This window comes from Halomonas sp. AOP25-F1-15 (genome assembly GCF_052378675.1).
Taxonomy (GTDB): Bacteria; Pseudomonadota; Gammaproteobacteria; order Pseudomonadales; family Halomonadaceae; genus Vreelandella; species Vreelandella casei.
In genome coordinates this window covers 56,269-169,801 of record NZ_JBQSXV010000006.1, presented here as the reverse complement: position 1 = coordinate 169,801, position 113,533 = coordinate 56,269, and the positions used below count along the sequence as shown (strand labels likewise).

The 113,533-nt window shown below is 54.2% G+C and carries 111 protein-coding genes and 2 pseudogenes (2 of these 113 running past the window's edge); 46 read left to right on the top strand and 67 right to left on the bottom strand.

Features of this window, described 5'->3' with window-relative positions; translation table 11 throughout:
- The 4 genes from ACT3TF_RS13030 to ACT3TF_RS13015 all read left to right on the top strand — a co-directional run.
- A protein-coding gene (locus ACT3TF_RS13030; RefSeq protein ID WP_193063148.1) for a sarcosine oxidase subunit alpha family protein crosses the window boundary here: on the top strand, positions 1-2,095 show its 3' portion. 947 nt of this gene lie to the left of the window's left edge; 2,095 of the gene's 3,042 nt are visible here — the last part of the coding sequence; its start codon lies off the left edge, out of view; it ends in the stop codon at positions 2,093-2,095.
- Complete coding sequence (locus ACT3TF_RS13025) at positions 2,088-2,699, top strand: sarcosine oxidase subunit gamma (protein WP_444672329.1); 612 nt, start codon at positions 2,088-2,090, stop codon at positions 2,697-2,699. Before ACT3TF_RS13030 ends, ACT3TF_RS13025 begins: the two co-directional genes overlap by 8 nt.
- 66 nt (positions 2,700-2,765) lie before the next feature.
- Positions 2,766-3,632, top strand: coding sequence for a formyltetrahydrofolate deformylase (gene purU, locus ACT3TF_RS13020; protein ID WP_193063144.1), 867 nt, complete (start codon positions 2,766-2,768; stop codon positions 3,630-3,632).
- Positions 3,633-3,795: 163 nt separating this feature from the next.
- On the top strand, positions 3,796-5,178 hold the full coding sequence (locus ACT3TF_RS13015; RefSeq protein ID WP_193063142.1) for an L-serine ammonia-lyase: 1,383 nt from the start codon (positions 3,796-3,798) through the stop codon (positions 5,176-5,178).
- 89 nt (positions 5,179-5,267) lie between these two features.
- Here ACT3TF_RS13015 and ACT3TF_RS13010 read toward each other — a convergent pair whose 3' ends face one another.
- From ACT3TF_RS13010 to ACT3TF_RS12985, 6 genes are all read right to left on the bottom strand, one after another.
- Complete coding sequence (locus tag ACT3TF_RS13010) at positions 5,268-6,056, bottom strand: alpha/beta fold hydrolase (RefSeq protein WP_441684468.1); 789 nt, start codon at positions 6,054-6,056, stop codon at positions 5,268-5,270.
- Positions 6,057-6,066: 10 nt separating this feature from the next.
- Positions 6,067-7,269, bottom strand: a complete 1,203-nt coding sequence (gene pcaF, locus ACT3TF_RS13005) for a 3-oxoadipyl-CoA thiolase (protein WP_441684484.1) — start codon at positions 7,267-7,269, stop codon at positions 6,067-6,069.
- Positions 7,270-7,294: 25 nt separating this feature from the next.
- The gene (locus tag ACT3TF_RS13000) at positions 7,295-8,068 is read right to left on the bottom strand and encodes a CoA-transferase subunit beta (RefSeq protein WP_441684469.1); all 774 of its coding nucleotides are present in this window, start codon (positions 8,066-8,068) and stop codon (positions 7,295-7,297) included.
- Positions 8,068-8,886: a CoA transferase subunit A gene (locus ACT3TF_RS12995; protein WP_441684470.1), complete on the bottom strand. Its 819-nt coding sequence runs from the start codon at positions 8,884-8,886 to the stop codon at positions 8,068-8,070. The genes ACT3TF_RS13000 and ACT3TF_RS12995 overlap by 1 nt, the downstream gene beginning before the upstream one ends.
- Before the next feature lie 301 nt (positions 8,887-9,187).
- Positions 9,188-10,216: a cyclase family protein gene (locus ACT3TF_RS12990; protein WP_444672328.1), complete on the bottom strand. Its 1,029-nt coding sequence runs from the start codon at positions 10,214-10,216 to the stop codon at positions 9,188-9,190.
- A complete protein-coding gene (locus ACT3TF_RS12985) occupies positions 10,213-11,118 on the bottom strand; it encodes a 3-hydroxyacyl-CoA dehydrogenase NAD-binding domain-containing protein (protein WP_444672327.1) in 906 nt (301 codons plus the stop codon). The genes ACT3TF_RS12990 and ACT3TF_RS12985 overlap by 4 nt, the downstream gene beginning before the upstream one ends.
- A 170-nt stretch (positions 11,119-11,288) precedes the next feature.
- On the opposite strand from ACT3TF_RS12985, the gene ACT3TF_RS12980 reads away from it, so the two are divergent.
- From ACT3TF_RS12980 to ACT3TF_RS12965, 4 genes are all read left to right on the top strand, one after another.
- Positions 11,289-12,623, top strand: a complete 1,335-nt coding sequence (locus tag ACT3TF_RS12980) for a short-chain fatty acid transporter (RefSeq protein ID WP_193063026.1) — start codon at positions 11,289-11,291, stop codon at positions 12,621-12,623.
- A 37-nt stretch (positions 12,624-12,660) separates the two neighbouring features.
- A complete protein-coding gene (locus tag ACT3TF_RS12975) occupies positions 12,661-12,957 on the top strand; it encodes a YciI family protein (protein ID WP_096276938.1) in 297 nt (98 codons plus the stop codon).
- A gap of 23 nt (positions 12,958-12,980) precedes the next feature.
- A complete protein-coding gene (gene catC / locus ACT3TF_RS12970; protein WP_096276936.1) occupies positions 12,981-13,271 on the top strand; it encodes a muconolactone Delta-isomerase in 291 nt (96 codons plus the stop codon).
- A gap of 65 nt (positions 13,272-13,336) precedes the next feature.
- Complete coding sequence (locus ACT3TF_RS12965; RefSeq protein WP_444672326.1) at positions 13,337-14,080, top strand: SDR family NAD(P)-dependent oxidoreductase; 744 nt, start codon at positions 13,337-13,339, stop codon at positions 14,078-14,080.
- Between the two features lie 4 nt (positions 14,081-14,084).
- Here the strand turns inward: ACT3TF_RS12965 and ACT3TF_RS12960 are convergent, their stop codons facing one another.
- From ACT3TF_RS12960 to ACT3TF_RS12945, 4 genes are all read right to left on the bottom strand, one after another.
- On the bottom strand, positions 14,085-15,311 hold the full coding sequence (locus ACT3TF_RS12960; RefSeq protein ID WP_444672325.1) for a CaiB/BaiF CoA transferase family protein: 1,227 nt from the start codon (positions 15,309-15,311) through the stop codon (positions 14,085-14,087).
- A 39-nt stretch (positions 15,312-15,350) separates the two neighbouring features.
- A complete protein-coding gene (locus tag ACT3TF_RS12955; protein ID WP_441684474.1) occupies positions 15,351-16,856 on the bottom strand; it encodes a tripartite tricarboxylate transporter permease in 1,506 nt (501 codons plus the stop codon).
- Positions 16,857-16,911: 55 nt separating this feature from the next.
- Positions 16,912-17,418: a tripartite tricarboxylate transporter TctB family protein gene (locus ACT3TF_RS12950; RefSeq protein WP_444672324.1), complete on the bottom strand. Its 507-nt coding sequence runs from the start codon at positions 17,416-17,418 to the stop codon at positions 16,912-16,914.
- An 80-nt stretch (positions 17,419-17,498) separates the two neighbouring features.
- The gene (locus tag ACT3TF_RS12945) at positions 17,499-18,485 is read right to left on the bottom strand and encodes a Bug family tripartite tricarboxylate transporter substrate binding protein (RefSeq protein WP_444672323.1); all 987 of its coding nucleotides are present in this window, start codon (positions 18,483-18,485) and stop codon (positions 17,499-17,501) included.
- 228 nt (positions 18,486-18,713) lie between these two features.
- On the opposite strand from ACT3TF_RS12945, the gene ACT3TF_RS12940 reads away from it, so the two are divergent.
- Entirely contained in the window at positions 18,714-19,493 is a 780-nt protein-coding gene (locus tag ACT3TF_RS12940; protein ID WP_096276925.1) for an IclR family transcriptional regulator domain-containing protein, read from the top strand.
- Here the strand turns inward: ACT3TF_RS12940 and aroQ are convergent.
- Positions 19,486-19,923, bottom strand: coding sequence for a type II 3-dehydroquinate dehydratase (aroQ, locus tag ACT3TF_RS12935; protein WP_096276923.1), 438 nt, complete (start codon positions 19,921-19,923; stop codon positions 19,486-19,488). The two genes, ACT3TF_RS12940 and aroQ, sit on opposite strands and share 8 nt — an antisense overlap.
- Positions 19,924-20,071: 148 nt before the next feature.
- Here aroQ and ACT3TF_RS12930 point away from each other — a divergent pair, with 148 nt between their 5' ends.
- Positions 20,072-20,926: a DUF72 domain-containing protein gene (locus ACT3TF_RS12930; RefSeq protein WP_444672322.1), complete on the top strand. Its 855-nt coding sequence runs from the start codon at positions 20,072-20,074 to the stop codon at positions 20,924-20,926.
- Positions 20,927-21,095: 169 nt separating this feature from the next.
- Positions 21,096-22,439, top strand: coding sequence for a sodium-dependent transporter (locus tag ACT3TF_RS12925; RefSeq protein WP_096276919.1), 1,344 nt, complete (start codon positions 21,096-21,098; stop codon positions 22,437-22,439).
- A gap of 30 nt (positions 22,440-22,469) precedes the next feature.
- Here the strand turns inward: ACT3TF_RS12925 and ACT3TF_RS12920 are convergent, their stop codons facing one another.
- The gene (locus ACT3TF_RS12920; protein ID WP_096276917.1) at positions 22,470-22,685 is read right to left on the bottom strand and encodes a PA3496 family putative envelope integrity protein; all 216 of its coding nucleotides are present in this window, start codon (positions 22,683-22,685) and stop codon (positions 22,470-22,472) included.
- A gap of 360 nt (positions 22,686-23,045) precedes the next feature.
- On the opposite strand from ACT3TF_RS12920, the gene hexR reads away from it, so the two are divergent.
- The 3 genes from hexR to ACT3TF_RS12905 all read left to right on the top strand — a co-directional run bounded on the left by hexR (position 23,046) and on the right by ACT3TF_RS12905 (position 27,421).
- Positions 23,046-23,900 carry a transcriptional regulator HexR gene (hexR, locus tag ACT3TF_RS12915; RefSeq protein ID WP_096276914.1) on the top strand — a complete coding sequence of 285 codons (855 nt, stop codon included), beginning with the start codon at positions 23,046-23,048 and terminating at the stop codon, positions 23,898-23,900.
- Between the two features lie 96 nt (positions 23,901-23,996).
- Positions 23,997-26,195, top strand: a complete 2,199-nt coding sequence (gene uvrD / locus ACT3TF_RS12910; protein ID WP_444672321.1) for a DNA helicase II — start codon at positions 23,997-23,999, stop codon at positions 26,193-26,195.
- A gap of 131 nt (positions 26,196-26,326) precedes the next feature.
- On the top strand, positions 26,327-27,421 hold the full coding sequence (locus ACT3TF_RS12905) for a TRAP transporter substrate-binding protein (RefSeq protein ID WP_096276910.1): 1,095 nt from the start codon (positions 26,327-26,329) through the stop codon (positions 27,419-27,421).
- 146 nt (positions 27,422-27,567) lie between these two features.
- On the opposite strand, the gene ACT3TF_RS12900 is transcribed toward ACT3TF_RS12905, so the two are convergent.
- A complete protein-coding gene (locus tag ACT3TF_RS12900) occupies positions 27,568-27,984 on the bottom strand; it encodes an acyl-CoA thioesterase (RefSeq protein ID WP_096276908.1) in 417 nt (138 codons plus the stop codon).
- A gap of 259 nt (positions 27,985-28,243) precedes the next feature.
- Here ACT3TF_RS12900 and ACT3TF_RS12895 point away from each other — a divergent pair, with 259 nt between their 5' ends.
- The 6 genes from ACT3TF_RS12895 to cysZ all read left to right on the top strand — a co-directional run bounded on the left by ACT3TF_RS12895 (position 28,244) and on the right by cysZ (position 34,152).
- On the top strand, positions 28,244-29,137 hold the full coding sequence (locus tag ACT3TF_RS12895; RefSeq protein ID WP_444672342.1) for a PstS family phosphate ABC transporter substrate-binding protein: 894 nt from the start codon (positions 28,244-28,246) through the stop codon (positions 29,135-29,137).
- A 101-nt stretch (positions 29,138-29,238) separates the two neighbouring features.
- Positions 29,239-30,357, top strand: coding sequence for an ABC transporter permease subunit (locus tag ACT3TF_RS12890; protein ID WP_444672320.1), 1,119 nt, complete (start codon positions 29,239-29,241; stop codon positions 30,355-30,357).
- Complete coding sequence (gene pstA, locus ACT3TF_RS12885; protein ID WP_096276904.1) at positions 30,354-31,778, top strand: phosphate ABC transporter permease PstA; 1,425 nt, start codon at positions 30,354-30,356, stop codon at positions 31,776-31,778. Before ACT3TF_RS12890 ends, pstA begins: the two co-directional genes overlap by 4 nt.
- On the top strand, positions 31,772-32,587 hold the full coding sequence (gene pstB / locus ACT3TF_RS12880; RefSeq protein WP_444672319.1) for a phosphate ABC transporter ATP-binding protein PstB: 816 nt from the start codon (positions 31,772-31,774) through the stop codon (positions 32,585-32,587). Before pstA ends, pstB begins: the two co-directional genes overlap by 7 nt.
- A gap of 31 nt (positions 32,588-32,618) precedes the next feature.
- Complete coding sequence (gene phoU / locus ACT3TF_RS12875; RefSeq protein WP_096276899.1) at positions 32,619-33,344, top strand: phosphate signaling complex protein PhoU; 726 nt, start codon at positions 32,619-32,621, stop codon at positions 33,342-33,344.
- A 76-nt stretch (positions 33,345-33,420) separates the two neighbouring features.
- Positions 33,421-34,152, top strand: a complete 732-nt coding sequence (gene cysZ / locus ACT3TF_RS12870) for a sulfate transporter CysZ (protein ID WP_301734531.1) — start codon at positions 33,421-33,423, stop codon at positions 34,150-34,152.
- 60 nt (positions 34,153-34,212) lie between these two features.
- On the opposite strand, the gene ACT3TF_RS12865 is transcribed toward cysZ, so the two are convergent.
- The 7 genes from ACT3TF_RS12865 to ACT3TF_RS12835 form a co-directional block, all read right to left on the bottom strand.
- Complete coding sequence (locus ACT3TF_RS12865; protein WP_096276895.1) at positions 34,213-34,533, bottom strand: hypothetical protein; 321 nt, start codon at positions 34,531-34,533, stop codon at positions 34,213-34,215.
- Between the two features lie 249 nt (positions 34,534-34,782).
- Positions 34,783-35,085: a hypothetical protein gene (locus ACT3TF_RS12860; protein ID WP_096276893.1), complete on the bottom strand. Its 303-nt coding sequence runs from the start codon at positions 35,083-35,085 to the stop codon at positions 34,783-34,785.
- A 605-nt stretch (positions 35,086-35,690) separates the two neighbouring features.
- Positions 35,691-36,002, bottom strand: a complete 312-nt coding sequence (locus tag ACT3TF_RS12855; protein WP_407647785.1) for a hypothetical protein — start codon at positions 36,000-36,002, stop codon at positions 35,691-35,693.
- A 306-nt stretch (positions 36,003-36,308) separates the two neighbouring features.
- Positions 36,309-37,595 carry a phosphate regulon sensor histidine kinase PhoR gene (phoR, locus tag ACT3TF_RS12850; protein ID WP_444624842.1) on the bottom strand — a complete coding sequence of 429 codons (1,287 nt, stop codon included), beginning with the start codon at positions 37,593-37,595 and terminating at the stop codon, positions 36,309-36,311.
- A gap of 2 nt (positions 37,596-37,597) precedes the next feature.
- Entirely contained in the window at positions 37,598-38,287 is a 690-nt protein-coding gene (phoB, locus tag ACT3TF_RS12845; RefSeq protein WP_444624841.1) for a phosphate regulon transcriptional regulator PhoB, read from the bottom strand.
- A gap of 111 nt (positions 38,288-38,398) precedes the next feature.
- A complete protein-coding gene (gene ubiA, locus ACT3TF_RS12840; RefSeq protein ID WP_096276887.1) occupies positions 38,399-39,289 on the bottom strand; it encodes a 4-hydroxybenzoate octaprenyltransferase in 891 nt (296 codons plus the stop codon).
- 35 nt (positions 39,290-39,324) lie between these two features.
- On the bottom strand, positions 39,325-39,864 hold the full coding sequence (locus ACT3TF_RS12835; protein ID WP_444672341.1) for a chorismate--pyruvate lyase family protein: 540 nt from the start codon (positions 39,862-39,864) through the stop codon (positions 39,325-39,327).
- A 146-nt stretch (positions 39,865-40,010) separates the two neighbouring features.
- Between ACT3TF_RS12835 and ACT3TF_RS12830 the strand changes: the two genes are divergently transcribed.
- From ACT3TF_RS12830 to ACT3TF_RS12815, 4 genes are all read left to right on the top strand, one after another.
- On the top strand, positions 40,011-41,225 hold the full coding sequence (locus ACT3TF_RS12830; RefSeq protein ID WP_444672318.1) for an NAD(P)/FAD-dependent oxidoreductase: 1,215 nt from the start codon (positions 40,011-40,013) through the stop codon (positions 41,223-41,225).
- Between the two features lie 110 nt (positions 41,226-41,335).
- Positions 41,336-41,608, top strand: coding sequence for an HU family DNA-binding protein (locus ACT3TF_RS12825; RefSeq protein WP_096276881.1), 273 nt, complete (start codon positions 41,336-41,338; stop codon positions 41,606-41,608).
- Positions 41,608-41,964, top strand: a complete 357-nt coding sequence (locus tag ACT3TF_RS12820; protein WP_096276879.1) for a hypothetical protein — start codon at positions 41,608-41,610, stop codon at positions 41,962-41,964. Before ACT3TF_RS12825 ends, ACT3TF_RS12820 begins: the two co-directional genes overlap by 1 nt.
- A gap of 98 nt (positions 41,965-42,062) precedes the next feature.
- Positions 42,063-43,007, top strand: a complete 945-nt coding sequence (locus tag ACT3TF_RS12815; protein ID WP_096276876.1) for a LysR family transcriptional regulator — start codon at positions 42,063-42,065, stop codon at positions 43,005-43,007.
- Here the strand turns inward: ACT3TF_RS12815 and ACT3TF_RS12810 are convergent.
- From ACT3TF_RS12810 to ACT3TF_RS12790, 5 genes are all read right to left on the bottom strand, one after another.
- On the bottom strand, positions 42,986-44,542 hold the full coding sequence (locus ACT3TF_RS12810; RefSeq protein ID WP_444672317.1) for an aldehyde dehydrogenase family protein: 1,557 nt from the start codon (positions 44,540-44,542) through the stop codon (positions 42,986-42,988). The genes ACT3TF_RS12815 and ACT3TF_RS12810 overlap by 22 nt on opposite strands.
- The gene (locus tag ACT3TF_RS12805; RefSeq protein ID WP_444672316.1) at positions 44,542-45,426 is read right to left on the bottom strand and encodes an NAD(P)-dependent oxidoreductase; all 885 of its coding nucleotides are present in this window, start codon (positions 45,424-45,426) and stop codon (positions 44,542-44,544) included. Before ACT3TF_RS12805 ends, ACT3TF_RS12810 begins: the two co-directional genes overlap by 1 nt.
- Before the next feature lie 149 nt (positions 45,427-45,575).
- Positions 45,576-46,733: a M20 aminoacylase family protein gene (locus ACT3TF_RS12800; RefSeq protein ID WP_444672315.1), complete on the bottom strand. Its 1,158-nt coding sequence runs from the start codon at positions 46,731-46,733 to the stop codon at positions 45,576-45,578.
- 10 nt (positions 46,734-46,743) lie between these two features.
- On the bottom strand, positions 46,744-47,238 hold the full coding sequence (locus ACT3TF_RS12795) for a hypothetical protein (RefSeq protein ID WP_441684969.1): 495 nt from the start codon (positions 47,236-47,238) through the stop codon (positions 46,744-46,746).
- Entirely contained in the window at positions 47,228-48,043 is an 816-nt protein-coding gene (locus ACT3TF_RS12790; protein WP_441684967.1) for a DUF3100 domain-containing protein, read from the bottom strand. The genes ACT3TF_RS12795 and ACT3TF_RS12790 overlap by 11 nt, the downstream gene beginning before the upstream one ends.
- Before the next feature lie 236 nt (positions 48,044-48,279).
- Between ACT3TF_RS12790 and yccS the strand changes: the two genes are divergently transcribed.
- A complete protein-coding gene (gene yccS / locus ACT3TF_RS12785) occupies positions 48,280-50,484 on the top strand; it encodes a YccS family putative transporter (protein WP_096276865.1) in 2,205 nt (734 codons plus the stop codon).
- Here the strand turns inward: yccS and recG are convergent.
- Complete coding sequence (gene recG, locus ACT3TF_RS12780; protein ID WP_096276863.1) at positions 50,481-52,559, bottom strand: ATP-dependent DNA helicase RecG; 2,079 nt, start codon at positions 52,557-52,559, stop codon at positions 50,481-50,483. The two genes, yccS and recG, sit on opposite strands and share 4 nt — an antisense overlap.
- A complete protein-coding gene (locus ACT3TF_RS12775) occupies positions 52,556-53,485 on the bottom strand; it encodes a hydrogen peroxide-inducible genes activator (protein ID WP_096276861.1) in 930 nt (309 codons plus the stop codon). The genes recG and ACT3TF_RS12775 overlap by 4 nt, the downstream gene beginning before the upstream one ends.
- 196 nt (positions 53,486-53,681) lie before the next feature.
- Between ACT3TF_RS12775 and ACT3TF_RS12770 the strand changes: the two genes are divergently transcribed.
- A complete protein-coding gene (locus tag ACT3TF_RS12770) occupies positions 53,682-54,563 on the top strand; it encodes an SDR family oxidoreductase (protein WP_096276859.1) in 882 nt (293 codons plus the stop codon).
- Between the two features lie 26 nt (positions 54,564-54,589).
- Here the strand turns inward: ACT3TF_RS12770 and ACT3TF_RS12765 are convergent, their stop codons facing one another.
- The 4 genes from ACT3TF_RS12765 to gmk form a co-directional block, all read right to left on the bottom strand.
- Complete coding sequence (locus ACT3TF_RS12765) at positions 54,590-54,979, bottom strand: RidA family protein (RefSeq protein WP_096276857.1); 390 nt, start codon at positions 54,977-54,979, stop codon at positions 54,590-54,592.
- Positions 54,980-55,102: 123 nt separating this feature from the next.
- Positions 55,103-57,247, bottom strand: coding sequence for a RelA/SpoT family protein (locus ACT3TF_RS12760; RefSeq protein WP_096276855.1), 2,145 nt, complete (start codon positions 57,245-57,247; stop codon positions 55,103-55,105).
- A gap of 44 nt (positions 57,248-57,291) precedes the next feature.
- On the bottom strand, positions 57,292-57,549 hold the full coding sequence (rpoZ, locus tag ACT3TF_RS12755) for a DNA-directed RNA polymerase subunit omega (protein ID WP_007112267.1): 258 nt from the start codon (positions 57,547-57,549) through the stop codon (positions 57,292-57,294).
- Positions 57,550-57,687: 138 nt separating this feature from the next.
- Positions 57,688-58,320, bottom strand: a complete 633-nt coding sequence (gene gmk / locus ACT3TF_RS12750; protein WP_096276853.1) for a guanylate kinase — start codon at positions 58,318-58,320, stop codon at positions 57,688-57,690.
- Between the two features lie 162 nt (positions 58,321-58,482).
- On the opposite strand from gmk, the gene ACT3TF_RS12745 reads away from it, so the two are divergent.
- Positions 58,483-59,178: an extensin-like domain-containing protein gene (locus ACT3TF_RS12745; protein WP_192536018.1), complete on the top strand. Its 696-nt coding sequence runs from the start codon at positions 58,483-58,485 to the stop codon at positions 59,176-59,178.
- A gap of 17 nt (positions 59,179-59,195) precedes the next feature.
- On the opposite strand, the gene ACT3TF_RS12740 is transcribed toward ACT3TF_RS12745, so the two are convergent.
- Entirely contained in the window at positions 59,196-59,447 is a 252-nt protein-coding gene (locus ACT3TF_RS12740; RefSeq protein ID WP_444672314.1) for a hypothetical protein, read from the bottom strand.
- A gap of 91 nt (positions 59,448-59,538) precedes the next feature.
- On the bottom strand, positions 59,539-60,750 hold the full coding sequence (locus tag ACT3TF_RS12735) for an MFS transporter (RefSeq protein ID WP_444672313.1): 1,212 nt from the start codon (positions 60,748-60,750) through the stop codon (positions 59,539-59,541).
- A gap of 221 nt (positions 60,751-60,971) precedes the next feature.
- Between ACT3TF_RS12735 and ACT3TF_RS12730 the strand changes: the two genes are divergently transcribed.
- A complete protein-coding gene (locus ACT3TF_RS12730) occupies positions 60,972-61,583 on the top strand; it encodes a DNA-3-methyladenine glycosylase family protein (protein WP_441684956.1) in 612 nt (203 codons plus the stop codon).
- A 3-nt stretch (positions 61,584-61,586) separates the two neighbouring features.
- Here the strand turns inward: ACT3TF_RS12730 and ACT3TF_RS12725 are convergent, their stop codons facing one another.
- On the bottom strand, positions 61,587-62,465 hold the full coding sequence (locus tag ACT3TF_RS12725) for a pirin family protein (protein WP_444672312.1): 879 nt from the start codon (positions 62,463-62,465) through the stop codon (positions 61,587-61,589).
- A 232-nt stretch (positions 62,466-62,697) separates the two neighbouring features.
- On the opposite strand from ACT3TF_RS12725, the gene ACT3TF_RS12720 reads away from it, so the two are divergent.
- From ACT3TF_RS12720 to ACT3TF_RS12710, 3 genes and pseudogenes are all read left to right on the top strand, one after another.
- Positions 62,698-62,835 (top strand): ImmA/IrrE family metallo-endopeptidase, encoded by a 138-nt coding sequence (locus ACT3TF_RS12720; RefSeq protein WP_441684952.1) that lies wholly within the window; start codon positions 62,698-62,700, stop codon positions 62,833-62,835.
- A 102-nt stretch (positions 62,836-62,937) separates the two neighbouring features.
- Positions 62,938-63,162 (top strand): hypothetical protein, encoded by a 225-nt coding sequence (locus ACT3TF_RS12715; protein ID WP_444672311.1) that lies wholly within the window; start codon positions 62,938-62,940, stop codon positions 63,160-63,162.
- Positions 63,159-63,650: pseudogene (locus ACT3TF_RS12710) on the top strand (DUF4411 family protein). The gene ACT3TF_RS12715 and the pseudogene ACT3TF_RS12710 overlap by 4 nt, the downstream one beginning before the upstream one ends.
- A gap of 53 nt (positions 63,651-63,703) precedes the next feature.
- On the opposite strand, the gene ACT3TF_RS12705 reads toward ACT3TF_RS12710, so the two are convergent.
- The 6 genes and pseudogenes from ACT3TF_RS12705 to ACT3TF_RS12680 form a co-directional block, all read right to left on the bottom strand.
- Complete coding sequence (locus ACT3TF_RS12705) at positions 63,704-65,125, bottom strand: c-type cytochrome (protein WP_444672310.1); 1,422 nt, start codon at positions 65,123-65,125, stop codon at positions 63,704-63,706.
- A gap of 1 nt (position 65,126) precedes the next feature.
- Positions 65,127-66,716, bottom strand: a complete 1,590-nt coding sequence (locus tag ACT3TF_RS12700) for a GMC family oxidoreductase (protein WP_193063018.1) — start codon at positions 66,714-66,716, stop codon at positions 65,127-65,129.
- Positions 66,717-66,804: 88 nt separating this feature from the next.
- Positions 66,805-67,371: a sugar dehydrogenase complex small subunit gene (locus ACT3TF_RS12695; RefSeq protein WP_444672309.1), complete on the bottom strand. Its 567-nt coding sequence runs from the start codon at positions 67,369-67,371 to the stop codon at positions 66,805-66,807.
- A gap of 112 nt (positions 67,372-67,483) precedes the next feature.
- Positions 67,484-67,651, bottom strand: a pseudogene (locus ACT3TF_RS12690) (endoribonuclease YicC domain-containing protein); the annotation flags it as partial.
- Between the two features lie 78 nt (positions 67,652-67,729).
- Positions 67,730-69,100 carry a heavy metal sensor histidine kinase gene (locus ACT3TF_RS12685; protein ID WP_444672307.1) on the bottom strand — a complete coding sequence of 457 codons (1,371 nt, stop codon included), beginning with the start codon at positions 69,098-69,100 and terminating at the stop codon, positions 67,730-67,732.
- On the bottom strand, positions 69,100-69,771 hold the full coding sequence (locus ACT3TF_RS12680) for a heavy metal response regulator transcription factor (protein WP_096276819.1): 672 nt from the start codon (positions 69,769-69,771) through the stop codon (positions 69,100-69,102). The genes ACT3TF_RS12685 and ACT3TF_RS12680 overlap by 1 nt, the downstream gene beginning before the upstream one ends.
- Positions 69,772-69,906: 135 nt before the next feature.
- Between ACT3TF_RS12680 and ACT3TF_RS12675 the strand changes: the two genes are divergently transcribed.
- Both ACT3TF_RS12675 and uraH read left to right on the top strand, forming a co-directional pair.
- Positions 69,907-70,401 carry a GlcG/HbpS family heme-binding protein gene (locus ACT3TF_RS12675; protein ID WP_444672306.1) on the top strand — a complete coding sequence of 165 codons (495 nt, stop codon included), beginning with the start codon at positions 69,907-69,909 and terminating at the stop codon, positions 70,399-70,401.
- Between the two features lie 53 nt (positions 70,402-70,454).
- Complete coding sequence (uraH, locus tag ACT3TF_RS12670) at positions 70,455-70,865, top strand: hydroxyisourate hydrolase (protein WP_444672305.1); 411 nt, start codon at positions 70,455-70,457, stop codon at positions 70,863-70,865.
- Between the two features lie 319 nt (positions 70,866-71,184).
- Here the strand turns inward: uraH and ACT3TF_RS12665 are convergent, their stop codons facing one another.
- Together ACT3TF_RS12665 and ACT3TF_RS12660 are read right to left on the bottom strand one after the other, a co-directional pair.
- Positions 71,185-72,048, bottom strand: a complete 864-nt coding sequence (locus ACT3TF_RS12665) for a YicC/YloC family endoribonuclease (protein ID WP_441684940.1) — start codon at positions 72,046-72,048, stop codon at positions 71,185-71,187.
- A gap of 117 nt (positions 72,049-72,165) precedes the next feature.
- Entirely contained in the window at positions 72,166-73,179 is a 1,014-nt protein-coding gene (locus ACT3TF_RS12660) for a substrate-binding domain-containing protein (protein WP_441684938.1), read from the bottom strand.
- Positions 73,180-73,471: 292 nt separating this feature from the next.
- Here ACT3TF_RS12660 and ACT3TF_RS12655 point away from each other — a divergent pair, with 292 nt between their 5' ends.
- The 6 genes from ACT3TF_RS12655 (at position 73,472) to rph (ending at position 80,433) form a co-directional block, all read left to right on the top strand.
- Entirely contained in the window at positions 73,472-74,455 is a 984-nt protein-coding gene (locus ACT3TF_RS12655; RefSeq protein ID WP_444672304.1) for a substrate-binding domain-containing protein, read from the top strand.
- 93 nt (positions 74,456-74,548) lie between these two features.
- Positions 74,549-76,036: a sugar ABC transporter ATP-binding protein gene (locus tag ACT3TF_RS12650; RefSeq protein ID WP_444672303.1), complete on the top strand. Its 1,488-nt coding sequence runs from the start codon at positions 74,549-74,551 to the stop codon at positions 76,034-76,036.
- On the top strand, positions 76,029-77,027 hold the full coding sequence (locus tag ACT3TF_RS12645; protein WP_444672302.1) for an ABC transporter permease: 999 nt from the start codon (positions 76,029-76,031) through the stop codon (positions 77,025-77,027). The genes ACT3TF_RS12650 and ACT3TF_RS12645 overlap by 8 nt, the downstream gene beginning before the upstream one ends.
- A complete protein-coding gene (locus ACT3TF_RS12640; RefSeq protein WP_444672301.1) occupies positions 77,024-78,013 on the top strand; it encodes an ABC transporter permease in 990 nt (329 codons plus the stop codon). Before ACT3TF_RS12645 ends, ACT3TF_RS12640 begins: the two co-directional genes overlap by 4 nt.
- Before the next feature lie 12 nt (positions 78,014-78,025).
- Entirely contained in the window at positions 78,026-79,582 is a 1,557-nt protein-coding gene (locus tag ACT3TF_RS12635) for an FGGY-family carbohydrate kinase (protein WP_444672300.1), read from the top strand.
- A gap of 101 nt (positions 79,583-79,683) precedes the next feature.
- Positions 79,684-80,433 (top strand): ribonuclease PH, encoded by a 750-nt coding sequence (gene rph, locus ACT3TF_RS12630; protein ID WP_441684931.1) that lies wholly within the window; start codon positions 79,684-79,686, stop codon positions 80,431-80,433.
- 105 nt (positions 80,434-80,538) lie between these two features.
- Here rph and ACT3TF_RS12625 read toward each other — a convergent pair whose 3' ends face one another.
- A complete protein-coding gene (locus tag ACT3TF_RS12625; RefSeq protein ID WP_096276796.1) occupies positions 80,539-81,306 on the bottom strand; it encodes an exodeoxyribonuclease III in 768 nt (255 codons plus the stop codon).
- Between the two features lie 141 nt (positions 81,307-81,447).
- On the opposite strand from ACT3TF_RS12625, the gene pyrE reads away from it, so the two are divergent.
- Positions 81,448-82,113: an orotate phosphoribosyltransferase gene (gene pyrE, locus ACT3TF_RS12620; RefSeq protein WP_444672299.1), complete on the top strand. Its 666-nt coding sequence runs from the start codon at positions 81,448-81,450 to the stop codon at positions 82,111-82,113.
- Here the strand turns inward: pyrE and ACT3TF_RS12615 are convergent, their stop codons facing one another.
- Complete coding sequence (locus ACT3TF_RS12615) at positions 82,114-82,584, bottom strand: tRNA (cytidine(34)-2'-O)-methyltransferase (protein WP_441684927.1); 471 nt, start codon at positions 82,582-82,584, stop codon at positions 82,114-82,116.
- Positions 82,585-82,715: 131 nt separating this feature from the next.
- Between ACT3TF_RS12615 and rep the strand changes: the two genes are divergently transcribed.
- On the top strand, positions 82,716-84,785 hold the full coding sequence (gene rep / locus ACT3TF_RS12610; RefSeq protein WP_444672298.1) for a DNA helicase Rep: 2,070 nt from the start codon (positions 82,716-82,718) through the stop codon (positions 84,783-84,785).
- 73 nt (positions 84,786-84,858) lie between these two features.
- Here rep and ACT3TF_RS12605 read toward each other — a convergent pair whose 3' ends face one another.
- The gene (locus tag ACT3TF_RS12605; protein ID WP_096276787.1) at positions 84,859-85,326 is read right to left on the bottom strand and encodes a c-type cytochrome; all 468 of its coding nucleotides are present in this window, start codon (positions 85,324-85,326) and stop codon (positions 84,859-84,861) included.
- 256 nt (positions 85,327-85,582) lie between these two features.
- Between ACT3TF_RS12605 and ACT3TF_RS12600 the strand changes: the two genes are divergently transcribed.
- The 3 genes from ACT3TF_RS12600 to ACT3TF_RS12590 all read left to right on the top strand — a co-directional run bounded on the left by ACT3TF_RS12600 (position 85,583) and on the right by ACT3TF_RS12590 (position 88,378).
- Positions 85,583-86,263, top strand: a complete 681-nt coding sequence (locus ACT3TF_RS12600) for a response regulator transcription factor (RefSeq protein ID WP_444624815.1) — start codon at positions 85,583-85,585, stop codon at positions 86,261-86,263.
- Positions 86,260-87,672 (top strand): ATP-binding protein, encoded by a 1,413-nt coding sequence (locus tag ACT3TF_RS12595; protein ID WP_444672297.1) that lies wholly within the window; start codon positions 86,260-86,262, stop codon positions 87,670-87,672. The genes ACT3TF_RS12600 and ACT3TF_RS12595 overlap by 4 nt, the downstream gene beginning before the upstream one ends.
- Positions 87,673-87,778: 106 nt before the next feature.
- A complete protein-coding gene (locus ACT3TF_RS12590; protein WP_444672296.1) occupies positions 87,779-88,378 on the top strand; it encodes a CBS domain-containing protein in 600 nt (199 codons plus the stop codon).
- Between the two features lie 193 nt (positions 88,379-88,571).
- On the opposite strand, the gene nhaD is transcribed toward ACT3TF_RS12590, so the two are convergent.
- From nhaD to ACT3TF_RS12565, 5 genes are all read right to left on the bottom strand, one after another.
- Positions 88,572-90,038, bottom strand: coding sequence for a sodium:proton antiporter NhaD (gene nhaD, locus ACT3TF_RS12585; protein ID WP_441684916.1), 1,467 nt, complete (start codon positions 90,036-90,038; stop codon positions 88,572-88,574).
- A 158-nt stretch (positions 90,039-90,196) separates the two neighbouring features.
- Complete coding sequence (gene glmS / locus ACT3TF_RS12580) at positions 90,197-92,038, bottom strand: glutamine--fructose-6-phosphate transaminase (isomerizing) (protein ID WP_444672295.1); 1,842 nt, start codon at positions 92,036-92,038, stop codon at positions 90,197-90,199.
- Between the two features lie 116 nt (positions 92,039-92,154).
- The gene (glmU, locus tag ACT3TF_RS12575) at positions 92,155-93,531 is read right to left on the bottom strand and encodes a bifunctional UDP-N-acetylglucosamine diphosphorylase/glucosamine-1-phosphate N-acetyltransferase GlmU (protein ID WP_444672294.1); all 1,377 of its coding nucleotides are present in this window, start codon (positions 93,529-93,531) and stop codon (positions 92,155-92,157) included.
- 1 nt (position 93,532) lies between these two features.
- Positions 93,533-94,654, bottom strand: a complete 1,122-nt coding sequence (locus ACT3TF_RS12570; protein ID WP_441684364.1) for an FAD:protein FMN transferase — start codon at positions 94,652-94,654, stop codon at positions 93,533-93,535.
- A gap of 77 nt (positions 94,655-94,731) precedes the next feature.
- On the bottom strand, positions 94,732-95,532 hold the full coding sequence (locus ACT3TF_RS12565; RefSeq protein ID WP_441684362.1) for an undecaprenyl-diphosphate phosphatase: 801 nt from the start codon (positions 95,530-95,532) through the stop codon (positions 94,732-94,734).
- A 216-nt stretch (positions 95,533-95,748) separates the two neighbouring features.
- Between ACT3TF_RS12565 and ACT3TF_RS12560 the strand changes: the two genes are divergently transcribed.
- Entirely contained in the window at positions 95,749-96,942 is a 1,194-nt protein-coding gene (locus tag ACT3TF_RS12560) for a cation diffusion facilitator family transporter (RefSeq protein ID WP_441684361.1), read from the top strand.
- Positions 96,943-97,014: 72 nt separating this feature from the next.
- Positions 97,015-97,614, top strand: coding sequence for a phosphatase PAP2 family protein (locus tag ACT3TF_RS12555; protein WP_444672293.1), 600 nt, complete (start codon positions 97,015-97,017; stop codon positions 97,612-97,614).
- Here the strand turns inward: ACT3TF_RS12555 and mgtE are convergent.
- From mgtE to ACT3TF_RS12470, 17 genes are all read right to left on the bottom strand, one after another.
- On the bottom strand, positions 97,611-98,993 hold the full coding sequence (mgtE, locus tag ACT3TF_RS12550) for a magnesium transporter (protein WP_096276763.1): 1,383 nt from the start codon (positions 98,991-98,993) through the stop codon (positions 97,611-97,613). The two genes, ACT3TF_RS12555 and mgtE, sit on opposite strands and share 4 nt — an antisense overlap.
- A 161-nt stretch (positions 98,994-99,154) precedes the next feature.
- Entirely contained in the window at positions 99,155-99,583 is a 429-nt protein-coding gene (locus tag ACT3TF_RS12545; RefSeq protein ID WP_096276761.1) for a F0F1 ATP synthase subunit epsilon, read from the bottom strand.
- 24 nt (positions 99,584-99,607) lie between these two features.
- Positions 99,608-100,987, bottom strand: a complete 1,380-nt coding sequence (gene atpD / locus ACT3TF_RS12540) for a F0F1 ATP synthase subunit beta (RefSeq protein ID WP_096276759.1) — start codon at positions 100,985-100,987, stop codon at positions 99,608-99,610.
- 76 nt (positions 100,988-101,063) lie between these two features.
- Positions 101,064-101,951, bottom strand: a complete 888-nt coding sequence (gene atpG / locus ACT3TF_RS12535) for a F0F1 ATP synthase subunit gamma (RefSeq protein ID WP_096276757.1) — start codon at positions 101,949-101,951, stop codon at positions 101,064-101,066.
- Positions 101,952-102,018: 67 nt separating this feature from the next.
- Positions 102,019-103,563 carry a F0F1 ATP synthase subunit alpha gene (atpA, locus tag ACT3TF_RS12530; RefSeq protein WP_441684359.1) on the bottom strand — a complete coding sequence of 515 codons (1,545 nt, stop codon included), beginning with the start codon at positions 103,561-103,563 and terminating at the stop codon, positions 102,019-102,021.
- A 16-nt stretch (positions 103,564-103,579) separates the two neighbouring features.
- Positions 103,580-104,116, bottom strand: coding sequence for a F0F1 ATP synthase subunit delta (locus ACT3TF_RS12525; protein ID WP_096276753.1), 537 nt, complete (start codon positions 104,114-104,116; stop codon positions 103,580-103,582).
- Between the two features lie 11 nt (positions 104,117-104,127).
- A complete protein-coding gene (locus ACT3TF_RS12520; RefSeq protein ID WP_096276751.1) occupies positions 104,128-104,598 on the bottom strand; it encodes a F0F1 ATP synthase subunit B in 471 nt (156 codons plus the stop codon).
- Positions 104,599-104,674: 76 nt separating this feature from the next.
- Positions 104,675-104,902, bottom strand: a complete 228-nt coding sequence (gene atpE / locus ACT3TF_RS12515) for a F0F1 ATP synthase subunit C (RefSeq protein WP_096276749.1) — start codon at positions 104,900-104,902, stop codon at positions 104,675-104,677.
- Positions 104,903-104,978: 76 nt separating this feature from the next.
- The gene (gene atpB / locus ACT3TF_RS12510; RefSeq protein WP_096282231.1) at positions 104,979-105,806 is read right to left on the bottom strand and encodes a F0F1 ATP synthase subunit A; all 828 of its coding nucleotides are present in this window, start codon (positions 105,804-105,806) and stop codon (positions 104,979-104,981) included.
- 32 nt (positions 105,807-105,838) lie between these two features.
- Entirely contained in the window at positions 105,839-106,267 is a 429-nt protein-coding gene (locus ACT3TF_RS12505) for an ATP synthase subunit I (RefSeq protein ID WP_444672292.1), read from the bottom strand.
- 202 nt (positions 106,268-106,469) lie between these two features.
- Positions 106,470-107,399, bottom strand: a complete 930-nt coding sequence (locus tag ACT3TF_RS12500) for a ParB/RepB/Spo0J family partition protein (protein ID WP_096276747.1) — start codon at positions 107,397-107,399, stop codon at positions 106,470-106,472.
- Positions 107,400-107,447: 48 nt separating this feature from the next.
- Positions 107,448-108,215: a ParA family protein gene (locus ACT3TF_RS12495; protein ID WP_096276745.1), complete on the bottom strand. Its 768-nt coding sequence runs from the start codon at positions 108,213-108,215 to the stop codon at positions 107,448-107,450.
- Positions 108,216-108,881 (bottom strand): 16S rRNA (guanine(527)-N(7))-methyltransferase RsmG, encoded by a 666-nt coding sequence (rsmG, locus tag ACT3TF_RS12490; RefSeq protein ID WP_096276742.1) that lies wholly within the window; start codon positions 108,879-108,881, stop codon positions 108,216-108,218.
- Positions 108,878-110,782, bottom strand: a complete 1,905-nt coding sequence (mnmG, locus tag ACT3TF_RS12485; RefSeq protein WP_096276740.1) for a tRNA uridine-5-carboxymethylaminomethyl(34) synthesis enzyme MnmG — start codon at positions 110,780-110,782, stop codon at positions 108,878-108,880. Before mnmG ends, rsmG begins: the two co-directional genes overlap by 4 nt.
- A 592-nt stretch (positions 110,783-111,374) precedes the next feature.
- Positions 111,375-112,145 carry an amino acid ABC transporter ATP-binding protein gene (locus tag ACT3TF_RS12480; protein WP_176483348.1) on the bottom strand — a complete coding sequence of 257 codons (771 nt, stop codon included), beginning with the start codon at positions 112,143-112,145 and terminating at the stop codon, positions 111,375-111,377.
- A gap of 11 nt (positions 112,146-112,156) precedes the next feature.
- Positions 112,157-112,828: an amino acid ABC transporter permease gene (locus tag ACT3TF_RS12475; RefSeq protein ID WP_096276738.1), complete on the bottom strand. Its 672-nt coding sequence runs from the start codon at positions 112,826-112,828 to the stop codon at positions 112,157-112,159.
- A 115-nt stretch (positions 112,829-112,943) separates the two neighbouring features.
- On the bottom strand, positions 112,944-113,533 hold the 3' portion of the coding sequence (locus ACT3TF_RS12470; RefSeq protein ID WP_096276735.1) for a transporter substrate-binding domain-containing protein. The gene runs 187 nt beyond the window's last position; only the last 590 of its 777 coding nucleotides appear in the window; its start codon lies off the right edge, out of view; its stop codon occupies positions 112,944-112,946.

Here is a 113,533-nt window from a genome sequence, read left to right as displayed (position 1 = left end):
GGTCTCCAACTACATCCGCCGCTATGCGGTGGTGCCCGGCAACAGCCTGGTGCTCACCACCAGCAACGACCACGCCTATCGTGCCGCGCTTGACTGGAAAGAGGCTGGGCGCAAGGTCGTCGCGATTGTCGATGCGCGGGCCACCCCCGACGGCGACCTGGTTCGTCAGGCCCGCGACAGCGGTATTCGCGTTATCACCGGCAGTGCCGTGATTGAGTCGCGTGGCAACCAGCGCGTCACCGGGGCACGGGTTTCTGCCATTGATCTCAAGCGCCATGCGGTGACCGGGAAGGTCGAAGAACTTGTGTGCGATACCATCGCAAGCTCTGGCGGCTATAGCCCGGTGGTTCACCTGTCTTCACACACCGGTACGCGGCCCGTCTGGAATGATGAGCTGCTGGGCTTTATACCCGGCAAGGTCAGGGGCATGCAATCGGTAGGCGGCGTGGCCGGTTACTATGCGTTGAGCGAGACACTGGCTGATGGCGCTCGCGCTGGCCGCCTGGCCGCGCTGGAAAGTGGCTTTAACAACGCTCAGGATATCGTGCTGCCGGCTACTCAGGCGCGACGCGACGCTCCGGCCTGCGCACTTTATCAGGTGCCCCATGAAAAGAGCGCCCTACGTGCCCCCAAGCAGTTTGTTGACCTGCAAAACGATGTCACCGCCGCGGGCATTGAAGTGGCCACCCGCGAAGGCTTTGAATCCATCGAACACGTCAAGCGCTACACCGCACTGGGCTTTGGTACCGACCAGGGCAAGCTGGGTAACATCAACGGTATGGCGATTGCTGCACGCTGCCTGGGTCGATCGATTCCTGAAGTAGGCACCACCGTTTTCCGGCCCAACTACACGCCGGTTACCTTTGGCGCTATCGTTGGTCGCCACTGCGGCGAACTGTTTGATCCCAAACGCTACACCGCGCTGCACGAGTGGCACGTGGAAAACGGTGCCGAATTCGAGGACGTGGGGCAGTGGAAACGTCCTTGGTACTTTCCTCGCTCGGTCAACGGTAAAAAAGAAACCATGCACGAAGCGGTGGCTCGCGAGTGCCTGGCGGTGCGCGAAGGCGTGGGTATTCTCGATGCTTCCACACTTGGCAAGATCGATATTCAGGGGCCGGATGCCCGCGAGTTCCTGGGCCGCATCTATACCAACAAGTGGGCCCAGCTCGCCCCCGGGCGCGTGCGCTACGGCCTGATGTGTAAAGACGACGGTATGCTGATGGACGACGGCACCACCAGCTGTCTGGGCGATAACCACTTCCTGATGACCACCACCACCGGTGGCGCGGCAGGCGTGCTGGAATGGCTGGAGCTGTGGCACCAGACCGAATGGCCCGAGCTTCAGGTCTACTTCAATTCGGTAACCGACCACTGGGCGACCATGACCGTAACCGGCCCGGATGCGCGTAAGCTGCTTTCCGAGCTAACGGACATGGATCTTGATAAAGAGAACTTCAAGTTCATGGATTGGCGCGATGCGACGGTCGCCGAAGTGCCCGCGCGTATCTTCCGTATCTCGTTTACCGGGGAGCTGGCGTTTGAAATCAACGTGCAGGCCAACTACGCCATGCACGTCTGGAAAAAACTCTTTGAGCACGGCAAGAAGTATGACCTGACGCCCTACGGCACCGAGACCATGCACGTACTGCGCGCCGAGAAAGGCCTGATCATCGTGGGGCAGGATACCGACGGCTCGGTGACCCCGGAAGATCTCGGCATGCAGTGGGCCATCGGTTACGACAAGCCCTTCCCATGGATCGGCAAGCGGGCCCTGTCACGCCCGGATACTCGCCGCCAGGATCGCAAACAGTTTGTCGGCCTGAAGCCCAAGGATCCCACGGTGGTGCTGGAAGAAGGCGCGCAGATCGTGTTTGACGGAAAACAGTCGATTCCTATGGATATGAAAGGCCACGTAACCTCCAGTTACTACAGTGCGTCGCTCAAACATGGCTTTGCCCTGGCCGTGGTGATGGGTGGTCACGAGCGAATGGGCCAAGCCGTGTATATCCCCATGGCGGACGGCACGGTGCATGAAGCCGAAATCGTAAGCCCTGTGTTTATCGACCCAAAAGGAGAACGCCAGCATGTCTAACGTGCGAGAGTTCAACACCGTGCCTGACGGTCACCCGTCAGTTGAGTCTCCCCTGGCGTGGAGCTATCAGCAGCAACACACAGGCATTGTGCTGCGTGAAAAAGCCTTGCTAGGCCACTTGGTGCTGCGTGGTGGCGCTATCGTGCTGGATGAGGCGGTTCGCGCAACGCTCGGCATCAGCCTACCGGCCAAGCCCAACGCGCTTGCGTTTGATGACAGCGGCGAGCGCTCGATTCAGTGGCTGTCGCCCGATGAGTGGCTGGTGATCGTGCCAGGCGGCGAGGAGTTTGCGTTGGAAAATGCGCTGCGCCATGCGCTTGGCGATGCCCACTACGGCATCGTAAACGCGAGTGGCGGCCAGACGGTACTGACACTTAGCGGCGAGAACGCCCGCGACGTGCTGATGAAATCGACGCCCTACGATGTGCATCCCAATGCTTTCCTGGTGGGAAAGGGCGTTACCACGGTCTTTGCCAAGGCCACCGTTGTCCTGCGCCGCCCTTCCGAGACGCACTGGGAGCTGGTGGTGCGCCGCAGCTTTGCCGACTACTGCTACCGCTGGCTGCTTGACGCCTCGGCGGAATATGGCATCGACACACAATAATAAGCCACAGGCCAGCATCGCTGGCCTGCCCTGACTTACTGATTAAGCTGATGAAAGAGAAGCGCCATGAGCCGAATGACGGATACCTGGATACTTGCCGCCCAATGCCCCAGTATTTTGGGCACGGTCGATGTCGTGACCCGCTTTTTAAAGGAGCAGTACTGCTATATCACCGAACTTAACTCCTTCGATGATCGGCTAGGCGAGCGTTTCTTTATTCGGGCGGAGTTTCGCCCCGAGCTTGATGCCTTCAACGAGCAGACGTTTCAGGAAAATTTTGAACACCGCGCGGCGGAGTTCGGCATGACGTTTGAATTGACCCCGCCGGCCAAGCGAACGGGCGCCGTTATTCTTGTGTCCAAAGCGGATCACTGTTTAAACGATCTGCTCTACCGCTACCGTACTGGGCAGCTGTCGCTAGATATCAAGGCGATCATCTCCAATCATCCGGATCTTGAGCCGCTCGCGAGCTGGCACGACCTGCCTTATTATCATTTGCCCATCACGCCCGACACCAAGGCTGAGCAAGAGACCCAGGTACTCGATATTATTGAAGGCACCGGGGCGGAGCTGGTGATTTTGGCGCGCTACATGCAGGTGCTATCGCCGCGCATGTGCGAGCTTCTGAGCGGGCGAGCCATCAATATTCACCACTCGCTGCTGCCGGGCTTCAAAGGCGCGAAACCTTACCACCAGGCCTATGACAAGGGCGTTAAGCTGGTCGGCGCCACGGCGCACTACATCAATAACGATCTTGATGAGGGGCCGATTATCGCCCAAGGGGTAGAGCCGGTTGATCATGCGCACTACCCTGAGGACCTGGTTGCCAAAGGGCGCGATATAGAGTGCCTGACGCTGGCCAGGGCTATTGGTTACCATCTTGAGCGACGGGTTTTCCTGCATAACGGGCGCACGGTCGTGTTCGGCAACTGACCGCGTATCATGCATAACGCGACGTTTTTCACTAAAGCCAGCAACACAATAGTTAAGTCTGTTCATCGGTTTTGACGATCGGTAAATAATGCGGCATTAATGCATGTTTATCCTGTCTTAAACCTGATGAGTCGGCTTTTTTATTCCCAATTAGAGGTCTTCCATGCCTATCAGTGTTTTCGATCTTTTCAAGATTGGCGTCGGCCCATCCAGCTCGCATACAGTCGGCCCCATGATGGCAGCCTTCAAGTTTGCGACGGTTCTGCGCGATAGCCAGATACTGGACCAGGTGGGCCGCCTGGAAGTGCACCTGTATGGCTCGCTTTCCGCCACAGGCATTGGCCATGGAACCGACCACGCCATTGTCATGGGCTTGTTGGGAGAGCGGCCTGACACCATCGACCCCTCGATTATCTTGCCGACCGTTGAGGCGTTAAAAGACACTCGCGGCCTGTCGCTGGGCCGCCAGAAAGATGTTGTTTTTGTTTGGGATCGGGACATTATCTTTCATGAAGAGAGCCTGCCCCACCACCCTAATGCTATGAAGCTTTGTGCCTTTGCTGAGGACGACAGCCTGCTGACCGCCAATACCTATTACTCGGTAGGCGGCGGCTTTGTGGTCGATCAGAATCAGGTAGATGCCAAGCTTGAAGACATGGATACGGCCGAGATCCCCTTCGATTTCAACTCCGCGGAAGAGCTTCTGGCCATGTGCAAACGCGAAAACATGAGCATTAGCCGCCTGATGCTGGAAAACGAGAAAACCTGGCGCGGCGAGCAGGAGGTCAGAGACGAGCTTTGGCGCATTTGGCAGGTCATGTGCGAGTGCATTGATAACGGGCTAATCCATGAAGGAATCTTACCCGGCGGGCTTAACGTCAAGCGCCGGGCAAGGCAGCTTCACCAACGCCTGCAGGCGGCCGAGCAGAACGACTGCCTGATTGCCTCTACCTTTTCCGCTATGGAATGGGTCAATATCTTCGCACTCGCCGTGAACGAGGAGAATGCCGCCGGTGGGCGTATGGTCACCGCCCCAACCAACGGCGCAGCGGGGATCATTCCCGCCGTGCTGCACTACTACATGAAGTTTCAGGCGGGTGCCAGCGAGCGCAACGTGGTGGACTTCCTGCTTACGGCCGGCGCAATCGGCATTCTATGCAAGAAGAACGCCTCCATATCCGGCGCCGAAGTAGGCTGCCAGGGCGAAGTGGGCTCGGCATGCGCCATGGCCGCCGCGGGCTTGGCTGAAGTCATGGGCGCCACGCCTGAGCAGGTCGAAAACGCCGCCGAAATCGGCTTGGAGCACAATCTGGGGCTGACCTGTGACCCGGTGGGCGGCCTGGTTCAGGTGCCCTGCATCGAGCGCAATGCGATTGCCACCGTCAAGGCGATCAACGCCGCCCAGATGGCCCTGCGCGGCGATGGCACCCACTTTATCTCCCTAGATAAAGTCATCCGCACGATGCGCGACACCGGAAAAGACATGCTGGATAAGTACAAGGAAACGTCCAAGGGCGGATTGGCCGTGAATGCCATTGAGTGTTAGAGCGTGCGCTTTAGCTATACATTTCTGAGCTAAAATACTATCTAGCGCTTTGTTCATTAAAAGCCCAAGTAATGCTTGGGCACATCGCCTTAATCAGCCGCCAGTACATTGAGAAGCTTTTGCGCGAACAGTACCGGGGCTTCTACTGAAGGTACGTGGCCCACGCCGTCCAAAACCATCAGTGAAGCACCGTCAAGCTCCATTGAAAGCGCTTGCAGCGTTGCAGGCGGCGTGGCTAGATCTTCACTGCCACCCAACAACTGTACGTTGGCGTGCTTGCCGGTCAGCTTTCCAATAAAGCTATCGCGCCCCAGCATTTCGCACAGCTGGGCGTAAGACTCATCATCGCCACGGCCCATTTGAGTGCACCAGCCGGCTTTCAACGCGGGGTTTGCCGCAAACGCCGCCGGTGCAAACCAGCGCGGCACAATCTCTTGGGCCATCGCCGCCAAGCCTTCCTGACGCACGCGGCCTGCACGGGTGCTCCACAGCTCCGCAGTGCCGATCACCGCGCCGGTGTTGGTTAGCGTGACGGAGAGCAGGCGATGTGCATGTTCGGCTATCAGCTGCTGACCAACCACGCCGCCTATCGAGGTGCCGGCGAAGTGAAAGCGCGCAGCGCCTGCAAGCTCTACCAGCGCAAGCGCCTCTGCGGCGAGATCAGCGGGGCTGATGCGCTTACCGCCCACTGCCTGGCTAGCACCATGACCGGGTAGATCCCAGGTGAGCACTCGATAGCTAGGCAGCAGCGCAGGAATGACGTCATCCCATACCGCTTGGCTCATGCCCAGCGGATGCGCCAGCAACACAAGTGGATTGGCTTCTGCCCCGAGCAGCCGGTAAGCCACGCTGCGACCGCTGATGATATGGAATGCCATAGTGCCCCCGTTAAACCCGTTCGATTAGCGTTGCGATACCCTGACCAACACCCACGCACATGGTGCACAGCGCGTAGCGTTTGCCGCTGTTTTGCAGCTCAAACGCAGCCGTCATGAGCAGACGTGCTCCTGACATGCCCAGTGGATGGCCAAGAGCAATCGCGCCGCCGTTAGGATTCACGCGAGGGTCATCGTCTTGCAAACCCAGGTCGCGCATGCAGGCCAGCGCCTGAGCGGCGAACGCTTCATTGAATTCAAATACATCGATCTCGTCGATAGAAACACCGGTACGCTTCAGCAGTTTCTGTACAGCCGGTACCGGTCCGTAGCCCATAATACGCGGCTCAACGCCTGCGGTGGCCATTCCAATAATTTTCGCTATTGGCTTAAGACCGTGCTGTTTAACCGCCGCTTCGCTGGCCACCAGCATCGCCGCCGCACCGTCGTTGACACCGGAGGCATTACCCGCCGTAACGCTGCCGCCCTCACGAAAGGGGGTTGCTAAGCCCGCCAGCTTATCGAGTGTGGTTTCCCGCAGATGCTCATCCTGATCAAATATCAGGGGCGCCTGTTTGCGCCGCGGGATCTCAATCGCCGTAATCTCTTGGGCAAAGCGCCCGGCTTTTTGGGCAGTCGCGGCTTTCTGCTGCGAGCGCAGCGCGAACGCATCCTGATCTTCCCGGGAGATATTGAACTGCTCGGCGACGTTTTCTGCGGTCTCCGGCATGGAGTCAACGCCGTAAGCTTTCTTCATTAGCGGGTTGATAAAGCGCCAGCCAATAGTGGTGTCTTCAATTTTTTGGCCACGAGAGAAGGCGCTATCGGCTTTGCCCATAACATAGGGTGCGCGGGACATAGACTCAACGCCACCAGCAAGCGCCAGCGCCATCTCGCCCGCTTTAATGGCGCGAAAGGCCGTGCCAACCGCGTCCATACCCGAACCACACAGGCGATTCATGGTGGTGCCAGGTACCGAGGTGGGGATACCCGCCAATAGCGACGACATACGCGCCACATTGCGGTTATCGTCACCGGCCTGGTTGGCGCAGCCCATAAAGACTTCTTCAATCGCCGCGGGATCAAGAGCCGGTGCTTCTGCCAGGACGGCTTTAAAAATGGTGGCGGCGAAATCATCGGGGCGTACGCCAGCTAAGGTGCCGCCAAAACGACCGATGGCGGTGCGTCGGGGATGGCAAAGGTAGACGTTTTTAATATCGACATCACTCATAAAAAACTCCTTATTCGCCGGCGTGAGCGCGTTCAGTACGTGCTTTCAACTCGCGTAAGATCGTCAGCTCTTTTTCGCTGGGCTCAGGCGTGCTTTCAAGCTGTTCAGCAAAGCGTACTTCCCACCCCGTAGCATCCATTACGTCGCTGCGGCTAATGCCGGGATGTAGCGATACCACCACCAGCTCTTTCGTCTCCGGATCGGGTTTCATCACGCACAGGTCAGTAATCACGCGGGTAGGCCCTTTGCCAATATTGGGTACGTTATCGCGCCCTTTCCCGTCACGACCAAAGCCTAACGTAGTCACAAAATCAACGTCCTTAACAAATGCCCGCCTGCTGTGCTTAAGCGTAATAAATACTTCGCCTGCGTTAGTGGCAATTTCTGGCGCGCCGCCGCCGCCCGGTAGGCGGACTTTGGGCGCTTTGTAATCGCCAATCAGCGTGGTATTCAGATTGGCAAAACGGTCGATTTGCGCAGTGCCTAAAAATCCCACATTGACCTTTCCGCCCTGCAGCCAGTAGCGGAACATTTCCGGTACCGCCACGGTGGTCAGCGCGGACTCACACAGTTCGCCATCGCCGATCGAAAGCGGCAGAATCTCAGGCTTGGTTTGTAGCGTGCCAGACTCATAGATCAGCACCACGTCAGGCGCGTGGGTCAGCCGCGCCAAGTTGGCGGCCTCAGAAGGCAAGCCGATGCCCACAAAGCAGGTCATGCCATTTTCAAGCGCCCGCGCCGCGGTCACTGACATCATTTCTGAAGAGCTATATTCCAGATTCATCAGGCGCGGCCTCCCACGTTAAACACGTTGTCATCAAGCCACTCAGTAAAGGTATCGCGGTCGCGGGCGATGGCATCCCACTCTTTATAAAAGCGATTGCTGCGGCCGTAATAGCCATGGGTATACGAGGGCAGCGCACCTTTCTCAGCCACCGCAATGGCGCTGATGGCCCAGCCGGGAATCACGCAGGCATTAGGGTGCGTATTAAGGTCATCAACGATTTCTTCTACGGTGACGATACTGTGCTTAGCCGCCAGCACTGCTTCTTTTTGTACACCGACAATCCCCTCCACCAGCACGTTGCCTTGGCGGTCGGCGCGCTGGGCGTGAATAATCGACACATCCGGACGCACTGACGGCACAGCGGCCAAGCGCTCACCGGTAAACGGGCATTCAATGAACTTGATTTGGTCGTTCACACTAGGCAACTCACTGCCCACATAGCCGCGCAGCACCGCGAGCGGTAAACCTGCCGCCCCGGCTTCAAAAGCACAGGCCATGGCCGCATGGCTATGCTCAAGAATATCGATCTTATGGGGCCAGCCTTTCTCAACCGCATCGCGCAGACGGTGTAGCGAGCCCACGCCGGGATTACCTCCCCAAGAGAAAATCACTTTTTTCGCGCAGCCCGCGCCAATCAACTGATCGTAGATAATATCGGGCGTCATGCGAATTAGCGTTAGATCACGCTTTTTCTGGCGGATGACTTCATGGCCCGCAGCAAAAGGAATGAGGTGGGTAAAGCCTTCCATGGCTACAGTGGCGCCGTCTTGGACGTAGCGCGCTACCGCGTCATGCAAGCTGAGAAACTCGGCCATATAGGATGCCTCTTAGCAGGTCGTTGGCGAATCGCAGGAGCCTGTTCGTCTTGCGAACATAGATTCTTAATGCGAACAATTTACTGCCGAACGCTAATCGGGTCAAACCCTACTGCGGGAGCTTAAGGTTTAATCGATAAATTTATGCTCCTAATAATTATCTTAAAATTCATATTTTTCAGACTATTATATAATTTCATCAGCTTTTTTAGCGTTCGCTTCATGAGCTCGCCTGCTACCAAGGTATAGTCTCACTAAGGCGCTCCACTCACCTTTTTTAACCGCGCAGATGACTGAATCGCTATACGCTGGCCACCGGCGTGACCGGTGAACCTATCGCGCCGGGTAAGCGCAGCGGTGGCGCTGTCAGTAAGAACCGATTACGTTCACGGCTATGCAGCCATTGCGCTAAGTCCTTCAGATACCACAGCTCCGCCAGCGGCAAGCCGAGCTTGAATAAGCAGTGGTGGTGCAAGGGAAGCTTGGAGCAGCAGCCAGGCTCCAATTCGCGATCCATGTTCTCTACCGCGTAATTATCGGCGCAGATGGCCGAAATCCCACTGTCGGTGATCCACTTCAGCAGGGCCTGATCGCTGCCGTCGAGCACGGCGCCAGTATTTTTCAGCACGTCCGGCTGCGGCTTGCCTTGCATATCCAGCAATGCCTCTGCGAAGCCCGTGCGCAATACCAGCATATCGCCACGCTCAATCACCACGTTCAGTTGCTCCAGCGCCGCCATCAGCGCCGCATGGCCTACCAGCGTTCTTCCCATGCCAAACACACGAACCAAATCAACCAATACGGCCCGGCCCTGCATACCATGCACGGCCATATTTTCAACGCCCAAACGCTGGGCATAAGAGTCATGCTGTTGATGGGGCTGCTGACTCAAATTGAGCACATCCTGGTCAGCCAAATAGCCGTTGTAATAGCGACGCTCTGGCTGCCCGTCATTATCGCCATCGAACAGAGCGCCCACATGGGCAAGCGAGTCCCACTGTGTGGAGTACTGCAGCGAGAGCTGAACCTGATCGTCACTAATAACGTCCTGTAACTCTGGGCTATGAGTGGCGAGAGGAAAATTGATGTACTGGTCATCACCGAGCGCCGTGGGAGATAGCTTTGGCGGTGAGCGGCGAGGATTCAGTACCTTGCCACCAGGAATATCCAGCGGCAGCGACAGGCAGAACGTTACGCCCTCAAGCACTTCCTTAACGCCTTTGAGCACCTGTTCAGGCCCAATCAGATTAACCCGCCCTAGCTGATCATCGGGCCCGAAATCACCCCAGTTACTGCCTTCAGGACGCTGTTTCCATCGTGGCTGATTCATGACTCTCCTTTTTGCTCATGCTGTGTGGCAATGGCAATAATACGTTGCAGGCTCTCTCGCTCCTGAGCCTGGTGTTGCGTCCGGGACTCCTCGCTCCAGCGGTAAAAGCCGCGCCCGGTCTTGGCGCCTAAACGCCCCTGGGCAACGTAATCTTCAAGCAGCGCAGCAGGTTCATCACGCGCATCAAGATCTGGATAAAGGTAGCGAGCGATATTCAGGTGAATATCTAGCCCGTTAAGGTCGCGCTGGCATAGCGGGCCATTGAGTGCCATGCGCACGCCGATGGAGTACTGCACGATGTCATCCAGCGCCTCGGCCTCTACCACGCCTTTCTCTAATAGCGAGAGGCATTCACGCATAATGGCATGCTGAATTCGATTGGCGACAAACCCAGGCACGCAGGTATTGAGCACCGCCGGGCGTTTTCCCAACTGTTTTAGCCAGCGACACGTCGTCTCCACGACCGCAGCCTCCGTATGGCTACCGGGAACCACTTCTACGGTAGGAACAATGTCTGCCGGATTAAAGAAGTGCGTACCTAGAAAACGTTGCGGTAGGCGCAGGCTACTTCCGATATCGTCGATAGGAATACCCGAAGTATTGGTCATAATGATCGTGGTGTCGGCCACGCTGGCCTCGATTTGGGCCACGACCTTCTGCTTGATGGCGATATTCTCGGTCACGCTTTCGATCACAAAATCTGGGGCCTGATTCATTTTCAACTGAGTGGTGAAACAGACGCCGGCAGCGCACGCCCCCATGCTCAGGCGGCTGGCTTCCAGCACCTGCGGGTTGGTATCCACCACCACCACGTGAACACCCTGCGCAGCCATTAACTTAGCTAGCGTGGTGCCCATCGTGCCGGCCCCCACCACAACGGCTTGCAATGAATCTTGTTGCATTAGCTTTGCTCCCTTCACGGCGTCTGATGAGCTTTGTAGTTAGGCTTAGACAAACGTCGCATTGAATAAAATCATAAGCGGGTTAACTATGACGCCACAAAACGAACTTATGTACGCTATGCGCACATAGTAGACAATGTCGAATATGCCGACAATAGAGGTCTTTACCAATGAATGCGCTGGCCAATTTCTTCACCCGGCTCGTTAATCGCTACATGCCTGACCCTCTGGTCATTGCCATACTGCTGACCGTGCTGACCATGCTATTAGCCGTGTTGATGCAGGGCACCAGCCCATTGGATGCGGTGCGTTATTGGGGCAACGGCTTCTGGGACCTGCTCGCGTTTAGCATGCAGATGACGGTTATCCTTTTAGCGGGCTATATTCTGGCCAAAACGCCATTAGTAGACGGTGCCCTCAACCGTATCGCTGCGCGCGTTAAAACACCCTTTATGGCGATTGTTGTCGCGACCCTGGTAGGCGGTATCGGGAGCTGGTTGAACTGGGGGTTTGGGCTGGTGATCGGCGGAATCGTTGCTCAGAAGCTGGCACTGAACGTGAAAGGCCTGCACTACCCTCTGGTGATTGCCGCTGCGTATTCAGGCTTTGCGCTTTATGGCATTGGCCTGTCGGGTAGCGTGCCGCTGCTGATTGCCACCGAAGGGCACTTTCTTCAGGACACCATCGGGCTGATACCGCTTAGCGAAACAATCTTCTCGCCTATTCTTTTGATCACCAGCGCCTTTATTCTTCTCACCCTGCCCTTTTTCAATGCTTGGCTGCACCCTAAAAAAGCCGCAGATATTGTTGAAATCGATCCAAGCTCCGTCGCTAAACCTGCCGAAGTCCCTCTGGCTAAAGGCGAAAAAGTCACCGTTGCTGAGCGCATGAATCACAGCAGATGGGTGGGCATCGGTATTGGCTTGCTGGGTATGCTGTATATCGCGCTGTATGCGTTTGATGGCGGTTCGCTAAACCTTAATACGGTCAACTTCGCTTTCCTTTTCCTCGGCATACTACTGTTTGCGTCACCGGCCCACTACCTAGCCGCCTTGGCAGACGGGGTACGCATCGTTTCCGGCATCATCGTGCAATATCCTTTTTACGCGGGGATCATGGGTATTCTGGTCGGCTCGGGCTTAGTAGTGTCGTTCGCTAATATCTTTGTGGATATCTCCAGCGCACAAACGCTGCCTATCTGGTCGTTTATCAGCGGCGGCATTATCAACTTGCTAGCCCCTTCTGGTGGCGGTCAGTGGGCAGTCCAAGGCCCGGTCATGGTGCAAGCCGCCACAGAGCTGGGTGCTTCCCAGGCAGCGACGGCACTGGCCGTGCAGATAGGCGATCAGTGGACCAACATGGTTCAGCCGTTTTGGATCCTCCCGGTACTGGCTATCTCTGGCTTGAAGTTACGCGATGTGATGGGCTATATGGTGCTGATCCTGATTTATCTGGGAATCATCTATGCCAGCGCTGTAATGATCTGGGGCTATCTTGGCGCCTAAAGAGCGCTGCTGACTAACCTTACTCAAGGATTCGCGCATGCCCTTTCTCATCGAAACGTTCGACAAGCCCGACCACCAGGCGCTACGCCTGGAAGTGCGCCAGGCCCACTTAGAGTATCTAGACGCCAACGTCACGCTATTGTTGGCCTGTGGTGCCAAGCTTTCTGACGACGGCACCACGGCTTCTGGCGGCCTCTATTTAGTCGATCTAGAAAGCCGCGAAGAAGCTGAACGCTTCATTAAGGCTGACCCGTTCCATAAAGCGGAGCTATTTGCCGAGGTCAACATCGTGCGCTGGCGGCAAGCCTACCTGAATCGCCAAAACACCCTGTAACGCGAACCCAAGGGAGACATACGATGCTGTTTCATGTGGAAATGACCGTAAAACTGCCGCCGGATATGCCGGCCGAGCAAGCCGCTGAGATTAAGTCGAAAGAAAAAGCCTACTCTCAGGAATTACAGCGCCAGGGTAAGTGGCGCCATCTATGGCGGGTGGCTGGCAGTTACGCCAATGTCAGCATTTTTGACGTTAATGACAACGCGGAACTGCAAGATCTTATTAGCGGTTTACCGCTGTTTCCTTATATGGATATCCAGGTAAAACCGCTGTGTCAGCACCCGTCATCAGTTCGCGAGAACGATGCATAAAAAGCACTGATTGCTTGCCCGCTAAGCGCAGGCTCACTCGATCGACATAGGCTGGGAATATCGGAATGAGTCAACACTCTGCTCAACACGAAAGCACCTCAAAACACTGTGCGGTGGTTACCGGCGGGGCCAGAAACATTGGCGAAGCTATCGCCTTGCGGCTTCAGCAGGATGGCTATCAGGTTATCGTAGTGGATATCGTCGAGCCGGATGCGGCGTCGTTGAAGGCCCACGCGCATCAAGTCGACCTTTCCGATGCGGATGCCACTCGGCGCGTGATGACCGACATTGCCGAACGCTATTCGGTGACTCGGCTGGTTAATAATGTCGGTATTGTGGCACCGGCACTGCTTGAAGAGGTGCAGCTTGAGGACTTCGATAAGTTAATGCACCTCAATGCGCGCTCAGCGCTGGTCTGCACCCAGGCGCTACTGCCGGCCATGAAAGCCAACGGTATGGGCCGCATCGTGTTGAACACCAGCCGTGTCGTGCTAGGCAAAGAAGCCCGTACAGTTTACAGCGCCACCAAGGGAGCGCTGCAGTCCATGGCCAGAACCTGGGCGCTAGAGCTTGCGCAGCACAACATCACGGTCAACTGCGTCGCCCCCGGCCCCATCGCGACTAGTGCTTTCTGGCAGAACAACCCGCCTGACTCTGAACGAGCCCGTCGCATCATTGATAATATTCCTCTGCAGCGTATGGGCCAGCCCGAAGACGTCGCCCAAGCAGTCAGTTTCTATTGCGACGAGCGCAGCGGGTTCATTACGGGCCAGACCCTATTCGTGTGTGGCGGCGTTACCGTCGGCTAAGCGTTTATTTCACCACGCCTTTTTGACGCAGAGCGCTGATATCTAAGGCGCTCTTATGCAGTAAATTGTGCAGGATTTGATCCGTGTCTTCGCCTAATTTAGGCGGAGGCTTGCAGTATTCCAGGGGTGTTTTGGAATACTTAATAGGATTAGCCACACTGGGCACGTCGCCCGCTTCAGATGCCAACGCTATCTTCATATTGCGCGCTTTAACCTGCGGGTCATCAAAGACTTGAGCAATCGTCTGAATAGGCCCACAAGGCACGCTGATGGTGCTTAAGGCCGCTATCCATTCACCGCTAGTGCGCGTTCGCGTGATCGCCACCATAATCGGGATTAGCTCAAGCCGGTGCTTGACCCGCTCAGGGTTGGTGCTAAAGCGCACATCAACGGCCAGTTCCGGCCGCTCGACCGCCTCGCAAAACCGCTTAAACTGCCCATCGTTGCCGATGGCGATAATCACTTTTTCGCCGTCAGCGGTCGGAAACGGTTGGTAAGGCACGAGATTAGGATGGTACTCGCCAGTACGGGTTGGAGAGTTACCGCTGCAGAAATAATTAAGCGCTTGATTAGCCAGCCAGCTGACCTGCACATCGAGCAGCGCCATATCAATATACTGCCCCTCCCCGGTCAAATGCCGATGATGCAGCGCACCGAGAATGGCAATGCTGGCATTCATACCCGTGGTCAGGTCGGAGACGGCCATGCCGACGCGCTGAGGGCCGGCGCCAGGCTCCCCATCGGCGGCGCCGGTTATGCTCATTAACCCTGCCTGAGCTTGGATCAAATAATCATAGCCCGCCATAGACGCCATGGGCCCCGTCTGGCCGAAGCCGGTGATCGAGCAGTAAATCAGACGCGGATTAATGGCCTCTAATGTGGCGTAATCGAGACCTTTACGCGCCAGCCCACCACTCTTAAAGTTCTCCACCAAAATATCGCTTTGTGCTGCCAGTTCGCGCACCAACGCCTGCCCTTCCGGCTGGCTAATATCGACCGTCACTGAATGCTTGCCGCGATTGGCCGAAAGATAATAGGCCGACTCGGCGGTATCCTTGCCCTGGCTATCTTTTAACCAGGGAGGCCCCCAGTGACGCGTATCATCACCCAGCGTTGGGTGCTCAATCTTAATAACCTCAGCCCCCATGTCGGCCAGTATCTGCGTACACCAGGGTCCGGCCATCACTCGGCTTAAATCCAGTACGCGCAAGCCTGTCAGTGGTCCCGCCATCGCGCTGTCTCCTGCCCTACAGAGGTGTTATTTAGCTGATTAAGCGCTCTTTGACGTTGAATCGTCTTGCTGTGCCTTGCGGCGTGCTTCTACAAAGCGATACAGCGCCAAGGCAATAGAACCAACAGTTAATGCGATGAAGAACCAAGTGATAGGGCCGCGCACAAAAATCGATAGATCATTAGACCCAATTAACAGCGAGCGACGCAGGTTGTCTTCAAACATCGGGCCAAGAATAAAACCGATCAGAAACGGCGCCGCGGGTATGGCAGCACGATTAAAGATATAACCCAGCACCCCGAAGGCCACCATTAGCCCTATATCAAAGGCATCGTTATTGACGGCATAAGAGCCGTAAACACAGAACATCAATACGATGGGAAATAGAATCGACTTAGGAATATCCGCAATTAGCGAGAAGTACTTGATGGCAACATTACCCACCACCAGCAAGATAACCGAGCTGAGCATAATACCCATGAACAGTGCATAGATAAGCGACAAGTTCTCCTGGAACATAATCGGTCCAGGTGTCAGACCATGCACCATAAAGGCGCCCAGGATAATCGCAGTGATGACATCGCCGGGAATGCCTAACGAGAGCAGCGGAATCATCGTAGCGCCCGCAACGCCGTTGTTACCGGCCTCAGCAGCGGCAACACCTTCAACCTCACCTTTGCCGAAATTGGCTTTATTAGGAGAACGGCGGCGCGCATCACTATAAGAAATAAACGCCGCAGCGGTGGCCCCAGTACCGGGAATCGCCCCAATAATAACGCCGATCAAGCTTCCGCGAACGATGCTTTTCATACAGCGCTTAAGTTCAGCAAAGGTCAAACCAACGCCGCTTGCTTTCGCTTTAATATGGGGTATTGCCTTCTTACGATAAAACTCCATGATCTCCGGTATCGCGAAAAGACCAATCAGTAGCGGAATAAAAGAGATGCTATCCATCAAGTTATAGTTATCAAACGTCAGGCGCTGAGAGCCGAATACACTGTCTAACCCCACCAAAGAGAGCAGGATCCCCAACAGTGCGGCCATCAGGCCTTTAATCATGGAACCGCTAGCGAGCGAAATAATGATGGTCAGTGAAAAGCAGATCAGCCAGAAGAATTCGGGGGCCCCGAAATTAAGCGCGATCTTGGCAAGATAAGCAGCAAAGAAAATCAGGGCGATATTGGAGATAAAATCGGCAATCACCGATGAATAAAGCGCCGCTTTCAGGGCTTTCTTCGCATGCCCCTGCTGCGCCATCGGGTAGCCATCAAGCAGCGTACAGGCCGAGGCGGGGGAGCCTGGCGTACGTATCAGGATAGCGGTAATCGAACCGCCGTACATACCGCCTTTATAAATGCCGACCAGCAGTAAAATAGCGGCAATGGGCTGCATAGAGAAGGTAAACGGCAGTGCCAGTGCTACCGCCATCGTTGCCGTAAGCCCTGGAATTGACCCGACTACCACGCCAATAACTACGCCCGCAGCAATCGCCAGGAAGTTTTCCAGGCTAAAGAATAATTGTATGACTTCCGAAAAATTTTCCATAGTTCACCTAGAGTGGTTCGCCTAAAATGGGTCACCTAAAACAATAATGAGCGACTTAGAGCCAGTACGGCATTATCGGAAGCGGCACACTCATTACTTCAGCAAATAAGAGTGTCACGGCGATGGGAAACAAAAATGCCATGCTATATACCCACCACGTGCGAACGGGATGCGCCACGAATAACACCACGGTTGCCAAAATGCCGCAGACTATTGCGCCTAACGTCTCAAAAAAGCCGATATAAAGCGCTAATGAAGCGATCATCATGATGAAGCGCAGTGACGAACCTTTTTCTATCCTCCGTTCATCCTCCCCGGGGCTGTATTCCACCAGCAAACCCTGAAAGATGAGAAGGATAGAAAACAGCAGTATCAGCCAGCCCACGATGGTCGGTAGCCAGCGAGGTGACATCATCGGATTTTGCAAAATCGCCGGTTCATTGATGTAGTTAGGCACAAGGTAAAAAACCAGCACAGCAGAAAACCCCAATAGAGCAATCCCCGCTATCACATCACTGGCATCTTTTATCTTCACCCTGCGCTTGGGGTCCGATGTCGTCATCGCTACCTTCTCCAAAGAAACAATAGAGGCGAGAGCATCAGCCCTCGCCCCAGTACTAAATAATTAATGGACGATTTCGTTTACTGGCTAATGCCCGCCTGTTCAGCAACCGCTTTCCAGCGCTGCAAGTCATCTGTGATAAATTGCTTAAACTCGTCACCGGCCACTGTGCCCGGCTGCGCGCCTAGCTGCTTAGCAAAATCTAGGAACTCTTCGCGCTGCATGACTCTAGCCAATGCATCTTGCATAACGCTTTGAGCTTCTTCTGGGAACGAGCTTTGCGCAATCAGACCAAACCATGCGGTGGTAACAAACTGATCAAGATCGTATTCACCAATTTCCGACAGCGTGGGAACATCCGGCAGATACTCAGAACGCTCGGCAGAGGTAACGGCCAGCGCGCGTAAGTCGCCCGAACGGATATGCGAAAGCACGGTTGGCATGTTTTCGAAAGAGACATCCACATCGCCACCCAACAGCGCCGGAAGCGATGCGCCACTGCCGGCAAAAGGTACTGCCGTCATGTTGGTATCCGTTAATGTTTTGAACAATTCACCCGACATATGGATGGAGCTACCCACGCCGCTATGGCTAAACGTCATGTTTTCTTCTTTGGCTGCTTCGATAAACTCGATGACGTTTTGATAAGGGCTATCTGCCGGGACGACCATCACGTTCGGAATATCGATCATGTTTTGTAGGAAAACAAAATCCTCGACCGGGTCATAGGTCAGGCCAGGGTAAATCGCGGCGCCGATAGTGTGTCCCGGCGATGCCATTAGCAGGGTGTGATCAATATCACGGCCACCGCGAGCGACTCGCCCGGTACCTACCGTGGAACCCGCTCCAGGACGGTTTTCGACAATGACGTTGGCATCCAGCTCCTGCGAAAGTAAATCAGCAACGCGGCGCGACAACACATCCGTAGTGCCACCCGGCGCATACGGCACAACAAGGTGAATGTCTTTCGTCGGCCACTCATCGGCGCTGGCAGTAGATGCCATCAAACCCAGTGCCAGTGCGCCGCTGCAAGCGGCCATGCATGTTGCGCTTAAGATATTTTTCATTTTTCATTCCTAATAGAATATTGTTTTTTGTGCGCATAGCGTACAAGTATTCGTAATACATACGGCGAGATTACTTCTTTGCCCCCCCTGAGCAAAACACAACTTTAGTATATGAAGGTGGAAAGACGATCCAAACAATGGGTGCTTTAGACAATAAAATACAATAGTTCGCATAGCGAACTATTTTGCAGTACTCTTTTAGCGACTTAAAAATAACGGATAGTAAACATGCAAGAAGAAACGCTTAATGAAGATAGCCGTGACTTTGTAACGGCCCTGGCGAGCGGCCTGGAAGTGATACGCACCTTTGATCACGAACACCCACGCATGACGCTAAGTGAAGTCGCGACGCGAACGGGGATGAATAGAGCAAAAGCGAGACGCTTCTTACTGACGTTGCACGCACTGGGGTATGTGCGTAAGCAGCAGCGCTATTTTGAGCTCACGCCACGGGTGCTACAGCTTGGTTACGCATTTTTATCTGCTAATAACTATCAGGGCGTGATTCAACAATACTTGGAAGAAATTACCGATGAGACGGGAGAATCATCGTCACTCGCCGTTTTAGAAGGTAATGATGTGGTGTATGTGGCCCGCTCGGCGGCCAAACATCGCCTGATGACAATTACGCTTTCCGTGGGCACGCGGCTACCGGCAGCCTATACGTCCATGGGGCGCACGCTGCTGGCGCAGCTTAGCGATACGGATCTTGAGCACTTTTTATCCACCGTTGAGCTACAGCCGTACACAGATAAAGCCATTACCGATATTGATAAGCTACGAGATCAGATTCTAAGCGCTCGCCAACAAGGCTATGCCATCTCTGATCAAGAGCTAGACCCAGGCCTGCGCTCCATAGCCGCGCCGGTCTATGATGCTAAAAAGCACCTTTTGGGGGCTATCAACATAAGTACCAATGCGGCCAGGGTCGATTTTAATACGTTAGTGAATGTTTACTTACCTATCGTACGCAAAAAGGCCGCACAAATTCAGCTACACGTTAATTAGCCATCACCGCCTCTAATGCGGCCCGGTAGCCCTGGACGCCTAGCCCGGCAATTACCCCGTCTGCACGCAGTGAGATATAGGAATGATGCCGAAAGGCTTCGCGCTTATGGACATTAGATAAATGCACCTCAATGACGTGGCCATCAAAAGCATTGAGCGCATCAAGGATGGCCACAGAGGTATGCGTATAGGCGGCGGGGTTGATGATAATCGCCTGGGTACCATCAAGGCGCGCGGCGTGAATAGCATCAATCAGCACTCCTTCATGATTACTTTGTAAGCAGGTAATGTCCCAACCGGCCATTACCGCCTTCTCTCGTAGCATGTTATTCACATCATCTAATGTCTCAAACCCATAGATTTCTGGCTGGCGACTACCTAGCAAATTCAAATTTGGCCCATGTAATACCAATACTTTTCCCTGACTCATTGCTTTCTTCCATACGGTGAATTAACACATTATTTAGCCTAGCTATCTGTTCTATCACCTAACCCGCTAATGGCGCTAGGTCACGCCTGCAGATAACCACATTAGGCGGCATACTAGCGCCTGACTCTGTTGATATAGGCATCGTTTCATGACGCTTCCTCTCTACCTAGGCTTACCCATGTGGGCCAATCATGACTGGCTTGGCAGCCTTTATCCGCGCCATGCTAAAACAGAGCTACTCAGCGACTATGCCGCGGTATTTTCCAGCGTTGAGGGCAACACCACGTTTTATAGCGGCACGCCCAAGCCAGCGATCATTGCCGCTTGGGCCCGCCAAGCGCCGCCCCACTTTCGCTTCTGTTTTAAACTGCCGGCCAGCGTGACCCATGATCAACGATTAATGCGTTTAAAGGATGCATGGGCATTTCTAGCGGCACTTGAGCCGCTTCACGACCGTATGGGGCCTACGATGGTGCAGCTGCCGCGTGATTTTGGTCCGCAAGAGCTGCCTCAGCTTGAAGCGTTGCTGGCTGCCTGGCCTGCCCACTTGCCTTGCGCGGTGGAAGTCCGCCACCCGGAGTTTTTCCACAAAGGAGCCGCGGAAAAAGCCCTTAACCGTCTGTTGATAACTTATTCAACCAACCGGGTTATGCTCGACGTGCGCCCGGTCTTCTCTACCCCTGCAAATGGCCATCCAGGCTTGGCACATGCTCAGCAGGAAAAGCCGAAACTCCCACTTCACGTGCTTTCCACGGCAAATTATCCGGTGATTCGGTTCATTGGCCATATTGACAAAACAATTAATAGTGACTACTTCACTGCCTGGATACCCCGCCTAAAGCTGTGGATAAGTCAGGGGAAAACCCCTTTCTTATTTGTGCATACTGCTGACAACCGAGAGTCTCCTCACCTGGCCCGCTGGCTGTATAACGCACTAGGAGAAATAACGCCGCTACCTCCGCTTGCTCCATTTGCTGGTGAGAAGCAAAGCCAGCTGTTTTAGGGCACCTTTTTAGGTCAGCTAACTGGCATGCTGGCCATTGATCAGATAAATTGCGGTTACTTTCGGAAAATGGCGCTGGGTATGGCTCAATTTTCCGAAAACTAGCGCACAGCGCAGACTTACTGCTTACCTTCAGTACTTACACAACAATCGACTTAATGGGTGATGTATGGCGAAACTTGCACATGCACAATGGTCATCTCGTATGGGCTTTGTGCTGGCTGCCGCAGGATCGGCGGTAGGCCTGGGAAACATCTGGCGTTTCTCGTATATGACGGGCGAAAGCGGCGGCGCGGCGTTCGTATTGGTTTATCTAGCGTGTGTTGCGTTAGTAGGCCTGCCGATTCTAGTGGCGGAATGGATGATTGGCCGGCGCGGCCAAAAAAATCCAATCAACACCATGGCTGATTTAGCTAAACAGAACGGCAAATCACCTGCGTGGGCATTAATAGGTGCCAGCGGTGTATTAGCCGCCTTTTTGATTCTGTCGTTTTACAGCGTCATCGGTGGCTGGTCGTTAAACTACACACTAGGTTCCGTGATTGGCACCTTTAATGGCCAAGATGCCGACAGTATTGCCGACCTGTTTGGAGGAATGCTCGCCAGCCCGTCAACGCTATTGCTTTGGCACTCTGCCTTTATGCTATTAGTCGTTGGGATTGTGGCTCGTGGGGTAACGAAAGGACTGGAGAGCGCTGCTCGCCTAATGATGCCTGCGCTTATTGTGCTGATGCTGATACTGGTGGGCTACGGCGTGGCAAGCGGCTATTTTGGCGAGACGCTGGCCTTTATGTTCCGGCCTGACTGGAGTGCGCTAACAGGCGGTGTCGTGCTAGCCGCAATGGGGCAAGCGTTCTTCACCCTGTCGCTTGGCATGGGAATTATGATGGCTTACGGCTCCTACCTGGGTGAAGACGTTAACCTGATCAGCACCGCGCGTACGGTCATTATTCTAGATACCGCTATCGCCCTGCTGGCGGGACTAGCCATCTTCCCCATCGTCTTTGCCAATGGCTTAGGTGCAGGCGAAGGGCCTGGCTTAATTTTTGTCACGCTACCGCTGGCGTTTGGCAATATGGCAGGCGGCACGATTTTAGGCCTGATGTTCTTCCTGCTATTAACCTTTGCGGCGCTTACCTCGGCGATTTCACTGCTTGAGCCGGCCGTTGAAATGCTTGAGGAGCGCACTTCGCTTTCTCGCGTAATGGCGACACTGGTGAGCGGTATTGCGGTTTGGCTGCTGGGCGTCGCGGCGCTGCTGTCATTCAATGTGTGGTCCGACGTACTGCTGTTCGGCCTCAACATTTTTGACTTCCTGGATACCTTTACCAGCAAAGTATTGCTGCCGCTGACCGGCCTCGGCGCCATTGTGTTTGTCGCATGGTGCTTTAAACGCGAAAGCGTAGAAGCCGAACTTGGGCTGTCAGCTACCGGCATCAGCGTATGGAACATCATCGCGCGCTATGTAGCGCCCGCAGGCGTCGTTATTGTCTTCGTGACAGGGCTTATTTAAGCCGTCACTGCCTCGAGGCTTACTTTAGCCTCAGTGCAATTCGCCCTCTTGCCGCTCTTCATCGGGCAAGGGGGCGATATCCCGTGATAATTTCTGAAATTCACGATGCAGCTCAATACCCCGCCGCGCCCTTAGGCTACGCTGGGCAGCACTTCGCTGGCGCTGAGCATGCTCGTCTACTTGCATACTCATTAAAATATCAAGCAGTTCGCTTTTAACCGAGGTGATGCGTTCGACGTTTCTCATAATCGACGTTCCTCCAGGTGAATATGCTGTCGTTCACCTGCACCCATGGCGAGCGCTTTTCTTCACACTTTTCTTCACACAGTCGCCAAGACGATGCAGTGCAGCACTTCACTTCTTACTATAACCTACTTGACAAAATGATGACTGATCGTAAAAAAATCGCTTAACGGATATTAAACGCTCACCTCTATATCGCTTTCCTTCCCCGTTTACGCTATCGGTCAGGCATACTGTGGCAAAGACTTAAGCCGCACGAATCTAATGCTGCAAACGCAGCGCAGTGCATATTGGTTGTCAACGCGTCTGGGTAGCTCAGTCGTGCTGAGCCACCCAGTGTGCCGGAGAGCCAAGGAGCTGAATGTGAGTCGCGCCCTGTTCGATGAGATGAGACGCCGCATGGAGCACTTTCGCCGCTCCGAGCAGAAAGTGGCGCGGTTTGTACTGCGCAACCCAGAAGAGGTTATCCACATGCGCATTGTGGATTTAGCCTCCGAAGCGAAGGTCAGCGAACCCACCGTGGTGCGCTTTTGCCGGGCGCTGGGCTGCAACGGCTTTCAGGATTTCAAGCTACAGATGGCGCAAATGCTGGCCAGCGGTAGCCAGTTCGCACAATTCTCTATGAATGACAGCGACTCGGTGGCCGAATTTTCGCACAGCATTTTTGATTCAACCGTGGGCACGCTGCTGTCCGTTCGCGACCGGTTGGATAACGAAGCCCTCGGCCGCGCCGTTAATGCCCTCGCCATGGCCAACAGGGTGGAGTTTTACGGTTTTGGTGCCTCTGGCGCAGTGGCGTTTGATGCTCAGCACAAGTTCTTCCGCCTGCAAATCTCGACCTCTGCTTACGCCGACCCGCACATGCAGAACATGTCTGCGGTCACCCTCAACGATGGCGATGTGGTGGTAGCGATTTCACAAACAGGGCGAACCAAGGCGTTAGTGGCCAGCGTTCGTTTGGCTCGCGAAGCGGGCGCCACGGTCATTGGTCTGTGCCCCAGCGGCTCGCCACTCGCTGAAGAGGTGAGCCTGCCGCTGTATATCGACGTCCACGAGGACACCGAGATCTACACGCCGCTTAGCTCACGTATTGCCCATCTGGTGTTAATCGATGTTCTCGCCGTGGGAGTCGCCAAAACCCGTGGCCCGAAACTCGCCGAACAGCTCAAAGCCGTCAAGAAGAGCCTCAACACCCTGCGCTTTCCCGAAGAGTCTTAATGCTTAAAATAAAATAAGCGGCCATCACTGTATACACAGCCAGTGGGTAGGCTGTGCTAAACTGGCCGCCTATTTTTTTATCCGGCAGCGGCTACCATGGATGACGTCACGGCGATTCTCGATCAGCTCAACTCCGCCCAGCGCGAAGCAGTGAGCGCTCCTCAAGGCAACCTGCTGGTACTCGCGGGCGCAGGCTCCGGGAAAACCCGCGTGCTGGTACATCGCATTGCCTGGTTAATGCAGGCGGAAGGGCTTTCGCCCTACGCGCTGTTAGCAGTGACGTTTACCAATAAAGCCGCTAAAGAGATGCGCACGCGTCTTGAAGCCCTGCTAAGCCTATCACTACGCCATGTGTGGGTCGGCACCTTCCACTCTATCGCCCACCGCCTGCTGCGCACGCACTGGCAAGACGCCAAGCTGCCGCAGCACTTCCAAATCATCGACTCTGACGATCAGCTACGCCTGGTTAAGCGGCTGCTGAAAGATTATTCGGTCGACGTTGAGCGCTACCCGCCCCGCCAAGTGCAGCATTTTATTTCCGGCTGTAAGGAAGAAGGGCTGCGCCCCCATCAGGTTAATGTCGATGGCGATGCCTATATGGAGCAAATGGTCGAGCTTTATGAGCGCTATCAGCTAACCTGCGAGCGCGGTGGCCTAGTCGATTTCGGTGAGCTGCTGCTGCGAAGCCTAGAACTATTGCGCGATAACCCGACGCTGTTAAACCACTACCAGGAGCGTTTTGGCCACGTATTGGTGGACGAATTTCAAGATACCAACACCCTGCAGTACGCTTGGCTAAAACTGCTCACCGGTATGAAAACGCCAATGACCGCCGTCGGTGATGACGACCAGTCAATTTACGGGTGGCGTGGTGCCAAGGTGGAGAATATCAGCCGCTTTGAGCAGGAGTTCCCGCAAACCCATACCGTGCGTCTTGAGCAGAACTATCGCTCCACCAGCGCGATTCTAGAAGCCGCCAACACGCTGATCAGCAACAACAGCGAGCGGATGGGGAAAAACCTGTGGACCGATGGCATTGAAGGCGAGCCCATCTCGATCTACGCCGGGTTTAACGATCTGGAAGAAGCCCGCTATATCGTCGACACGATCAAAGAGAAGGTCGACGAAGGCTTTAATCGTCGCGACATTGCGATTTTATACCGCTCCAATGCCCAGTCGCGGTTACTCGAAGAAACGCTGATTCGCCAAGGCATGCCATACCGTATTTATGGCGGTCATCGCTTTTATGAACGCCTGGAAATCAAAAACGCCCTGGCTTACCTACGCCTGATGCTCAACCGCGATGACGACGCCTCATTAGAGCGTGTGATCAATGTGCCTACTCGCGGCATTGGCACACGCACCGTTGAGATTGTTCGCCTACGCGCTCGTGAGCAAAGCGTTCCGCTGTGGCAGGCGCTGCATGATGCAATAAATGATGGTTCGCTAAAAGGCCGAGCGGCCAATGCGGTGCAAACCTTCACCAACCTGATTGAACAGCTCGATAACGATGTCGCGGGCATGGCGCTGCACGAAATTATCGATCATGTGACGGTTCATACTGGCTTGATTGAGCATCACAAAAGCGAGCGCGGTGAGAAAGGCCAAGCCCGAGTAGAGAACTTAGAGGAACTGGTCAACGCCGCCCGCGCCTTTACCCAGGGCGATGTGTTTGAAGCGCCTGAGGCGGGCGAAGGCATGGCGGCGCTGGAAGCCTTTCTTTCAGAAGCGGCCCTCAATGCCGGCGACCACGAAGCCGAAGAGTTTGAAGACAGCGTACAGCTAATGACGCTGCACTCCGCCAAAGGCCTCGAATTCCCCGTGGTATTTATTGCCGGTGTCGAGGAAGGCCTGTTCCCGCACAAAATGTCGCTTGAAGAGCCGGGCAGGCTCGAAGAGGAGCGCAGGCTATGCTACGTCGGTGTCACTCGCGCGATGCAGAAGCTATACCTGACACACGCCGAAACCCGCCGCCTGCACGGTAAAGAAGTCTTTCCACGCCCCTCGCGCTTCTTACGCGAACTGCCGCCACATCTGCTCGAAGAAGTACGCCTTCGCGGGCATATTTCACGCCCGGTCACCGCCTCGCGCACCTCCTTTGCTCAGCAAAGCATCGAAAGCAGCGGCGATATTCCCAGCCTACATGTCGGCCAAGGCGTAGCGCACCCCGTCTTTGGCGAAGGAGTGATTCTGAATGCGGAAGGCGAAGGTGCTCGTGCCCGCGTGCAGGTCAGCTTTGACGGTGAAGGCGTTAAGTGGCTGGTACTTGGCTTTGCCAAGCTAACCCCGCTTTAAACGGTTAACGAATGAGCGTTGCGCTCAATGGCTTGCCGATTAAAACCCGCTTAGCGCATACTGGCGGACGGACACTGCGCGCGCCTGCGTGCTGACAAAAAAATCATACAATTTCCGGAGACTTACCCGCCATGCAACGCCGTAACTTTCTCAAGACCGTCGGCTTAGGTGCTGCCGGTGTCGCTGCTGCCCCCTTTGTAACCACTGCAAGCGCACGCGCTCAAGAAACCTATACCTGGGACATGGTCACCTCGTGGCCAAAAAACTTTCCTGCCCTGGGTACTGGCGCGAACGATTTCGCTCGCCGCGTTGAACAGCTTTCTAATGGTCGCATGCAGATCCGCGTTCACGGCGCAGGCGAGCTAGTGCCCGCGCTGGAAGTGTTTGATGCCGTTGCTGCGGGCACCGCTGAAATGGGTCACTCTGCCTCTTATTACTGGCGCGGAAAGGTGGCGGCTTCGCAGTTCTTTACGGCCGTGCCGTTTGGTATGACCACCACTGAAATGAACGCCTGGCTTTATCACGGCGGCGGTCAAGAGCTGTGGGATGAAATCTATGGCAAACACAATCTCAAGCCGTTCCCAGTAGGCAATACCGGTGCGCAGATGGCCGGCTGGTTCAAAAAAGAAATTAACTCGCTGGCAGATATGCAGGGGCTTAAGTTACGCTTGCCAGGCCTTGCGGGCGAAGCCATGAATGCCATTGGCGTCAGCACCGTTAACATGGCGGGCTCCGAGATTTTCACCTCGCTGCAAACCGGCGTGCTGGATGCCGCTGACTGGGTAGGCCCCTACAACGATATGGCCTTCGGCCTGCATCAAGTCGCTGACTACTACTACACCTCGGTGTGGAACGAGCCAACGGCGGTACTGGAAGGCACCGTCAATCTAGATGCGTGGAATGCGCTGCCGGAAGACCTGCAGGACGTCATTCGCGAAGCGGCGCGGGCATCAAACATGGCGATGAACAGCGAATTTGCCTATCGCAATGCCCAAGCGCTTGAAACGTTAGTAGACGAGCACGGCGTCCAGCTACGTACTTTCCCTGATGATGTAATGGAGGCGCTCTATGCTTCCTCACAGGAAGTCATCCAGAACCAGATAGATAACGACGAAGAATCCCGTCAGGTTTATGAGTCTTACTCGGCGTTCCAGAAGGTGCTGCGCCCGTTTACTGACGTGGGTGAATACGCCTATCTGAAGAGCCGCGATAGCGTTGGTGCCTAATAGACGGGTGCTTGATAAACAGATACTTAACACCTTGCCAAGCACGTAAAGGGCAAGCACGGCAAAGGGGCGCACTTGGCGCCCTTTTTCTATCTGAGATACGGCCTCTTGAATAACGCCATTAAGAAAGGCGCCTGACAAACTAACTAGTCGCTATGTACCGCTCGGATACGACCGTTGTCGTCTAGTGCCACCATCACAAAACGCGCTTCCGTGACTTTTTGGTGCTCTGCAATCTGCTGCCCATGAGGCGGACGCACCCATACTTCTACGTCGATCTTAATCGAGCTGTGGCCGATCTTTTGCACCTGGGTATAGACGCTGATCATGGAGCCAACGCGCACCGGGCTTAAAAAGTCCATTGCTTCAATTGCCACGGTCGCTGTGCGTCCGCCTGCTTCACGCCCGGCCGACAGTTCGGCCGCCTGATCCATGTGATTGACCAGCCAGCCACCGGGTATATCGCCATAAAGATTGGCATCTTGACGTGAGGCCACTAATTTTAAAGTAAGCTGCCCTTTGGGGGCGGGCACGTCGTCCAAATCCGTTTCCAAAAGAGTCATTAGTTTGCCGCTTAGTCAGTTTATTGTTGTAACCCTTGTTACCAGCGCCGCACGCAGGCGCGCTGACGATATCTGTTGCTGCATCGCGACACGATCAAAGGGATTCAGTTAATCATAAGAGGACGCCCGTTTGAATACCCGTTTGCATACTCTCTTATCGAGTGTTTCACATACTTCGCTGCGTACTTTTTCACAGACGCTGTTGAATGACCAGGGCGCTCAGCCACCTAGACTCCACACTTTGTTGCGCTGGGTGACCATGACGCTACTGCTGGTGAGCCCGTTTGCGTGGGCGCAACCATCGCCGGTTAGCGGTACGTTGGGTGCCGTAGGCTCCGACACCATGGCGGGCCTGATGCTCCGCTGGGGCGAAACGCTCACGAACCGCTACTCGGATGTAACCCTGCAGTTTCAGGCGGGCGGCTCGGCCAGTGCGCCAACGGCTCTGACGGCTGGTACGACGCGGCTGGGACCCATGTCTCGCCCGATGACCGAAGACGAACGCGATAATTTTACCCAGCGCTATGGCTATCCGCCACTGGAATTAAAAATCGCTCGCGATGCGCTTATCATTGTCGTGCACCGCCATAATCCGCTGCGTGCGCTCACCCGCCGCCAGGTCGATGCGATCTTCTCAACCTCGCTGGCCTGCGGCGCAGAGGCACCGATAAGGCGCTGGGATCAGCTTCCCTCAACGCGTGACTGGTCGTTTGGGAGTATCGCACTACACGGGCGCAATCTGGCATCAGGCACCCACGGGCTATTTCAAGAACGGGCCTTATGCGGTGGTGCCTTTCGCAATGATATCAGCGAACATCCCGGTTCATCGGCCGTCGTCGCGGCCGTGGGCGAATCAGCCAATGCCATGGGTTACGCGGGATATAACCACCTGACACCTGCGGTGCACGCGTTAAGCCTGTACAACGACAATGGCGTCGCGATTCCTCCTAGTGAGGACGCAATACAGCGTGGCGACTACCCGCTGTCGCGCGATCTCTACCTCTACGTTAATCTACCGCCTGGTGAGAACCTCCCCCCCGCGGAGCAAGCATTGCTAGCGCTCATTATGTCTGATGAAGGCCAGCAAATTGCCCGCGCCTCTGGGTTTGTGGCGTTAGCCCCGAGCACGTTAGAAGCTCAGCGGACGTGGTAAGCAACTGTCATTTAACTGTCATCAACATGCCTTAAGGTGAGGAGACATCTTATGCTGAAGGATCAGTGCTGTGCGCGCCCTGGTTTGCCAATGATAACGACATGACCTCACCTCGGTTAACGACGTCCCGCCAGCCGCTGCGCCTGCTGCAAGATCGCGTGGCCACAGGGTTAATCACCGCAGGCGGTGTCGGCGTACTGCTCGCGATACTCGCTATCGGTATTTTTTTGGTATGGGAAACCCTGCCGCTCTTGGCGATTGGCGATGCCTTAGCGCTAACAACGCTGACGCCGCTTGCCTGGGGTACATTGAAAGCCGCGCTGTCGGCTCTACTGTTTGCGATCCCCGTCGCCCTGGGGGCGGCCATTTACTCGGCGCTCTTTATGTCCGCGCGTTTGCGCAGCCGTATTAAGCCCACGCTAGAAATGATGGAAGCAATTCCCGGCGTGGTGGTGGGCTTTATCGCCGGGCTCATCTTGGCGCCGTGGGTAGAGCGCCACCTAGCGAGTGCGCTGGTCGTGATGATTTGGCTGCCGCTAAGCGCGGGGCTAGCCGGTTTCTGCTGGCATTTGGCAAAAACACGCTTACGCCGCCGTTTACCGCTTTCCTGGGCAGGGCTTTGGTTAGTGCCCTGGCTGGCATTCATGGTGACAGTAGCGCTATGGCTCACGCCGTGGATAGAGCAGCATTGGCTTGGCGGCGATTTACGCCAGCTGCTCTATCAGCGCTTTGGAATGGACTACGCTACTCGCAACGCGATGATCGTAGGTATCGCCATGGGCTTTGCGGTCATTCCCAGCATTTACTCATTGGCGGAAGATGCGCTGGCCGATGTGCCAAAAACCTTGATTGAGGGCGCCCAGGCGCTAGGCGCCAGCCGCTGGCAGGCACTGTGGAAAGTGGCGCTGACGGCAGCGGGCCCCGGTATTTTTTCGGCAGTGATGATTGGTGCGGGCAGAGCCGTTGGCGAAACGATGATAGTGCTGATGGCGAGTGGCAATACCGCGCTGTTGAGCGCCAATCCGTTTGAAGGGATGCGCTCCATGTCCGCCTCGATCGCCATAGAGCTGCCCGAAGCCGCGCCGGGTACCCAGACGTATCATCTACTGATTTTGGCAGCACTCGTATTGTTTATCTTTACCTTTTTAGTTAACACCTTGGCAGAGGTTGTCCGCCATCGCTTGCGGCGTCGTTACCGCCAGCTGGGAAGCATGTCATGACCGGCGTGCCGGCGGATACTGCACCTTCGCGCCGCCGCCTTCACTGGCTGGATGGTCTTTGGCCTTGGCTCTGCGCGGCAAGCGTTGCGCTTTCACTCCTGATGTTAGGGGCGCTACTGACACTGCTGCTGGTTCGTGGGCTAGGGCATTTCTGGCCCGCCACGCTAGAGGAAGTCACGCTGCGCTCAGGTGAAACCTTTGCGGGCCAAGCCGTACGCGAAGTGGCGCTGCCCCAACAGCCAGGGGACGAGCGCCTATACTTCACCGGCAATCGTGATATTGAGTCCGTGCGCTGGCGCTGGGTAGCGATTGATGACATTGCCATGCAAGCTCAGCCCATGGACCTGATTCGCCTAGAACGCAGCCCCTGGGATGACTTTATTGGCCGCTTAGTGGCTATTGAGCAACACGATCAGCGCTGGGAGGGGGACGCCGCCTGGCAGCAGTTAACGTCGCTGTTAGCGCTGCCGGTTAGCCAACGGCCGGATAGCCAGCTACTGCTTATCACAGCCAGTGGCCAAGCCGTGCAACAGCCGCTGGCCAACGTGGTCAGCGCCCAGGCCCCCAATGCCATGACATGGCGGCAGAAAACGCTCGCTTGGAGCCAATCTGTGTGGCGCTTCTTGAGTGAGGGGCCGCGTGCCGCGAATACCGGCGGCGGCGTATGGCCCGCGATTTTTGGCACTGTCCTGATGGTGATCTTAATGTCGGTCATCGTCACGCCGTTTGGCGTGCTGGCGGCCATCTACCTTAATGAGATTGCCCACCAGGGACGGCTTACTCGATTTGTCCGCATTGGCGTACGTAATCTTGCGGGCGTGCCGTCCATTGTGTACGGCGTCTTTGGTTTAGGCGTGTTTGTGTATGGAATTGGCGGCTCGCTGGACGAATGGTTCTTCAGTGAGACTTTGCCTTCCCCTACCTTTGGTACTGGCGGCCTGCTATGGGCCTCTCTAACGCTCGCATTGCTCACGTTGCCGGTGGTGATTGTTGCAACCGAAGAGGGGCTGGCACGCATTCCTGAGGCTCAGCGCGAAGGCGCCGTGGCGCTGGGCGCTACGCGCCTGGAAATGCTGACCCGCATCGTGCTGCCCATGGCGGCCCCCGCCATGCTGACAGGCATGATTTTAGCCATTGCCCGCGCAGCGGGTGAAGTGGCGCCGCTGATGCTGGTGGGCGTCGCTAAATTAGCGCCACAAATGCCGGTAGACGGCGAGTTTCCCTATCTGCATTTAGAGCGCAAGTTCATGCACCTTGGCTATCATTTATTCGATACCGCTTTTCACGGTGACGATGTGCAAGCTGCCATACCGCTGGTGTACGCCACCGCGCTACTGCTGGTGTTAATTGTGCTGGTGCTTAATCTAACTGCCATATTTCTACGTCATTATCTTAGGCGTCAACGGGGAAGCGAATGCTAGCGCCATTACATTCAGTTAATACCTCTCAGCCACCGATCACGCATTTTCCACCTGAGCACTGCTGTCTGAGCATTGATCATCTTAGCCTTGCCTATGCGGGGAAAGAGGCGCTGCGTGATCTAACGCTGAGCATTCCTCGTCATCGTGTCACGGCCTTTATCGGCCCCTCGGGGTGCGGTAAATCAACGTTATTAAGAGCCATCAATCGGCTGCATGACCTTAATGAAGCGGTGAGTCACAGCGGCCAAATTGTGCTGGAAGGCCAAGATATTCATGGCCCTCAGGTGAATGTGACTGAGCTGCGCCGACGTGTCGGGATGGTATTTCAAACGCCTAATCCCTTTCCCATGTCGATTTATGAAAACGTCGCCTTTGGCTTACGTTTGCAGCAGCGCCTGCCCAAGCGCAAGCGTGACGACATTATTGAGTGGGCGCTAACTTCTGCGGCGCTGTGGGATGAAGTGAAAGACCGTCTACATCGTTCTGCCTGGCAGCTTTCCGGTGGCCAGCAGCAGCGCCTGGTGATTGCCCGCACCTTAGCGGTAAAACCCGACGTACTGCTGCTTGATGAACCCGCGTCGGCACTAGATCCCATTTCGACGCTCAAAATTGAGGAGTTAATTCGTAACCTCAAGTCAGAGCTAACCTTGGTGCTGGTGACTCACAATATGCAGCAGGCGGCGCGGGTATCGGACTACACCGCCTTTTTGCATCAGGGCGAGCTGATTGAATACGGGCCAACTGACCAGCTATTCACCAACCCCCGTTTGCAACGTACCGAAAACTACATCACCGGCCGCGTCACCTAGGCCTTATCGACGAAGACATCAGGAGTGGTCCATGGATATTACGAGCGATACCCACAGCCAGCATATCTCCCGCCAGTTCAATCAGGAGTTGGAAGAGCTTAAAACCCACCTGATGGCGATGGGCGGCCTGGTAGAAAAGCAGGTGCAAGATGCCGTCTTTGCTCTTCTAGAAGGCGATACCCGCTTGGCAGAGCAAGTGCGCGACAATGATCGTCAGGTGAACGCCCTGCAGCTGCAAATTGACGACGAATGTACGCGCGTACTGGCCCGCCGCCAGCCGGCAGCATCCGATTTGCGGCTGGTGCTTGCCGTTATTCGCGCTACCTCTGACCTGGAACGCATTGGCGATGAAGCCAGCAAAATTGCCCGTAACGCGCTGCTGTTAAGCGAAAGCACCAGCACCATTCGCGGGCTGGTGGAAGTACGTCACATTAGCGAGCACGTGCGTAAAATGCTGCGCGATGCGCTAACCGCCTTTGCTCGCTTTGATACCGATCTCGCTATGCAGGTAGTGCGTGAAGACGAGCTGGTAGATGATGAGTACAGCAGCGCTATGCGTTCATTAATGACGTTCATGATGGAAGATTCACGCTCGATTACGTCAGTACTGAGCATCATGTGGGTACTGCGTGCGCTTGAGCGCGTGGGCGATCATGCTGATAATCTTGCGGAGTACGTAGTCTATCTCGTGAAAGGCTTGGATATCCGTCACAGCGATCCTGACAACCTAGACCCGCAAGGGTTAAAAAAGCCTTGACCTGATTAGGGTTTCCTCCTGCAATACGTCCAGGCTGCCTGGCAGCCTGGACGCTTGAATCATGAGGAGTCACCCAATGCTGGATGCTGTCACTGCCCTTAGCCGAGGTACACGCTGTGTTTATCAGCCGGGTATGCGGCGTTATATTTTCTTGCCCATTCTAATCAACCTCATCGTCTACATCAGTATGCTCAGCTTTGTGCTCTCACGTTTTGACGGCTGGTTGGCGCACTGGATGGACATGGTGCCCACCTGGCTTGAATGGCTGTCGTGGCTTATTTGGCCGCTGTTTGTGATTAGCCTAATCGTCGTCGTGTTTTTTACATTTACGCTCATTACCAGCTTCATTGCCGCGCCTTTTTACGGTTTTTTGGCCGCTAAAGTTGAAATACAGGCAACCGGGCGCGAACCCCTTGATGACCGCAACCTTACCCAGACGGCTATCGATGCGGTGGGTCGAGAGTTTGTAAAACTCGCCTATATTCTACCTCGTGCGATCGGCCTGTTTATCATCAGCTGGATTCCTGGCCTGAATTTGGTTGCGCCACTACTCTGGGCACTATTCTCAGCGTGGATCATGGCGATAACCTATCTGGATTATCCGATGGATAACAACAAGGTAACCTTTAAAGATATGCGCCATCGCCTCGCGAAGCGCTGGTGGCAAAGCCTGACCTATGGCGGATTAATTACGCTGATTACCTGGATTCCGCTAGCCAATTTATTTCTGATTCCAGGCGCGGTGGCGGGTGCCGTACTGATGTGGGACGAACACTATCGGGGCGTTCGAGATATTACGCCAAGTTAAACGCATAGGCCCCGCAGAAGCGGGGCCTATGGGCGCTAGCGGTCACCGTACTGCTAGTGGCTACCAGTCAGTGCTATCGCCTACATCACGGGTCAGATCTTGCGGGCTGTATTGAGTACCACGGCGCGCGCTTTTGCCAGAATCAGCAGCACTGCTAGACGGTGAGAAATCAAGGCTATCACCGTCATCACGCGTTAGATCACGTGGAGATACTTGAGAATCATCAGACATTTGAGACTGTGGCTTATCGATGACGTCCTGACCAACTGCGCGATCTTTATTCAACTCGATGGATGGGTGAGCCATTGCCAGCGGGCTAGCAACCAAACCGAAAGAAATACCTACAATGGCGACTTTTTTGCTTAATTTTTTCAATAACATGGCGTTCTCCTCATTACTGCTACGTACCGCTAACGAGTAGTAAAAGTAACCGTTATCGCATTACTTCACAGCGGCTATGGTTTTCAACTAATTGTACGTGTTAGGAGTGCATACTGGATGCCAAAAAAATAAAAATATTTAAAACAGCTGAAAAATCATATCTTTATTTAAAATAATATTAGATACAAAAAACTAGACCCCGCATAGGCGGGGTCAAAGGCGTCATATAACTCTACGATTGCAAATCGCTTACCAAACCTGTCCATCGCCTTCGTCATGCGTTAAGTCTTTAGCCGTAAAATCAACATCAACGCTGGCATTCGTTGACTCAGCCTTTATAACCGCAGGATAGTCGCCTTCATCATACATTAAGTCGGATGGGCTAACGTCAGCCTGGCCTACTGTGCGCTCTGACTGGGCCTGAATGGGCTCAATATCAACTGCGCGATCTTGATTCGCATTAATTGAAAAATTTGCAAATGCAAAGGGGCTAGCCAATAACGTTAGTGAAATACCCACTAAAGCTGCTTTTTTAACAAAAATATTTAACATTTTGACACTCCTGAAACTGTTTATACCGCTGGCGTGGAAGAAGAAGCGCCTTCATGGCAAACTTTTTAACTTAATCATCTTCCTTACCCTTAGTAAGCATAAAGAATGCCACAACTAATATAGATTATAAAAAACACTATTAATCAATAGTATATAACACATACATTGCGCACAATAATATGACGCAAAAACAACAACCACGCTAAATAACTGTGCACAAATGTCACATGCGCAAGTTTGTATGTGCCTTTTTGACACACTGCTAGAAAAAAGCAGCGTTGCTGAGTTGAAAAAATATAGGGATGATCGATATCACTAAAGAGGCGCGCAGTCAGTTAACCATATTTAACGAGCAACATTGAAAAAAGCTAAGGGCAGTAAAAAAACAGCAGACAGCAAAAAATTAAGCCCCACCTGAGGTGAGGCTTAATGTCTAGCTTGCAGATAGGTAATGCTAACGCTAGCTTCCATTCCTTGTGCGGGACTCCAACCGTGGATGTTACCCTCACTAACGTTTTGATTTCCTATTGATTCATCCTTGAATCTAAAAACATCCCTATAGCAGAGTCTTTACAGGCTCTCAGTACTATCTTTCAGTGCGGTCATTACATACCGCTATTTTCTTCAGGCAACTCTTCTGTGCTATCAAAATTAGCATCATCTGAATTACTAGTAGAGTTTGGATCCATATCGCTGGCGTCATCACCAACATCATGCGTTAAATCGTGCTGATTTTGCTCACTGGCGGTATCCGTGTGAGTACCCTGCGGATCCATCGCCTCGTCATCCGCAGTAATATCTTGGTTCTGATCAATAGATGTACTTTGCTCAGATTCTGCGAACGCTAGCGGGCTAGCCATCAAGCCAAACGTTAAACCTAGAATGCCAGCTTTCTTGAGTAATTCCTTGGACATCATATTCCACCTCCGATCGCTGTTTAAACCGCTTAACTAAGAAAGAAAGGCTAAGTTCAGCCAGCAATTCCTGCGGTCATCTCTCTTACTTGCTTATATTCGCTGCAGCAGACATGCCAAAATCTAATATAATAAAATAAAAACAATAATTATCAAAAACTTATAAAAAATAAGATTACGAAATAAATCTTAATTAGCGATAAAGCGCACCCAAATAGTGTGTAAAAATGACACATGAGTAAAGTTTTACCAATCTTACATGCCAATATTGCACACTTCTACAAATATTGTGCAGCAGGCATTTTAGGGCTAGCTAAGGCGCGAAGCGGAGAATGTACAGCGGAATAAAGCACCCTTACCCGGGTGAGATTCAATCAATAGCTGAGCATCATGGCGTAGCAGCACGTGTTTGACAATTGCCAAGCCCAAACCAGTACCGCCCGTCGTCGTGCTACGCCCTTTATCAACGCGGTAGAAGCGTTCGGTCAGCCGAGGGATGTGCACAGGATCAATTCCCTCGCCGTTGTCCTCAACGTCAATACAGGCTCCGCCAGCTTGGTTATCTTTCCAGCGCAACGTGATGTGGCTCCCTGGCGGCGTGTAGCGAACAGCGTTAAACGCGAGATTAGAAATCGCGCTGCGCATTTCCTGCTCGCTTCCTAGCAGACGTGCCTTGCTGTCAAGCGCAATAGTGATGGTATGCCGCTGATCCGATAGCGCTAGCGCATCCTCACGAACACTCTGTAGCAAAGGGCCCAGCGACAACGGCTGATGATCCTTACCACTTTGGTCAATTTCTAACCGGGACAGCAGCAATAGGTCATTGACCAGGTTCTGCATTCGCTGCGTCTGCTCCTGCATTTGCTGAATACCTTTACCTAAGCGCGGAGGTAGCTGCTCGGCAAGATCGCCATAGGTTTCTAAATAGCCAGAAAGCACGGTCAGAGGGGTACGTAGCTCGTGGGATACATTGGCCACAAAATCACGGCGCATCTGCTCCAGACGATGCAGACGCGTGATATCTCGCGCCATCACTAGCCGCTCATCGTCGCCGTACAGGGTAATTTGGTACTGCAGAATGCATCGCTCATCAATGGGCGATGTTAGCGTTAGCGGTTCACTATAGTGGCGGGCGTTGAAGTAGCTTATAAAGCCCGGATCGCGGAGTAAATTGGTAATGTGCTGGCCACGGTCGTGGGCCGTCTGCAGCCCAAGCATCGTGGTTGCAGCGCTGTTCCACCACTCTAAATCTCCGTGGCGGTCAAGCATAACGACGCTATCGCGCATCGCCTCTGACGACTCTTGAATACGCGCCAAAGTGGCACGCAGCCGACTTTGTGTAATGCGCTGGCTTTTTTGATAGCGATATAAGCGATCAAACAGTTCGCCCCATATCCCCTGGGCAGCAGGTGGTTCATCATGGGGTTGCAGGGTTAGCCATCGATACAGCGCGCGCAGCTGCCGCAAGTGATAAAACAGATACACTGCCAGTCCAGAAGCCAGCCCCAGCCCCGCTGCATCCAATAGCCAGCCAATGCTTGTCCCCAGCGTGGCTAGCCAGGCCAGTTGCCACAGTTCACGGCTCCATAGGCGCACATTTATACCCGTGAAGAGAAACGGTAACCGGTGCCCCGAACCGTTTGAATCAGATTTTGATGGGTTTCGCCTAGCGCTTTACGCAACCGGCGAATATGTACATCTACCGTGCGCTCTTCAACGTACACGTTGCCACCCCACACTTGATCAAGCAGCTGGCTACGCGTGTAAGCGCGCTCCTGGTGCGTCATAAAGAACTGCAGCAGACGATATTCCGTTGGGCCTATCTCAAGCGCCTTACCATCGGAGCTGACGCGATGACTCACCGGATCAAGCAGCAGTCCATTAACCTCTACGGGATCTTCAACACCACGCGGCGTTGCACGACGCAAAACGGCTTTAAGCCGTGCCACCAACTCGCGAGGCGAAAAAGGCTTGGTAATATAGTCATCAGCACCGGCTTCAAGCCCCTGAATCTTATTATCTTCTTCGCCTTTAGCGGTCAGCATAATAATGGGAATCTCAGCAGTGGCTTCTTCGCGCTTTAAGCGCCTAGCAAGCTCGATACCGCTGGTGCCAGGCATCATCCAATCAAGCAGCAGTAAATCAGGCTGGTGGTCGACGATCAAAGCATGAGCATCCTGAGCGTTATCCGCTTCGAGCACGCGATAGTCAGCCATTTCCAGCGCTACCGCAATCATCTCGCGGATCGGCGCCTCATCATCGACAATCAAAACGGTCTTGGCAGTCATACCAGAGCCTCAAGGGGTGCAAAGAGAGCTAATTCAATGAAAAATAGCTCAATGACATATCGATGACGATAACACCATGACTTGATGACAGTTACATGACAGCGGCGATTATTAGCCCGCCACAGGCCACCAACTTAGCGCAATACCCGCGAAAATAAACAAACCTGACCAAAAATTATTGAGGAACGCCTGAAAGCACGCATCTCGGGCACGGTGAAAAATTAACCGCTGCTGATGCAGAAAAGTGGCCGCCATTCCCGCGAGTCCTAACCAGAAAAAACCGCCTAGACCCACTCGCCACCCTACCCATGCTAATAGCAGCAACGTCACCACTTGTAATAAAGCAATAATGACGCGGTCCGCATTACCAAACAGCACGGCTGTCGATTTAATACCGATTTTTAAATCATCGTCGCGGTCCACCATGGCGTACTGGGTATCGTACGCCACGGTCCAAACCACATTAGCAAAAAACAATAGCCAAGCCTCCAGCGGGACATAGCCCAGCACAGCGCCAAACGCCATGGGGATCGCCCAAGCAAAGGCGGCGCCCAGCACGACCTGAGGAAGGTTGGTATAGCGCTTCATAAACGGATAAATAATCGCTAGCAGCACGCCACCCAGCGAGAGCATCACCGTGAACCAATTGGTCAGCAGCACCAAAATGAAGGATATCGCGATCAATGCGATAAACAGCAGCTGGGCCTCGGTTTCGCTAATACGACCGGTGGCTAGAGGACGATTTTTAGTGCGCTTTACATGCCCATCAAAATGACGGTCGGCATAGTCATTCACCACGCAGCCTGCGGCACGCATGGCGTAAACGCCGGCAACAAAAATAAGCAGCACATTGCGCCCCGGCACGCCCTGCGCGGCAATCCATAGCGCCCAAAGAGCGGGCCACATTAATAGCCACGTGCCTATGGGCCGATCCAAGCGCATCAGCTGTAAAAAGTCTGCCACGCGAGCCAATCCCTTCGGCCGCAACAGTGAACGATCCATGCTTACCTCACGAAAAAGAAAACGCAGCTGCTAGCCTAGCGCGAAGGCAGATCAAGGTCATCCGCCATTGCCCGCAAAAAGTACTCTTGTACCAATAACGACAGGCCGCCATGCGTAAATACGGAGCGTCGGCCCCAGCTACAATTCTGCTCGACCCCATGTAGGCTAGCAAAAGGCGGGCGTTGTGTTGTCGCCTCTAATGGCCCTCGCACTAAGTCTGGCTGGCGAAATAACCAGCTGCCTAACGAACGCTCGCCCAAACGATCTAAACGCTGGCCTTTTAGCTGTGTCAACGGCGCTACTGAGCGCGCGACCACCCACGGCGTTTCATCTAAACACAGCGCTACTTCACGCAGCCATGCATAGCGTTTAGGGCCAATCCCCAGCGCCTGGGCTTCATCGGGCAGCGGCCATCCCACACCTTGGCGCAGTAAACGCACCCGAAAAGGCTTGCCACCGCCTGCGGCTGTTAAACGAGCGGTTAACGAATCGGTGGAGGCTACCCACTGCCACCATGGAGAGCTCATCGCGGGGCGCGCCGCATGGACGGGGCGCCAGCGTGGAAAGAGATACATTTGCCGGCCAGCGGGTGATGTCACCGAGTTCTCCAGGGCAATAACGGGAGCAGCTAGTGTAACATGACGCTCTAACAGGCTTTGGTTTCAGCAGCTTTTTCAATAACTCTTTCAATAACTCTTTTAACGACCTTTTGGATGTCTGCATGCCCGCATCATATACACAGATAATGTCAACGACACCGCTATCTTCTCGCGCTGCGCTGGTGATTATTGGCACGGGGATGGCAGGCATAGGTCTTGCTCGTGCACTGCGACGGCAGGGCGACACACGCTCTATCACGCTGATCAGCGCTGACAGCGGCGACGATTACAGCAAACCCCTGCTTTCTACCGGCTTTAGTAAAGGGTTAGCGCCCGAGAAATTAGCTCAGCGAAGCGCCGCAGAGCTTGGCGAAGAGCTAAACGCCCGAGTAGTTACCCACACCCATGTCAACGCACTGGATGTGGATAACCATGCGGTGCTTTTAGGCAATGCGCCAGGGCAAGAGCGGCTGAGCTATGAAACATTGGTGTTAGCGACCGGAGCGGCACCTCGAATGCCTTTTAGCAGCGAGCCTAGCGTTGCTTCACGCTGTTTTACGGTCAACGATTTGGACGACTATCGCCGCTTTCATCAGGCGTTAAGTCACGGACATTCACGGGTAGCCATTGTGGGGGCCGGGCTAGTCGGCTGTGAGTTCGCTAACGACCTTCACGCCGGCGGCCACCCAGTGTCCATCATTGCCCCCGAAGGTAATCTGCTTGCGCGTCTGTTACCGCCGCCATTAGGTCACGCCTTAGGCGATGCGTTCAGCGACGCGGGTATCCGACTTTATTTAGGCCGCACAATTGAATCGATAGCGCTCAGCCACGCCAATGATATTGCGCTCCACTTGGATAACGGCTCCATACTAAGCACCGACATCATTTTGATGGCCACGGGCCTTGCCCCGCGCACAGCACTTGCCGAAGCAGCAGGGTTAACGGTGTCATCTAGCGGCATTGTGGTAGATCGCCACCTGCGCGCATCGCACCCCAATATTTATGCGTTAGGCGATGCAGCCTGCGTCGACGGGGTGAATGCCATGTACGTACAGCCGCTGCAAGCAAGCGCCAAAGCCCTTGCGGCCACCCTGGCCGGCACCCCCACCCGCGTGAGCTTTGGCGCGTGGCCGGTAGTGGTTAAAACCCCGTTATTACCCGTGGTTGCCTACCCGGCTCCATCTCCTCCTGAGCGCTGGAGAATTGAAGGCGAAGGCGGCGATATCAGTGCCTTGGCGGAAGATAAAGACGGGCATTTGATTGGTTTTGCGTTGACAGGCGGCTGCGTGAGAAGGAAAGTGGAGCTTTCCAGAGCAGCACCTGCGCTGCTAGGCTGATTTTCGCCGCGTTCACGACTAAGCTAGATTAAGCTAACCTAGTCATGGTGACGCACCCAATAACATACCTTCGTTTTATACGTTCGATTTTTATCAAAGGGAGATTCCTTATGCGCAAACCTGAACTCGCTGCTGCTATCGCTGAGAGTGCCGACCTGTCTAAAGACAAAGCTGGCCAAGTACTGAATGTCATTCTGGATGAAATCACCAACAGCGTCGCCAAAGGTGAAGATGTTGCTCTGATTGGTTTTGGCACCTTTACAGTTCGCCAACGCGCTGCGCGTACCGGCAAGAATCCACAAACCGGTGCACCGCTGCAAATTGCAGCCAGCAAAAATGTCGCCTTTAAGCCTGGTAAAGCACTGAAGGACGCCGTTTCCTAATGAAGCTCAAGCTGACGCTGTGGCTACTGGGCTTAATGCTCAAACGAGCCCTGCGCCGCAAGCCGCGCTTTCGTGAGCAGCTAGAGCGCATGCGCGGCTTGGACTGGGGAATAGCCACCGAAGATCTAAGTATTGCCCGCCACTACCGGATGACGCCGAAAAGCATCCATACCGGTAAAGGGCTACCCGTAGACTTAGATCTTGAGCTACGCTTCCGCGATCAAACTACCGCCTTGAAAGTACTCAAAAAGCCAACACAGCAGGCCTTTCTCGACGGCATGATGAGTGGAAACGTCCGCTTAGTCGGCGACTCTGCTGATATGAACAAGCTGCAGAAACTGCTCAAGTATCTGTAGTAAGGCACTATCGGCTTAGAGCCAATCAAGCGGCATTGGGTAACGGTTCTGGCTAAACGCGTTTAGCCAAAAACAGCGCAGAGGTATAACAGCTCTCGATGGATATACCTCATCAACGCTTAGTTTACTTCCGCGTTACCCTGGAGTCTGGCTCGGTGCGCCGCGCAGCGGCGCGCTTAGACATTGCTCCCTCGGCAGTTAGCCGGCAAATTTCATTGCTGGAAGAAGCCTTGGGGGCGACCCTCATGGAGCGTCAGCGTGACGGCATTTCACCCACGCCAGTGGGTGAAATGCTGCTTGAGTACTGCGAGCGCCGCGGGGCTCTTGATGAAGGCTTTATCGCCTCACTTGAATCCTATCAGCGTATGGAAACCGGCAAAATTTCACTCACGGTGGGTGAGGGTTTTGTTAGCGATTTAGTAGCGTCCCCGCTACACGAATTTACCCAGCTTTATGCAGGCATTCAGCTGGATATCCATATTGCAGGCACCTCGGGTATTATTGAAGCGGTGGTCGGCAATCACAGCCATATCGGTTTAATGTTCCACGAACGCACTCATCCCCAGCTACGCTTTTGGGCATCTAGCCCCCAGCCGCTGATGGCTATTTTATCTCCCGATCACCCTCTAGCCCAACAAACCACGCCGCTCTCACTTATTCAGCTCAGCGCACAGCCGATGGCCATGTGGGATATCAGCCACGGCGTACGTCAAATGGTTGATCAAGCTTTTCAACAGGCGCGGATTGTTCCACAGCTAGCCATGAACACTAATTCAATGGTGGTGTTGGCACAGTATGTGCGCAGCGGCATGGGCATCACTTTACTGCCAGCCTTCGCCGTCGCCCATGATTTAGAAGCAGGTACGCTCGTCGCGCAGCCGGTCGATAACCCATTATTTCAGCGCTCCCACGCGCACATGGTCACCCGCGTGGGTCGCCAACAGCCTAAAGCCAGCATTCTCTTGCTGCGCCATTTACAGCGCTGGATGCAGGCGTTTCAAGACTCTAGTTCGGCGAATAATCAACCAACACCGCTTCCATAGCCAAAGGCAACGCTTGCCTGTGTCGCAGTTTCCACCCACACGCTTTGCGGCACGGTATATTCACGCAGTCCCTCCAGGCCGCTTGACCGGCCAAAGCCGCTATCACCAAAACCACCAAACGGCGACATGACGCTGATCGCTTTGTAGCTATTGATCCACACCGTGCCTGCACGCAGCTGCCCTGCCACGCGATGCGCTCTTGCCACATCCTGGCTCCATACCGCACCGGCCAGGCCAAAACGCGTTTCATTGGCTAAGCGAATAGCCTCGGCTTCATCGTCAAAGCCCATGGCGACCAACACGGGGCCAAAAACCTCCTGCTGGGCGATTTCCATATCGGGCGTTACGTCGACCAAAACCGTCGGAGCGATGAAGTAGCCTTGTGCTTCCTCAGGCAATCCCGCTGGACGCTTACCGCCCGTTAATAGCCGCGCGCCAGCGGCCACGGCGGCATCAATCATGCGCATAACCTGATCAAACTGACGGCTATTTTGCAGTGGCCCCATTCGAGTCGCTTCCTCACTGGGTAGCCCAACTTCGATCTGTTCTGCCGCGCGCGCTAAGCGCGTGGTGACCTGCTCAAATACCGAGCGCTCAATCAATAGCCGCGAGCCCGCCACGCAGCTCTGCCCAGCGGCGGCAAAAATGGCAGCTTGAGCGCCTGCTACGGCTTCATCCAGCTTAGCATCGGCAAATACGATGTTGGCCGACTTCCCGCCAAGCTCTAACACGCTGGGCACTAAGCGCCGTGCGCCCGCTTCAGCAATCATGCGCCCGCTCTGAGGTGAGCCAACAAACACCAGCTTACTGATGGTGGGGTGATCGGTTAGCGCCGCGCCGGTCGTCTTACCCAGCCCGTTAACAATATTAATCAGGCCCTTAGGCAGCCCTTGCCCACCGGTTTCGAGCAGCATTGCAATCACCACCGATGAAAAGGGCGTTAGCTCAGAGGGCTTCAATACTGCGCCATTGCCCGCCGCAATGGCCGGGGCCAGCTGCCAGGCGCAGGTAAACATCGGCGCGTTCCACGGGGTAATTTGCCCTACCACGCCATAAGGTACGTGACGCACGTAGTTAAGATGCGATGTAGGCACCGGAATTACTTCGCCATGCTGTTTGTCGCACCAGCCCGCATAGTATTCAAACATCTCACGTACTTTGCCCACTTCAGCGCGGCAGTCGCGAATCGGCTTACCGGCGACCACACTTTCCAACTGCGCCAGCGCCTCTTCATGGCCTTCTAGGCCACGCAGCGCAGCATGCATGCGTCGACCACGTTCGCTGGCGGTTAGCGCCATCCATTCCTGCTGCCCACGCGTCGCTGCTTGGGCGGCAAGCTCAATCAGCGTAGCGCCCGCATCTTGGTAGCTGACCAGCGCTTCGCCGGTGGCAGGGTTAGTCAGGGTAATTTGCTCGCCGTCTCCCGCCACTAAGCCGCCATCAATCCAATTACTCAGTGGCGTGTCAGCCGCCAAGCCAAAACCTTCAAGCAGTTCGGCAAGGCGTTCACGGGCAAGTTGATTAAGTGAGGTCATCACTTTTCCTCCGTCTGCGTGGCACGCGCTAAAATGGGCGTCGCAATATGGTTAAAATCATCGCTATCAGTTGGCTGATTAGCATTCGCGTGCCAAGCATCGACAACGGCGTTGAGCAGGCCCAGAGGAATATTGAGCTGCTCAGCGGCATCCCGCGCCAAACGCAAATCTTTACGCATCAAGCCGGTGGTAAACCCGGAATCAAAGCGCTCGCTCAACACCCACTCAGGGAAATTCACTTCACTCACCGCGCTTCGGCCAGAGCCACTATTAATCCCGGCTAAGCAGGCCGCGGGGTCAACGCCGGCTTTCGTCGCCATGGCCACCGCCTCAGCGGTAGTTAGCAAGTGCGCGGCACACAGGTAATTATTAGCTAGTTTAACAACGTGGCCACAGCCTGGGCCGCCCACGTGAGTGCGCTTAGCCGACATTGCTTCCAGCATCGGATTAACGCGTTCGATGGTGGCAGTGTCGCCCCCGAGGAGCATCCCCAGCTTGCCGCTAGCGGCGCCTTTCGGCCCCCCGCTTACCGGCGCATCCAACCATTGAAGGCCCGCAGCAATGACTTTCTCAGCCAGCTCTCGGCTAACCACGGGGTCGCTGGTGGATGTATCGACAATCACGCTGCCTTTAGGCGCCAGCTTGAGTAGCCCCGGTGAGTGCTCGATAACTTCACGCACATGAGCGGACGTGGGCAGCGACAGCAGATACACGTCGCTGGCGGGCAGTGCCTCAGGCGTTACAACGGCCAACCCTTGTTCAGCCAGCCGCGACCGCGCGGGTTCAAACACGTCGCTGCCCGTTACTGTAAAGCCTGCGGCTTTAAGGGTGAGCGCCATATTGCCGCCCATCTGCCCCAGGCCAATCACCGTAATGGTTAACATAGTAAAACTCCTAAGCGCCTTTACTAAGCAATGTGCCGCGTAAAGAGGCTCAACGTAGAAATTGGGCGTAGCCGCTCCCCTACCCATCGGGCATAGAAGAGCGAATAACGCAGATGCTTAAAAAGAGCGGTTAGCGGTTAACGTCTGCTTTAGACAAGCAGCGCGCGTACCAGCTCTACCCAGTAACGCGTACCTAGCGGAAGCAGCGCGTCGTTAAAGTCATAGTGAGGGTTGTGTAACGAGGCGGAATCCTCGCCGTTGCCCATCCAAATGTAAGCCCCCGGCCTTTCGGCGAGCAGAAACGAGAAATCTTCAGAGGCCATGCTCGGCGGCGGGTTACGCAGCACGCTTTCTTCACCTAACAGGTTTTCCAGCACCGTGGCACAGTGCTGGGCATGCTCTGGGGTATTGATAGTGGCGGGGTAGCAGCGCTGGTAATCCAGCTCAACGGTTAAGCCGTGAAACTCTGCCGAACTTGCAATCGCCTGCTTAAAGCGCGTTTCAAGGTGTTCTTTAAGCGCCATATCAAAACAGCGCAATGTGCCGCGCAGCTCCACCCGCTCCGGAATCACGTTGAAAGTATCCCCCGCATGCATGCTGGTAATACTCAACACGGCAGACTGACTGGGCGGCGTTTCGCGGCTCACTAATCCTTGCAGCTGGCTAACCAGCTGACAGCTGGCTAACACCGTATCGATACCCAGGTGTGGCATGGCCGCATGGCAGCCCTTTCCGGTCAACGTTAAGCTGAAAATATCAAAGGCCGCCATCACATCGGTATCATGCACCGCCGCAACACCCACCGGCAGCCCCGGCCAGTTGTGCAGGCCGTACACCGCATCCATAGGAAAGCGCTCAAACAACCCGTCTTCGACCATCACGCGCCCACCGCCGGCGCTTTCTTCGGCAGGCTGGAAGATAAACACCACGCGGCCTTTAAAGTCCGGCTGCTGCTTTAATGCCCAGGCGGCACCCAGCAGCATGGTGGTGTGGCCGTCGTGGCCGCAGGCGTGCATCTTGCCCGGCGTTTGAGAGGCGTACGCAAGCGACGTCTCTTCAAGAATGTCCAGCGCATCGATATCGGCCCGCAGACCAATGGTTTTGCCGTCACCGCGCTGACCATCCAGCACAGCAACGACGCCGGTGCCCGCGAGCCCCGTGGTCACTTCATAGCCCCACTCAGTGAGCAGTGCGGCAATACGCGCGCTGGTGCGATGCTCTTCAAAAGCGGTTTCAGGGTGCTGGTGAAAATCGTGACGCCAGGCGCTTAATTCTGCGCTGTCGGGTAAACGTATGGAGGCCGTCATTCTTCTCTCCTTAAAGCATTATGTGAGCAACCACCGCTGAACCAATAAAGGTACCGGTGAAGACTAACAGCGACACAATCACCAGCTTCCAACCAGCCTGCTTGAACATGGCAAATTCACGCCCGGTAAGCGCCAACCCTGCATACGCCAACACGGGCGTAACCACCGCCAGGAAGTTCACTGCGGCTAACTGCGCGATAATCCACTCACTAGCGGGAAACACTGGCAGCGTTGCAATGATGCTAATCAATGACACCCACGCAACGCTAGGTAGGTAGAAGGGACAAAGCCGCCCCATCACTAAGCCAATAATGACCATGACATACAGAATCAGCATGCCGGGTAGCGCGTCTAATAACGGCGCACCGTTGACCACATTGCTAAACCAGGCAGCCACACACACCGCCGCTAGTACCAACGCTGTTTTGCCCAGCTGATTTTCAGGGCGCAGCTCTTTTAACGCTTCAGCGTCAAAGCTATCAACACTAGTTTCATTAGTTTTCATGGCGGGCCTCCTGGCGCGAACCTTTTAGGCGCTTGTACATCCACTCGGTTACCGGCAGTGCGATAAACAGTGAAACGTACAGGCCAGTGGCATAAGTCAGCAGGTTACTTGCCCCTGCAAAGGCCAGCAGCTCATCTCTGGAAGCAGGCACCGCTTCAGCTAACGCCGCCGAGCATGCTGCCACCATACTGCCGCTGCCCACGCCACACGCCATGGCTAAGGCGCGAATATCAAGAATATCCAGCGAGGCGATGTAGCCGGCTAGCAAGGCGAAGTAGAGCGTGCCGAACATGGTTCCCACCACGTAAACGCCCATAATGCCGATACCTTCCGGGCTTCTTAGTCCGTAACGGTCTGAGATAATGGCAATATTGGGTTCACGAGCGATAGAGTAGGTCGCACCAATCGCCTCCCGGCCCATCTTGAGAACCAGTACCGCAAAGGGCAGCGCTATCAGCATGGTGCCCAGATTACCCAGTTCTTGAAGTATCAGCGCGGGGCCTGCAGCGATGATCTGATCAATCGCCGGGCCAATGGTAGAGCCAAATTTAGCAATGAACGGCAGGATGGCGATCAAAATGATCGGCCCCGCTGCATTGCTGACCGGCTTGGGAATAATCTTACCCATGCCCGAAAACAGATGAGGATTAAACAAAACGCCAATCACAAACGCGTATAGCAGCGGTAATAACAGTAGTGTTCCAGGCCCAAGCGGAATTCGCACGATGCCTATCCACTCAGCAAACATCGACGTGACTATCACCATCAGGTGCAGACGCCAGTTCAGCAACAGCTTGAGATCCATTGGGATGATCCTGTTTTTTTTAGAGTCACTGTGAGTATCGAAAAGTTAGTGTTCTAATCATAGAGGTTTAGCGCGCTATTTTTTAGAACACTCCGCCCCTGGATGAATGACAATGCTGTGACGTAACATGAAAAAATTGATTAAACGTTGATTGAACTGTTGGCGACAAACACCGCTGCAACGCTCTATACTGACAAAACTATACTAAAGTCTAATGACCGCCAATAAGAGACGCTATGCCAATTTCACTGCCGCTGCGGCGCCTTTGGACCCTGGATAAATTTGCTTACAGCCTGCGCGTTTTTATAGCGTTCAGCGGTGCTCTGCTTTTAAGCGGCCTGTCTGGCGATATAGCGTTAGTCATTCCACTATTTTTGGGGATTATCGCCTGCGCGCTTTCTGAAACCGACGACAGCTGGCAGGGGCGTTTTCAAGCGCTCGTCGTGACGTTGGTCTGCTTTACCTCGGCATCATTTATCGTTCAATGGCTGTTCCCCTGGCCCTGGCTATTTGTCCTTGGACTGGGTGTTTCTACGTTCACGCTCATTATGCTCGGCGCTATTGGGCAGCGTTACGCCACCATTGCCTCGGGCACGCTCATATTGTCGATTTATTCAATGATCAACATCGAACAGCATGGCGGCGTAGACGCAGACGTGGCCGCACGCCAGCTACTCCTGCTCGGCGGTGCGGTGTGGTATGGATTAATTTCGGTGGTGTGGTGTGCGTTGTTTTCGCGCCAACCGGTAAAGCAGAGCATGGCCCGGGTCTACAAAGCGCTGGGCGAGTTTCTAATATTAAAATCCGCGCTGTTTGAGCCCGTGCGCGGCGTTGATGTCGAAGCACGCAGGTTGGCGCTGGCACGCCAGAACGGCAACGTCGTTGACGCGCTCAATCAAGCCAAAGAAATGATTTTTCGCCGCCTTGAAGGGCAGCGCGGCAACCGCAGGCTAAACCGCTACCTGCGTATCTACTTTATCGCCCAGGATATTCATGAACGCGCCAGCTCAACCCACTATCCCTATAGCGCGCTCAGTAAGGCCTTTTTCCATCATGATGTGCTGTTTCGCTGCCAACGACTGCTAGATCAACAGGGCCGCTCCTGCCGCCAGCTGGCCAAATCACTGCTGCTCAAGCGGCCGTTTGATCACCAGCAGAGCGAAGAAGCTTTGGCCGACCTACACGCCTCCATTGAGAACCTCCGCGACCGGGGCAGGCCCGAATGGCGCCCGCTGCTTTATCCGCTGAGTGCCCTCGCCGACAACTTAGCGACGTTAGAAACTCAACTTGCCAGCGCACACAATCCCGATGCCAGCGAAGAGCGGCGCGATAGCGCACTCTATGACCGCTCTCCGTCTAGCGTGCTAGAAGCGTGGAAGCGGGTGCGCCTGAACTTCACCCTGGGTTCACCCACCTTTCGTCACGCGGTGCGGCTATCCATCGCGCTGATGGCAGGCTATGGGTTATTGCAGTGGATTGACCCTGAACAAGGCTTCTGGATTCTGCTCACGACGCTGTTTGTATGCCGGCCTAACTTTGCCACCACGCGGCGGTTCTTATCGCAACGCATGCTGGGCACCGTATTGGGACTGGTCATTGGCTGGGCGTCGATCAGCCTTTTCCCCCACCCGCTGGTGCAAAGCATGATCGCCGTGGCCGCAGGGGTATCGTTCTTTGCCAACCGCGAAAAACACTATGTTATCGCTACCGCCTCTATCACGCTGCTTGTGCTATGCAGCTTCAACCAAGTAGGCGATGGCTTTAATCTGATCTTGCCGCGTCTTTTCGATACCTTGATTGGCTCGGTGATTGCAGGATTAGCGGTATTTTTTATTCTGCCCGACTGGCAGGGCCGCAGGCTTTACCGCGAGGCCGCCAACGCGCTGAACGGCCATCGCCGCTACCTTGAAGAGATTATCCACCAGTACGAGGAAGGCAAGCAGGATGGCTTGGCCTACCGCTTGGCGCGACGCAATGCCCACAATGCCGATGCCGCGCTTTCCACACTGCTCACCAACATGCTCCACGAGCCCGGCCACTACCGGAAACTGGATGCAGACAACGGCCTGCGTTTTCTAGTGCTTTCCAACACGCTGCTCAGCCACCTCTCGGCCCTAGGCGCCCATCGCCATCAATTAGCCGACGATGAAGACGATGCCACGCTAGTGCCGGTAGCAACACGTATTGGCGAACTGTTAGGTCATATCGCAGAACAGCTAAACAAACGCCAGCCGGTAGAAATACTGGCAGAGCAAACGGCCGCGCTATTAACGCAATTAGAGGAGCAAAGCGCTGCTAGCGCAGACGAACAAGCCGTCGCTCTGTATCGCCCTATTCAAAGCCAGCTGCGCCTAATTGCTGAACAGCTAGCGCCGCTGGGCGAGGCTGCTAATCGGTTGGTCGTCAACGAAGCGCCTGTATCCAGCAGCGTTAACGCTTAAACCTGCCCATAGCGGCCCGCGGCTTCTCCCAGCCAGCGGCGTACCAATACAGCGGTTACGTCTGCGTTGCCTTGCAGCGTCTGGGCCATGGCGGTAACGCGCTCTAACAGGTCCGCATCGCGCTCTAGGTCGGCGATTTTCATCTGCGCAAGACCCGTTTGGCGAGTGCCCAGCACTTCGCCTGGCCCGCGAATTTCTAAATCTTTTTCCGCAATACGGAAACCATCGGTCGTTTCGCGCATCACTGCCAAGCGCTGGCGGGAGCTTTTCGACAGCGGCGGATGGTAGAGCAACACGCAAAAGCTTTCCGTGCTGCCGCGCCCTACCCGGCCACGTAGCTGGTGAAGCTGGGAAAGCCCCAGTCGCTCAGGGTTTTCGATAATCATCAGGCTCGCATTGGGCACATCCACACCGACCTCGATCACCGTGGTGGCCACCAGCAAGTCTAGCTCGCCTGCTTTGAATGCCGTCATTACCTCGGCTTTCTCACTTGATTTCATGCGCCCGTGAATCAAACCCACGGCCAGCTCAGGTAGCGCCACCGTTAATTCATCGCGTGTCACCTCGGCAGCCTGGCATTGCAGTACTTCGGATTCATCAATCAGCGTACACACCCAGTACGCCTGGCGGCCTTCGCTGCAGGCAAGCCGAATACGCTCCACCACTTCAGGACGCCGCTCGTCAGGCACCACCACAGTTTTAACCGGCGTACGGCCAGGAGGCAGCTCGTCAATGACTGACACATCCAGGTCCGCGTAGGCGCTCATGGCCAGCGTGCGTGGAATCGGCGTAGCGGTCATGATGAGCTGATGCGGGGTCAGCCCACCCGCCTCGCCTTTTTCACGCAGCGCTAGACGCTGATGCACGCCAAAACGGTGCTGCTCGTCAATAATCGCCAGCCCTAAGCACTGAAAGTGCACGTCGTCTTGGAACAGCGCGTGGGTACCGACGATCATTCGCGCGCGGCCATCGGCAATCGCGGCCTTAGCATCCAACCGCGCTTTACCTTTGAGCTTACCCGCCAACCACGCTACTTCGATACCCAGCGGCTCAAACCACGCTTTAAACGAGCGGTAGTGCTGCTCAGCAAGGATTTCCGTCGGCGCCATGATCGCGGCTTGGCAGTTACCCGCCAGGGCACACAGCGCGGCCATGGCCGCCACGACGGTTTTGCCTGACCCCACATCGCCTTGAACCAAGCGCAGCATTGGCGCTGGGCGGCTTAAATCGAGGCTGATTTCTTCCAATACACGGCGCTGAGCACCGGTCAGAGCAAACGGGAGCTGCGCCAAAAAACGCGCCTGCAGGCTACGCCCTGAGGGTAGCGCCGGGGCACCATCGGCCTGAATACGCAGACGAACCTCGCGCAGGCTTAACTGGTGAGCCAGCAGCTCTTCCAACGCGAGCCGGCGCGTGGCCGGATGCTGGCCCCAGGTTAACTGTTCGATATTCACATCGGGCGGTGGCTGATGCAGTAAGTGCAAACTGGCGTGAAGCCCCGGTAGCTGAAAGCGCTGGCGCAGCGCATCAGGAATAACGTCAGGCAGCGCTTCGGGTGCCGCGTCTAACAGCCCAAGAGCCTGCTGCGTCAAGGCACGCAGGCGCGGCTGATTGAGCCCTTCGGTGGTGGGATAAATAGGCGTGAAATACTCGTCTACCGGTGCTTCACTGCCCCCCATTAACCGGTATTCAGGATGATAGATCTCTAAACCCGTTGCCCCAGCACGGGCTTCTCCAAAGGCGCGCACGCTCGCACCGGGGTGCAGCTGTTGCTGCTGGGCGGGCGAGAAGTGGAAAAAGCGCAGACTCAAAATACCGCTGTTATCACGCACCCGTACTAGCAGGCTGCGCCGCCGCCCTTTTACCACGTCGCAGGCCGTCACTTCGCCTTCAATCACCGCTTCTTGCCCGGCGCGCAACAGGCCAATGGGCGTCAGGCGCGTGCGGTCTTGATAACGTAGCGGCAGATGAAAGAGCAGGTCGCTAACGCGCTGAATAGCCAAGCGGCTAAGCTTTAGCGCGAGGGCTTCGCCTACGCCTTTAAGCGACGTGATGGGGGCGGAGAGATCGCTCATGAGGCGCTTTTCACAGCCTGAGAGGGCTGACGGCACTGGCTGATCGCCTGAATCAACGCTTCAATCGCCTTTGGCCGCGGAAAGCTTGCCCGCCAGGCAATCGCCACGGTGCGCGACGGTGCGGGTTCAACGAAGGGACGACTGACCAACATGGCATTTTCATACTGGTCGGTACCCAGCGCCGACTGTGGCAAAACGGTAATGCCCAACCGGGAGGCCACCATATGGCGAATGGTCTCCAGCGAGCCGCCTTCCGCAATCAGCGTGTTATTGGGACTGTTGAGCTTGTGGGTAATCGCCGGGCAGGCTTCAAGAATTTGGTCACGGAAGCAGTGGCCTTCACCGAGCAATAACAGACGCTCTTCGAGTAAATCTTCTTTATTGATCGCCTCGCGCGTCACCCAAGCGTGATTAGCCGGCATTAACACTTCAAACGCTTCGTCGTAGATCGGCTTGGTGACCACATCGGTCTCGGTGAAGGGCAGTGCCACAATAATCACATCCAGCTCACCGCTTCTTAGCTTGCCACGCAGAGTGCCGGTCATGCCCTCTTCGATATACAGCGGCATTTGCGGGGCAGCGTTAGCCAGCGCAGGCACCAGGTGAGGAAATAAATAGGGCCCTATGGTGTAGATCGCACCAATACGCAGCGGGTTGGCTAGCTGGTCTTTACCGCTACTGGCCAACTCAAATATCAGCGTGCTCTGTTCCAGCACTCGCTGCGCCTGGGCAACAATTTTTTCACCTAATGGCGTGACCTGCACGGTGGATTTCGAGCGCTCAAATAGCGGCGTCTCGAGCTCTTCTTCCAGCTTTTTCACCGCCACCGATAGCGTGGGCTGAGAGACATGGCAGCGCTCTGCCGCGCGGCCAAAATGGCGCTCTTGGGCAAGGGTTACGATGTAGCGAAGTTCTGTTAAAGTCATAGCGGTGCCAGTGGCATCCTCTTGTAGCAGCGTGTGACTAATAGCATGCTGTCAGCGGGACGGAAAAGGACAAGCAAGCTCTGCCGACGATCTTCTCTACTGACGATTTTCTCAACTGACAGTGTCATGGTTCACTGTAATCGTTGACAGAGATTTTGTATCTAATAGGGAATATTAATCAACAGGAGTGAGCACGGTGAAGCTAACCGTACTGATTATCGGCTGTGGCGATATTGGGATCAACCTTGGACGCGAGTTGCTGGAGGAAGGGCACCGGGTGATTGGCTTACGCCGCAACGTCGAGGCCTTAAAGGGCACCGGGATTAAACCGCTCGCGCTAGACCTGAATAGCCTGGAAGACGCCGACGCCTCAAGCCTTCCTCACGCTGACTATGTCGTGTATACGGTGAGCGCGGACCGCTTTGAAGAAAGCGCTTATCAAAGTGCTTATCCCGAAGGCTTAAAGCGCGTACTGGGCATCATGGCGCAGCACAAAAAACTGCCGCGTCGGGTGTTTTTTGTGTCTTCGACCAGCGTCCATGGCCAGCAGGAAGGCGAAGTGGTCAACGAACAGAGCCCCACCGATCCGACTAGCTTCTCTGGCAAGCTAATGTGCGAAGCCGAGCAGGCGCTGATAAATCATTCGCTTCCCGGCACGGTGATTCGCTTCTCCGGTATCTACGGCCCAGGCCGTGACCGGCTGATTCATCAGGTCGCCGAAGGTCGCGTGGCCGCGATTACACCGGTGATTTACTCCAACCGCATTCACCGCGACGACTGCACCGGCATTATCGCCCACTTGATTCGTCGCCAGGAAAGCGGCGAGCCGCTGGAAGATATCTATCTCGGCAGCGATTGTGAGCCCGTCACGATGCATAACGTCATGATGTGGCTTGCCCAGCAGTTGAAAGTAGCGGCCACTGAGACGATGCAATCCCCGTTACGCCGCCGCGCCAGCAAGCGCTGTGATAACCAGCGCCTCATCGACGCCGGCTATCAGTTCCGCTTCCCGAGCTACCGTGAAGGTTATACACAGGTGCTTAAAGAAGGCGGCTTCCTAGCGGTTAACCCCGTATAAAATACAGCGGTGAAGCGCAGGCAAAATTAATCGCCGATGATCATCACTGCTTCAGCTTCCACCTGGCTGCCTTTGGGCAGCGCTTTGACGCCGACGGCAGCACGGGCGGGGAAAGGAGCGGTGAAGAACTCTTCCATGACTTGGTTAACAATGGCAAAGTTATCCAAGTCCACCAAGTACAGGTTCAGCTTCACGATATCACTCAGTGAACCTGCCGCTTCTTCACACACGGCCTGCAGGTTGGCAAAGACTTGGCGTGCCTGAGCTTCAAAGTCTTCTGACACAATCGCCATGGTGGCAGGGTCGAGCGGAATCTGACCAGAAAGATAAACCGTGTTACCCGCTTTAATAGCCTGGGAGTAAGGGCCAATAGCAGCAGGGGCTTTGCTGGTGTTGATAACAGCCTTATTGCTCATGCGATGTCTCGCTCCTTCAGTGAATAATTAGTCATTAGAATACGTCATTAGAATAAGTACTCAGCCAACGCCACCAATAGCAGACGCTACCGATAGTGCATCAGTAGGTCGTGTATAGGGATTTTAGTTGGCGAGTCGGGTGATTTTGCCGACACTAGATAGATTACGGATCCGTTTGATAATCCGTGCTAAATGCACTCGCCCTTTCACAGACAGCGTCAGCGTGACCGTCGAAAGGTGTGCATCGCGTTCTTCAATACCAATACGTTCGATATTGGCATCCGCATCCGTGACTAGTCCAGCAAGCTCAGCCACAAGCCCACGGCGGCTCTCAATTTCAATGCGCAGGGCGACCGGGAAGTCTTCATCTATCGTGTCTGACCACTCCAGCGCGAAGAGCTTGTCGGGATCATTTTTATCGGCAAAGTTCTTATCAACAACGTTTTTACATTCGGCACGGTGTACAACCAAGCCCTTCCCCATGGAAAGATGGCCAACAACCGGGTCGCCCGGCAGCGGATGGCAGCAGCGCGCAAAGTTGATCACCATGCCTTCACTGCCGCTGATCACTACCGCTTTGCTACCGTCTTCGGTAGCAGGATGCACATAGTGACCGCCGTGTGCGGCGTCCACTAAGCGTCTTGCCACCACCTGCGTCATGCGATTACCCAGCCCCAGTGACTCCAATAGCGACTCTTCAGACGAGACATCCAGCTCTTTAAAGGCCCGTTTGAGCACGCTTTCGTCCAGTTCTTCCAGGCTGGTGTCAAACGGCGCCAAGGCTTTATTGAGCAACCGACGGCCCAACATGACGGCCTCGGTTTGCTGCTGATATTTAAGCGCGTGGCGAATGGCTGAACGCGCCTTCGCAGTCGTCACGAAGTTAAGCCAGGCAAGATTGGGGCGCGCACCAGGGGCGGTAATAATTTCGAGCGTCTGGCCGCTTTCTAAACGCGTAGAGAGCGGCGCCAAGTGCCGATCAATACGGCAGGCGATACAGTTATTGCCGATATCCGTGTGCACGGTGTAGGCAAAATCGATCACGGTAGCTCCCTGGGGAAGCTCCATGATGTCGCCTTTGGGCGTAAACACATAGATATCGTCAGGGAACAGGTCATTTTTGACGTGTTCAATAAATTCCAGTGAGTCGCCGGCATGGCGCTGCATTTCCAGCAGGCCTTTCACCCATGCCCGGGCGCGTGCATGGCTACCTTCGGCAATCGGGTGCGAGGTTTGCCCCGCCTTGTAAAGCCAGTGGGCGGCAATACCGTTATTCGCCATGGCTTCCATTTCGCGCGTGCGTATCTGCACTTCGATAGGCATGCCGCGTGAGCCAAACAGCGTAGTATGTAGGCTCTGATAGCCGTTGGCCTTGGGAATCGCGATGTAGTCTTTAAAACGCCCCGGGACGGGCTTATAGAGGTTATGCACCACGCCTAAAATACGGTAACAGCTGGCCACATCTTCCGTGATAATGCGAAAACCAAATACATCCATAATTTCGGCAAAAGGCTTACGCTTATCACGCATCTTTTTATAGATCGACAGTAGATGCTTTTGGCGCCCAATCACGGTGCCATTGAGCCCATCGTCATCGAGGCTTTTTTGCAGCGACGACTGAATTTCGCGCATGGCACTACGCCGATGCCCACGAGCGCTAGCGACGGCGCGCTTAATGCGCTCGGCACGCATTGGGTGAATGGCCTGAAAAGAGAGGTCTTCAAGCTCGATGCGAATGGTGTTGATGCCTAGCCGGCCGGCAATGCGCGCGTAAATTTCCAGCGTTTCACGGGCAATACGGCGCTTTTTATCCGGACGCAGTGCCCCAAGCGTGCGCATGTTGTGCAGCCGATCGGCAAGCTTGACGATGATGACGCGAATATCTCGCGACATCGCCAGCACCATTTTCTGGAAGTTTTCGGCCTGAGCAACCGCTTTGTCTTCAAAGGTGATTTGGGTAAGCTTTGATACCCCATCCACCAGTTCTGCCACCGGTTTACCAAACTGCTCGGCCAGGGCTTTTTTGGATACCCCGGTATCTTCGATAACATCATGCAACATAGCTGCCATCAAACTTTGATGGTCCATGTGCATGTTGGCAAGAATGTTCGCCACCGCTAGCGGGTGGGTAACATAAGGCTCGCCAGAGCGACGCCGCTGGCCATCGTGGGCCTGCTCAGCGTAATAGAAGGCGCGTTTGACCTGCTGGATTTCATCCGGGGGTAAATAGCCGCCGAGTCGGTCGGCCAGGTCATCAATGGTGAACATCTACCGCGCCTCTATCGCTTGCGTTATCGATTTCTTGATAACCGTTAGTCGTCGATATGAGTCGGTGCCATCGCAGGACGCGGACGCACAGCGGCTTCAACAGGCTCGTCCAGAACCGTGTGATCCACCAGGCCTGCCGCAATTTCACGCAGCGCCATCACCGTCGGCTTGTCGTTTTCCCACGGTAGCAACGCATCACGTGAGCCGCGCGCCAGCTGGCGAGCACGCTGGGTAGAAATCATCACCAGCTTGAAACGGTTTTCAACATTTTCAAGACAATCTTCAACGGTTACGCGAGCCATGGGAGCCTTCCTGTTATGACAGAACCAGGCCGGCGCCGTATGGAACATAAACGGGCCGACCCAGCGGAAAAACGCATTTAACACCGCACTTAAAACAGTATTTAAAAACGGCATTTAAAAACAATAGAACCGAACAGATTACTCGATTGCAGGCGCCTGTGACAAGAGCGCAGATAATAGCAAAGCGTGGCGCTCACTCATTAACGAGCGGCTTAAGCGACGGCTAATGACCAACGACTGTAATTCCTGCAGCGCGGTAGTGAAGTCATCGTTGACGACGAGATAGTCATATTCATGGTAATGAGACATCTCGCTGACCGCTTCGCGCATGCGTCGGGCGATGACCGCATGCTCGTCAGTGCCACGGCTTGATAAGCGCCGCTCCAGCTCATCACGCGACGGCGGTAAAATAAAAATCGATACCGCATCAGGCATTTGCACGCGCACCTGCTGTGCACCCTGCCAGTCAATTTCAAGAATAACGTCCTGCCCAGCCGTCAGTAATGCTTGTACCGCCTGGCGTGAGGTGCCGTAGTAATTATCGAATACTCTGGCATACTCAAAAAACTCACCTCGCGCGATCATCGTTTCAAACGCGGCCACATCAGTGAAATGGTAATTCACGCCATTCACTTCACCCTCGCGCTTCGCACGGGTAGTGTGCGACACCGATACTTGAATACCATCCAGGCTTTCGATGAGTTCACGCACCAAACTGGTCTTGCCAGCACCCGACGGAGCAGAAACAATAAAAAGCGTACCTTGGGACATGAAACAATTTCCCCAGTTTGCGCAAATAAGTTGCGAAAATAAGTTGTGAAAAATAAAGGGCAAAAATAACCAGAACGGCTGCAGGAAAGCAGCAAGGCCGCGCAGTATCGCACACCCATCGCTGCGGCTGTAGGGTTAGTAACAACATACAGGGAGGTAAGTATGCGCAGTACGCTGTTTATATTAGCTTTAATAGCGCTGGGCGTAGCCCTGCAAAAAGAAATTATTGAGCTCCCCCGCCACTGGGCGCCCTGGGCGCCGCTGCACGTTGACGACCCCATTACGCCCATCACTCAGCTCAAGCTCAGCCGCCTGTCGGATGATCGCACCGGCTGTCTGGCCGCTTTAGATACGGTCCCCGCAAGTGAGCTGCGCTACACGCCACTGGCAGATTACGCCCCCACCGCGAGCTGCCCGCTATCCAATATCGTGCGGATGCAATCAAGCGGCGTCGCCTTTAATCAGAGCTTCGTTGCCTCCTGCCCCATGGCACTGGCCTGGGTCATGTATGAACGCCACGCGTTACAGCCCGCCGCCGAGCAGTTGATGGGCAGCCGCGTCAGTCAGGTGAATCATGTCGGCAGCTTTGCGTGCCGGAACGTGTATGGTCGAGAAACAGGCAGGCGCAGCGAACATGCCACCGCAGAAGCGCTGGATGTCACCGGGTTTCAATTCGAAAATGGCGAGCGTATTACGGTGTTAAATAACTGGGATGATGAAGGCGCAACGGGTGAGTTCTTACGCGCCGCGCGCGATGGCGCCTGCGATACGTTCGGCAATATCCTCGGGCCCGATTACAACGCCGCGCATGCCGATCACTTTCACATGGGCATGCGCGGTTTTAGGCTCTGCCGCTAAGCAGTGTCAACCGCCATTTATTCGAGGTTGATGTCGTCTTTATCAGTAGCCGCACCGGTGGCAGCACCGACACCACCACCAATAACTGCACCCTGAACAACGCTACCACCGGTCACGGCCGCAGCGCCGGCACCCACGGCAGCACCAACGCCAGCGCCACTAGTGGCACGCTCGCCGGTGGTCGTGCCACAGCCTGCTAAAGCGACGGCCATCGCGACAACTGCACCAAGGGCCAGAATACGTGAGTTTTGCAAAATCTGAGTGTGCATGGTCATCTCCTTATGGGTTGCTCCTTTTACACACTAGAAAAAATTTCACACATTTACCATTTAATTATCGCTGTTCGATAACGAAAAATAGCTACGCCCGCCGGGCCGCAACGCCATAAGTACGCTTTTCCAGCCAGCGCCCTGCGGCAAAAATAACCAGGCCGCAAAGCGCTAACCCTGCGCCCACTAATCCTGTACTCGACCAGGTAAAGCCTGCACTAATGGCCAACCCAGCCAGCCACGCGCCGAGCGCGTTTGCACCATTAAAAGCCGCATGATTGAGCGAGGCCGCCATGGTTTGGGCATCTTCGGCCACATCCATTAAGCGGGTTTGTAGCGAAGGCGCTAACGCCATACTGGTGCCGACCAAGCCGACACACAAAAGCCCTGTCCAAACGTTATTCGCCGCAAAGTAAAACAGCCCCTGAACAATGCCACACCACAGCAAGATGCAAGGGATTGCGCGCATGAGGTTTTTATCTGCCATGCGGCCACCGATTAAATTACCGGCAATTGAACCCAGGCCAAAAATCACCAGCACCAAAGGCCCTAGCGACTCACTCATACCCGCTTGCTGGGTCAGTGTTGGCATTACATAGCTAAAAATAGCGAACATACCGCCGCAGCCAATACAGGCCAGGGCTAAGGCAACTAACACGCGCTGCTTCAGCAACGCAGACAGCTCGCGCACGGGGCTGGCACCTGTATCCACGGGCTGAACCGGTACATAGAGACGTATTAGCAGAGCGGTAAGCAGAGCAATTCCCCCCACACCCACAAACGCGATTTGCCAGCCAAACTGGTTGCCTGCCCACGTACCTAGCGGCGCCCCGATCAAAATAGCGACCGTTAGACCCAGCATCACCCTGGAAATAGCGCGTGCCCGTTGATCCACCGGCACCGCACCCGCCGCTACTAACGCCGCAATGCCAAAGTAGGCACCGTGCGGTAAGCCCGCGAGAAAACGCAGTCCCACAAATGACCAGAAACTCGGTGCCAGAGCGCTAGCGATGTTGCCCACTGCAAACACCAGCATCAGCACGATTAATAACAGCCGCCGAGGCGCGCGTGCGGCCAGCGCTGAAATTAACGGCGCCCCCACCACAACACCCAGCGCGTAGCTACTGATCGCGTAGCCCACCTGAGGAACCGTCACGGCTAAGTCGCCCGCCACGCGGTTCATCAACCCCATGATGACGAATTCGCTCGTTCCTATCCCAAACCCGCCCAGCGCCAACACAAATTCGGCCAGGCGCGGTTTGCGCGCCAGCCCTTGAGACGACGATGCTGTCGAATCCTGCATATTTATCTCCTAGCGGTACCGCCCTGTTGGCACCTTGATTAGCGCAAATGATCGCAGGATTAGACGAAAGTATAAATACGCCGCGTTCAAAAAAATTAGCCGGCAAAAAGCGTTTGCCTGCCCTACTAGCGTTCATTGAGCTTTATCGACAGGCCTGTGCACAGTACTGTTCACTTAATCCTGTTCACTTAACTGTTTATTTCTTCAATAAGGCGAAGGCGATGACACTCGATACCATTGAGCACGCCATGGCGGCACTTGCTGAGGCCGACCCAGATATTGCCCGCGCATACCCATTGGTCGGCGCGCCTAGCCCACGTCAACGCGACCAGGGGTTTGCGACGTTTTTCAGTACCATCGTTAGTCAACAGCTATCCACCGACGCGGCACGCGCGATTATGGGCCGTGTCAATACGTTACTGCCGGAGCTGCATGCAAAAGCGGTGATGGAAGTGGATAGCCAAGCGCTGCGCGATGCGGGGCTCTCCTGGCGGAAAATTGAGTACGCCAAGGGCTTGGCAGAAGCCGAACTCGCCGGCACCTTTAGCGCCGATGGGCTTGAAAAGCTAAGCGATGATGACGCCATCGCCGCGATTACCGAGCTACGCGGCTTTGGCCGTTGGAGCGCTGAGATTTACCTAATGTTTTCTCTCAACCGTCCGGATATTTTTCCTGCCGACGACCTGGCCCTGCGCGTAGCGTTAGGGCGCCTGAAAGGCATGGACGACAAACCCACGCCCAAACAGGCGCGCCAAATGATAGAACACTGGGCGCCTTGGCGCAGCGTGGGCTCGCTGTTTCTATGGCACTACTACCGGGGCGAGCCTTTGTAAGGGCTAAGCGTCCAACCCACCAAATTTGCCATTCTGGTAATCGTCGACCGCCTGAACGATCTCTTCACGGGTAGTCATCACGAAGGGGCCGTGGGAGTAGACGGGCTCATCAATCACATCCCCATGGCCAAACAGCAGGCGTGCGTCGCTGCTGGCTTCGATGTCGAGGCTCTCGCCATCACGGTCTACTTCGATCAAATGGTGAGGCTGAACGGGTTCACCACTCACCTTGATATCGCCATCGACCACATAGAGAAACACTTGCCGCCCAGGAGTAACGGGCAGTAGCTCACGTGTGCCAGCGGGCAGTTTCAGCGTCGACATAAATACGCCGGTCAGCGTTTCAATAGGGCCAGCCTGCTCCTGCCACTGCCCGGCGATCAGGTTCAGCTCACCGCCGCCCGGTAGCGCAATAGCGGGGATAGACGCTTCCTGCAGTCCCACGTAGCGCGGTTCACTCATCTTCAAACGCGCCGGCAGATTGACCCACAGCTGAAGAATCTCCAGCGGGCCACCCTCACTCAGAAACTCCGGCGGCGAAATTTCCGCATGTACAATGCCGCTACCCGCCGTCATCCACTGCACGCCACCTTTATGAATCACGCTTTGATGGCTGGCACTGTCAGCATGGGCCAGCGACCCCTCTAAAATAAACGTCACCGTTTCAAAGCCGCGATGCGGGTGCGGGCCAAACGGCAGGCCACGGTTGTTGGCCGGATACGTTTGCGGGCCGTGGTGATTCAAAAACAGAAACGGGTCGAGCTGATCCAAACCAGGCCCTGGTAACGGCCGACGCGTGGTTAAATCACCGATATCATCGCGCTTGGCCGGGTGCTGGGCGATGACACGGCGGACTGGGCTTGTGGATGCGTCTACTGACATAAAATGCTCCTTAACAATTACCTTTAGCTTAAAACCTAGGCCAAAGGATGAGGAGCGAATAGTTTTCTTCGAATCGTTCTAGGAAATTGATGGGTGATTGTAGGCAAGCCGACATGCGCTCCCAGTTAGGAGTAGCGGATCACCCTAAGCGCGGCAAATGAAATGACTATTACCGCGATTTGACCCAGCGAATCGAAGCGTTGGGCATCTTGGCGATGCGCTAGGTGCGCGCTTGTTCACCTTGATTTATGAGTTGTGCCATATCTGGATTGGTCAGTCTGGCATTTCCGATGGAAACGCTAATACGCACCGTCAGCAAGAAGTGCTTTGTAATGCCGCTGCAGCAGAGTTTTTAGTATCCGAACAATAGCTTAGCGCTCTTTGGCAGCATGATTTAGCACACTGGCAAGATAACTTATCCACGTTAGAGGCCCATTTTCACGTCAGTACCTGGGCATTGGTCCGGCGTGCGTTGACGCTCGATTTTATCTCTCAGGCGCAATACGGCCGCTATATTGCTGAACGGCAGGCGCAGTGCAAAACTAATGAAAGTGGTAGCGGCCCCACGTACTACCAGACCAAAAAGTCCCAAATCAGCCAGCTTTTTTCCAAAGCGGTCGTCAGTGAAGCAAGTGCCCTGCTAGGCGGGGTCAAACCGAATAAGATGGAGCGCTTCGCTAAGGAGCTGGGCATTTGAGATATCTACTGGATGCAAATGCATATACACAAGCGAAAAACCAATACTACGGAATGGATACTTGCCCTGCTTATTGGGACTGGCTGGATAAGCAGTTTGCGTTAGGCACCATTGCCAGTGTTGATATGATTGGCCGCGAGCTAAAAGAAGGCAAGGATGAGCTCGCCGCTTGGGCCCGCGAACGGCCAGACCACTTCATCAGCAACGACGACGAACAAACATAATTACTGTTCGCTGAAATCGTGCAGTTCGTTATGGAAGGCGACTATAACGCTGGTAATCGCGACAACTTCTTAGCAAAAGCTGACCCGTGGATTATTGCCAAAGCTAACGCGATTGGTGCCAGTGTGGTCACCCATGAAACTGCCGCGCCCGCTAATACACGAAAAGTCAAAGTACCTAATATCTGCCAACAGTTTGAAGTACCCTTCCTTAATACCTTCCGGTTTCTGCGTGAGCTAGAAGCTCGGTTTGTGCTCGGTCAATAAGTCGCGCTCAACCAACGCCACCCCAACGGATGGCGCCACTTTAAAAGCATCACTTACCGCCTTTTACGCCGTATCAAGAAAACAATCAGCCCCAACACGAAAAGCGCGAAGATCACGCCTGCCGCCATTAACCAGGGCATGGCTTTCACCAGTAGCGGCGTTGGGCCGCCTTGGCGTAGCTCCGTAACGCGGGCAGCGTCGACTTCAAGCTCGGGGTTGCCGAACTGGCTCAGCACGTAGTTACTCACGGCGGCGATCTGCTCATCGTTTAGCTGCTCGCCAAACGCGGGCATGGCCACGGTGTAGTCATCGATTTCGCGATGCACGCCCTGCAATATCGACATAATCAGGTTATCGGCGTTGGCACCCTGAGTCGCGGTATTGTGTATCAGCGAGGGGTAGAACTGATCATCGGTGCCCTGCCCGTCGATCTGGTGGCAGCTGGCACAGGCGCCGTTATAAAGCGTCTGGCCGTCGGTACGTTTACCATCACTCATGGCCTGAGGGTCATCGTTGCGCAGCGGCTCCAGCGTGGCTGGGCTTACGGGTTCAACTTCGCGGGGTGCCTGGCTTACATCAATGGCCGGGCCTATCGCCGTGGGTGGCACCTGCTTCAAGTAGACCGCCATGCTGTGCAGGTCCTCATCGCTTAAATAGCGCAGGCTGTGCTCTATCGCCTCAGCCATGCCGCCACCGGCCTGTGCTTTGTTCTCAACGTGACCAGTACGCAGGTACTGCACCAGCTCTTCAACGCTCCAGTTGCCGATCCCGCTGGCATCGGAGGTAATATTGGGCGCATACCATCCACCGACGTTGGCCCCTGCCAGATAGCGGTCATTGTTTTCCCCCATCAGCGCGTTACGCGGCGTATGGCAGGCGCTGCAATGCCCCAGCGTATCGACTAAATAGCGGCCACGGTTGAGAGTGTCACTTTGTTCCGGATCGTGAGTATAGGCGTCATCCAGGAATAAGAAATTCCATGCGGCCATGCTCACGCGGAGGTTAAAGGGAAACGGCAGCGATGTTTCAGGCGTCGGCTCGTCGACCGCTTCAACCCCGTGCATAAAGTAGCTATACAGCGCGTGAATGTCATCGTCGGTTAAGCCGCTATACGCGGTGTAAGGCATGGCGGGATAAAGATGAGCGCCGTCGGCACGAATACCTTCGGTTAGCGCACGTTTAAACTGTGCTTCTGAGTAGTCGCCAATACCATATTCGCGGGAGGGCGTGATATTGCTGGCAATAATATCGCCCATGGGCGAGGCAATGACGTAACCCCCTGCAAAAGGCTGCCCAGACTCTTCCGGCGGACGGTGGCAGGCGGAACAATCAGCGGCACGCGCAAGATACTCGCCTTGTTGGATCAGCTCGTCATCCACATTCGCTGCGTTACTGGGGCTAGCGGCACCACTTGCATGGCTGGTCAACGAAAACATAAAAGCGACACCTAGGAGCCAAGAGGACGGCAAGCGCATGTTAGATCTCCTTGGCGATGATGTCGGCAATGCGAATACTCAAAGCAACACCGGCAAGCGTGGGATTGATCACCCCTGACGCGGGGATAACACCGGTGGTCGCAAGGAACAGGTTATCGTGATCCCAGGTGCGGCATTCGCCGTTCACTACAGAGTCTTCGGCTCTGTCGCCCATGATCACGGTCCCCATTAAGTGATCTCGGTTTTGCCAGCCGGTATCGTCTTCGATGACCTGGCCGCCCATGATGCGCACAAAGTTGGCGTAGTCACGTTTCGCGACATCAGCCGCCGCTTTTACGTAGTTATCTACGCTGTAGTTAACCGTCAGCATGGGAATGCCCAAGGCATCCTTGTAGCGTGTGCTGGGCCGAACGGTGTTATGGGCATGGGGCAACATCTCAAACACCGTGGAGATATCTACCCAGCGGGCGGCGTCATGGCGGATTCGGTCGTCGAGTTCCGGGCCTACAATCAAATTATCCAGCAGGCGCTGAGTGACGGCCGTGTTGGGCACCATATTGGTTAATGCATGCTTAATGGCTGAGTGTTCGCGGCGAAAGTCGCCATCGCGCCAGTTGAAGATCCCGCCCTGCTGAACAGGCCCGCGACCCGGCCAGACCGGTTCATCGGCCAGAAACTGAAGCCCCATGCCGGTGTGATCCATCAGGTTACGGCCCACCTGATCCGAGGAGTTGGCCACCTCTGAAAGCAGCAGCAGTTTGGGCGTTTCCAGGCCGTGGGCGGCGACAATAAAGTACTTTGCGGTCAGGCGAGTGTCGTCACCGTTGGAGCTGCGATAGTGCACGGCCGCGATTTTACCGTTGTCACCTTTTTCAAGATGATAGGCGGTAGCATCGGTGATCAGCTTAGCGCCCGCGTTTTCAGCATGGCGAGCGTGGACATCGCCGCTGTACATGGCGCCAATCGGGCATACCGGCATGCAGTTATTATTGCCGCTGCACGCCGGGCGACCGTCCCAGGGCTTATGAGTACGAGCGTTAGGCTCGTGGATGAAACGGTAGTCTTCAGCGCTGATTCGATCCCTAATGCGCTGAAAATAATAGGTATCACCCTCGGGGGAAACGGGGTAAGGCTCCGAGCGCGGCGGCCAAGCATCGCCACCCTGGCCGCTTTGGTCATCGGTATCGCTGCCTGAAACGCCCAAGGCTTTTTCAGCGCGCACGTAGTAAGGCTCTAACTCGTCATACTCAATCGGCCAGTCGCGCCCTACGCCGTAAAGCGTTTTAAGCTTCATATCGTTGGGAATATAGCGCCACGTTGCCGCCGCCCAGTGCCACGTGGTGCCGCCGACCAGTTTCAACATGCCGGGGAACAGATCGAAATCGCCGGTGTTTTCGATATAATTTTCCTGGTACGACGTCGGCGCCCACGGTGCGTTGGGGTAAGGGTCGTTGAAATTTCCCTTGCGCGAAGAGGTGCGGAAATTTTCAACAATCTTCCAGCGCGGCACATGCTCACCCGCCTCAAGAATAATTACCGATTTGCCCTGCTGAGCGAGCTCAAAGGCGGCGTTGTTGCCTAGTGCGCCCGAGCCGATAACAATCACATCCGCGTCAAATTGCGTAGCCATGGTAATAAACGGTCCTGAATAAAAGAATCAATACGCTCGACCCGACACCTATTAGCAGGCCGGGGGCGTACTTTGGTATAAGTAAGAATTAATCAGTGGCGATGCTGGCAGGCGGATCGACCCAATAGTCAGAGTGACCACGGGAATACGTCGGAATAACCGTGGCATCGATAGTCGGCTCGAACATCAGTGCCCCGGTATAGGTAATAAAGCGGGTGTTATCGGTTGCGCTATGACCTTGCACGCTGCCGGTGAAGCCCAAATACCAAGCGCTGATAATCGCCACCGCCGTTTGCGTTAACGCTTCTGGCTGGGTAGCGGCAAAGACTTTGAAGCTGCGCATATCGGTAAGGTTGGCATCATCCATCGCCTGGGCCAGCACCCGCTGACGATCAGCAAATCGCTCGTCGCTATCCAGCAATGCCTGCCAAACGCGTCCGGCGATGCGGGCATCTAGCGCCTCTCTCCCGGTTAAACGCTCGGAAAGCATCAGAAAATCTTGGATTGCTTGCTCGCTGGTAGCACCGGGACTATCCGCCCAGGTACGCGTCGCCCAGGGGAAAAAGGCGGCAGCGGAAACAGCCGCCATACCACCCAGCAGCTCACGCCGGGAAAGACGGAGTGTCTTTACTGCGTTGTTTTTAATAAATTTCATCGACAGACCACGCTTATGTTAGCACGCTAATTAATAGTCAGAAATTATACGCCTCTTTTGCTCTATAACAATCTTTAGTCATAGTGTACTTATCAATGTAGCTCAAGCGACTCATCTTTTGGATTGGTTCTCTGAACGGCTCGATCAATACTTTAAGCTCCACCGCGCAGCGGGTCGTCTCAGCCACCACGAATTTCGACGAGAGCGTGTTGGCTTCACGGTTGGGTTCCTGCATCAGGAAGTCTAGGCGGCGGCCTTTAGGGCCCTTCTGGGCGAGCTGGCACAACAATAAACTTAGGGCGTCATTACTCTGGCTGACGTCACGAGTGAAGACCGACTGAGCAGCAATAGACGGTGCTCACATGCCCAAGCGCAGTAGTGACAGAATAAAGGTCGTGCCTGTTTCATTATTACTTTCGACACGCACGTCACCACCGTGCCATTGGATAATCGAACGGACGATGGCCAGTCCTAGTCCTCCTGAATCGGCTACACCGGCTCGCGCCGAATCACAGCGATAAAACCGTTCGAAAACCCGTTGCAGGTTATCAGGGGAGATGGCCGTGCCGAGATTATGAACGCGTAGTTCGAGCCGATCCTCCATGCTCATCGTCGTAATATGAATAGGCGTTTCGGAACGGCCGTGGCGAAGCGCATTGGCGATCAGATTGGCCAACGCTGTGCGTAGCAAATCGCGATTGGCTACAACGGTACCACTCGACTGATTGACGAGCGTTCGTCCGTCGTCTTCCGCCATACCTTCGAAGTAATCACATAGCTGAGCTACCAATACTCCGAGGTCTACTTCATCAAATGTTAACGCTGTTGAAGGATTCTCGGTCCGTGCCAGAAACAGCATGCTATCGATCATTCTCGAAAGACGCTCGTACTCTTCAATATTCGATTCAAGCACCTGCCGATATTCTGCAGTCTCTCTTTCCCGCCGCAGCGTATGCTGTGTTTGTCCCAATAGGTTGGTTAACGGTGTTCGCAGCTCATGGGCCATGTCTGCGGAGTGTCGGGAAAGCTGAGAAAAACCTTCTTCCAGCCGGTCTAGCATTAGGTTCAATCCATGGCTTAAGCCACTGATTTCCTTTGCTTCTCCTGCGATATTCAAGCGCCGATCCAACTGTCTTATGTTGATGCGATTAGACTGTTCAGCCAAGCGGCGCAACGGCTCTAGGCCGTGCCGACTGACTCCCCACCCGAGCACGAAGGCAAGTAGCGCGCCCATCACAAGAGCCAGCCAAAGTCGAAGCCGATAGGCCGTCAGCATCTGACGACGCTCATCAAGCAACTTACCGGCGATAAGCGTGAGCGGCCGCCCGCCTTGTTCAAGTGTTTGCCATGCCAATCTTGCCTGTATTGAGCCGGTAGTATTCTCAAAACGGATGGTGTCCGTCATCGGTAACTGGGGCACGGCTAGGTCGCTCGGGTTGACGTCAATCAGCACTTGGCCTTCGGCATCCAGTATCCACAACAGGCTGTCGCGATTGCCCAACATATTGGCATAGAGCTTAGGACGCTGGCGAAGCGTAGCTATACTCTCGGCGTCATCGAGCAGCGTTTGCATACGCTCAAGACGTCCATGTAGCATTTGATCATCACGCCAAGCAATTTCACGTGTTAACGAGTGATAGAGGTAGGCACCAATACTGCCCAGTAGCAGCACACTGACCAGCGCGAACATCAGCGACAGGCGAGTCGCTAGGGAGTTCAGAGCGGGCATCAAACGCGGTCCTCAAGTACGTAACCCATGCCACGTTCGGTGTGTATCAGCTTACGAGAATAAGGGTCGTCCACTTTTGCACGAAGTCGACGCACGGCCACTTCGACGACATTGGTATCGCTGTCAAAATTCATTTGCCACACCCGCGAAGCGATATAAGTGCGCGATAACACTTCGCCTTCCCGATCAAGAAACAGCTCCAGTAATGAAAATTCCTTATTGGTCAGAGCAATGCGCTCACCTTGACGAGTCACTCGTCGTCGCAGCACGTCCATTTCCAGATCAGCCGCACGAAAATGCTCTCTCTCGCGAGGTGGGCTGCGGCGCAATAGAGTACGTACTCGGGCTAGCAATTCGACAAAAGAGAACGGTTTAACCAAATAGTCGTCGGCACCCAGCTCTAACCCCTTGACGCGATACTCCACCGCATCCATGGCCGTCAAAAACAGCACCGGCACTTGGCTACGACCACGGATCAGTTGCAGCAGCTGCCAGCCGTCAAGACCGGGCAGCATGACGTCAAGAATAATCAGATCAAACTCGCTCTCGGTGATCAAGTGCTGCGCATCATATCCATTGAGGGCGACCTCAACACGATATCCCGACTCCCCCAGGCCCCTACATAGATAGTCTGCGGTTTTGTGCTCGTCTTCTACCACTAGGATACGCATACCGCCTCCCCGCGAAATTGATACAGATTAGCGAGATCAATCGCTTTGTCACATTACAAATCTGTAATGCTGCCGTCAGGTAATTGACACACTCGGCCTGTCAGGATGTCACCATCAACTCACAAGGATATTCTCATGACATCACGATTTGCTCGACTGCCACTGCTCGGTGCCCTCTTAGTGGCGGGCAGCGCGCTGGCCGGAACAGGCCCTGTCCAGCAGCAAAGCCTCTCGCTAGATATGGCTAATCGCCTAGTGAATGCCTCTCTTGAAGCTTGTCATGCCGATGGCCGGACCGCTGTCGTGGCGGCTGTTGACCGCGGTGGCAATCTGGTCGCTTTGCAGCGCGACGATAATGTCGGCCCCCACAACACGTTGGCCGCGCAGCGTAAGGCATTTACGTCACTGTCGACGAATACCACCAGCCGTGCATTATCGGAGCACGCTCGCCAGGATCCCGAATCAGCCAACTTGAACACACTAGACGAGCTGCTGTTGTTAGGTGGCGGCGTACCACTACGATTCGGGGGCGAACTCATAGGAGCACTCGGCGTTGCTGGTGCAGGTGGTTCTGCTATTGATGAGGGTTGCGCCTTAACGGCAATTGAACACGTTATCGGCGATAGCTAACGCTCCCTAACTCACTGCAATCTTCATAAAACGACGATATAAAGGTATTTTTCATGAAAACATTTTCTGCACTACTCGCCGGTATTATTCTCAGCAGTGTCGCGACGACAGCGCTTGCGGCCGATAATCCGCTGAGCGTCCATGTGCTCAACATTCAAACCGGTCAGCCGTCACAAGGTGTTGACGTTGAACTTGAGCGTCGCACCGATACCGGTTGGGAATTGTTAGCGACCGCGACTACCGACGAAGGTGGCCGTATATCAGCGCTTTATCCAGCCGATGAAACGTTCATATCCGGTGTTTATCGGGTGACATTCGAAACTGGCGAATGGTTTGAGGCGCATGATACTGACACATTCTTCCCCAATATCCCCGTGCCCTTCCAAGTGGACGATACCGAGCAGCATTATCATGTGCCTTTGCTGCTTAGCCCTTATGGATATTCTACCTATCGCGGAAGCTGAGCAAATCTCGCAAAAAGTGGTTTTAAAATAAGGAATTGGCGGGCCATTAAGGCCTGCCGTTACTGATTAATTTTGCGAAAAAGATCTAGCAATTTTGCCCTCTGCGGCAATACCAGCACAGTCAATAAGTACCATGTTTCATGTCGGTAGGCAGCTGGATAGTGGATATACGATTTTTGTCTGCATTAATGTTACCTCTCTTGCCATGGTCTCATCGCAACGTATTAGGTTGCTGAAGCGTCTACTGTTACTGGCCGCGATCACTTCACACACTCGCATAAACATAGTTCTGGCAACGCTCCTCAGCGTGCTAAATAATCTACTCAATGTTCTGTATTTGCTCGCGCATCTGCTCAATCAGCACCTTCAGTTCTACCGCACAGCGGGTCGTCTCGGCCACCACAGATTTCGACGAGAGCGTGTTGGCTTCGCGGTTAAGCTCCTGCATCAGGAAATCCAGGCGGCGGCCTTTAGGGCCTTTCTGGGCGAGCTGGTGGCGCACTTCGTCGATGTGCGCGGTTAGGCGGTCCAGTTCTTCGTCTACGTCGGCTTTTTGCGCCACCAGCACCAGCTCGGCTTCCAGGCGTTGCGGGTCGAGTTCGGTCTTGGCGACCTCCAAACGCTCCAGCAATTGAGCGCGCTGGCGCTCCAGAATCTGCGGCAGCAGGCTTTTGACGGTAGCGACCTGCTCGCTTACCGCTGTCAGGCGAGAGGTGATCATCTCGGCGAGCTTTTCACCTTCACGGGCGCGCGCGTCGATCAGTTCATTCAACGCCTGGTCGAACAGAGTTTTAGCAGCTGCTTTGATGGCGTCTTGATCCAGGTGTTGGGTTTCCATTACGCCGGGCTGATTGAGAAGCGCGAGCGTGGTGGGCGGCACGGCGCTGGGCACCTGCTGCTGAATGGCGACTAGGGCGTCGGCAATCTCTTTTAACCGCTGGGCGTTCACCGCCGGCGCTTGAGCAGTTTCGGAACTCTCGAACCGCACGCTGCACTCCACTTTGCCACGGGCCAGGCGAGTACGCAGTGCTTCGCGCAGCACCGGTTCTAAATCCCGTAGGCTTTCATGTAGGCGGAAATGTGGCTCTAGGTAGCGCTGATTCACCGAGCGAATTTCGACCTGCAGGGTGCCAAAGGGGGCGGCCTGCTCGGTGCGGGCAAAGGCGGTCATGCTGTGCGTCATTGAATAACCTGTAGAGAGATTGGCGTGATGGAAGTGTAGAGCATTTGCCACCACTCTTGTTTTCAATTCACTCGCCTATTCATTCGGCGCGGTCAGTGCTGCGCGAAGGGGCAAAGATCACACACCAATGATGTCTGGCTGCACTTCGATGAGCAGACGGGCGTCCGGCGATGGCGTATCAATCACCTCGAAGACGCGATCAATCATCTCGCCCACGCTTTGTCGCGCCATGATCAGGTGAGGGTGAAACGCGGCGGCCAGCGGGTCCCAGTCAAAACACCCCACAATCATGTCATCTAGCTGGTAGCCGCCCTGCTGAAGCCAGCGCACGACTCCCTCCAGCGAAATCGTTGAGTTGACGAACATCGCGCTGGGAAGCGTGGAGCGGGGGCGCATATATGCCTCTAACGCGACCTGAGCCTTATCGGCGGCATAGTCGCAGGGAAGGATGTCCGCCTCCGAGGTGGACAACCCACGTTCAGCGCGGGCCTGAGAGAAACCGGCGATACGTTCGCGCGTATTGTGATCCTCGCTTCGCCCGCCAATAAACAGGATAGCGTCGTCACGCGCAGCCTGCCCGGCCAAGCGGTCAAGAATGGCGTTGGTGAGCTGCCGCGCGCCTTCCCGGTTATCGGAAATCACCGAAGGTGCCTTACTACCGGGCAAATCTAAGTTAATACTCGCCACGCCGCTTTCGTCGCACATCACAGAGATAGTGTCGGGATCAGTCGCCCCGGTACTGACCAAACACTCGACCCGGTAGGCGAGCATCATGCGCGCTGCCTCGCGCTCCTGCGCCGGGTCGCGGTTGGTGCAGGCGACAATCGCAAACAGCCCGCGCTGGCGCGCCTGGGCTTCAAAATGCTGGGCAATCGAGCTGAAATAGCGGTTGTCGTAGAGCGGCAGAATCATGCCGATAATACCTGAGCGCTCTCGGCGCAGCGCGCGTGCCTGCATATTGGCAGAGTAGCCTTCGCTGTCGGCTAGAGAGAGGATTTTGTCGGCTAGCTTTTGGCTAATACGACGCCGTTGCCAAGAGCCGTTGAGCACCGCACTGACGGTACTCGGCGAGGTGTCGGCAAGCCTGGCCAGATCGTAAATGGTTAGCCGCTTAGGTGACTCGCTTACCACGTAACCGCTCCTTGAAATAGATAAAAGTAGCATTGACGTGATTTCATAATGAGTCAATGCTGTATAATGCACAACCGATTGTGCATGCTAAGTTAAGAGAACAGATTCGGAGTGTTTACGCATCGCTTGATTAACGTTCAACGCCTTCAGCGTTATGACACTCTCCTAGCATTTTAAGGCATAAAGCATCGATGCCTTTTTGACATCGGGCAGCGCACGTCGACACCATCAAAACGCTTCAATGCACTCCATTCCACTGGCTGGGCTAGCCAACAGCAAGCAGGCAATGACAATGAAATATAAAGCACTTCTTACCGCCGTTACACTCACAAGCGTCATCGGCAGCAGTGGCGTAATGGCTCAGACGTCCCCCACTATCGCTGTGGTGGCGAAGGTAGGCGGCATCCCTTGGTTTAATGCCATGGAAATGGGCATTGAGCAAATGGGTGAGGAATTAGGCGTTGAGGCTTATATGGTGGGGCCCACCAGCGCCGACCCGGCCCTGCAGGTACGCGCGATTGAAGATCTGATCAGCCGCGGCGTCGATGTCATCGGCGTGGTGCCCAACGACCGTGAAGTGCTGGAGCCGGTGCTGGAGCGCGCTCGCGAGCAAGGCATTATCGTGCTGACCCACGAGAGCCCCGAGTCGGTCAATATCGACTACGATTTTGAGATGATTTCGGCGCAGCAGCTTGGCGAAGAGCACGCCAAACTGCTTGCTGAGACCACCGGCTGCGAAGGCTCCTACGCTGTTTATGTGGGCGGCCTAAGCGTGCCTGCACATAACGCCTGGGCAGATGCTGCCGTGAACTGGCTGGACGAAAACTGCGCTGGTTTGACCCAAGCGGCAGAGCGTTTCGGCGTGGCCGAGAGCGTCGATGATAGCCGTAATACCACCCTTGATCTGCTGCGCGCTCATGAAGACCTGGCGGGCATTATGTCGTTTGGCAGCCAGGGCACCATCGGTGCCGCTCGTGCGGTTAAAGAGCGTGGCCTAGAGGGCGATGTTGCCGTGATGGGACTTTTCTCGCCGGGTCAGGGGCGTCGTCTGGTGCATGAAGGGGTTATCACGGGCGGTTTCCAGTGGAGCCCACTTGAGGCAGGTAAGGCCTTCGTCGCGCTTGGTGAGATGCTCTATAACGGCGAAGAGATTACCGATGGCGCTGAGCTGCCGGTGCTCGGTGAAATCACCCTGGACGGCCATACGATCTTTGCCTCGCAGCCGCTGGAGCTGAGCAAAGAGACCGTGGATGAGTTGGCAGAGCTCGGCCTGTAAGACTGCGCTTATTCATATCGTGTCAACACTGCCGCGCTCAATGAGCGCGGCAGTTATGTTAAGAGAGCCATCATGTCTAGAGAGGAGCCGCCGATGAGCGAGATCGCGATTCGAGCGCGTCATGTTAGCAAGGTCTTCGGGCAAAGCCGGGTGCTCGATGATGTCGAATTCGAACTTCGCCGTGGTGAGGTTATGTGCTTGGCGGGCGAAAACGGCTGCGGCAAAAGTACGCTCATTAAAATTATCAACGGCGTTTACAAGCCTGAGCCAGGCATTGAATTTACATTTGGCGATGAAACTCTCTCAGCCATTAGCCCGCTAGAAGCGCGCAGCCGGGGCATCCACGTCATCTGGCAGGATCTTGCGCTCTTTCCGCACTTAACCGTCGCGGAGAATATCGTCTTTGATGACTACGTCTCAAAGCCGTGGCGGCCGATCTCTTATAAAGAGGCGCTGAAGCAAGCGCGCGAGATTATTCAACAGTTTGGGCTCAATTTAGACCCTACCGCCCGCGTGGAAGGCCTTTCGATTGCCCACCGTCAACTGGTCGCAATCTGCCGCGTGCTGCGCGCAGGCGCCAGCATTATTTTTATGGATGAGCCCACCGCTTCTCTCACCTACAAAGAGGTGCAGGCGCTGTTGGTGATTACCCGCTCGCTGGCAGCAAAGGGCATCTCGATTGTATTGGTCAGCCATCGGCTGGCAGAGGTGCTTGAGGTGTGCCAGCACGTCACTGTGCTGCGCAACGGCCTGCTCGTGGGCACCTATCCCACCGAGGGGATGACCCAGGCAAGGCTCTCCACACTGATGACCGGCCTTGAGCTTAAGTTCACCCCCCGGGCTGAAACCCATCAAGGTCAACCGGTATTGGAGCTTAAGCACCTGAGTCGTCAAGGCGAATTCGAGGACGTCTCCTTCACCCTGCATCACGGGGAAATCCTGGGGCTGACGGGGCTGCTGGGTGCCGGGCGTACCGAGATCGCCCATGCCATTTTCGGCATGACCCGCCCCACGTCGGGCGAGATACGCAAGGATGGCCTGCCGCTCAAGCTGCGCTCCAATCGCGATGCCGTGCGTCACAAGATCGCCTACCTTTCCGAAGACCGCCTTCACCTGGGCCTGGTACAAAACCAGTCGATTAACATGAACAGCGCCGTCACCGTGCTGCCTTCACTTGAGAAGCCGCGCGGCTTTCTCTCGCCGCGGCGCATCCGGGCGCTGACCGCACACTGGGTCGAGCAACTGAAGACCAAGGTGAGCGATGCAGAGCTTGCGGTCTCGTCGCTCTCCGGGGGTAACCAGCAGCGCATCGCCCTTGCCAAGTGGCTGGCGACCAAGCCTGAAGTGCTGATTCTCGACTGCCCGACCATTGGCGTCGATGTAGGAGCGAAAGCCGGCATTTTCGACATCATCCGTGATCTTGCCGATCAGGGCGTGGCGATTATTTTGATCTCCGACGAAGCGGGGGAAATTTGGATGAATGCCGACCGAGCGCTGGTGCTGCGGGAGGGGCGCATTACCACTGAGGTGATCCCCTCAGAAACAACGGAAGAAGCGCTGGAGGCAATCATCAATGCGTAATCTTTTATCGCGCACACGTATCGGCACCGAAGGGGCGCTGCTGGGCATTATTCTGGCGCTGTCGGTGGTGCTGGCGCTGACCACCGACAGTTTCCTAAGTCTTCAGAACCTGTTTGATCTGCTTAACAATCAGTCAGTCAATATCATATTTGCCGTTGGGCTGGTGGTCGTGCTCATCGCGGGGGGCATTGATATCTCCTTCGCGGTGGCGGCCTCGGTGGTGCAGTACGTGGTGATGACAGTGCTGATCGATACTCTGGGCGGCGGCAGCTGGCCGCTGGGCATCCTGCTCTCAATGCTGGTGGGCACCCTGCTGGGGCTCTTTAATGCGCTGCTGATTCACCGTTTTCGAATTGTCTCGATTATCGTCACCATCGGTACGTTTAATCTCTTCTTCGGGCTGCTGATGTACTTCACGGGCGGCGTATCGATTTACGATATTCCCGACTGGCTCTACTACTCGATTCCACTGCTCGATCTGCCTGCAGAGCGCGGCTCGGCCACACTCTATTTCCCCGCTGCCGTCATGACAGTGATGGTCGTGCTCACCTGGTTCATTCTGGCGCGTACCGGCTTCGGACGCACTATTTACGGATTTGGCTCAAGTCCCGAGGCCGCCCGCCGCTCAGGTGTGAGTGTTTGGAAAATTCACGCCTTTGCTTACGGCTGGTTGGGGCTATGCGCGGGTGTAGCGGGCCTGATGCAGGCACATATTGTACAGGAGGTAGTGCCCAACGCCTTGATAGGCCAGGAGCTGCCCATTTTGGCCGCGGTCGTGCTGGGCGGCGCGACGCTGGGCGGCGGGCGTGGCTCGGTGCTTGGCGCAGTGCTCGGCGTACTGCTGCTCGCCGTGGTGCAAAATGGCCTGAACTTGTTGGGCGTTACTCCTTACGCCTTCCGCATGATTGTCGGGCTAATTATTTTGATCGCTATTACGACCAGTAACCTGGGCAATCTGTTGCCCCGTTCAACCAGAGCGAAAAACGTATGAATAAGCCTCTGAACACGCCATCCAGCGCTGGCATACGTCTGGGTGGCGATACCATTGAAGTGATGGCCATGACGGCCCTTTTAATTGCCAGCATCGTTTTTTTCTCACTGCTGGCACCGGGCTTTCTCACCGCGACTAATTTTAGCTCGATGTCGATGCAGTTGCCGGAGCTTGGGCTACTTTCGCTGGCAATGCTGGTACCGATTATTTCCGGCGGGCTCAACCTCTCGGTCACCTTTACCGCCAATATTGCGGGGCTCACCACCGCTTGGCTGGTGCAGGGCCTGCTAGCAGGAATGGGCATTTTAAGCGTTCCCATGGCGATTATGGTCGGGCTGCTTGTGGGTGCCGCTGCTGGCTTTTTAATCGGCTTTATCGTTGCCTACGTGGGTGCGCACCCCATTTTAGTGTCGCTAGGCGCGATGATTTTTCTGCAAGGCGTGGGCGAGTTTTTAACTCGCGGTGGCGGTATATCGGGTATGCCGCCAGTATTTCAAACCATCGGTAGCGGAAGCTTGCTGGGCGTGCCAATTCCCATGCTGATCTTTCTCACCGCCGCCGCCGGGCTTATGTACGTCATGCACTTCACCCGCACCGGGTTCTCGATCTATATGCTCGGCTCCAACCCCCGTGCTACCGAGTACTCGGGCATTAATGTGAAACGCGTGCTGATTACCGTCTACACCCTTTCCGGTCTGCTCGCGGGTCTCGCCGGCATGGTGATGCTCGCTCGCTTCAACTCCGTGCGCGTAGGCCACGGCGAGAGCTACCTACTGATTACCGTGCTGGCCTGTTTTCTAGCCGGGGCGAACCCATTTGGCGGCTTTGGCCGCGTACTGCCACTGGTGCTGGGCTTAATGAGCCTGCAGGTGATCGCCTCTGGTATGAACCTGATGGGCGCCAGCCAGCATCTAGCCACCGCCGTCTGGGGTGCTTTTCTAATTATTGTGATGGCACTGCGTATGCCGTTTATCAAACAGTCGTGAGTAAGGTTTTCCATGAGTCATCAAGAACATGTTCTGGGTATTGATATCGGCACTGGCAGCGCTCGGGCGGGCATTTTCACGCTTGATGGCGTGATGCTTGCCGAGGCTAAAACACCCATTGCGATGCATCGCCCTGCCGAACACCACGTAGAGCAGAGCTCCACGGATATATGGAACGCAGTGTGCAGTGCCACCCAGCGTGCTCGCGAGGCTGCGGGCGTGGCGCCCGACGCCATCACCAGCATGTCGGTGAGCGCCACCTGCTCGCTCGTGCTGCTGGATCAGCAAGATAAGCCGCTTGAGCTCTCACCGGGCGATGAGGCATGGAATATCATCGTCTGGATGGACCATCGCGCCACCGCTGAGGCCGCCGAGTGCACGGCCACCAACGCCGCACCACTGGCTAATCTGGGCGGCGTGATGTCGCCTGAGATGCAGATGCCCAAACTAATGTGGCTCAAGCGCCACCGCCCAGAGCTTTACAACCAGATTGGCTACGCTGGAGACCTCGGCGACTGGTTAGGCTTTAAATGCACAGGCTCCATTGAGCGTTCGGTCTGTATGCTCGCCTGCAAGTGGACATTTGATCCACGCCCTGGGTATGGCTGGGACCACGATTTTCTAGATCAAATCGGTATGCAGGATGTACTTGAACGCGCCCGTTTAAGTGACCAGGTGCGCCCGGTTGGAGTAAGGCTGGGGCAATTAACGGCGGCGGCGGCGGCCGACCTGGGCCTCACCACTGACTGCACCTTCGCGGTTGGCATGATCGATGCCTATGCCGGTGCCCTTGGCACCCTCGGCAGAAGCCTAACCGACGCCCCCGAGAAACGCCTGGCGGTGATTGGCGGCACCTCCACCTGCCATATCAGCGCCCAACCCGAGCGGCGCGAGGTGCCCGGCGTGTGGGGCCCCTACCCGGGCGCACTGTGCAATGGTTTTGTGGCTAACGAAGGCGGGCAAAGCATTACCGGTGCGCTGCTGGATCACTTGGTAGCGATGTTCGCAGCTGGCAGTGAATTTGGCGACGATGTGCACGGTATGCTTTCCGATGTGCTGCTGGAGCGCCTGAAAAACGGCGATCCTGCGCCACATACCCATGTATGCCCCGACTTCATCGGCAATCGTTCTCCGCTGGCGGACCCAGAAATTCGCGGCGCGATTACCGGACTCACGCTAGATACCCCGCGGGAGAGTTTTATTAAGGTCTACTGGGCTGCCGCCACCGCGCTGGTTTACGGCACTCGTGCGATTATCGAGCGGCTAAATGCGCATGGTTACGCAATTGACACGCTGCACTTAAGCGGTGGCCACGGCCGCTCGGCGTTACTGCGCAAGCTGTATGCCGACGGCACCGGCTGTCGCGTTATCTTATCTGATGCGCCGGAGCCCGTGCTGCTTGGAGCTGCCGTGGCGGCGATGGCTGCAAACGCTAATGGCGATGTATTGAGCGTTGCGAGTGAGCTATCCCCTGGCGAGCAGGTACTGGCGCCTGACCCAGCAACATATGAGCTACATTCGGCGCGTTATGCTGCTTTCAAGCAGCTCTACGCTGGACGGCTCGATTAACAACCACCGTTCGCGGGCCTTAAACACATAAGCACACGCTCAGACGTGTACAATGGGCGGCTTTTCCTTGTAATGCGATTTTTTGTAGAGAGGTGTTATTTGTGAGCAGTGCTACGCGTCCTGATGTTGTTCGTCCCAGCGGCCGCCAAGCCGACCAGCTCCGTGAGATTCGCATCACGCGCGACTACACCCGTCATGCGGAAGGCTCAGTCCTGGTGGAGTTTGGCGACACCAAAGTGCTGTGTAATGCCAGCGTAGAAGCCGGTGTTCCACGCTGGCTGCGCGGCAAAAATCAGGGCTGGGTTACCGCTGAATACGGCATGCTGCCCCGCGCTACCCATACGCGCAGTGATCGTGAAGCCTCTCGCGGCAAGCAAGGTGGCCGTACGTTAGAAATTCAGCGCTTGATTGGCCGTAGCCTGCGCGCAGCGGTGAATTTGAAGAAGCTGGGCGAATTCACCATTACCATTGATTGCGATGTCATTCAGGCCGATGGCGGTACGCGTACCGCGGCGATTACCGGTGGCTGTGTAGCGCTGATGGATGCCATCCGCTACCTGCAGCGTGAGAAGAAGATCAAAAGCGATCCTTTCAAGCAGCTGGTTAGTGCTATCTCCGTGGGCATTTATAAGGGTGTCCCGGTGCTGGATCTGGACTACCCGGAAGACAGCAAAGCCGATACCGATTTAAACGTGGTGATGACCGAAAACGGCGAGCTCATCGAAGTGCAGGGTACCGCCGAGGCGGGTTCCTTCAGCCGCGCAGAACTCAACAGTATGCTCGATTTAGCCGAGCAAGCGGGCGATGCGCTGCGCAACCATCAGCGTGAAGCGCTGGGAATTCGTGACTAAACGTTTAACGCACGCCAAAAACGCAACAAGCCGACCTAAGGGTCGGCTTGTTGCTTAGTTACCACTTAAACTAATGCGACGCGGGAAAAGTGCGCTGACTAGCGCTTAAAGCGCTAGATCGTACTCAATGATCAGCGGTGCGAACTCGGAGAAAGTCGCATCGTAATCAATCCACGCGTCAACCACGTGGCGGCGGAAGTTGGGGCCGACTAATTGATAGTCGATCCGCCAGCCTTCTTGGCGTTCACGGGGCACGTCTTGATCAAGCTTCGGCCACCAGGTGTACTCACCCGCATCGCGGTTAATTTCGCGGAAGGTGTCGATAAACCCGGTAGGGCCAAGCACCTGATCCATCCAGGCGCGCTCTTCCGGGCGGAAACCTGAGGTCAGTTGGTTGTCCGACCAGTTGGCCAAGTCGACGGTTTTATGGGCAACATGCCAAGTTCCGCAGAGGATGTATTCGCGACGTTTACGCGACATCTTCGTCAGATACTCTTGGTACTGTTCCATAAACGCCTGTTTGGCTTTTTGATCGCTTCCGTCAGGCATCAAAAAGGAGACAATGCTGAAGCGTTCATAATCCGCCTGCAGAAAACGTCCTTCATGGTCACACTGAGGAAACCCGAGGCCATACATAATCGCCTTGGGAATTTTGCGGCAATAAAGTGCCACGCCGGAGAAACCGTCTTCTTCGGCATCCAGGAAGTAGCCTTCATAGCCTTCCGGATACAGAATGTGGTCACCCAGTTCAAAACTTTTCGCCTTAATATTCTGCACACAGACGACGTCGACATCCTGCTGAGCCAGCCAGTCCAGGAAGCCACGCTCGACGGCATCACGAATACCATTGACATTGATGCTGGCAATTTTCATAAATCGTCCCTTTTGCGTCGCTGCTGTATGATACCCGACGTTTAGACGTTTGGGTAAAGGCAGCGACTAAAACTTGCCATTTACCCCATTTTTATTGTTGCTTTCGTACCTATTTAAACTTACCACCTAGTGAGGAATGCCGTGGCCACCACTCTACAACCCTACCAGCACGATTTTATTGCCTTTGCCATTGAGCAAGGTGTGCTTAAGTTTGGCGAGTTTACGCTTAAATCCGGCCGCGTTAGTCCCTACTTTTTTAACGCTGGGCTGTTTCAAACCGGCCGAGCGCTGGCCAAGCTGGGCCGGTTTTACGCTCAGGCGATTGTCGATAGCGACCTAAACGCTGATGTGCTGTTTGGCCCAGCATATAAGGGAATTCCGCTAGCGGCGGTCACGGCCGCAGCCTTGGCCGATCACCATGACCAGGATATGCCTTACGCCTTCAACCGCAAAGAGGCCAAAACCCACGGCGAAGGTGGCAACATTGTTGGCGCGGAGCTTTCCGGCAATATTCTCATTATTGATGACGTCATCACCGCAGGCACGGCGATTCGCGAAGTAATGAGCCTGATTGAGCAAAGCGGCGCGCGTGCTGCCGGGGTGATCATTGCGCTTGATCGCCAGGAGCGTGGCCAGGGCGAACAGAGTGCGATTCAGGAAGTACAGGCACAGTACGCAATGCCGGTGGTGAGTATCGTTACCTTAGAGCAAGTGCTTACTTACCTTGAAGAACACGCCGGTGGCGAGATGCTGGCCTATGCACAAGCGATTAGGGCTTATCGTGATCGCTACGGCATTGCCGGCTGATTAGATGGGCTGCGCGCCTTCAAATCCTTGTTGGCGCCATGCTTCGTAGCTCACAATAGCCACGGCGTTAGAAAGGTTAAGACTGCGGTTGTTGGGCTGCATGGGCAGGCGCAGCTTGTGCTCAGCGGTTAGCGTTTCATGTACTTGGGGCGAAAGTCCTGCGGTTTCAGAACCAAATAGCAGCACATCGCCGGGAGCAAAATCAGCATCGCTATAGGGTCGCGTACCTTTGGTGGTGATCGCCCAGATGCGTCGGCCCTGCATGGCCGCTTGAAAGGCGCTAAAATCCGCGTGGCGAGTAACGTTGGCGAGGTCACGGTAATCCAGCCCGGCGCGACGCAGTTTTTTCTCTTCCAAGTCGAAGCCAAGCGGCTCAATCAGGTGAAGTCGGCAGCCGTTATTGGCGACTAAGCGCATGATATTGCCCGTATTGGGCGCCATGCGTGGTTCAAAAAGCGCTACGTCAAACATCTCCACCTGCCTATTGTTCACCCGTTATGCATTTACTAAGCGCCGCCGATTGTAATCGAAATAGCACTTAAAATAGCACTTAAAATCGTACGCGAAATAACGTGCAGCACTCGCAGAGGACTACCTTCGCCATGACGCCCTCAACATCTAAGAGCATTCTTAGCCGCATTAAAGGGCTAAATCCACGCCAGCAAGAGGCCGTGCGCTACATTGATGGCCCTTGCTTAGTGCTGGCGGGCGCAGGGTCGGGCAAAACCAGCGTTATCACCACTAAAATTGCTTATTTAGTCCAAGAATGTGGAATGAGCGCACGTAGGATCGCCGCGGTCACTTTTACCAATAAAGCCGCGCGTGAGATGAAAGAGCGCGTGGGCCAGATGCTTCACGGTAAAGAAGGTCACGGGTTAACGGTCTCTACCTTCCACACTCTGGGGCTCAATATTATTCGCGGTGAGCTGAAAACACTGGGCTACAAGCCGGGCTTTTCACTGTTCGACCCGGAAGATGCCAAGGCGCTGCTGCGCGATTTAATGAACAAAGATGCCCAGGTAGATGCCGAGCAGATCAACGCCGTGCAGAGTAAAATTTCTACCTGGAAGAATGATTTAGTGCTGCCCAGCGATGCACTCTCATTTGCGGCAGATGACGATGAACACTTTGCTGCACGGGTATACGAAGCCTACGTGCGCCATCTAAAAGCCTACAACGCAGTGGATTTTGACGACCTGATTCTGCTGCCGGTGGTACTGCTACAGCGCAACCCGGAGGCGCTAGAGCGCTGGCGGCGTAAAATTCATTACATGCTGGTAGATGAGTATCAGGACACCAACGTTTCCCAATACCTGCTGGTGAAGCTTTTGATGGCGGAGCGCTCCACCTTTACCGTGGTAGGCGACGATGACCAGTCGATTTATTCCTGGCGCGGCGCTCGCCCTGAAAACCTTATTACCCTGGGTGAAGACTTTCCGCGCCTGAAAGTGATCAAGTTGGAGCAGAACTACCGCTCTACCGCCACGATACTGCGCGCGGCCAATACGCTGATCGCCAATAACCCTCATATTTATGACAAGACGCTGTGGTCAGATATGGGCGACGGCGCGCCTATTCGGGTGATTGTGAATCGCCATGAAGAGGCCGAGTCTGAGCGCGTCGCCAGCGAAATGCTGACTCGGCGTATTAAAGAAAAGGCCGACTGGCGCGATTTTGCCGTGCTTTATCGCGGTAACTTCCAGGCTCGGCTGTTAGAACTCAAGCTGCAGCACTACCAGATTCCTTACAAGCTTTCAGGCGGTACGTCGTTTTTCTCGCGCAACGAGATCAAAGACACCATGGCCTATCTGCGCCTGCTGATTAACCCAGCTGACGACAACGCCTTTTTACGCATTGTGAACGTGCCACGCCGTGAGGTGGGCCCAGGTACGGTTGAAAAGCTCGCCAACTATGCGACTGAGCGCTCAATTTCGCTGTTTGCTGCCTCTCATGAGCTCGGTTTGGAGCAGGTTCTGCCAACCCGGGCCGTCGAGCGGCTGTCGCGCTTTACCCACTTTATTGACGGCGTGCGTAAACGCATGGATCAAGGCGATGCGATTGCCGCCATTCGCGACATGCTGCGGGATATGGATTACGAAGCGTGGCTGTATCAAAACGCCAGCGCGCCCACCGTCGCCGAGCGGCGCATGGCCAACGTGTGGATTTTGATCGATCAGCTAGAGAAGTCGCTCAACCGCGATACTGAAGACCATACAGATGCCACTGAGACGGAAACCGACGGCATTGAAGCCGCGATTTCACGTCTGGTGCTGCGTGATATTTTAGAACAGCAGGCCGAAGAAGATGACTCTGATCGAGTGCAGCTACTGACGATGCACGCCTCGAAAGGTTTGGAGTTTCCGCATGTTTATTTGCTTGGCCTGGAAGAAGATCTATTGCCTCACCGCAATGCAATTGAAGTGGGCACCGTTGAGGAGGAGCGACGACTAGCGTATGTCGGCATCACCCGAGCACGCCGCACGCTAACGCTAACGCTTGCCCGCCAGCGCAAAGCCTACGGAGAGCTGATGGATTGCCAGCCAAGCCGCTTTTTAGAAGAACTGCCCGCCGAGGATTTAGAGTGGGAAGGCCGTGCGGATAAAGAAGACCCTGAAAAGAAGCAGGCGCGGGGTAAAGACGCGATTGCCGGGCTGCGCTCACTGCTTGGATAATAAAATCATCCACAGGCCGATAGCCAAAACGCCCTGTGGATAAGCTAAAGCGTTATTTCAGCACTGCCGATTATTATTCTTCCGCAATCATGTAATCGACAAGCGCCATCACTTCTTCATCAGAAAGATTAGGACGGCCGCCTTTTGCGGGCATGGCGCCAATACCATTAATCGCACTGGCATATAATTCGTCAGTGCCTTTTGCCAAACGCGCCGTCCAGGCCGCTGAATCGCCCATCTTCGGTGCGCCCGCGATACCGTTAGCATGACACACAGCACAACCCGCACTGGTATACAGTGCGGCAGTATCGATGCTGCTAATGGAATCGGCTTCGCTGGCGGCCGCCTCTTCTTCTACAGCAACATCAGCAGCAGCCAGAAGAACGGCTGTCCCGCACGCTTGCCCCTGTAAACACAGCTTACCTACCGGCGCTAAACGCTTGGCCATCGCCTCACGCTCGTCTTCTTGAGCAAATACACCTGCCGCGCCCGTAAGCACGCTGAGAGCCACTAGACCGCTGATCATTCCCTTCGCTTTCACTCTCACCACCTCTTGAGTACGGTCTTTTAACGTTTATTCTTAAACCCCTGAGGGCGTCTACATCAATACTGCCGGGATGCCAAGGCGTGCGTATTGAACGAGTATAGCGGCAACACAAAGCGCAAGAAATGTAATAAAGCGTGCTAGGTTATCAACCTACAGACTATAACCTTTATCCTGACAATCAGAGCCTTTATGCGCTATCTCTTTCGATGCTTAGTGGCTGCGGTTGATGTAGAGGAGTAACCACCCCGCCATGCGGATATTATTGGTAGAAGATGACCCCAGCTTGGCATCGGGCATTCGCTTGGCGTTAAAGCCTGAGCATTTCACGGTGGACCACCTTAAGGATGGTGTCACTGCGCTGGCCGCGTTAAAAGAGGGTGAGCCTTTTGATGCCGTTATTCTTGATCTGGGCTTACCGCGAATGGATGGCATACAGGTGTTGGAAGCGGTGAGGCGCCAGGGTAATCGTGTGCCAATCCTAGTGCTGACCGCTCGAGATGCAGTGGATGACCGCATCACCGGACTAGATTCTGGCGCCGACGACTATTTAACCAAGCCGTTTGAAGTCGCCGAATTAAAGGCTCGCCTGCGCGCCCTGTTGAGGCGCAGTAATGGCCAGGTTAATAGCGCCTTGGAGTGCCGTGGTATTCATCTTGACCCACTGACGATGCGGGTAAGCTACCAGGGGCAGTGGGTAGTGCTATCGCGTCGCGAGCTAACCTTGCTGCAAGAGTTTATGACGCATCCTGGGCGGGTGCTCACGCGCGATACCTTAACGCGCCTTGTCTATGGCTGGGACGAGGATGTGGAAAGCAATGCGATTGAAGTACATGTTCACCATCTCCGGCGAAAGTTTTTTCCTCAGCTTATTCGCACACTGCGTGGTATTGGTTACGTAATGGATAAAACCGGCCAGGATGAACGCCCATGACCTCTATCCGACAACGCACCCTGGGGCTTGTGCTGCTGGTATTTGGTCTCAGCATGTTGGTAATTGGTTTTATCAGCTATCGCTACGCGGCTCACGAGGTCGAAGAACTTTATGATGCCAGCCTGGCCCAGAACGCGCGCCTGCTAGACGGATTACTGCAAACTCCGCTACCGGAAGAGTATCGCGACGCGCTGCTTAATAGTTTGGATAACGCTTTACAGCGTGCCAAGCAGTGGGATAAACGCTTTGCAGGGCAACGTTACGAGAGCAAATTAGCCTTTCAGCTATGGGAAAATGACCGTTTATTACTGCGCTCAGCCAATGCGCCTGACGCCGATCTTGCTGACCATCCTACTGGCTTCACTAGCCTTCACATCGATGAGCATGAATGGCGCATTTATGTATTAGAAATATCAAATTCTACTCAGCGAATAGTGGTCAGCGAACGTGAAGACGTTCGCGGAGAGCTCATTCGAGCCGTGGCGCTGCGTACATTAATGCCTGACTTAATCGGGCTGCCATTGCTGACTGCTTTTTTATGGTGGTCCATCGGCTGGGGATTAACCCCGCTATCGCGCATGGCCGATCAAATTCGCAGCCGTGACCCGCACAACTTACAGCCGCTAACGCTAAGCCCATTACCTCATGAGTTAAACACCATTGCTGGAGCACTCAATCGGCTTTTAAAACGAATTCGGCTGATGCGCATACGTGAAAAGCGCTTCATCGCCGATGCGGCTCATGAGCTGCGCACGCCCTTAGCCGTGCTCGATTTACACGCACAGAATGCGCTGACGGCTGATAATATTGAGGACCGTCAAGAAGCATTAAGCCACTTGCGCAGTGGCGTTGCTCGATCAACGCGCTTAGTCACGCAGCTACTAACGCTCGCCCGCCTAGAGCCCGAAGAAGAAGCACTGCCCGATTATCGCCATACGCATCTTCTACGTGAAGTCCGCGAGACCCTAGCCAAGCTATCCCCGTTGGCCACAGAGCGAGGCCAGCAGCTGTTATTAGAAGCGGATGAGCGCGCGGCTTGGCTAATGTTAGAAGAGCCGGGGGCAATTGAAACCTTGGTACAGAACTTAGTCGGTAACGCCATTCAGCACTCCCCCAACCGAAGTGCGGTCAGTATCACGCTGGCAGCAACGGCACAGGGATTTCAGCTAATTGTTGATGACCAAGGTCCCGGCATACCGTTAAGCGAACGCAAAAAAGTCATTGAACGTTTCCAACGTTCCGGCCCCAGTGCGGGTTCAGGGTTGGGCCTCTCTATTGTGGAGCGTTTAGTAACGCGCCATGGCGGTACGTTACAGCTTGAAGATTCACCCAGCGCAGGGCTGCGCGTGGTTATTAATTTGCCGCAACCAACCGAGAATGAGCTGCTGAAATTGCTCGCTACACAATAAAATTTATCAATCTCTTAAGGTTGCGGTAAGAATTGAATGTAACTGTGGAACAACACGGTGAACCCGATACTCAGAATTCACCTTTTCTCCACATGGAGCGGCCCTAATGAACCAAGTAACATATTCACCTAAGCCATTGACCCAATTAGGCACCACACCGATATTGGCAATGCCTACACCCAAGCGGCTATTACCCACCAGCCCTGCGATGACCGTGCTGACTGACTTTTCTCAGCTAATGCCTCAGTCCGTCGATGCAGACACCCCAATAGACGATGCTCATCTAAAAATGCGCCACGGTGGCATACGTCTACTGTTCGTGATGGATAAACGCGCACACTGCATTGGCGTTATCACCTCGAAAGAAGTGATTGGCTCTCGGCGGATTAATCTTGCCATGCAACAGCGCAATCTCAATCGCGAGGAAGTCACGGCTGAAATGATCATGACACCGTGGCAAAAACTCAGCGCCATGCCCATTTCACAGCTGGGCTCATTGACGATTGAAGACTTAGTACTATCGATGGAGAGCTTTACCGATCAGCATCTCTTGATTACCGAGCTCGACGATAACCAAGAACTGAGAATTCGCGGCCTTATCTCAGCAAGCGATATACAGAACGCCGTGGGTAAAGACATTAATCCCGTCCCGATGGCAAAGAGTTTTGCCGAAATTTGCCAAGTTATCACGGGCCATGATCTGTAAAAATTGATCTCTTTTGAAGCGTAACCCATACCGCTTATTTCACTTTTTTACACGGGTTGTGCTGGGTTAAGTGTACTAAGTTGCTCTCATAAAGTTACTCTCATAAAAATGCCCCTCATTGAGTTATCGATGAGGGGCATTTTAGCTTTTCGGGCCCGTCTAATACGGTCTGAAATCGCAGGGCCGTAATGGCCTAGAACATCGAGGCATTAATCCATAGATGCGCCGCGATACTGCCGATATAGCCCAGTAAAATGGCCGGCATCCAACGTAAGTGCCCGGCAAAGGTATAAACACCTCGCGCCTGGCCCATAAGCGCAACACCGGCGGCAGAACCCATAGAGAGCAAACTGCCCCCAACACCGGCTGTCAGCGTGATCAGCAGCCAGTTGCCTTCCGACATATCCGGGGCCATCGAAAGCACCGCAAACATAACCGGTATGTTATCCACCACCGCCGAAATAAGCCCCAATACCACGTTAGCCCATACCGGGTTCCAGCTGCCGTAAAGCGTTTCGGAAAGCAGGCTGAGATAGCCCATAAACCCAAGACCACCTACGCACATAACCACACCGTAGAAGAACAGCAGCGTGTCCCACTCGGAGCGCGCAATACGGCTGAAAATATCGAAGGGAACCACGCTACCGAGCTGTTCCAGCTTCTTCCAATCGCCCCGTCGGGAATAGCGCTCCCGCTTGCGCTCAAGCGACCGCGGCAGGCTGCGCCGCAGGTAATAGCCAAAGAACTGTAAAAGGCCCAGACCAAACATCATGCCCATGGCGGGCGGTAGGTGCAAAATAGAGTGGCACAGCACCGAAATCGCGACGGTAATCAAAAAGAGCACGATAATCCGCCGAGAGCCACGCTTGAGCCAAACGTTCTCTTTTAGCGCCGCAGGCTGACGATTCACAATAAAGAAATTCATAATGGCAGCAGGTACTAAGAAATTGACCAGCGCAGGAACCAATAGTGCGAAGAAGCCGCCAAACGGTACTTGGCCTGCCTGCCACACCATCAGCGTAGTGATATCACCAAACGGACTAAAAGCACCGCCAGCATTAGAGGCAACCACCACGTTCACACAGCAAAGGCTGATAAATTTATTATCGCCCTCAGCGACTTTCAGAACCACTGCGCACATCAACATCGCCGTGGTCATGTTGTTGGCAATGGCTGAAATACCAAAGGCCATTACCCCGGTGATCCAGAATAAGCTGCGATAGCTGAAACCTTTGCGCACTAGCCAAGAACGCAGCGCATCAAAAATACGTCGCTCTTCCATGGCATTGATATAGGTCATCGCGACCAGCAAAAACAAAAGCAGCTCAGTGTATTCAAGCAGCGTTTCACGGAAAGCTGTTTCCGCTTCTTCCGGCATACCCGCTTGAACATAGACCCAGGCGACTATCGCCCAAATAAGGCCTGCAGCTACTAGCACAGGCTTAGACTTGCGCATATGCAGTAGCTCTTCACTCATCACCAACGCATAAGCAAGCACGAAGATCAGGACAGAAGAGATACCGGCAATCGAAGCCGTAAGATTCAGCGACCCAGCGGCAGCATAAGAAAGAGAAGGAAAGGACAAAAGGGTGCAGGCGAGCAACAGCCAAGCGACCCGGCTAGCATAAAGCCGAGTTGCGAGGACGTTTGGTGATTTCATGGCGATATGATCCCAGCAGAAAGGAGAAAGACCGCCACGATAATAAGCACACTAACGACATGCTGCAACGCAACGGCTGCGCACAACATGCGACATATTGCCGCATGTTGTAAAGCGTTTTTTATTCACCCACAAACACACGCCATCAGCCGTCATTCTTATTCTACCGTGACGCTTTTTGCCAGGTTGCGAGGCTGGTCAACGTCGGTACCTTTAAGAACAGCCACGTGATAGCTCAGCAGCTGTAACGGCAGGGTGTACAGTAGCGGCGCCAGCGCTTCGTGCACGTGTGGCAAGGTCAATACGCGAATATCTTCCTGAACAGCGATACCTACTCGCTCATCGGCAAATACAAACAGCTGGCCACCGCGGGCGCGAACTTCCTGAAGATTGGACTTAAGCTTTTCAAGTAGGTCATCGTTAGGCGCCACCGAAATAACCGGCATTTCGCTATCCACCAGCGCCAGCGGGCCGTGTTTCAACTCACCCGCGGGATACGCTTCAGCGTGAATATAGGAAATTTCTTTGAGCTTCAGCGCCCCTTCTAACGCAATCGGATAATGAGCGCCGCGCCCCAAGAAAAGCGCATGCTGTTTTTCAGCAAACGCCTGCGCAAGCGTTTCAATGTTGCTGTCCAACGTCAGGACTTGCTGACACACTTCAGGCAAGGTTTTCAACGCGGCAATAATATCCGGATATTCAGCCTGTCCCTTGGCTTTGCTCACTGACAGCGTTAACAGCATTAGCGCCACTAGCTGAGTGGTAAAGGCCTTGGTGGAAGCAACGCCAATCTCAGGGCCTGCGCGCGTCATCAAGGTAAGGTCAGACTCCCGCACCAGCGAGCTTCCCGGTACATTACAAATCGCCAACGTGCCAACATAACCAAGCGTTTTGGCAAAGCGCAAGGCGGCTAGCGTATCGGCAGTTTCACCCGACTGGGAAAGCGTCACAAACAGCGTATTGTCAGGCACTACGGGGTGACGGTAGCGATACTCAGAGGCAACTTCTACCTGAACCGGCACACCGGCGTAGCGTTCAAGCCAGTAACGCGCTACCAAGCCTGCGTGATAGCTCGTACCGCAGGCAATGATATGCACTTGGCGCGTCTGTTTAAAAAGCGCCTGCGCATCGGGGCCAAAGCTCTCCACTAACACGCTTCGATCGCTCAGCCGGCCTTCTAGTGCCGCCTCGATAACCTTTGGCTGCTCAAAAATTTCTTTCAGCATGTAGTGACGGTATTCGCCTTTACTAGCAGCGCCATCGCCGTGTTCAAAAGTATGAACCGGGCGTTCAGCGTCGTTACCATGGCGATCAACAATGCGGATGCTGCCCTGCGAACGCAGCTCAACCAAATCACCCTCTTCAAGATAAATAAAGCGGTCAGTTACCGGTAATAGCGCTAGTGGATCGGAGGCTAAGAAAGCTTCATCAATGCCTACGCCAATGACCAGCGGACTGCCCTGGCGAGCGCCAACAATAACGCCTGGCTCTGCTGCGCACATCACGCCAAGTGCGTAAGCACCGCCTAGTCCGTTCACAATCTGCTGAGTAGCGTCAAATAGCGATAGTCCATCGTCCAGCTTTTCAGAAAGTAAGTGAGCAATCACTTCGGTATCAGTTTCTGAACTGAACACATAGCCGCTGTGCTGCAGGTTATCTTTTATATGCTCATAGTTTTCAATAATACCGTTGTGCACTACCGCTACCTGGTTTTCATGTACCAGGGAGTCGCTATGATGCGGATGTGCATTAGCTTCAGAGGGTTTTCCGTGGGTTGCCCAGCGAGTATGCGCAATACCTGAAAAGCCCGGCAGTGCGGCGGTATCCAAACGCGCAGCAAGGGCCGCGACTTTTCCGAGCGCTCTGTGGCGAGTCAACGCGCCATCATTAAATACCGTCATTCCGGCCGAATCGTAGCCGCGATACTCCAGGCGTTTTAGCCCTTCTAACAGAATTTCTTGAACGTTGCGCTGGGCAACGGCGGCTACAATGCCACACATAATCAATCTCCTGAGCTATTCACCCATGCTAATTAATCAACAAGCAAAACGGTAAATCAGGCCTTTTAATGATTGTTAGCACCGTTTTCTAAAACGTTAACGTTATAAATTAAACTTTATAATCGGGGCTTTACCACCTTGCTGGGGCGTTGCCATTCATTTTTTTCTATCTGACGGCTCCGCGTTACCGCCAACGCATACTCGGTGACGTCTTTTGCAATGGTTGAACCTGCCCCGATGGTGGCCCCTTTGCCTACCGTGACCGGTGCCACCAATGAGCTGTTAGAACCAACAAAAACGTTATCACCAATGTCTGTGTGATGTTTGTTCGTACCGTCGTAGTTACAGGTAATCGTACCAGCCCCCACATTAACATCGCGCCCTAAACGTGCATCACCTACGTAGCTTAAGTGATTAATCTTACTACCTTCACCCACATCGGCATTTTTGGTTTCAACAAAATTGCCTACTTTGGCTTTCACCGCCAGCCGCGTACCGGGGCGTAAGCGTGCGAACGGGCCTATCTGATTAAAGCCTGCCGCCACGGTGCCTTCTATAACGCTGTGAGTATCGACGACGCTTTCTGCACCAATAGTGCTATTTTTAATCACGCAGTAAGGGCCAATACGCACGCCTTCACCTAACTCTACTTCACCTTCAAACACGCAGCCCACATCGATAAACACATCGTGTCCGCAGATCAAACTCCCGCGTATATCTAGGCGTGCGGGGTCAGCAAGCGCAACGCCTTGTTCCATTAATTGATCAGCCCGCTGCTGTTGGTAGGCGCGCTCCAAGCGAGCCATTTGCGCCCGATTATTGACGCCTTCGACTTCGACAACGGTGGCCGGTTGGGCAGTACACACCTTAATACCTTCATCCGCCGCCATCGCAATGACATCGGTAAGATAGTACTCACCCTGCGCGTTTTCCGCCGAAAGCTGCGGCAACCAGCGCTTTAGCTGAGCGCTAGTCATCGCCATGATGCCGGTATTGCATTCGTTAATCGCGAGCTGAGCGCTGTGGGCATCTTTTTGCTCAACAATGGCCACTGCGTCGCCTGCAGCATTCCGCATAATTCGCCCATAGCCATTGGGATCATCCAGCGTCACCGTTAGCAGCCCCATGTGCTGCTCATCCACGTGGGCTAACAGCTCGCTCAATGATTCATGCTGCAACAGCGGCACGTCACCGTAGAGAATCAATACGTTGCCGTTGCCTAGCTGCTCAAGCGCTTGGGCGACAGCATGGCCAGTGCCCTTCTGCTCGGCCTGAACGGCAAAGTGCACGGGGCTTTCTGCCAGCGCTTCACGCAGTTTATCGGCACCATGACCAATGACCACATGGATACGGTCAGGATTCAGCGCAAAGGCTGAATCCAGCACGTGCTGCACCATCGGTTTACCGGCCAACGTATGCAATACTTTAGGGGTATGTGACTGCATGCGCGTACCTTTACCCGCTGCGAGAATGACAATATCCAGTTCTTGCATGTTATTCACCTGCTACGGGGGGAACGGTGGTGCTTGCCGGCGCCGGTAACTGCTCAATGCCCAGCTCATCTATCAACGTTTTACCAAAATAATTAACAAACTCAGGGCTGCCGACGCTGCGCCACGCATCACCATCATGAATAAGCATTAATATCTTAAGATTGTTATCGAGCGCCATCTGCATGGCGTCTTCTTCACCCACCACCAATAGCGCAGTCGCCCAGGCATCCGCCCAAGTGTTGGAAGGGTGAAAAACAGACACAGAGGCAAGCTGGTGAGTCACCGGTCGGCCTGTGCGTGGATCAATAGTGTGGGAAAAACGCTCCCCGTCAACGTTAAAGTAGTTGCGATAGTCGCCTGATGTCGCCACGGAGATGCTTTCTAACGGAAGAATATGCTGAGCCCGCTGCTCGCCATCTTCAGGCACTTCAATGCCAATGCGCCACGGCGTTTGCTCGTCTTCATCACGCAAGCCGCGAGCAATCAGGTCCCCGCCTAAGTTCACCAAATAATGGTTAATATCCTGCTGGTCTAGATAGGCGGCTACTCGATCTGTCGCATGACCTTTCGCAACGCCAGAAAGATCGACAAACACATCGCGGGTGCGCCGCGCCTGCATATTCTGAGTATCAATCTCGATGGCATCAAAGCCCACCTGAGCGAGCTGTTCGGCTAATGCTTCATCTGAAGGGACTTCCTCAGGTCGTGCGCCGGGGCCAAAGCTCCATAAATTCACCAAATCGCCCACGGTAATATCAAATGCACCCTGGCTTGCCTCAGCCACCGATTGGCTAATGGCCAGCACTTCAATAAGCTCATTAGAAAGCGGCTGCCATTCACCCAACGGAGCCTCGTTGAAGGCGATCAGCTCTGAATCATCTCGATAGGTCGACATCGCATGATCAACGCTCTCTAACTCTGCCAAAAACCCTTCTTCTAACTCACGCGACTGGCCTTGCGTGAGAGGATCCATAATGGTCACCTGATAAAAAGTACCAAATATGTTTCCCTCATAGCGTACGGGTGGCTCCAGCGGCCGGTCATTTTCTGAACAACCTGACAATACCAAGAGGGCACTCAGCAATGCGCCTAACACTATCAGCCCGCGTCCCCACCTGAACATATATCCAACACACTTTTGCTCATCAGACCTTTTCATCGTTGCTTTACCTTAGATATAAAGCCTTAAAAGAGACGTTCTTAAAAATAAAAGAACCACAGCAGCCAAGCGCCGAACAGCACCCGATAAACCACAAACGGCTGCATCCCCAATTTGTTAATAACGACTAAGAAATAATGAATACACAAATAGGCGCTTAGCCCTGATATCAGAGTTCCCGCCAGCATCGCCACCCAATCAATCGACTGCGGTGATGTAAATAGCCCAACGGCTTCTAAACCGCCGGCCAGCACAATCACGGGGATCGAGAGTAAAAAAGAAAAGCGCGCAGCGCCTTCTCGGCTCATCCCCACCATCAGCGCTGCCGTAATAGTAATGCCCGAGCGCGAGGTGCCCGGAATCAATGCCAGTGCCTGGGCGACACCTATGATCAATACATCTTTTAAGCGCAGCTGATATTCGCTTCGCGTTCCGCGCTTGCGCCAGTCGGCATAACCCAACAATAGACCGAAACTAATTAAACTGATGCCAATAATTAGCGTAGAGCGCATGTAGCCAGAAATAGCATCGTGCAGGAGTAAACCAGTAAGCCCCACGGGGATCGTTGCTATCGTCACCCAAAAGGCAAGTCGCGCGTCCTCATTGATGCCTTTACCACTGAGGGCCGCAAGGCTGCTGGTGATCATTTTTCCAATTTCCTGGCGGAAATAGATAATGACCGCGGAGAGGCTACCTAAGTGCAGCGCAACATCGAAGGCTAGGCCCTGATCTTGCCATTCGGTCAGCACAGGCACCAAAATCAGGTGAGCAGAGCTTGAAACGGGTAAAAATTCGGAAATTCCCTGGACAACCGCTAACACCACCACCTGAAGCCAATCCATAAATAATCCTGTGTTTAAATCAATTTGATAGGTTGTAATGTCGTCTAAGGATACACATACGCAAATTCTTTGTCCGCCATTGCCGTCACTGATACTTACTCGCTCAGACGCTCAATAACGCTGTTTCACAAATTGGAAGCAGTGGATGCTATAGAGCATATGAGGAGTACGCTACAATAGTCACCTACTGAAAGCCTGCGTCCTTGCAAGGTGCCCATGACTCAGACCATCGAAACGCCAGTGGTTCAAGACCACAAGCAACAAAGCCAAGAAGCTAAGCGCGTCACCTATATTGGTGCGTGGCTGGATGCGCTGTTGAGCATCGTCAAAGTGACGGTCGGCTTTACGGTGGGCTCCGCGGCACTGATCGCTGACGGTATACATTCGCTGTCTGATTTAGTCACTGATGGATTTGTGCTGGCGGCTATTCATTATGGCCGTCAAGAGCCTGATAAAGATCACCATTATGGCCATGGCCGCATCGAAACACTGACGACGCTATTACTGGGCAGCGTGTTGATTTTCGTGGCAGGCGGTATTGCCTGGTCGAGTCTGGCTCGCTTGTTTAGCGGTGCTGAGGTCAACGCACCGGGTCTGCTAGCCATTGTTATTACAGTCATCGCGCTATTTAGCAAAGAGTGGATTTTTCGCTACACCATGCGCGTTGCCAAACGCGTTAAGTCTAGATTATTGGAAGCCAACGCCTGGCATTCCCGTAGCGACGCCTTATCCACCGCCGTTGTATTAGTCGCATTGATTGGTGCTCAGTTCGGCTTGGGCTGGTTAGATGCCGTGGCTGCTATCATTGTTGGCTTATTGGTCGGCAAGGTGGGTCTGGACTTATTGTGGGAATCCGCACGTGAACTGGTCGATACGGCGCTACCGCTGGATGTGCAAAATCAAATGCATGACGTAGCCTGCAGCATCCCCGGGGTAGATAGCGTGCATGATTTGCGAACCCGCCAATCAGCCGGCTGGGTAATGGTTGATCTACATGTCGTGGTTGGCCCTAAAATTACCGTTTCAGAGGCTCACGAAATTGGCAACGAGGTCAGCCGCCGCCTGCGCCATGAATTTCCAGCACTGACCGATGTGATTTTCCACGTTGATCCAGAAGACGATGCTGGTGCCGGGGACCCAAGCCGCCTACCCGGTTTACCGCTGCGCCCGGAAGTAGAGGACGCGCTGAATAAGCGCTGGTACAAACACCCGGTATGGCGGACGCTAAACGAACTGCAGCTGCATTACCTAGACGACAAAGTGTCGGTATCGCTGATTATTGATGATGCGGTTAACCAACCTCCCCAGTGTCTCGCTAGCCAGTTAAAATCACTTGCCAGTGACATTGAATGGTTAGGGCATGTTGAGGTGATGTTCATTACTCGCGCTGCCAGTAGCTCAATGCGCTAGTCTTTTTACCCATACAGCAACAACCCTAAAGCCACTTAAACGATCACTAATACTTACTACTGTTTGGATGTCATGAATTCGCTAAATATCGCCCTGTTCGAGCTGCTCAACGCTTCCCCCCATTCACCGTCTTGGTTAATAACGCTGGCATATACCTGCGCTGTAGATTTGATGTGGTTAGTGCCCGCGCTTTTCATCATCGGCTGGCTGCGTGGCAGCGAATCGCTCAAGCAATCACTGTTAGAAGCACTCATTGCAACGCTGTTAGCCCTTGCAGTCAGTAGGCTTATAGGAACGCTATGGCCGATGCCGCGCCCCTTTATGATTCCCATAGGCGAGTCGCTGATAGAGCATTCCGCAACCCCCGCTTTCCCTAGCAATCACCTGACAATTCTAACCACGATAGGCATTAGCTTAATGCTAAACAACCACTCTCGGCGTATCGGTGGCTGCCTACTGTTGCTGGCCATTCCTGTTGCCTGGGCAAGAATATTTATGGGCGTTCACTTCCCTCAGGACATGGCGGGCGCTGTACTACTGTCCGCATTGACCGCCGTGCTGGTAGGGTTCAATCGCGCTTGGTTGGTGCTACCTGTATATGAACACGTTGCCAAGCGCTTTTATCATCGGCTATTTGCACCGCTAATCAGCCGCGGCTGGGTGAGGCGTTAAGCAGCAGAGAGAATAGCCGTCGCAAACGTGAAGTAGATCAACACGCCGGTGGCATCAATCAAGGTTGTCACCAACGGTGCCGACGCGGTGGCGGGGTCGACCTTAAAGCGCTCAAGCACAAAAGGCAGGCACATGCCTATCAAGCTGCCAAACAGCACAATAGTCACCATGCTAAGCGCTACCACCATGGCAATGGCTTCGCCGCCTCGAAAAATACCAATTGGGGTGACCGCGATTGCCATGGTCAGTCCTAGTGCACCAGCGATGAGTAGCTCTCGCCCAAGCATCTTGCTCCAGTCTTTCACACCGATATCACCCGTTGCCATACCACGCACCATCAGCGTAGCGGCCTGAGCCCCCGCATTACCGCCACTACCAATCAGCAGGGGTAAAAAGAAGACCAACGCCACCTGCGTTGCAATAATATCTTCAAAATAGGCAATGCCCGCACCGGAAAATAGGTTGGCAAACACCAGCAGTACTAGCCAAAATACGCGCTTGCGATAAAGGCTCCAGAGCGGCACACGGCTCACGCCGTCTTCAAGCTGGCCGATCGACATCCCTTTATGGAAATCCTCAGTGGCCTCAGATTCCGCTACGTCCATAGCGTCATCGTGAGTCACTATTCCCACCATTCGGTCATCGGCATCAATCACCGGCAAGGCCAGCAGATCGTAGCGCGCCACAATACGCGCTACGTCTTCCTGGCCATTGTCTACTCGCGTGCTGATAACATCTTTAATCATAATGCTATCAACGATTGCGCCAGGCCGCGCGACCATCAGTTGGCGCAGCGACATGGTACCTATTAACTGGCCATCGCTATCTAAGATATAGAGCTGATATACCGTCTCAGCATCTGGAGCCGTTTGACGAACGCGCATCAGAGCTTGCGACACCGTCATGCCACTGGCTATGGCCACATAGTCAGAGGTCATGATGGCGCCTGCGGTGCCTTCTTCGTAGCTTGCGAGCCGCTTTAGATCCTCACGCTCTTGATGCGCCATACTGCGTAAAAGTGCTTCGCGTCGGTCATCATCCAGCAAATTAAACAAATCAGCGCGCTCATCCGAGCCCATCTCTTCGAGTAGCTTAAGTACCTGACTATCGTCCAGCTCTCCGACCACCTCGAGCTGGCTTTCGCCGGGCAAATAGCCCAGTACGTTAGCAGCCCGCTCGGCAGAAAGAATATCCAACAAAGAGAGCGCCGCCGTCAGCTCTTCATCGTCTTCAATCATCTCTTCGAGGACTTCACCGATATCCGCTGAGCGGATTTCAGCCAACCGTAACGCCAATACAGATTTGCTAGGCGCTTCCTTGGCCAGCTCACTGAGTAGCTCGGCTTTTAATGCCTGCAGGCTTTCTTCATTCAGTGCCATAATTAGTTCTCCCCTTCACGCTGACAAACATCGTTCTACCGACCTAGCTAATCATACTAATCCATCGTATTAAGTCGTCGTACTAGCAGACAAAAAAAACGCCTCTTAAACCCTGACCAGCGGGTTTAAGAGACGTTGTTCACACGGCAAGCGCGCGGTTGTTAGCCTTTACCCGCCTTTTTGCGTAGCTGCTGAATGGTGCGCAGCTGAGCAGTGGCTTCGGCAAGTTCGGCGGCAGCTCGAGTATAATCCAGCTCCGTCGACTTCTCATTAAAGGCTTTCAATGCCTGCTGACGCGCTTCTTCGGCAGCGGCCTCGTTGAGGTCGCTGGCACGGGAAGCCGCATCGGCCAGAATCGTCACCACATCCGGCTGGACTTCCATGAAGCCACCCGAGACAAAGAAGTTCTCTTCCTTGCCACCGTCGTGGATCACGCGAACCGGACCCGGCTGAAGCTCGGTCAGCAACGGGGCGTGACCTGGCAAAATGCCCAGGTCACCCATAATCCCGGAAGCAATTACCTGCTCAACAGTACCTGAGAAGATAGATGCTTCAGCGCTGACGATATTGCAAGTAAAGCTATTCGCCATAGCGAATCCCCCTAATGGACGGGATTACTTCTTCATCTGGTTGGCTTTTTCGACAGCTTCGTCGATTGAACCGACCATGTAGAAGGCCTGTTCCGGCATATCGTCGTATTCGCCAGCGAGAATGCCCTTGAAGCCACTAATCGTGTCTTTCAATGAGACATACTTACCTGGTGAACCGGTGAACACCTCGGCCACGAAGAACGGCTGCGACAAGAACCGCTGGATTTTACGCGCTCGTGATACGGCCAGCTTGTCTTCGTCAGACAGCTCATCCATACCCAGAATGGCGATAATATCCTTAAGTTCCTTGTAGCGCTGAAGAACGTTCTGCACACCGCGAGCGATCGCATAGTGCTCTTCACCCACTACCAGCGGATCCAACTGTCGTGAGGTGGAATCCAGCGGATCAATGGCCGGGTAGATGCCCAACTCAGCGATTGAACGCGACAGTGATACCGTGGCATCCAGGTGAGAGAACGTCGTGGCCGGCGATGGGTCGGTCATGTCGTCGGCAGGCACATAGACGGCCTGGACGGAGGTGATCGAACCGGTCTTGGTCGAGGTAATGCGCTCCTGCAGAACGCCCATCTCTTCAGCCAGAGTCGGCTGATAACCAACCGCTGACGGCATACGGCCCAGCAATGCAGATACTTCCGTACCGGCTAGGGTGTAGCGATAGATGTTATCGACGAACAGCAGAACGTCACGGCCTTCATCACGGAATTTCTCTGCGATGGTCAAACCGGTCAACGCCACACGCAAACGGTTGCCTGGCGGCTCGTTCATCTGACCGTAAACCAGCGATACCTTATCGATAACGTTGGATTCAGTCATTTCGTGATAGAAGTCGTTACCCTCACGCGTACGCTCACCTACACCGGCAAAAACAGAGTAGCCGCTGTGTTCGGTGGCGATGTTGCGGATAAGCTCCATCATGTTGACGGTTTTACCTACACCGGCACCGCCGAACAGACCCACTTTACCGCCTTTCGCAAACGGGCAAACCAAGTCGATAACCTTGATACCAGTTTCCAGCAGCTCGCCAGAGGCGGCCTGCTCGGCATAGGTCGGTGGCTTGCGGTGGATAGGCATACGCTCTTGTTCGCCGATCGGTCCCGCTTCGTCAATCGGCTCGCCGAGTACGTTCATAATACGGCCCAGCGTCTCCTTACCTACCGGTACGGAAATCGCGGCACCTGTGCTGGTCGTTTCCATGCCACGCTTCAAGCCCTCGGTGGAGCCCATAGCAATGGTGCGCACCACACCGTCGCCCAGCTGCTGCTGGACTTCGAGGATGGTCTCAACATCGGAGACCTTTAGCGCGTCGTAGACCTTGGGCACAGAGTCCCGCGGAAACTCTACGTCAATCACCGCGCCGATGATTTGTACGATACGTCCGCTCATCTTGGTTCCTCTCTAAAACCTGCAAATGAAACCTGTCTGCCGGGAGCCTTCATAATAAGAATGTGCTCCCTAGGCGTTATACGGCAGCAGCGCCGCCGACGATCTCAGAAATTTCCTGCGTGATGGCGGCCTGGCGGGCCTTGTTATAAACCATCTCCAAATCGTCGATCAGGTCGCCTGCGTTGTCAGTGGCACTTTTCATAGCGATCATCCGGGCCGCTTGTTCACAAGCCCCGTTTTCCACTACCGCCTGATACACCTGCGATTCGATGAAACGAACCAATAGGCTATCAAGCAACGCCTTGGCATCCGGTTCATACAGGTAGTCCCAGCTTCCGGGACGGGCGTTTTCATTGTCTTGCTCAGCGTCTGCACCCATATCGGATGACAGCGGAAGAAGCTGACGAACAACCGGCTTTTGCGTCATGGTATTCACAAATTCATTGTGCACCACATACAACCGGTCAAGACGTCCTTCATCGTATGCTTCGAGCATGACCTTAATGCTGCCAATCAACCCTTCAACGGTCGGGTTTTCACCTAATCCGCTCTTCGCTGCCACCAAGTTGCCGCCATAATTACGGAAAAAAGTACTGGCTTTAGCGCCAAGGGCACAAAAATCTTGCTCAGCACCCTGCTTTTTCCAACCTGCGGCTTCTTTCAGAAGCGCTTTGAAAAGGTTGTGGTTCAAGCCACCGCACAGACCGCGATCCGTAGATACCACGATATAACCAACGCGCTTAATCTCGCTACGCTCGATCATATAGTCGTGCCGGTATTCGGGGTTCGCGTCGGCAATGTGGCCAACCACATTACGGATCTGCCTAGCGTAAGGCTGACTAGCTCTCATCAGATCTTGCGCTTTACGCATTTTCGATGCAGCCACCATTTCCATGGCGCTGGTGATCTTCTGCGTATTTTTAATGCTCCCGATCTGGGTGCGTATCTCTTTTGCAGCTGCCATAGCGATCTACCTTTCGTTCGTGGCTCTCAGAAAGCATGCAAACCCGCCCTGACGGGCGGGCCAGACATTACCAGCTCTGAGTCGCCTTGAACTTCTCGAGACCCGACTTCAAGCTGTCTTGAATCTCACCGTTGTAGTCGCCGGTCTGGTTGATCTTGTCGAGTAGATCACCGTGCTCAGACTTCATGTAGTCGTGCAGCGCACGCTCGAAGTCCAACACTTTGCTTACTTCAACATCGTCCAGATAACCTTCGTTGGCGGAATACAGCGAGAGCGCCATTTCTGCTACCGACATCGGCGAGTACTGGTTCTGCTTCATCAGCTCGGTGACACGTTGACCGTGTTCAAGCTGCTTGCGCGTGGCTTCATCAAGGTCAGAGGCAAACTGCGAGAACGCCGCCAGTTCACGGTACTGCGCCAACGCCAAACGTACGCTACCGCCCAGCTTCTTGATGATTTTCGTTTGTGCCGAACCACCTACACGAGAAACCGACAGACCTGCGTTAATCGCCGGACGAATACCGGAGTTAAACAGGTTGGTTTCCAGGAAGATCTGACCATCGGTGATTGAAATCACGTTGGTCGGAACGAACGCAGAGACGTCACCGCCCTGAGTTTCGATGATAGGCAGCGCGGTCAAAGAACCGGTTTTGCCTTTCACTTCACCGTTGGTGAACTTCTCAACGTAGTCGGCATTAACACGCGCAGCACGCTCTAGCAGACGCGAGTGAAGATAGAATACGTCACCGGGATAAGCTTCACGGCCGGGCGGACGACGCAGCAGCAGCGATACCTGACGGTAAGCGACGGCCTGCTTAGAAAGATCGTCATACACAATCAGCGAGTTCTCGCCGCGATCGCGGAAGTATTCGCCCATGGTGCAGCCAGAGTAAGGCGCCAGAAACTGCATCGGAGCCGGGTCGGCAGCGCCGGCGGCCACAACGATGGTGTGTTCCATAGCGCCATGCTCTTCAAGCTTGCGCACAACGTTGGCAATAGTCGATTGCTTCTGACCAATGGCGACGTAGACGCAGGTCACGCCCTTGCCTTTTTGGTTGATGATCGCATCAATAGCAATGGCAGACTTACCAATCTGACGGTCACCGATGATCAGCTCACGCTGACCACGGCCAATCGGTACCATGGCATCGATTGATTTAAGACCGGTTTGAATCGGCTCATCAACAGACTGGCGAGTGATAACGCCTGGCGCCACTTTTTCAACGGCATCCGTCATTTTGGCGTTAATGTCGCCTTTGCCATCGATGGGGTTACCCAGCGCATCGACAACACGACCAATCAGCTCAGGGCCTACCGGCACTTCGAGAATACGACCGGTACACTTGGCGGTCATGCCCTCTTCAAGCTGCAGGTAGTCACCCAATATCACGGCACCTACGGAGTCACGCTCCAGGTTAAGTACCATGCCAAAGATGCCGTTGGGGAATTCAATCATTTCACCGAACATCGCGTCTTCGAGGCCGTGAATTTTCACGATACCGTCGGAAACAGTGACGATGGTGCCCTGGTTATGGGCTTCGGATGCGACGTCAAGCTTCTCAATTCGCTGCTTGATGATGTCGCTGATCTCGGAAGGATTCAGTTGCTGCATGCCATGTCCCTCAGACTCAAGCGGTTAGCGCTTCGGAAAGGCGGTTCAATCGACCACGCACTGACCCGTCAATGACGGTGTCGCCAGCACGCAGGATGACACCGCCAATAAGCGACTTGTCCACCTGAGTAGTAATAGAGATTTCGCGATTTAGACGTTTCTTAAGCGCGTTCGCTAGCTTCGTTTGCTGCTTGCTATTTAACGTGTAAGCAGACGTGACGCTTACTTCAATACGCTGTTCGTGTTCAGCACGCAGGTGCTCGAACTGGTCAGCGATTGACTTCAGCGCCATTAAACGACCTTGGTCTACTAAAACAGTCAAAAAACGCTGTAAAGCTTCATCCTGCTGATCTGGAATTAGCTCAACCAGCAGCGACACTTTCTGGTCGCTGTCTAGTTTTGGACTGCTTAAACGATGGCGAACAACGTCGTCGGCTACCGCAAAACTTAAGAAACTCAGCGCTTGTGACCAGCTATCAAGCGCCTCATTATCACGCGCGTATTCAAACGCTGCCTTAGCGTAAGGACGAGCGACGGTAAGTAATTCCGCCATGATTCACCTCCTTACAGTTCAGCAGCAAGCTCATCGAGTAACTTGCGATGGGCTTGTTCGTCGACCGACGCTTCAAGAACACGCTCGGCACCCAATACGGCTAGATAAGAAACCTGGGCACGAAGTTCATCTTTAGCGCGATTCACTTCTTGCTCAATTTCGGATCGTGCACTCGCTACTAGGCGTTGGCCTTCAGCGCGTGCCTGTTCGCGGGCTTCTTCAATCATCTGGGCAGAACGCTTATTGGTCTGCTCAAGAATTTGAGAAGCTTGCTCCTTGCTTTCACGCAGCATCTGTTCCGCCCGCTCTTGAGCAAGCTCAAGGTCACGGTTAGCACGGCTAGCTGCATCTAAGCCATCAGCAATTTTTTTCTGACGCTCGTGAAGCGCATTGCTGATCGGAGGCCACACATACTTTGTGCAAAACCAGACAAAGATCGCGAAGGCGATCGTCTGCCCGATTAGCGTCATGTTGATATTCACAGGAATGTACCTCTGACAAGTTCGTGGCGACCGGAGTGAAACAAAACCGAGCGTTTAGCGCTCGGCTGAGCTGTCATTAACCGGCAACAACGAAGATCAGGTACATTGCGATACCAACACCGATCATCGGAACAGCGTCTAACAGGCCTGCCATTAGGAAGGTTTTGGTTTGCAGCTGGTCGCCTAGTTCAGGCTGACGCGCAGTAGATTCCAGCAGCTTGCCGCCCAAAATAGCGAAGCCAATGCCGGTACCTAGAGCGCCCATACCAATCATGATGGCAGCAGCAATGTAGATAAGTTCCATGGTAATGCTCCTAGTTTTTCAAGTTAAAGGTCGAGGGTTGAGGTTAAGGGTTAATGTGTTGCAAGCATTGCTCGGATTAGTGATGTTCGTGTGCAGCGCTGAGATACACCACGGATAAAACGGTAAAAATGAACGCTTGAAGAACAACGATCAAAATATGGAAAATGGCCCATGGCACATCCAGCACCCAAATAGCCCAGAACGGCAGCATGGCAATCAAAATAAAGATAACTTCACCAGCGAACATGTTGCCGAACAAACGCATTGCCAAACTGAACGGCTTAACCAGCAACGCAACAATTTCGAGCAGCAGGTTAAAGGGAATCAGTGCCCAGTGATTAAACGGTGTCAGTGAAAGCTCTTTGGCAAAACCGCCAATGCCTTTGACCTTAAAGCTGTAGTAGAGAATTAGCCCGAACACGCCCAATGCCAAGCCTAGGGTGGCGTTTACATCAGTGGTCGGAACAGATTTCATGTAGTCAACGCCAAGCTTACTAAACAGCACGGGTAAATAGTCGACCGGTATAATTTTGAGTGTATTCATAAACAGAATCCACACAAACAGCGTCAACGCTAGCGGTGCGATGATCGGGTTATGACCTTTAAATGTTCCTCTGATCATGCCCTCGATAAATTCAACCACCATTTCAACGGCATTTTGCAAACCCGTCGGCACACCCGTAGTCGCCATTTTACCGGCTTTGCGGAAAATAAAGATAAACAGCAGACCCATGGCAATTGACCAGCCCATGGTGTCTAAGTGAATGGCCCAAAAGCCCATATCACTTGCTTCTTCCGCTGTATGCGCCAGCGACCAACCATTTTCGGGATGATTACCAAAGGTCAGGTTCTGCAAGTGGTGCTGGATATAGTAAGTCGTAGAGACTTCGTTTCCTGCGGCCATGGACATGTCACCTCAATCAGTTGTGCGATTTTCTAAGCATTAGCGTTTTTTGGCATTAACCAAGGCGTGAACCAATGCGTTAGAACAACCGCCACATAAGCATAAAAAAAGAAAGCGGGGTTTGAGGGGGGCGCTACTACGAACACTGCAACAAACAGTGCCACCGTCAAACCAAACTTACCTGCTTCGGCACGAAATAGGCGCATCGCTGCCTGCGAGGGGCGATTAGACCTCAAAACTCCCATACGCTTTATGAAAAAAGCGTGTGGTAGTAATGCCACTAAGGCACCGAGTAACACCGATAGCGCACCTGGCATTTGTGCCAAAAAATAGCCAGCCATCATCCCGATTAACGTAATGATTAATTGTGTGATGGTTAGGCGAACAATATAGGTTCTGCGTCGCTGGGTTTCGTATCGCTGCATAGCTCTCTGCATGGTTTTCTGCATAGCTTTGGACAAACACCCAGCTCTTTAAAAAAATCGACAGGCTTCAAAGAGCGTATTCTTCGACAAACACAGACAACCTGCACAAATCTTGCGCGATTATAGGGAAGCGCTATCACACCTTCAACCGAGTAGCGTTGATTTTGCCCGTTTAGGGGTCGATTTTCGACCAAATGGTTAAAACATGCCCTCTTCTTAGGCAATATTGCGTAGCCTGCTATTTAATATGCATTAAAATACCGTCTAGTTCTTCAAGGCTGGTATAGCGAATAGTCAGCTTACCCTTGCCCTTTTGACCATGATTAATGGAAACAGCCGCACCGAGTAATTCACCTAAATGCGTTTCAAGCTTGGCTACATCGGGCTGCTTAATTGTCCGACTAGGCGTTTGAAGAGAGGTTTGGCTTGTTTGTACTTTTTTCACCAACGCTTCGGTTGCTCGCACGGTCATGTCGTTATTGACCACTTCGTGGGCAACTTGCCGCTGCTGTGAACTGCTTAACGTCAGCAAAGCGCGTGCATGGCCCATATCAAGATCGCCGCGCTCCAAGAGCGTTTGTACTTCAGGGTCTAATGCCAATAAACGCAGTAAATTAGCTACCTGGGTGCGTGATTTACCCACGGCATCGGCAATTTGCTGTTGGGTAAGCTCAAACTCTTCGCCCAGACGTTTAAGTGCCATGGCTTCTTCAATGGCATTGAGATTTTCACGCTGAATGTTTTCAATTAACGCCAGCGCTAGTGCGACTTCATCGCTGACTTCGCGAATAACCGCAGGAATAACGTCCAATTCAGCCAGCTGAGAGGCGCGCCAGCGACGTTCACCGGCAATAATTTCGTAACGATCCACGCCGATGGGACGTACGACGATAGGCTGCATAACGCCCTGAGCACGAATAGAATCGGCCAGCTCTTCTAACGCTTCAGGCTGAATATCGCGACGCGGCTGATATTTACCCCGCGTTAACTGAGCTAATGGCAAACGCTCAAGTCGATCTTCAACGACCTCGTCAGTCGCAGCGCTAATCGCTGTATTAGTCAGCTCAAGCGGCGTGCCGCTACCGGCAAGTTCTAGACTGTCACGGCGACGAGCACCAGCACCAATCAGGGCATCCAGGCCACGTCCTAGCGCGCGTTTACGCGTCATTCGCTTTCCCTCATTTATAACGATAGCTATAACTACAGCGCGTATTGTTTAAAGTGAAAGACGACGGATCATCTCTTTTGCCAGCACACGATAGGCCTGACTCCCCCGTGAGAACCGGGCATATTGCGTGACCGGCAGACCATGACTCGGTGCTTCGGCGACTTTAACATTGCGGGGTATGGTGGTTTTAAACAACATATCACCAAAGTAATCGCGCAGCTGCTTGTCGACTTCGCGGGTTAAGCTAGTGCGCTTGTCGTACATGGTACGCAAAATGCCCGCAATGGCTAAATCAGGATTAACGTTTTGCTTGATTTGCTCAACAGTATCCAGCAGTGCCGATAGCCCTTCAAGCGCGTAAAACTCGCACTGTAAAGGGATGAGCACGCTGTTAGAAGCCGTTAACGCATTGACGGTTAGCATGTTCAAAGACGGCGGGCAGTCGATCAGCACCACATCGTATTCATCCGCTACCGATGCTAACGCCGCTGTCAGGCAGCTTTCACTTTGCTCACGATCTAATAATTCCACTTCGGCGGCGGTCAGATCGCCATTACCCGGCAGTACGTCGTACTTGACCGGCAACTTTTTGACAATCGTTTCAGCCGCGGTAGCTTCACCCAGCAAAACATCAAGAACACTTTTATCAAGCTCGTATTTGTCGATGCCGCTACCCATGCTGGCATGACCTTGCGGATCAAGATCCACCAATAGCACGCGGCGATCGAGCGCTGCGAGACTCGCCGCCAGATTAACGGCCGAGGTGGTCTTGCCCACGCCGCCTTTTTGGTTGGTCAGGGCAATGATCTGGCTCACTTACTCAACTCCTTCTGGGGTCAGAATCAACAGCTGCCGCTGGGCCGCTTCAAAGGGTACTTCCAGCAGATGACGCGCGTGTAATTTAATACCATGGGGCAGATCACGCAGTTCATCATCCGCCCCCGGGCCTTTCATAGCTAACCACTGGCCATCAATGGCCGGCAGCTCACGAGTGAGCGTGACAAAATCAACGAGGCTAGCAAACGCCCTTGAGATTACCTGATCAAACGCAGCTGCTTCGAACTGTTCAACGCGTGCTTGGACAGGTGTTACGTTTTTCAACCCTAGTTCCATGACCGCTTGGCGTTGAAAACGCACCTTTTTACCGTTGCTGTCTAGTAGCGTGACGTCTAGCTCAGGATTCAAAATGGCCAACACTATTCCAGGTAATCCGGGCCCTGCGCCAACGTCGAGTAAACGCGGCCCGTGCACATAGGGCAATACCACTGCGCTATCCAGCACGTGGCGCGACACCATTTCATCTAAATCACGCACCGCTGTGAGGTTATAAGCCCGGTTCCACTTGTGCAACAGCGCGAGAAACCCTAGCAGCTGTTCGCGTTGATGCTGGCTGACATTAATCGCCAGTTGGTGAAGACCTTTATCTAAACGTAGCGCAACGCTTGCGGGTAAGCTTTTTAATAACACCGTTAGCGAATTCATCCGTTAACCACGTCGGCAGCCGCTACCAGTCGGCGTTTTTTCAGATGTACCAGCAAAATAGAAACGGCCGCTGGAGTAACGCCTGAAATACGCGCCGCATGGGCCAATGTTTCTGGCCTAGCGTCAGCAAGCTTTTGACGGATTTCGTTAGATAAACCTTCTATCTTTAAATAATCCAACTCAGCAGGCAAAGGCGTCGCTTCATGGCGTTTGAGTTTATCAATCTCATCCTGTTGCCGATGAATATAGCCTTGATACTTGGCCTGAATTTGTACCTGCTCAGCAACCGCTTCATCAGTGGTAAGCGTGTCTTCAAGTCCGGGTAACTGGGCCAAGTCGCTATAGTTGAGTTCAGGGCGTTTAAGCAAATCACTCAAGCAGTATTCTCGTGATAGAGGCGCGCCGGTTTTTTCAGCCACTTTCTCAGCAGCTAAGCTTCCCGGTTGAATCCAAACGGTTTTCAGACGTGCGTTTTCTTGCTCGATTGCTTCACGCTTTTGACTAAACGCCGACCAGCGGGCGTCATTAACCAAACCAAGCTCACGGCCTGCTGGAGTAAGGCGTAAATCAGCGTTGTCTTCTCGCAGCAGTAAGCGATACTCCGCTCGCGAGGTAAACATGCGATAGGGCTCCTTGGTGCCCATCGTGATTAGATCATCGACCAATACGCCAAGATAAGCTTCATCGCGGCGGGGGTACCATGCATCCAACTCTTGTGCGCGACGTGCAGCGTTCAAGCCGGCTAGCAACCCCTGGGCGGCGGCTTCTTCATAGCCCGTTGTGCCATTGATTTGGCCAGCGAAGAACAGGCTGTGGATAAATTTAGTTTCCAGCGAGTGTTTTAAATCTCGTGGATCAAAGAAATCATACTCAATGGCATAACCAGGCCGCGTGATATGTGCGTTTTCCAAGCCTTTGATAGAGCGCACAACTTGAATCTGCACGTCAAAGGGCAGCGAGGTCGAGATCCCATTGGGATAGAGCTCATGAGTGTCCAAGCCTTCAGGCTCGATAAACACTTGATGGCTCGACTTGTCGGCAAACCGATGGACTTTATCTTCAATTGATGGGCAGTAGCGCGGGCCAACGCCTTCAATCACACCAGAATACATGGGTGATCGATCAAGGTTAGCCAGGATCAGGTCGTGAGTCTGCTGGTTGGTGTGGGCAATGTGACAGCTGACTTGCTGAGGGTGCATTTCCCGCGAGCCAAGATAGGACATCACTGGCGTTGGTGTATCGCCTGGCTGTTCTTCCAGCTGTGAAAAATCAACCGTTTTAGCATCAATGCGCGGGGGGGTACCGGTTTTTAAACGATCAACCCGAAACGGCAGTGCCCTTAACCGCTCGGCGAGAGCGTTGGAAGGCGGGTCACCTGCGCGGCCGCCCTTGCTTTGATCCAAGCCTATATGAATCACACCACCCAAAAATGTGCCGGTACACAGCACAACGCTTTGAGCATGAAAACGAATACCAGTCTCGGTTACAACGCCACGCACGGTGTCATTTTCGACGATTAAGTCACCGGCCGCCTGCTGGAAAAGCGTCAAATTAGGCTGGTTTTCCAACATCCCACGAATAGCTGATTTGTAACGAATGCGGTCTGCCTGAGCCCGAGTGGCTCTAACGGCAGGCCCTTTGCGTGCATTTAACACGCGAAACTGGATGCCACCTAAGTCCGTGGCAAGCCCCATAGCGCCGCCCATAGCATCGATTTCTTTCACCAAATGGCTTTTGCCAATGCCACCGATCGCAGGATTACACGACATTTGGCCCAGTGTTTCGATGTTGTGAGTGAGCAGCAGGGTCTGACAGCCCATACGAGCAGAGGCCAGTGCGGCTTCAGTCCCCGCATGGCCACCGCCGATGACAATCACGTCAAAGCGGTCGGGATAATTCAAGAGACACCTCGTCTTGTGCCGTTGGGCACGGATGATGTGAGCCAGTGCTTATGCACCCTAGTTCAATACGCCGGCAAGTATAAACCCCCTGTGGGTAACCGTCAGGTTTTTCCACACCCCTTCAATTTGAATAGCCTTTATTAATAACAATATAAAAATAAGATAAGAGAAGTTCTGTAAATGTAGTAACTATTAGTGTGGACAATTTCTGTGCATAAGCAACTAATTCATTTATTTTTCAATAGATTACATTGTTGACTTCTACATGTTTGAACAGCGTATTGCCTGGGCAGAAGCGGTGTTACTCCTGTGGATGAAATACCCCTTTATCCACAGCACCAATTCTACACGGCTTATCCACCGGCCTATACCTTGGTTGTTACCGCACCTGTGAACATCCAGTACATGCCTGTTAACAAATGCTAAGAGATCCCTATGGCAGGCCTGATAGACGAGAAGTGGATAAACGAAAAAAAACCTTATCCACAGGCAAAAAAAAGCCTGTCACGAGGACAGGCGGGTAAAAAAAGCAATTTAGCGACCGTTTAAGACGTCATTAATGTCGAATTAGCGCTGAAAATATCGATTCGATCTAGTGTTTTAACACTCGTGCAAGGAAGGATTGAGTGCGCTCATGTTGAGGCGTATCAAACAGCTTTTCAGGCGGTCCCTGCTCTGCAATTTCACCCTTATGGATAAAAATAACGCGATCTGCGACTTCTCGGGCAAAGCCCATTTCATGGGTGACTATTACCATCGTCATCCCTTCTTTAGCGAGTTCACGCATAGCGTCCAACACTTCACCAATCATTTCGGGGTCAAGTGCCGATGTAGGCTCGTCAAACAGCATTAGCCGCGGTTCCATGGCCAAGGCACGTGCCAGTGCGACACGCTGCTGCTGGCCGCCAGAGAGCTGGCTTGGGTACTTATCGGCCTGATCTGCAATACCTACACGGTCAAGCAGACGTTTGGCACTGATAACAGCATCAGCGCGGCTAGCGCCGCGTACTTTCATCGGTGCTAACGTAACGTTGTCTTGTACGCTGAGGTGGGGAAAGAGGTTGAACTGCTGAAACACCATACCGACTTCAGTACGAATGGTTTGTAACGCTCTGGTGCTTTTTCCATTGGGCAAGAGTTCGTTGTTATCAACAGTAAGACTGCCTGCCTGAAACTCCTCAAGACCGTTGATACAGCGAATCAGGGTCGATTTACCTGAACCGCTGGCACCAATAATCACGACCACTTCACCAGGAATAATGTCGAGATCAATGTTGTTGAGTACGTGCAGGCTGCCAAAATGTTTATTGAGCTTCTGCATACGCACAATTGGCTGCGTTGTGTTGTTCAATGTTTCGCTCATTGTGCGTGTCCTTATTGTCCGGCCAGACCTCTACGCTCAAGCTGGCGTAGTAAGATTGAAAGGGTCCAGGTGATCGCTAAATACATCAGTGCGACCATGAAGTAGACCTCAAGGGCGGTGAACGTAGTGGAAATGTAGATTTGTCCCTGACGTACCAGTTCGCCAACGCCAATCACTGAAAACAGCGACGTGTCTTTAATACTGATAATGCCTTGATTACCAAGTGATGGAATCATCCGGCGGAAAGCTTGGGGCCAAATCACATAGCGAAAGGCTTGGGTACGGGAAAGGCCCAGTGATAGCGACGCCTCCCGCTGGCCACGCTCAATCGATTGAACGCCGCCGCGGACAATCTCAGAAATATAGGCGCCAGAGTTAACGGCAATGGCAGCAATACCCGCAACAAGCGCATTAATAGGGCTACCCAACAGCTGTGGTAAACCATAAAAAATGAACAGTACCTGGACAAGGATAGGCGTGCCGCGAAACACCTCAACGTAAAAAATAGCCGGCCAACGTAGCCAGCGCAGGCGGCTCAGCCGCAGCAGGCCAAAGAAAATGCCGATAAAAAAACCAATTGCCAGGCCGCCAAATGAAATAAGTAACGTCCAGGGAATGCCAGGTAGCAGGTATGGAATAGATCCAAACGCTGCCGACCAATCAAACTGAAAATTGACGTCCACGCGTAGACTCCTGAAACAAAAAAGATGAGAAAAAACACTTGAAAAACGCAGCAGGGCCGGGGGCTATGGCCACCCGGCCCTGTTATGATGCTATGCGGTTAGCGAGTCTTTAATCTCACTCTTCGCTGGGCGCTTCACCAAACCACTTTTGATAAATTTCATCGTAGGTACCGTCTTCTTTCATCGCGGCAAGCGCTTCATTGGTAGGTTCTACCCACTCGCTGCCTTTATGAAAAACGATACCGTACTGCTGACCTTCGTAAAGCGGTCCAACGACTTTCGTGCGCCCTTCACCACGGGTTTGTGAGAAGTAAGCAACGTTAGGCGCATCGTAGAACACCGCATCGACGTTACGGCCTAATAGCGCCATATACATATCACTCATAGCAGGGAAAGGAGTGATATCGGCATCTTCCCCTAGCTCAGCTTGTAGGAAGTCGTAGCTGGTGGAACCAATCCGCGTAGCGATAGGCAGTCCCGCGAGGTCTTCGATGCTTTCTACATCGTTGTTGTCAGCGCGAACAATAATCTGTAGACCTGAATCATAGTAAGGGTCTGAGAAGTCAACTATCTCAGCGCGCTCTGCAGTAATGGTCGTACCGGCGATGGCGATCTCTTGGCTGCCTGTTTGTACGGCCGGGATAATGCCAGCAAATTCCATTGTGGTGAGATTAACTTCAAAGCCTGCACGCTCAGCCACTTCGT

Bases quoted from the DNA above. Each gene is read 5' to 3' on its own strand.
- ACT3TF_RS12820 (WP_096276879.1), top strand. From the start codon at position 41,608: ATGAAGCTCAAGCTGACGCTGTGGCTACTGGGCTTAATGCTCAAACGA.
- ACT3TF_RS12570 (WP_441684364.1), bottom strand. From the start codon at position 94,654: ATGTTCAGGTGGGGACGCGGGCTGATAGTGTTAGGCGCATTGCTGAGT.
- ACT3TF_RS12625 (WP_096276796.1), bottom strand. From the start codon at position 81,306: ATGAAAATTGCCAGCATCAATGTCAATGGTATTCGTGATGCCGTCGAG.
- rpoZ (WP_007112267.1), bottom strand. From the start codon at position 57,549: ATGGCTCGCGTAACCGTTGAAGATTGTCTTGAAAATGTTGAAAACCGT.
- nhaD (WP_441684916.1), bottom strand. From the start codon at position 90,038: ATGAAATCACCAAACGTCCTCGCAACTCGGCTTTATGCTAGCCGGGTC.
- uvrD (WP_444672321.1), top strand. From the start codon at position 23,997: ATGGATGACGTCACGGCGATTCTCGATCAGCTCAACTCCGCCCAGCGC.
- glmS (WP_444672295.1), bottom strand. From the start codon at position 92,038: ATGTGTGGCATTGTAGCCGCCGTTGCCCAGCGCAACGTTCAAGAAATT.
- ACT3TF_RS12600 (WP_444624815.1), top strand. From the start codon at position 85,583: ATGCGGATATTATTGGTAGAAGATGACCCCAGCTTGGCATCGGGCATT.
- ACT3TF_RS12545 (WP_096276761.1), bottom strand. From the start codon at position 99,583: ATGGCGAATAGCTTTACTTGCAATATCGTCAGCGCTGAAGCATCTATC.
- ACT3TF_RS12650 (WP_444672303.1), top strand. From the start codon at position 74,549: ATGAGCGAGATCGCGATTCGAGCGCGTCATGTTAGCAAGGTCTTCGGG.
- ACT3TF_RS12920 (WP_096276917.1), bottom strand. From the start codon at position 22,685: ATGAGAAACGTCGAACGCATCACCTCGGTTAAAAGCGAACTGCTTGAT.
- ACT3TF_RS12855 (WP_407647785.1), bottom strand. From the start codon at position 36,002: ATGATGTCCAAGGAATTACTCAAGAAAGCTGGCATTCTAGGTTTAACG.
- ACT3TF_RS12805 (WP_444672316.1), bottom strand. From the start codon at position 45,426: ATGTTAACCATTACGGTGATTGGCCTGGGGCAGATGGGCGGCAATATG.
- ACT3TF_RS12640 (WP_444672301.1), top strand. From the start codon at position 77,024: ATGAATAAGCCTCTGAACACGCCATCCAGCGCTGGCATACGTCTGGGT.
- ACT3TF_RS12700 (WP_193063018.1), bottom strand. From the start codon at position 66,716: ATGGCTACGCAATTTGACGCGGATGTGATTGTTATCGGCTCGGGCGCA.
- ACT3TF_RS13015 (WP_193063142.1), top strand. From the start codon at position 3,796: ATGCCTATCAGTGTTTTCGATCTTTTCAAGATTGGCGTCGGCCCATCC.
- ACT3TF_RS12500 (WP_096276747.1), bottom strand. From the start codon at position 107,399: ATGACGCGTAAACGCGCGCTAGGACGTGGCCTGGATGCCCTGATTGGT.
- aroQ (WP_096276923.1), bottom strand. From the start codon at position 19,923: ATGAGTCAGGGAAAAGTATTGGTATTACATGGGCCAAATTTGAATTTG.
- ACT3TF_RS12730 (WP_441684956.1), top strand. From the start codon at position 60,972: ATGACACTCGATACCATTGAGCACGCCATGGCGGCACTTGCTGAGGCC.
- ACT3TF_RS12765 (WP_096276857.1), bottom strand. From the start codon at position 54,979: ATGAGCAATAAGGCTGTTATCAACACCAGCAAAGCCCCTGCTGCTATT.
- ACT3TF_RS12990 (WP_444672328.1), bottom strand. From the start codon at position 10,216: ATGAATCAGCCACGATGGAAACAGCGTCCTGAAGGCAGTAACTGGGGT.
- ACT3TF_RS12800 (WP_444672315.1), bottom strand. From the start codon at position 46,733: ATGACGGCCTCCATACGTTTACCCGACAGCGCAGAATTAAGCGCCTGG.
- ACT3TF_RS12560 (WP_441684361.1), top strand. From the start codon at position 95,749: ATGACTCAGACCATCGAAACGCCAGTGGTTCAAGACCACAAGCAACAA.
- yccS (WP_096276865.1), top strand. From the start codon at position 48,280: ATGCCAATTTCACTGCCGCTGCGGCGCCTTTGGACCCTGGATAAATTT.
- ACT3TF_RS13025 (WP_444672329.1), top strand. From the start codon at position 2,088: ATGTCTAACGTGCGAGAGTTCAACACCGTGCCTGACGGTCACCCGTCA.
- purU (WP_193063144.1), top strand. From the start codon at position 2,766: ATGAGCCGAATGACGGATACCTGGATACTTGCCGCCCAATGCCCCAGT.
- ACT3TF_RS12900 (WP_096276908.1), bottom strand. From the start codon at position 27,984: ATGACTCTTTTGGAAACGGATTTGGACGACGTGCCCGCCCCCAAAGGG.
- ACT3TF_RS12675 (WP_444672306.1), top strand. From the start codon at position 69,907: ATGACATCACGATTTGCTCGACTGCCACTGCTCGGTGCCCTCTTAGTG.
- ACT3TF_RS12835 (WP_444672341.1), bottom strand. From the start codon at position 39,864: ATGTATCTCTTTCCACGCTGGCGCCCCGTCCATGCGGCGCGCCCCGCG.
- ACT3TF_RS12975 (WP_096276938.1), top strand. From the start codon at position 12,661: ATGCCCTTTCTCATCGAAACGTTCGACAAGCCCGACCACCAGGCGCTA.
- recG (WP_096276863.1), bottom strand. From the start codon at position 52,559: ATGAGCGATCTCTCCGCCCCCATCACGTCGCTTAAAGGCGTAGGCGAA.
- ACT3TF_RS12825 (WP_096276881.1), top strand. From the start codon at position 41,336: ATGCGCAAACCTGAACTCGCTGCTGCTATCGCTGAGAGTGCCGACCTG.
- mgtE (WP_096276763.1), bottom strand. From the start codon at position 98,993: ATGGCACTGAATGAAGAAAGCCTGCAGGCATTAAAAGCCGAGCTACTC.
- ACT3TF_RS12950 (WP_444672324.1), bottom strand. From the start codon at position 17,418: ATGACGACATCGGACCCCAAGCGCAGGGTGAAGATAAAAGATGCCAGT.
- ACT3TF_RS12775 (WP_096276861.1), bottom strand. From the start codon at position 53,485: ATGACTTTAACAGAACTTCGCTACATCGTAACCCTTGCCCAAGAGCGC.
- ACT3TF_RS12595 (WP_444672297.1), top strand. From the start codon at position 86,260: ATGACCTCTATCCGACAACGCACCCTGGGGCTTGTGCTGCTGGTATTT.
- ACT3TF_RS13000 (WP_441684469.1), bottom strand. From the start codon at position 8,068: ATGAATCTGGAATATAGCTCTTCAGAAATGATGTCAGTGACCGCGGCG.
- ACT3TF_RS12565 (WP_441684362.1), bottom strand. From the start codon at position 95,532: ATGGATTGGCTTCAGGTGGTGGTGTTAGCGGTTGTCCAGGGAATTTCC.
- ACT3TF_RS12955 (WP_441684474.1), bottom strand. From the start codon at position 16,856: ATGGAAAATTTTTCGGAAGTCATACAATTATTCTTTAGCCTGGAAAAC.
- ACT3TF_RS12830 (WP_444672318.1), top strand. From the start codon at position 40,011: ATGCCCGCATCATATACACAGATAATGTCAACGACACCGCTATCTTCT.
- ACT3TF_RS12945 (WP_444672323.1), bottom strand. From the start codon at position 18,485: ATGAAAAATATCTTAAGCGCAACATGCATGGCCGCTTGCAGCGGCGCA.
- rsmG (WP_096276742.1), bottom strand. From the start codon at position 108,881: ATGAATTCGCTAACGGTGTTATTAAAAAGCTTACCCGCAAGCGTTGCG.
- pstA (WP_096276904.1), top strand. From the start codon at position 30,354: ATGACCGGCGTGCCGGCGGATACTGCACCTTCGCGCCGCCGCCTTCAC.
- atpA (WP_441684359.1), bottom strand. From the start codon at position 103,563: ATGCAGCAACTGAATCCTTCCGAGATCAGCGACATCATCAAGCAGCGA.
- ACT3TF_RS12795 (WP_441684969.1), bottom strand. From the start codon at position 47,238: ATGAAAACTAATGAAACTAGTGTTGATAGCTTTGACGCTGAAGCGTTA.
- ACT3TF_RS12655 (WP_444672304.1), top strand. From the start codon at position 73,472: ATGAAATATAAAGCACTTCTTACCGCCGTTACACTCACAAGCGTCATC.
- ACT3TF_RS12860 (WP_096276893.1), bottom strand. From the start codon at position 35,085: ATGTTAAATATTTTTGTTAAAAAAGCAGCTTTAGTGGGTATTTCACTA.
- gmk (WP_096276853.1), bottom strand. From the start codon at position 58,320: ATGTCCCAAGGTACGCTTTTTATTGTTTCTGCTCCGTCGGGTGCTGGC.
- ACT3TF_RS12810 (WP_444672317.1), bottom strand. From the start codon at position 44,542: ATGACCTCACTTAATCAACTTGCCCGTGAACGCCTTGCCGAACTGCTT.
- ACT3TF_RS12905 (WP_096276910.1), top strand. From the start codon at position 26,327: ATGCAACGCCGTAACTTTCTCAAGACCGTCGGCTTAGGTGCTGCCGGT.
- atpG (WP_096276757.1), bottom strand. From the start codon at position 101,951: ATGGCAGCTGCAAAAGAGATACGCACCCAGATCGGGAGCATTAAAAAT.
- ACT3TF_RS12645 (WP_444672302.1), top strand. From the start codon at position 76,029: ATGCGTAATCTTTTATCGCGCACACGTATCGGCACCGAAGGGGCGCTG.
- ACT3TF_RS12965 (WP_444672326.1), top strand. From the start codon at position 13,337: ATGAGTCAACACTCTGCTCAACACGAAAGCACCTCAAAACACTGTGCG.
- ACT3TF_RS12865 (WP_096276895.1), bottom strand. From the start codon at position 34,533: ATGTTATTGAAAAAATTAAGCAAAAAAGTCGCCATTGTAGGTATTTCT.
- ACT3TF_RS12685 (WP_444672307.1), bottom strand. From the start codon at position 69,100: ATGCCCGCTCTGAACTCCCTAGCGACTCGCCTGTCGCTGATGTTCGCG.
- ACT3TF_RS12590 (WP_444672296.1), top strand. From the start codon at position 87,779: ATGAACCAAGTAACATATTCACCTAAGCCATTGACCCAATTAGGCACC.
- ACT3TF_RS12760 (WP_096276855.1), bottom strand. From the start codon at position 57,247: ATGTTCACCATTGATGACCTGGCCGACCGACTCGGCGGCTATTTACCC.
- ACT3TF_RS12890 (WP_444672320.1), top strand. From the start codon at position 29,239: ATGACCTCACCTCGGTTAACGACGTCCCGCCAGCCGCTGCGCCTGCTG.
- ACT3TF_RS12925 (WP_096276919.1), top strand. From the start codon at position 21,096: ATGGCGAAACTTGCACATGCACAATGGTCATCTCGTATGGGCTTTGTG.
- ACT3TF_RS12940 (WP_096276925.1), top strand. From the start codon at position 18,714: ATGCAAGAAGAAACGCTTAATGAAGATAGCCGTGACTTTGTAACGGCC.
- ACT3TF_RS12725 (WP_444672312.1), bottom strand. From the start codon at position 62,465: ATGTCAGTAGACGCATCCACAAGCCCAGTCCGCCGTGTCATCGCCCAG.
- atpD (WP_096276759.1), bottom strand. From the start codon at position 100,987: ATGAGCGGACGTATCGTACAAATCATCGGCGCGGTGATTGACGTAGAG.
- ACT3TF_RS12680 (WP_096276819.1), bottom strand. From the start codon at position 69,771: ATGCGTATCCTAGTGGTAGAAGACGAGCACAAAACCGCAGACTATCTA.
- cysZ (WP_301734531.1), top strand. From the start codon at position 33,421: ATGCTGGATGCTGTCACTGCCCTTAGCCGAGGTACACGCTGTGTTTAT.
- ACT3TF_RS12790 (WP_441684967.1), bottom strand. From the start codon at position 48,043: ATGGATCTCAAGCTGTTGCTGAACTGGCGTCTGCACCTGATGGTGATA.
- ACT3TF_RS13010 (WP_441684468.1), bottom strand. From the start codon at position 6,056: ATGGCATTCCATATCATCAGCGGTCGCAGCGTGGCTTACCGGCTGCTC.
- ACT3TF_RS12525 (WP_096276753.1), bottom strand. From the start codon at position 104,116: ATGGCGGAATTACTTACCGTCGCTCGTCCTTACGCTAAGGCAGCGTTT.
- pstB (WP_444672319.1), top strand. From the start codon at position 31,772: ATGCTAGCGCCATTACATTCAGTTAATACCTCTCAGCCACCGATCACG.
- ACT3TF_RS12985 (WP_444672327.1), bottom strand. From the start codon at position 11,118: ATGCAACAAGATTCATTGCAAGCCGTTGTGGTGGGGGCCGGCACGATG.
- ACT3TF_RS12980 (WP_193063026.1), top strand. From the start codon at position 11,289: ATGAATGCGCTGGCCAATTTCTTCACCCGGCTCGTTAATCGCTACATG.
- ubiA (WP_096276887.1), bottom strand. From the start codon at position 39,289: ATGGATCGTTCACTGTTGCGGCCGAAGGGATTGGCTCGCGTGGCAGAC.
- ACT3TF_RS12930 (WP_444672322.1), top strand. From the start codon at position 20,072: ATGACGCTTCCTCTCTACCTAGGCTTACCCATGTGGGCCAATCATGAC.
- ACT3TF_RS12695 (WP_444672309.1), bottom strand. From the start codon at position 67,371: ATGAAATTTATTAAAAACAACGCAGTAAAGACACTCCGTCTTTCCCGG.
- uraH (WP_444672305.1), top strand. From the start codon at position 70,455: ATGAAAACATTTTCTGCACTACTCGCCGGTATTATTCTCAGCAGTGTC.
- atpB (WP_096282231.1), bottom strand. From the start codon at position 105,806: ATGGCCGCAGGAAACGAAGTCTCTACGACTTACTATATCCAGCACCAC.
- ACT3TF_RS12665 (WP_441684940.1), bottom strand. From the start codon at position 72,048: ATGACGCACAGCATGACCGCCTTTGCCCGCACCGAGCAGGCCGCCCCC.
- ACT3TF_RS12960 (WP_444672325.1), bottom strand. From the start codon at position 15,311: ATGGCGGGACCACTGACAGGCTTGCGCGTACTGGATTTAAGCCGAGTG.
- ACT3TF_RS12480 (WP_176483348.1), bottom strand. From the start codon at position 112,145: ATGAGCGAAACATTGAACAACACAACGCAGCCAATTGTGCGTATGCAG.
- glmU (WP_444672294.1), bottom strand. From the start codon at position 93,531: ATGCAAGAACTGGATATTGTCATTCTCGCAGCGGGTAAAGGTACGCGC.
- ACT3TF_RS12705 (WP_444672310.1), bottom strand. From the start codon at position 65,125: ATGCGCTTGCCGTCCTCTTGGCTCCTAGGTGTCGCTTTTATGTTTTCG.
- ACT3TF_RS12745 (WP_192536018.1), top strand. From the start codon at position 58,483: ATGCGCAGTACGCTGTTTATATTAGCTTTAATAGCGCTGGGCGTAGCC.
- rep (WP_444672298.1), top strand. From the start codon at position 82,716: ATGACGCCCTCAACATCTAAGAGCATTCTTAGCCGCATTAAAGGGCTA.
- catC (WP_096276936.1), top strand. From the start codon at position 12,981: ATGCTGTTTCATGTGGAAATGACCGTAAAACTGCCGCCGGATATGCCG.
- ACT3TF_RS12635 (WP_444672300.1), top strand. From the start codon at position 78,026: ATGAGTCATCAAGAACATGTTCTGGGTATTGATATCGGCACTGGCAGC.
- ACT3TF_RS12895 (WP_444672342.1), top strand. From the start codon at position 28,244: ATGACGCTACTGCTGGTGAGCCCGTTTGCGTGGGCGCAACCATCGCCG.
- ACT3TF_RS12740 (WP_444672314.1), bottom strand. From the start codon at position 59,447: ATGCACACTCAGATTTTGCAAAACTCACGTATTCTGGCCCTTGGTGCA.
- phoB (WP_444624841.1), bottom strand. From the start codon at position 38,287: ATGACTGCCAAGACCGTTTTGATTGTCGATGATGAGGCGCCGATCCGC.
- ACT3TF_RS12615 (WP_441684927.1), bottom strand. From the start codon at position 82,584: ATGTTTGACGTAGCGCTTTTTGAACCACGCATGGCGCCCAATACGGGC.
- ACT3TF_RS12735 (WP_444672313.1), bottom strand. From the start codon at position 60,750: ATGCAGGATTCGACAGCATCGTCGTCTCAAGGGCTGGCGCGCAAACCG.
- ACT3TF_RS12995 (WP_441684470.1), bottom strand. From the start codon at position 8,886: ATGGCCGAGTTTCTCAGCTTGCATGACGCGGTAGCGCGCTACGTCCAA.
- phoU (WP_096276899.1), top strand. From the start codon at position 32,619: ATGGATATTACGAGCGATACCCACAGCCAGCATATCTCCCGCCAGTTC.
- atpE (WP_096276749.1), bottom strand. From the start codon at position 104,902: ATGGAACTTATCTACATTGCTGCTGCCATCATGATTGGTATGGGCGCT.
- ACT3TF_RS12555 (WP_444672293.1), top strand. From the start codon at position 97,015: ATGAATTCGCTAAATATCGCCCTGTTCGAGCTGCTCAACGCTTCCCCC.
- ACT3TF_RS12815 (WP_096276876.1), top strand. From the start codon at position 42,063: ATGGATATACCTCATCAACGCTTAGTTTACTTCCGCGTTACCCTGGAG.